This window comes from Saccharospirillaceae bacterium, assembly GCA_022448365.1.
Taxonomy (GTDB): domain Bacteria; phylum Pseudomonadota; class Gammaproteobacteria; order Pseudomonadales; family Oceanobacteraceae; genus Bacterioplanoides.
The window spans coordinates 1,210,248-1,325,590 of sequence record JAKVCS010000003.1 but is presented as its reverse complement, the minus strand read 5'-3'; the positions used below and the strand labels follow the sequence as shown (position 1 = coordinate 1,325,590).

The 115,343-nt window shown below is 48.3% G+C and carries 103 protein-coding genes and 1 tRNA gene (2 of these 104 cut by a window edge); 52 read left to right on the top strand and 52 right to left on the bottom strand.

What is annotated here, in order from left to right:
- Both MK185_09675 and MK185_09670 read right to left on the bottom strand, forming a co-directional pair.
- A protein-coding gene (locus MK185_09675) for a hypothetical protein (GenBank protein MCH2040891.1) crosses the window boundary here: on the bottom strand, positions 1–165 show its 5' portion. It extends 957 nt beyond the left edge of the window; the window shows 165 of its 1,122 coding nt (coding positions 1–165); it begins with the start codon at positions 163–165; its stop codon lies off the left edge, out of view.
- A gap of 95 nt (positions 166–260) precedes the next feature.
- A complete protein-coding gene (locus MK185_09670; GenBank protein ID MCH2040890.1) occupies positions 261–1,616 on the bottom strand; it encodes an adenylate/guanylate cyclase domain-containing protein in 1,356 nt (451 codons plus the stop codon).
- A gap of 110 nt (positions 1,617–1,726) precedes the next feature.
- Between MK185_09670 and MK185_09665 the strand changes: the two genes are divergently transcribed.
- Complete coding sequence (locus tag MK185_09665) at positions 1,727–1,897, top strand: hypothetical protein (protein MCH2040889.1); 171 nt, start codon at positions 1,727–1,729, stop codon at positions 1,895–1,897.
- 24 nt (positions 1,898–1,921) lie between these two features.
- A complete protein-coding gene (gene serB / locus MK185_09660) occupies positions 1,922–3,136 on the top strand; it encodes a phosphoserine phosphatase SerB (GenBank protein MCH2040888.1) in 1,215 nt (404 codons plus the stop codon).
- A gap of 75 nt (positions 3,137–3,211) precedes the next feature.
- Here serB and MK185_09655 read toward each other — a convergent pair whose 3' ends face one another.
- From MK185_09655 to epmB, 3 genes are all read right to left on the bottom strand, one after another.
- Positions 3,212–5,230 (bottom strand): EAL domain-containing protein, encoded by a 2,019-nt coding sequence (locus tag MK185_09655; GenBank protein MCH2040887.1) that lies wholly within the window; start codon positions 5,228–5,230, stop codon positions 3,212–3,214.
- A 188-nt stretch (positions 5,231–5,418) separates the two neighbouring features.
- Entirely contained in the window at positions 5,419–7,230 is a 1,812-nt protein-coding gene (locus MK185_09650; protein MCH2040886.1) for a GTPase, read from the bottom strand.
- Between the two features lie 191 nt (positions 7,231–7,421).
- On the bottom strand, positions 7,422–8,435 hold the full coding sequence (epmB, locus tag MK185_09645; protein MCH2040885.1) for an EF-P beta-lysylation protein EpmB: 1,014 nt from the start codon (positions 8,433–8,435) through the stop codon (positions 7,422–7,424).
- A 36-nt stretch (positions 8,436–8,471) separates the two neighbouring features.
- Here epmB and efp point away from each other — a divergent pair, with 36 nt between their 5' ends.
- Both efp and epmA read left to right on the top strand, forming a co-directional pair.
- Positions 8,472–9,038 (top strand): elongation factor P, encoded by a 567-nt coding sequence (gene efp, locus MK185_09640; protein ID MCH2040884.1) that lies wholly within the window; start codon positions 8,472–8,474, stop codon positions 9,036–9,038.
- Positions 9,039–9,131: 93 nt separating this feature from the next.
- On the top strand, positions 9,132–10,043 hold the full coding sequence (gene epmA, locus MK185_09635) for an EF-P lysine aminoacylase EpmA (protein MCH2040883.1): 912 nt from the start codon (positions 9,132–9,134) through the stop codon (positions 10,041–10,043).
- Between the two features lie 194 nt (positions 10,044–10,237).
- Here epmA and asd read toward each other — a convergent pair whose 3' ends face one another.
- From asd to MK185_09620, 3 genes are all read right to left on the bottom strand, one after another.
- Positions 10,238–11,155: an archaetidylserine decarboxylase gene (gene asd, locus MK185_09630; GenBank protein ID MCH2040882.1), complete on the bottom strand. Its 918-nt coding sequence runs from the start codon at positions 11,153–11,155 to the stop codon at positions 10,238–10,240.
- A complete protein-coding gene (locus tag MK185_09625; GenBank protein MCH2040881.1) occupies positions 11,115–11,939 on the bottom strand; it encodes a sulfurtransferase in 825 nt (274 codons plus the stop codon). Before MK185_09625 ends, asd begins: the two co-directional genes overlap by 41 nt.
- Before the next feature lie 81 nt (positions 11,940–12,020).
- Positions 12,021–13,637 carry an HDOD domain-containing protein gene (locus MK185_09620; GenBank protein MCH2040880.1) on the bottom strand — a complete coding sequence of 539 codons (1,617 nt, stop codon included), beginning with the start codon at positions 13,635–13,637 and terminating at the stop codon, positions 12,021–12,023.
- 171 nt (positions 13,638–13,808) lie between these two features.
- Here MK185_09620 and motA point away from each other — a divergent pair, with 171 nt between their 5' ends.
- Together motA and motB are read left to right on the top strand one after the other, a co-directional pair.
- Positions 13,809–14,660: a flagellar motor stator protein MotA gene (motA, locus tag MK185_09615; protein ID MCH2040879.1), complete on the top strand. Its 852-nt coding sequence runs from the start codon at positions 13,809–13,811 to the stop codon at positions 14,658–14,660.
- Entirely contained in the window at positions 14,660–15,682 is a 1,023-nt protein-coding gene (motB, locus tag MK185_09610) for a flagellar motor protein MotB (protein ID MCH2040878.1), read from the top strand. Before motA ends, motB begins: the two co-directional genes overlap by 1 nt.
- 45 nt (positions 15,683–15,727) lie before the next feature.
- Here the strand turns inward: motB and rsgA are convergent, their stop codons facing one another.
- A complete protein-coding gene (gene rsgA, locus MK185_09605; protein ID MCH2040877.1) occupies positions 15,728–16,771 on the bottom strand; it encodes a small ribosomal subunit biogenesis GTPase RsgA in 1,044 nt (347 codons plus the stop codon).
- Between the two features lie 103 nt (positions 16,772–16,874).
- Between rsgA and orn the strand changes: the two genes are divergently transcribed.
- A complete protein-coding gene (orn, locus tag MK185_09600; protein MCH2040876.1) occupies positions 16,875–17,420 on the top strand; it encodes an oligoribonuclease in 546 nt (181 codons plus the stop codon).
- A 265-nt stretch (positions 17,421–17,685) separates the two neighbouring features.
- Positions 17,686–18,261, top strand: a complete 576-nt coding sequence (locus tag MK185_09595) for a hypothetical protein (GenBank protein ID MCH2040875.1) — start codon at positions 17,686–17,688, stop codon at positions 18,259–18,261.
- Positions 18,262–18,362: 101 nt separating this feature from the next.
- On the opposite strand, the gene MK185_09590 is transcribed toward MK185_09595, so the two are convergent.
- The 7 genes from MK185_09590 to rpsU all read right to left on the bottom strand — a co-directional run bounded on the left by MK185_09590 (position 18,363) and on the right by rpsU (position 27,083).
- Positions 18,363–20,792, bottom strand: a complete 2,430-nt coding sequence (locus MK185_09590) for an EAL domain-containing protein (GenBank protein MCH2040874.1) — start codon at positions 20,790–20,792, stop codon at positions 18,363–18,365.
- 4 nt (positions 20,793–20,796) lie between these two features.
- Positions 20,797–21,792 carry an extracellular solute-binding protein gene (locus MK185_09585; GenBank protein ID MCH2040873.1) on the bottom strand — a complete coding sequence of 332 codons (996 nt, stop codon included), beginning with the start codon at positions 21,790–21,792 and terminating at the stop codon, positions 20,797–20,799.
- Positions 21,793–21,941: 149 nt separating this feature from the next.
- Positions 21,942–22,018, bottom strand: a tRNA-Ile gene (locus MK185_09580).
- 175 nt (positions 22,019–22,193) lie between these two features.
- On the bottom strand, positions 22,194–24,029 hold the full coding sequence (gene rpoD / locus MK185_09575; protein MCH2040872.1) for an RNA polymerase sigma factor RpoD: 1,836 nt from the start codon (positions 24,027–24,029) through the stop codon (positions 22,194–22,196).
- Between the two features lie 306 nt (positions 24,030–24,335).
- On the bottom strand, positions 24,336–26,162 hold the full coding sequence (gene dnaG / locus MK185_09570) for a DNA primase (protein MCH2040871.1): 1,827 nt from the start codon (positions 26,160–26,162) through the stop codon (positions 24,336–24,338).
- A gap of 232 nt (positions 26,163–26,394) precedes the next feature.
- Entirely contained in the window at positions 26,395–26,841 is a 447-nt protein-coding gene (locus tag MK185_09565; GenBank protein ID MCH2040870.1) for a GatB/YqeY domain-containing protein, read from the bottom strand.
- A gap of 26 nt (positions 26,842–26,867) precedes the next feature.
- A complete protein-coding gene (gene rpsU, locus MK185_09560; protein ID MCH2040869.1) occupies positions 26,868–27,083 on the bottom strand; it encodes a 30S ribosomal protein S21 in 216 nt (71 codons plus the stop codon).
- Between the two features lie 184 nt (positions 27,084–27,267).
- Between rpsU and tsaD the strand changes: the two genes are divergently transcribed.
- From tsaD to folK, 3 genes are read left to right on the top strand one after another with little or no spacing between them, the layout of a single operon-like run.
- Positions 27,268–28,311, top strand: coding sequence for a tRNA (adenosine(37)-N6)-threonylcarbamoyltransferase complex transferase subunit TsaD (gene tsaD / locus MK185_09555; GenBank protein ID MCH2040868.1), 1,044 nt, complete (start codon positions 27,268–27,270; stop codon positions 28,309–28,311).
- A 24-nt stretch (positions 28,312–28,335) separates the two neighbouring features.
- Positions 28,336–28,710: a dihydroneopterin aldolase gene (gene folB, locus MK185_09550; protein ID MCH2040867.1), complete on the top strand. Its 375-nt coding sequence runs from the start codon at positions 28,336–28,338 to the stop codon at positions 28,708–28,710.
- Positions 28,710–29,201, top strand: a complete 492-nt coding sequence (gene folK / locus MK185_09545; protein MCH2040866.1) for a 2-amino-4-hydroxy-6-hydroxymethyldihydropteridine diphosphokinase — start codon at positions 28,710–28,712, stop codon at positions 29,199–29,201. The genes folB and folK overlap by 1 nt, the downstream gene beginning before the upstream one ends.
- A 103-nt stretch (positions 29,202–29,304) precedes the next feature.
- Here the strand turns inward: folK and MK185_09540 are convergent, their stop codons facing one another.
- Both MK185_09540 and traF read right to left on the bottom strand, forming a co-directional pair.
- Positions 29,305–30,531 (bottom strand): multifunctional CCA addition/repair protein, encoded by a 1,227-nt coding sequence (locus MK185_09540; GenBank protein MCH2040865.1) that lies wholly within the window; start codon positions 30,529–30,531, stop codon positions 29,305–29,307.
- Between the two features lie 86 nt (positions 30,532–30,617).
- Complete coding sequence (gene traF / locus MK185_09535) at positions 30,618–32,246, bottom strand: conjugal transfer protein TraF (GenBank protein ID MCH2040864.1); 1,629 nt, start codon at positions 32,244–32,246, stop codon at positions 30,618–30,620.
- Positions 32,247–32,600: 354 nt separating this feature from the next.
- On the opposite strand from traF, the gene MK185_09530 reads away from it, so the two are divergent.
- Both MK185_09530 and MK185_09525 read left to right on the top strand, forming a co-directional pair.
- Entirely contained in the window at positions 32,601–33,203 is a 603-nt protein-coding gene (locus tag MK185_09530; protein ID MCH2040863.1) for an LPP20 family lipoprotein, read from the top strand.
- A gap of 12 nt (positions 33,204–33,215) precedes the next feature.
- Positions 33,216–34,421 (top strand): flagellar assembly protein FlgT, encoded by a 1,206-nt coding sequence (locus MK185_09525; protein ID MCH2040862.1) that lies wholly within the window; start codon positions 33,216–33,218, stop codon positions 34,419–34,421.
- A gap of 44 nt (positions 34,422–34,465) precedes the next feature.
- Here MK185_09525 and MK185_09520 read toward each other — a convergent pair whose 3' ends face one another.
- From MK185_09520 to lptD, 10 genes are all read right to left on the bottom strand, one after another.
- On the bottom strand, positions 34,466–35,983 hold the full coding sequence (locus MK185_09520; protein ID MCH2040861.1) for a SpoVR family protein: 1,518 nt from the start codon (positions 35,981–35,983) through the stop codon (positions 34,466–34,468).
- 13 nt (positions 35,984–35,996) lie between these two features.
- Entirely contained in the window at positions 35,997–37,277 is a 1,281-nt protein-coding gene (locus tag MK185_09515; protein ID MCH2040860.1) for a YeaH/YhbH family protein, read from the bottom strand.
- Positions 37,278–37,364: 87 nt separating this feature from the next.
- Positions 37,365–39,287: a PrkA family serine protein kinase gene (locus MK185_09510; protein MCH2040859.1), complete on the bottom strand. Its 1,923-nt coding sequence runs from the start codon at positions 39,285–39,287 to the stop codon at positions 37,365–37,367.
- Positions 39,288–39,603: 316 nt separating this feature from the next.
- Positions 39,604–39,924 (bottom strand): thiosulfate sulfurtransferase GlpE, encoded by a 321-nt coding sequence (glpE, locus tag MK185_09505; protein ID MCH2040858.1) that lies wholly within the window; start codon positions 39,922–39,924, stop codon positions 39,604–39,606.
- Positions 39,924–40,751, bottom strand: coding sequence for a symmetrical bis(5'-nucleosyl)-tetraphosphatase (locus tag MK185_09500; GenBank protein ID MCH2040857.1), 828 nt, complete (start codon positions 40,749–40,751; stop codon positions 39,924–39,926). Before MK185_09500 ends, glpE begins: the two co-directional genes overlap by 1 nt.
- 37 nt (positions 40,752–40,788) lie before the next feature.
- On the bottom strand, positions 40,789–41,169 hold the full coding sequence (apaG, locus tag MK185_09495; protein MCH2040856.1) for a Co2+/Mg2+ efflux protein ApaG: 381 nt from the start codon (positions 41,167–41,169) through the stop codon (positions 40,789–40,791).
- 24 nt (positions 41,170–41,193) lie between these two features.
- Entirely contained in the window at positions 41,194–42,045 is an 852-nt protein-coding gene (gene rsmA / locus MK185_09490) for a 16S rRNA (adenine(1518)-N(6)/adenine(1519)-N(6))-dimethyltransferase RsmA (protein ID MCH2040855.1), read from the bottom strand.
- A complete protein-coding gene (gene pdxA, locus MK185_09485; GenBank protein MCH2040854.1) occupies positions 42,042–43,040 on the bottom strand; it encodes a 4-hydroxythreonine-4-phosphate dehydrogenase PdxA in 999 nt (332 codons plus the stop codon). The genes rsmA and pdxA overlap by 4 nt, the downstream gene beginning before the upstream one ends.
- The gene (locus MK185_09480) at positions 43,037–44,323 is read right to left on the bottom strand and encodes a peptidylprolyl isomerase (protein MCH2040853.1); all 1,287 of its coding nucleotides are present in this window, start codon (positions 44,321–44,323) and stop codon (positions 43,037–43,039) included. Before MK185_09480 ends, pdxA begins: the two co-directional genes overlap by 4 nt.
- The gene (gene lptD / locus MK185_09475; protein MCH2040852.1) at positions 44,313–46,814 is read right to left on the bottom strand and encodes an LPS assembly protein LptD; all 2,502 of its coding nucleotides are present in this window, start codon (positions 46,812–46,814) and stop codon (positions 44,313–44,315) included. The genes MK185_09480 and lptD overlap by 11 nt, the downstream gene beginning before the upstream one ends.
- Positions 46,815–46,957: 143 nt before the next feature.
- On the opposite strand from lptD, the gene MK185_09470 reads away from it, so the two are divergent.
- Genes MK185_09470 through djlA form a run of 3 tightly spaced genes read left to right on the top strand, consistent with a single transcriptional unit; the run spans position 46,958 to position 49,496 of the window.
- On the top strand, positions 46,958–48,001 hold the full coding sequence (locus tag MK185_09470) for a phosphotransferase (GenBank protein MCH2040851.1): 1,044 nt from the start codon (positions 46,958–46,960) through the stop codon (positions 47,999–48,001).
- On the top strand, positions 47,998–48,699 hold the full coding sequence (locus MK185_09465) for a nucleotidyltransferase family protein (protein MCH2040850.1): 702 nt from the start codon (positions 47,998–48,000) through the stop codon (positions 48,697–48,699). Before MK185_09470 ends, MK185_09465 begins: the two co-directional genes overlap by 4 nt.
- Positions 48,696–49,496, top strand: a complete 801-nt coding sequence (djlA, locus tag MK185_09460) for a co-chaperone DjlA (GenBank protein ID MCH2040849.1) — start codon at positions 48,696–48,698, stop codon at positions 49,494–49,496. Before MK185_09465 ends, djlA begins: the two co-directional genes overlap by 4 nt.
- A gap of 21 nt (positions 49,497–49,517) precedes the next feature.
- Here djlA and arfB read toward each other — a convergent pair whose 3' ends face one another.
- Both arfB and MK185_09450 read right to left on the bottom strand, forming a co-directional pair.
- Positions 49,518–49,958: an aminoacyl-tRNA hydrolase gene (gene arfB / locus MK185_09455; protein MCH2040848.1), complete on the bottom strand. Its 441-nt coding sequence runs from the start codon at positions 49,956–49,958 to the stop codon at positions 49,518–49,520.
- Between the two features lie 24 nt (positions 49,959–49,982).
- Positions 49,983–50,684, bottom strand: coding sequence for a hemolysin III family protein (locus MK185_09450; protein MCH2040847.1), 702 nt, complete (start codon positions 50,682–50,684; stop codon positions 49,983–49,985).
- 74 nt (positions 50,685–50,758) lie between these two features.
- Between MK185_09450 and MK185_09445 the strand changes: the two genes are divergently transcribed.
- Positions 50,759–51,034 carry a GIY-YIG nuclease family protein gene (locus MK185_09445; GenBank protein MCH2040846.1) on the top strand — a complete coding sequence of 92 codons (276 nt, stop codon included), beginning with the start codon at positions 50,759–50,761 and terminating at the stop codon, positions 51,032–51,034.
- Between the two features lie 14 nt (positions 51,035–51,048).
- Here the strand turns inward: MK185_09445 and MK185_09440 are convergent, their stop codons facing one another.
- Both MK185_09440 and MK185_09435 read right to left on the bottom strand, forming a co-directional pair.
- Positions 51,049–51,780, bottom strand: coding sequence for a transporter substrate-binding domain-containing protein (locus MK185_09440; GenBank protein ID MCH2040845.1), 732 nt, complete (start codon positions 51,778–51,780; stop codon positions 51,049–51,051).
- A 23-nt stretch (positions 51,781–51,803) separates the two neighbouring features.
- The gene (locus MK185_09435) at positions 51,804–53,336 is read right to left on the bottom strand and encodes a methyl-accepting chemotaxis protein (protein MCH2040844.1); all 1,533 of its coding nucleotides are present in this window, start codon (positions 53,334–53,336) and stop codon (positions 51,804–51,806) included.
- 340 nt (positions 53,337–53,676) lie between these two features.
- Here MK185_09435 and gspN point away from each other — a divergent pair, with 340 nt between their 5' ends.
- The 3 genes from gspN to gspD are packed head-to-tail and all read left to right on the top strand — an operon-like array spanning position 53,677 to position 57,258.
- The gene (gene gspN / locus MK185_09430) at positions 53,677–54,438 is read left to right on the top strand and encodes a type II secretion system protein N (GenBank protein ID MCH2040843.1); all 762 of its coding nucleotides are present in this window, start codon (positions 53,677–53,679) and stop codon (positions 54,436–54,438) included.
- A gap of 34 nt (positions 54,439–54,472) precedes the next feature.
- Positions 54,473–55,354: a hypothetical protein gene (locus tag MK185_09425; protein ID MCH2040842.1), complete on the top strand. Its 882-nt coding sequence runs from the start codon at positions 54,473–54,475 to the stop codon at positions 55,352–55,354.
- Between the two features lie 11 nt (positions 55,355–55,365).
- Positions 55,366–57,258 carry a type II secretion system secretin GspD gene (gene gspD, locus MK185_09420; GenBank protein MCH2040841.1) on the top strand — a complete coding sequence of 631 codons (1,893 nt, stop codon included), beginning with the start codon at positions 55,366–55,368 and terminating at the stop codon, positions 57,256–57,258.
- A gap of 66 nt (positions 57,259–57,324) precedes the next feature.
- On the opposite strand, the gene MK185_09415 is transcribed toward gspD, so the two are convergent.
- Together MK185_09415 and sodB are read right to left on the bottom strand one after the other, a co-directional pair.
- A complete protein-coding gene (locus tag MK185_09415) occupies positions 57,325–57,921 on the bottom strand; it encodes a Maf-like protein (protein ID MCH2040840.1) in 597 nt (198 codons plus the stop codon).
- Positions 57,922–57,992: 71 nt separating this feature from the next.
- Entirely contained in the window at positions 57,993–58,574 is a 582-nt protein-coding gene (gene sodB / locus MK185_09410) for a superoxide dismutase [Fe] (protein MCH2040839.1), read from the bottom strand.
- 305 nt (positions 58,575–58,879) lie between these two features.
- On the opposite strand from sodB, the gene MK185_09405 reads away from it, so the two are divergent.
- Together MK185_09405 and MK185_09400 are read left to right on the top strand one after the other, a co-directional pair.
- The gene (locus MK185_09405) at positions 58,880–59,671 is read left to right on the top strand and encodes a hypothetical protein (protein MCH2040838.1); all 792 of its coding nucleotides are present in this window, start codon (positions 58,880–58,882) and stop codon (positions 59,669–59,671) included.
- A complete protein-coding gene (locus MK185_09400; GenBank protein ID MCH2040837.1) occupies positions 59,671–60,543 on the top strand; it encodes a hypothetical protein in 873 nt (290 codons plus the stop codon). Before MK185_09405 ends, MK185_09400 begins: the two co-directional genes overlap by 1 nt.
- Here the strand turns inward: MK185_09400 and MK185_09395 are convergent.
- Complete coding sequence (locus MK185_09395) at positions 60,540–61,037, bottom strand: hypothetical protein (protein ID MCH2040836.1); 498 nt, start codon at positions 61,035–61,037, stop codon at positions 60,540–60,542. The two genes, MK185_09400 and MK185_09395, sit on opposite strands and share 4 nt — an antisense overlap.
- A 34-nt stretch (positions 61,038–61,071) precedes the next feature.
- On the bottom strand, positions 61,072–61,590 hold the full coding sequence (locus MK185_09390; GenBank protein MCH2040835.1) for a hypothetical protein: 519 nt from the start codon (positions 61,588–61,590) through the stop codon (positions 61,072–61,074).
- Positions 61,591–61,780: 190 nt separating this feature from the next.
- Between MK185_09390 and MK185_09385 the strand changes: the two genes are divergently transcribed.
- Positions 61,781–62,506, top strand: coding sequence for a DUF2846 domain-containing protein (locus tag MK185_09385; protein MCH2040834.1), 726 nt, complete (start codon positions 61,781–61,783; stop codon positions 62,504–62,506).
- A gap of 125 nt (positions 62,507–62,631) precedes the next feature.
- On the top strand, positions 62,632–64,143 hold the full coding sequence (locus tag MK185_09380; GenBank protein MCH2040833.1) for a fumarate hydratase: 1,512 nt from the start codon (positions 62,632–62,634) through the stop codon (positions 64,141–64,143).
- A gap of 72 nt (positions 64,144–64,215) precedes the next feature.
- On the opposite strand, the gene MK185_09375 is transcribed toward MK185_09380, so the two are convergent.
- The gene (locus MK185_09375) at positions 64,216–64,542 is read right to left on the bottom strand and encodes a hypothetical protein (protein MCH2040832.1); all 327 of its coding nucleotides are present in this window, start codon (positions 64,540–64,542) and stop codon (positions 64,216–64,218) included.
- 113 nt (positions 64,543–64,655) lie between these two features.
- Here MK185_09375 and MK185_09370 point away from each other — a divergent pair, with 113 nt between their 5' ends.
- From MK185_09370 to MK185_09335, 8 genes are all read left to right on the top strand, one after another.
- Positions 64,656–65,708 (top strand): hypothetical protein, encoded by a 1,053-nt coding sequence (locus MK185_09370; protein ID MCH2040831.1) that lies wholly within the window; start codon positions 64,656–64,658, stop codon positions 65,706–65,708.
- 9 nt (positions 65,709–65,717) lie between these two features.
- Positions 65,718–66,398, top strand: coding sequence for a tetratricopeptide repeat protein (locus tag MK185_09365; GenBank protein MCH2040830.1), 681 nt, complete (start codon positions 65,718–65,720; stop codon positions 66,396–66,398).
- A gap of 12 nt (positions 66,399–66,410) precedes the next feature.
- On the top strand, positions 66,411–68,390 hold the full coding sequence (locus MK185_09360) for a hypothetical protein (protein MCH2040829.1): 1,980 nt from the start codon (positions 66,411–66,413) through the stop codon (positions 68,388–68,390).
- Positions 68,391–68,408: 18 nt separating this feature from the next.
- Positions 68,409–69,206 (top strand): MotA/TolQ/ExbB proton channel family protein, encoded by a 798-nt coding sequence (locus tag MK185_09355; protein MCH2040828.1) that lies wholly within the window; start codon positions 68,409–68,411, stop codon positions 69,204–69,206.
- On the top strand, positions 69,206–69,880 hold the full coding sequence (locus MK185_09350; protein ID MCH2040827.1) for an OmpA family protein: 675 nt from the start codon (positions 69,206–69,208) through the stop codon (positions 69,878–69,880). The genes MK185_09355 and MK185_09350 overlap by 1 nt, the downstream gene beginning before the upstream one ends.
- 126 nt (positions 69,881–70,006) lie before the next feature.
- Complete coding sequence (locus MK185_09345) at positions 70,007–71,872, top strand: DUF839 domain-containing protein (protein ID MCH2040826.1); 1,866 nt, start codon at positions 70,007–70,009, stop codon at positions 71,870–71,872.
- A gap of 125 nt (positions 71,873–71,997) precedes the next feature.
- The gene (locus MK185_09340; protein MCH2040825.1) at positions 71,998–73,656 is read left to right on the top strand and encodes a hypothetical protein; all 1,659 of its coding nucleotides are present in this window, start codon (positions 71,998–72,000) and stop codon (positions 73,654–73,656) included.
- Positions 73,653–74,345 (top strand): manganese efflux pump, encoded by a 693-nt coding sequence (locus MK185_09335; protein ID MCH2040824.1) that lies wholly within the window; start codon positions 73,653–73,655, stop codon positions 74,343–74,345. The genes MK185_09340 and MK185_09335 overlap by 4 nt, the downstream gene beginning before the upstream one ends.
- Here the strand turns inward: MK185_09335 and MK185_09330 are convergent.
- Genes MK185_09330 through MK185_09315 form a run of 4 tightly spaced genes read right to left on the bottom strand, consistent with a single transcriptional unit; the run spans position 74,333 to position 79,434 of the window.
- The gene (locus MK185_09330; protein MCH2040823.1) at positions 74,333–75,622 is read right to left on the bottom strand and encodes an N-succinylarginine dihydrolase; all 1,290 of its coding nucleotides are present in this window, start codon (positions 75,620–75,622) and stop codon (positions 74,333–74,335) included. The genes MK185_09335 and MK185_09330 overlap by 13 nt on opposite strands.
- Complete coding sequence (locus MK185_09325) at positions 75,619–77,100, bottom strand: succinylglutamate-semialdehyde dehydrogenase (GenBank protein MCH2040822.1); 1,482 nt, start codon at positions 77,098–77,100, stop codon at positions 75,619–75,621. The genes MK185_09330 and MK185_09325 overlap by 4 nt, the downstream gene beginning before the upstream one ends.
- A complete protein-coding gene (locus MK185_09320) occupies positions 77,087–78,124 on the bottom strand; it encodes an arginine N-succinyltransferase (protein MCH2040821.1) in 1,038 nt (345 codons plus the stop codon). The genes MK185_09325 and MK185_09320 overlap by 14 nt, the downstream gene beginning before the upstream one ends.
- A complete protein-coding gene (locus tag MK185_09315) occupies positions 78,118–79,434 on the bottom strand; it encodes a hydrolase (protein ID MCH2040820.1) in 1,317 nt (438 codons plus the stop codon). Before MK185_09315 ends, MK185_09320 begins: the two co-directional genes overlap by 7 nt.
- Before the next feature lie 176 nt (positions 79,435–79,610).
- Between MK185_09315 and MK185_09310 the strand changes: the two genes are divergently transcribed.
- Positions 79,611–80,981 (top strand): aminotransferase, encoded by a 1,371-nt coding sequence (locus MK185_09310; GenBank protein ID MCH2040819.1) that lies wholly within the window; start codon positions 79,611–79,613, stop codon positions 80,979–80,981.
- Positions 80,982–81,030: 49 nt separating this feature from the next.
- Positions 81,031–81,501: an Lrp/AsnC family transcriptional regulator gene (locus tag MK185_09305; GenBank protein MCH2040818.1), complete on the top strand. Its 471-nt coding sequence runs from the start codon at positions 81,031–81,033 to the stop codon at positions 81,499–81,501.
- 24 nt (positions 81,502–81,525) lie between these two features.
- Here MK185_09305 and ppnN read toward each other — a convergent pair whose 3' ends face one another.
- On the bottom strand, positions 81,526–82,887 hold the full coding sequence (ppnN, locus tag MK185_09300) for a nucleotide 5'-monophosphate nucleosidase PpnN (GenBank protein ID MCH2040817.1): 1,362 nt from the start codon (positions 82,885–82,887) through the stop codon (positions 81,526–81,528).
- A gap of 59 nt (positions 82,888–82,946) precedes the next feature.
- Positions 82,947–83,525, bottom strand: coding sequence for a CBS domain-containing protein (locus MK185_09295; protein ID MCH2040816.1), 579 nt, complete (start codon positions 83,523–83,525; stop codon positions 82,947–82,949).
- 235 nt (positions 83,526–83,760) lie between these two features.
- Here MK185_09295 and MK185_09290 point away from each other — a divergent pair, with 235 nt between their 5' ends.
- Positions 83,761–85,068 carry an ammonium transporter gene (locus MK185_09290; protein ID MCH2040815.1) on the top strand — a complete coding sequence of 436 codons (1,308 nt, stop codon included), beginning with the start codon at positions 83,761–83,763 and terminating at the stop codon, positions 85,066–85,068.
- A gap of 12 nt (positions 85,069–85,080) precedes the next feature.
- Positions 85,081–85,740: a hypothetical protein gene (locus MK185_09285; protein ID MCH2040814.1), complete on the top strand. Its 660-nt coding sequence runs from the start codon at positions 85,081–85,083 to the stop codon at positions 85,738–85,740.
- A gap of 4 nt (positions 85,741–85,744) precedes the next feature.
- Here the strand turns inward: MK185_09285 and MK185_09280 are convergent, their stop codons facing one another.
- Positions 85,745–86,509 carry a hypothetical protein gene (locus tag MK185_09280; GenBank protein MCH2040813.1) on the bottom strand — a complete coding sequence of 255 codons (765 nt, stop codon included), beginning with the start codon at positions 86,507–86,509 and terminating at the stop codon, positions 85,745–85,747.
- A 124-nt stretch (positions 86,510–86,633) separates the two neighbouring features.
- Here MK185_09280 and purU point away from each other — a divergent pair, with 124 nt between their 5' ends.
- Complete coding sequence (gene purU / locus MK185_09275) at positions 86,634–87,485, top strand: formyltetrahydrofolate deformylase (GenBank protein ID MCH2040812.1); 852 nt, start codon at positions 86,634–86,636, stop codon at positions 87,483–87,485.
- A gap of 97 nt (positions 87,486–87,582) precedes the next feature.
- On the opposite strand, the gene MK185_09270 is transcribed toward purU, so the two are convergent.
- Positions 87,583–88,770 (bottom strand): thiolase family protein, encoded by a 1,188-nt coding sequence (locus MK185_09270; protein ID MCH2040811.1) that lies wholly within the window; start codon positions 88,768–88,770, stop codon positions 87,583–87,585.
- Between the two features lie 403 nt (positions 88,771–89,173).
- On the opposite strand from MK185_09270, the gene MK185_09265 reads away from it, so the two are divergent.
- From MK185_09265 to MK185_09255, 3 genes are all read left to right on the top strand, one after another.
- The gene (locus MK185_09265) at positions 89,174–92,179 is read left to right on the top strand and encodes an Ig-like domain-containing protein (protein MCH2040810.1); all 3,006 of its coding nucleotides are present in this window, start codon (positions 89,174–89,176) and stop codon (positions 92,177–92,179) included.
- 69 nt (positions 92,180–92,248) lie between these two features.
- Positions 92,249–94,198: a DUF1302 domain-containing protein gene (locus MK185_09260; GenBank protein MCH2040809.1), complete on the top strand. Its 1,950-nt coding sequence runs from the start codon at positions 92,249–92,251 to the stop codon at positions 94,196–94,198.
- A 36-nt stretch (positions 94,199–94,234) separates the two neighbouring features.
- Positions 94,235–95,599 (top strand): DUF1329 domain-containing protein, encoded by a 1,365-nt coding sequence (locus MK185_09255; GenBank protein MCH2040808.1) that lies wholly within the window; start codon positions 94,235–94,237, stop codon positions 95,597–95,599.
- Between the two features lie 152 nt (positions 95,600–95,751).
- Here MK185_09255 and MK185_09250 read toward each other — a convergent pair whose 3' ends face one another.
- Genes MK185_09250 through MK185_09240 form a run of 3 tightly spaced genes read right to left on the bottom strand, consistent with a single transcriptional unit; the run spans position 95,752 to position 97,702 of the window.
- Complete coding sequence (locus MK185_09250) at positions 95,752–96,243, bottom strand: outer membrane beta-barrel protein (GenBank protein MCH2040807.1); 492 nt, start codon at positions 96,241–96,243, stop codon at positions 95,752–95,754.
- A gap of 9 nt (positions 96,244–96,252) precedes the next feature.
- Entirely contained in the window at positions 96,253–97,239 is a 987-nt protein-coding gene (locus MK185_09245; GenBank protein ID MCH2040806.1) for a serine/threonine protein kinase, read from the bottom strand.
- A 58-nt stretch (positions 97,240–97,297) separates the two neighbouring features.
- A complete protein-coding gene (locus tag MK185_09240; GenBank protein MCH2040805.1) occupies positions 97,298–97,702 on the bottom strand; it encodes a ComF family protein in 405 nt (134 codons plus the stop codon).
- A 417-nt stretch (positions 97,703–98,119) separates the two neighbouring features.
- Here MK185_09240 and bioB point away from each other — a divergent pair, with 417 nt between their 5' ends.
- The 6 genes from bioB to MK185_09210 all read left to right on the top strand — a co-directional run bounded on the left by bioB (position 98,120) and on the right by MK185_09210 (position 105,364).
- Positions 98,120–99,181 (top strand): biotin synthase BioB, encoded by a 1,062-nt coding sequence (bioB, locus tag MK185_09235; protein MCH2040804.1) that lies wholly within the window; start codon positions 98,120–98,122, stop codon positions 99,179–99,181.
- A 139-nt stretch (positions 99,182–99,320) separates the two neighbouring features.
- Positions 99,321–99,572 carry a hypothetical protein gene (locus MK185_09230; GenBank protein MCH2040803.1) on the top strand — a complete coding sequence of 84 codons (252 nt, stop codon included), beginning with the start codon at positions 99,321–99,323 and terminating at the stop codon, positions 99,570–99,572.
- Between the two features lie 49 nt (positions 99,573–99,621).
- A complete protein-coding gene (locus MK185_09225) occupies positions 99,622–100,539 on the top strand; it encodes a hypothetical protein (GenBank protein ID MCH2040802.1) in 918 nt (305 codons plus the stop codon).
- 297 nt (positions 100,540–100,836) lie between these two features.
- A complete protein-coding gene (locus MK185_09220) occupies positions 100,837–102,642 on the top strand; it encodes an acyl-CoA dehydrogenase (GenBank protein ID MCH2040801.1) in 1,806 nt (601 codons plus the stop codon).
- Positions 102,643–102,802: 160 nt separating this feature from the next.
- Positions 102,803–104,593 (top strand): acyl-CoA dehydrogenase, encoded by a 1,791-nt coding sequence (locus MK185_09215; GenBank protein MCH2040800.1) that lies wholly within the window; start codon positions 102,803–102,805, stop codon positions 104,591–104,593.
- A gap of 183 nt (positions 104,594–104,776) precedes the next feature.
- Entirely contained in the window at positions 104,777–105,364 is a 588-nt protein-coding gene (locus MK185_09210) for a TetR/AcrR family transcriptional regulator (GenBank protein MCH2040799.1), read from the top strand.
- 66 nt (positions 105,365–105,430) lie between these two features.
- On the opposite strand, the gene MK185_09205 is transcribed toward MK185_09210, so the two are convergent.
- A complete protein-coding gene (locus tag MK185_09205; protein ID MCH2040798.1) occupies positions 105,431–105,778 on the bottom strand; it encodes an HPF/RaiA family ribosome-associated protein in 348 nt (115 codons plus the stop codon).
- 174 nt (positions 105,779–105,952) lie between these two features.
- Here MK185_09205 and MK185_09200 point away from each other — a divergent pair, with 174 nt between their 5' ends.
- The 6 genes from MK185_09200 to trpC all read left to right on the top strand — a co-directional run bounded on the left by MK185_09200 (position 105,953) and on the right by trpC (position 111,577).
- Positions 105,953–106,477, top strand: coding sequence for an opioid growth factor receptor-related protein (locus MK185_09200; GenBank protein MCH2040797.1), 525 nt, complete (start codon positions 105,953–105,955; stop codon positions 106,475–106,477).
- Between the two features lie 34 nt (positions 106,478–106,511).
- Positions 106,512–107,180: an HAD-IB family hydrolase gene (locus MK185_09195; GenBank protein MCH2040796.1), complete on the top strand. Its 669-nt coding sequence runs from the start codon at positions 106,512–106,514 to the stop codon at positions 107,178–107,180.
- A 237-nt stretch (positions 107,181–107,417) separates the two neighbouring features.
- On the top strand, positions 107,418–108,905 hold the full coding sequence (trpE, locus tag MK185_09190; protein ID MCH2040795.1) for an anthranilate synthase component I: 1,488 nt from the start codon (positions 107,418–107,420) through the stop codon (positions 108,903–108,905).
- A gap of 18 nt (positions 108,906–108,923) precedes the next feature.
- On the top strand, positions 108,924–109,508 hold the full coding sequence (locus MK185_09185; protein ID MCH2040794.1) for an aminodeoxychorismate/anthranilate synthase component II: 585 nt from the start codon (positions 108,924–108,926) through the stop codon (positions 109,506–109,508).
- 15 nt (positions 109,509–109,523) lie between these two features.
- A complete protein-coding gene (trpD, locus tag MK185_09180; protein ID MCH2040793.1) occupies positions 109,524–110,570 on the top strand; it encodes an anthranilate phosphoribosyltransferase in 1,047 nt (348 codons plus the stop codon).
- Between the two features lie 206 nt (positions 110,571–110,776).
- Complete coding sequence (gene trpC / locus MK185_09175; GenBank protein MCH2040792.1) at positions 110,777–111,577, top strand: indole-3-glycerol phosphate synthase TrpC; 801 nt, start codon at positions 110,777–110,779, stop codon at positions 111,575–111,577.
- Between the two features lie 85 nt (positions 111,578–111,662).
- On the opposite strand, the gene argF is transcribed toward trpC, so the two are convergent.
- The 3 genes from argF to MK185_09160 all read right to left on the bottom strand — a co-directional run.
- Positions 111,663–112,577 (bottom strand): ornithine carbamoyltransferase, encoded by a 915-nt coding sequence (argF, locus tag MK185_09170; protein ID MCH2040791.1) that lies wholly within the window; start codon positions 112,575–112,577, stop codon positions 111,663–111,665.
- Positions 112,578–112,583: 6 nt separating this feature from the next.
- Complete coding sequence (locus MK185_09165; GenBank protein MCH2040790.1) at positions 112,584–113,753, bottom strand: aspartate aminotransferase family protein; 1,170 nt, start codon at positions 113,751–113,753, stop codon at positions 112,584–112,586.
- Positions 113,754–114,234: 481 nt separating this feature from the next.
- Positions 114,235–115,343, bottom strand: partial view of an OmpP1/FadL family transporter gene (locus MK185_09160; GenBank protein ID MCH2040789.1) — the 3' portion only. The gene runs 424 nt beyond the window's last position; 1,109 of the gene's 1,533 nt are visible here — the last part of the coding sequence; its start codon lies beyond the right edge, outside the window — the gene reads right to left on this strand; the stop codon is at positions 114,235–114,237.

Below are 115,343 nucleotides of genomic sequence, written 5' to 3'. Positions count from 1 at the left end.
ATTAAAAGAGAGGTCATCATCATAACCGGCTGAGGTAACATCTTTGTTGGTGAGCACACCTGCTCCGACACTCATAAATCCGTTTATGTTCAGATCATTTGCAAAAGCTGTCTGGCTACTGGCCAGCATAACCGCTGCGAATAGCGGTCCTTTGCGATTTATCATGGAATAAACCCTCACTTGTTTGGTTTAGTAGAACTGTAGTAAAGGTCGAAAATAGTGCAAATAATTACGGTATTATTTATCAGTTATACAGCGGGTTAGGCTTGTTCTTTCATCGCCGTGATGTGTTTTATCTGTCGCTGAATCAGCGACTGATTTTTTTCCGGCAATTGATTCAACCAGTAACTTGGCACTTCTTTGCCGTGTAAATCAGAGATGTCTGGGCCACTACACCAATCTATGTCGTTGTGTTGGGCGATTTCATCCAGTATCGACTGGCTGGCAAGTAAACGTCTTTCTTCGCCATGTTGAGCCAAATGCGACGCCCAGTGGATGGTATCGCCAACGAGACTTCCCTGCAGTTGTTGTTCCTCACCAATGGGTGTTAGGAGAACGGAACCAAAGTGCGCCGCGATGCGGAACTCCAGCGGTAGTAAATGATGGTCATGGTCATGGTCGCGCAAATGGCTGACCAACCCAAGGAACAGCTCTGCTGCGTATAGGCAATGCAATGCATCCTGCGGTGTCGGTTCCGGCAGTCCGAACAGCATAACTATGCCGTCTCCCTGAAACCTATCCAGCTTACCGTTGTACAGTTTAGCCGCCTGACTCAGAAGTCTGTGATACTGGTTCAACAGTGATGATAGCTCCGTTGCGCTCAGTCGGTTTTGCAATATTTCCAGCTCTTGTATCTCGATATACAGCATCGCACAGGACTGATAACGAAAGTGGTGTCCCTGATTATTCGGTTCGGTGTTAATAAATTGCTCCAGAGCTTTTTCAATCGCCCGACGCTGTTGTTCTGTCTCAGCAATATCCTTTAAGGCATTGTGTAATGGTTGCAGATCCTGAATGTGTGGCGCTTCCAGTGTAAAGCTATCTCCACGCTGCCAGTCTTTGAGCTTTGCTGGTAACTGGCGCAGATATAACAGGTTTCTCTCGCTGAGTTGATAGGCCAACAGGGCACCAATACAGGCCAACAAGGCACTGGCCAATAAATTCATAGCGAAGTCACGGCGCAAAGATTGGCTTGCGGCGGCATTGTCCACCGCCGCCTGGATGCTGCCAATTGCCAGCTTGTCCTGAGTGATGCTTTGACTCGTAATCATGGCAGTACTGGCAAAGCGCCCGGTTTCGGCAATGACCTGCTGGTCGGTGTTAAGAATCCGGATGGCCTGAATAAACTCGCCACGCTGCCATTCATTCAGCGTCAGGTTCATGCTGACACGATCTTCATTCAGCAAGCTGGGCGCTAGCGCTACTGCCAGTCGTTTGAGTTGCAGTTGCGATTGCAGCTGCAGCGCCTTTTCACTGTTGTTCCACTGAGTGTGGAATGTCAAAGCACTTATGGCCACTGCGGTAAACAGAATCATCAGCGCGGTGAACAGGCCAAAGGCTTGACTCAGATTCAATTTTAGCCAGATCGATGTGGGGTTAGCCATTGTGATACTCAAACAATTTTTCTTTATGATGGTATTATATGCGCCGCCTGACGTAACGCCAGCGGAAGCAACGTTCTGCGGTGTGTATTATTTGACCAAATAGTTGATGATGGGGAACCTCCATGAGTGATGTGAAACAGTCTCTGAAAGATAAGCTGCAAGAGTTAGAAAAAGGTCTGTACCTGATGAGTGTGGACCGGGTACGTGCATTATCAGCACATGAAACTGTCGATCTGATTGAAGAGCTGCGTGGCGTTGTTGCTGCTGCGAAAGCGGATATAAATAAGCTTTAACTGAATTTAAACCAGGGGTTATCCGTGACAGAATTGGTTCTAATCCGCGTGACTGGGGCCGATAAGCCCGGGTTAACTGCCAACATCAGCGCTATTCTGGCGCAATACGATGTAACGATTTTAGACATCGGTCAGGCTGAGATTCACGACACTTTGACGTTGGGTATTTTAGCCGCCATTCCTTCCCGGGCAGAGTCTGCTCCGGTTCTTAAAGACGTATTGTTTAAAGCGCATGAACTGGGCTTATCGGTACGCTTCACGCCAGTCACCCCTGAAAGCTATCACAGCTGGGTGACACAACAGGGCAAGCCACGTCATATTATTACGCTGCTGGCGCGCGCTATTGAAGCGAAAGCGATCGCTGCGATTACCGCCATTGTGGCTGAGCATAATCTCAACATTGATCAGATTAACCGGCTCTCAGGACGTGTCGATCTGGATCAGGCGCCAGAGCAGGAAAATACGCGTGCCTGTGTTGAGTTTTCTGTACGTGGCGAGGCTGATCAGAGCCAGATGCGCGCTCAGTTTTTGCAGGTTGCCAACGATCTTGGAGTCGATATTGCTTTTCAGAAAGATGATAAGTATCGCCGTAGCCGTCGTTTGGTTGCGTTTGATATGGATTCAACGCTGATTGAAGCGGAAGTAATTGATGAGCTTGCAGCAGCTGCCGGTGTGGGCGAGCAGGTGGCAGAAATCACTGAGCGAGCGATGTCAGGAGAGCTTGATTTTAATCAGAGTTTTGAACAACGTGTGGCCTTGCTGAAAGGTTTGAATGGGGATGTCTTGCAGGGAATTGCTGAGCAGTTGCCGGTAACGGAAGGCGCTGAGCGATTGATTCGTAACCTGCGTTCTCTGGGCTACAAAACGGCAATACTGTCGGGCGGCTTTAACTATTTTGGTCGTTATTTGCAGGAAAAATTAGGCATCGATTACGTCTTTGCTAACGAGCTCGAAATGGAAGATGGCATTGTTACCGGGCGAGTGACTGGTAAGGTCGTGAACGGCGAGCGCAAGGCTGAATTACTGCGTGAACTGGCAGCAAAAGAAGATATCACACTGGAGCAAACCATTGCTGTGGGTGACGGTGCAAACGATCTGCCGATGTTGAGTATTGCTGGTTTAGGGATTGCGTTCCGGGCCAAGCCCCTGGTGCGTGAGAATGCCAAAAACGCGATCTCAACCCTGGGTCTGGATGGCATTCTCTATTTGCTGGGCTATCGTGATCGCGATATTGGTTAATCAATGTCCACCTTTGGGTCTGAAACAAAAAGCCGCAATGATTGCGGCTTTTTGTTGGTTATCGGATTTCAATGATTATTCGTCGTTAAAGTCGTAAGCCATACCAGACTGTGGCGCCTGAACATAATGACCCTGGATAAAATGCGCACCAAGCTGCCATAGGTTGGCAACCGATGAGGCGTTTTCTACCAGCGGTACAATGGTTTGTTTCTCTTCCTCATGCAGCTGGCCTAACAGCTCTTTCAGGTGCTTCTGAGCATCTGGATTGCCCCCTAACTCGCGGGTAAATGAGCCATCGATTTTCACATATGTCACTTCCAGATGCTTGAGAATCTGAAACGGTTTCAGTGCACAACCAAAGCGGCTCAGTGCTGTTGGAATTCCACGCTCCAACAGTGAATGACTGAACTCCTGGCATTGCTTGAGCATTTTACCGGCGTCTTCCTCATTAAATTGGAAGATGGCGGCCCCTTTGGGCAGCTTGGCCGCATTTAATGCAACGCTGATCCAACTGGCCAGGCTCTCATCCGATAAAGAAGCGGACGATAAATTAATGAACATACGGGTGTTGTGACCATTTGCCCGGTGCTCGCTGAGTAATTTGGTGGTGTGTAAGACGACCCAGCGGTCAATCTTGCGCTTCAAACCATCATCAATGTCAGGGTTATTCAGGAATTCACCGGCAGAGATAATGTGCCCATCGGCCTGTGGCAAGCGCAACAGGGTTTCGTAATGCTCGGTTTCTTCGCCGCGCAAATTGATGAGTGGCTGGAACAGCAATTGGAAGCTGTTATTCTTCAGCGCTCCTGCAAGCTGAGCTTCAACATTCACTTCACCGGCTTCAGGTTCATCCGGTTTTTTGGGCATATACAGATGAATGCCGTTTCCGCGCTTGTGTTCTTCCTGTTTACGCACATCATCTGAAGCATGGTGTGCTTGCTGCAGGGTGTCCTCGGGTTTTGAGCTGTTTTCAGTAATCAGCGCTATCCCGATACTGGCGGTGACGGTAATCGTACGTTTGTCGATTTCAATAAGCAGATGCTCAATGATATCGCGCAGTTTTTCAGCTAGCTCCAATGCCTGCTCGGCGTCAATCCCCATACCAATAAAAGAGAAAATATCCTCACCAATACGAGCAAGATGATTGTTATCCGGCAGACTTTTACGCAGTTTCTCTGCGACCTCTGTGATCACTGTATCGGAGTGGTTAATGCCGATGTCACTTTTTACTTTATTGAATTGATCAATATTGATGTAAAAAACCGCACCTCTGGCTCCCTTAAGCACGGCACTGTCGACGGCATTTTCCAGCTGTTCGTTAAAAAAGGTTTTGTTGTATAAATTGGTGAGTAAGTCACGGCTACGGATGGCTTCCAGCTGTGCTTCCAATTCCTGGCTATCAGCCTGACCGCGAATCGTGACCTGAGTGCATTCCTCCTCAGCGTAGGTTGCTGAGGAAAAGCGCATACTCATGGCAAACACATCACCGTTGCCATTAATACCTGAGGTTTTCAGTTCGCCGGCCTGCTGCCCCTGATCGTAGCTTTTGAGGAATTGTTTAAATTGCTTTTGACCTGAAGCATCCACCATATCCATGATTGGCATACCCTCCAGATCATCGGCGCAGTCGTAACCAAACAATTCTAGATACGCGAGGTTGGCATAAACGTGCATACCGTCGTGAATGTAAGCAACAGCATCTTTTGAACTTTCCAACAGCGCCTGTGCGCGCTTTTCTGAATCGCGCAGTTTTACTTCCAGCATGCGCTTTTCACGACGCGTTTGCAGATGTTCCAGTTCGCGCTGAATGACCATCAGCATGATATTGGACTCTTCCAAAGGAATAATGGTGGCTGCGCCTTTTTTAAAGCAGGTCTCGAAGGCAATCGCATCGATTTCTTCATTAGTGAGCAAAATCAATGGCAGGTCTTTATTCAGACGTTGAATCTGGCTTTGCAGTTCTTCCCACTGAATGTTTTGCGCGTGTGGCTGTGCCAGCACCAAATCCCAGCTTTTATCCTGCAGTTGATCGACAAAATCCGCTACAGAACTGACCTGATGTGCTCTGGTCGCGCTGCCAGAGTTACGAAGCATGCTGACGATATTTTCAGCATGATTTTGAGATTCGGTCAGAAGTAGTAGATGGATTGTATCTCGATTCACGAATGTACCAGCTTAAAGATAGGGGGCTGTCGATTATAAGTGTTAGGAAGTAAAAAAAAACGTCCAGTTGTGACAGTAATTGTCATAATCCGAAGCATCTGGTCAGCTTTTACCCGGTTTTACAACTTATTCCAGATCGAGTCGAAGTCATCATCAGTAACACCGGGAGCAGGTTGCATGGTGCTCTGCTTTTGACTGGTATTAAAGCCCACCATCCGAAATTGGAATTGCCCGAAGCTACTGGTCGAGGTCAATCGCTTAGTCAGCTGATAGCGGCCTTGTTCGCTTTCAAACATCAGTTCAACCTTATTGCCGGTTCTGAACGGCATTCTGGGTAACAATAATGTTGCTGGCTGAGCGATTGCTTTAATCGCGGGTAGTAATAATGCACGCATCAGGGGACCGTTGTTACCGGTTTTCTGGAGAATTCTGGCGGCGCCAATTTGTGCTCGTGGTGCCAGTAACTCGATACCCAGTTGCGTACCCTGATCGCGCAGATGGCGAATCCAGCGGATAACACCGATTGACCAGTGTTTCACTCCTTTCTCCTGAATACCAATCAATTCTCCGGCCTGAATGCTGGGCGGTACATTGCCTTTCCAGTGAAGACAATAACCACCGGGGCTGGTATTGATTAGCTCGACGGAGTGCGATGGGTATTTGGCCTTTGTCTCAGCCTGATCATCGTCGTCTTTATATTTGTTGATAAACTCGATAGCATCCAGATTGAGGCTTGGGTTGTCGGCGATTTTTGCTCCACCGGCATCGAATGCATCTGCCCAGACATCATCCGAACTGGCTTTGCCGGTGTCGGCAGCCTGCTGCACTTCATCATGCATCGTCTTGGGTTTGAAGCGCGTCAGCATCAGGTCAAAATCGAGCAAGCCACCGCTGTAATAATGCGTTGCAGACAAACCAATGCAGAGTCTCAGCGAGCCCTCAGTTGGTGCACGACGGAATGAGCGTTGCCAGTGAATGCCCCAGGATTGAATCGCATGGGACAGCAGGTTGTCGGACAGTTTCCCCGGAACCGTGATGGTGTTATTACCATTCGGGTTGGCTGCCCAGAGTTTAAGCGCTTTCACCAGCTCTGCGGTGTTCAGGCTACGAAACAACGGCTTCTGTGCGTCGCGTAAGTGCTGGCGATATTGGCCGGGTCGGTCGCGGTGCAGGTTGATGATGAACAAAGCGGATTCATCTTCAGCATGCGTCAAGCCGACAAATTCAGCCCAGAGTTCGCTGGCATCATAGAGCTGTATCAGATCTTGTTGACGTAAATTATTTGGTTTAGCGGTACCGAGCAGATGGGCACGTATATAAACATCTTTAATGGTAGAGCTGGACAGAAACCGAGTCTGTCGATCACTGACTTTGTATTGAGTCAGGCCATGCATTTCGGCCAATAAGAGCAACTGATTAATTTCCAGCCAGGCATGTTCGGGTGGCTGACAGTAGAGTTGGAATGCTCGCAATATGGTTTGATTGGTATCCGATATCGCACGATGAACGGCCAGTGTCACGATTTTTGCTGGTTTATCAGTGGGTCTCAGGTTAGCAATACTGTGTGCCACAACCAATTTGTAGCCTGTAGCCAGATGTACCTGAAGTGCCTGACTGAGGTTAGCAATTTTCAGCTGCTTCTCGTTCAGTGATATTGATGACTGTAAAAAGTGTTTATTCAGCAGTGTGCAGATGGAGTAAATGTAGGGGCGGACAACTTCTAATACCTTGAACCGTAACAGGGGATCTGTGTCCCACTGGTTCAGTTCGCGAATGGCATGATACAGGCGGCGCGCAGATTCCCCGGTATTAGCCATTGGGAGTTCTTTGGCCCACTGGGTAATGCCTTCAACGTTACCGGCACAGATACTGGGCTGAGCCAGTGTTGTGGCCGGGATGTGTAATTTGATTGGCGCTTTTGAGCTGTCCATGCGTTCCTACTGTCGATTAAAAAACAAACGATCAACCAATTTTCAATGAGTGTAGCTGTTCTACAGTATAGACAATTTGCTGTAAGTGCATGCTTACACTCAGGAAATTTGCTGGCGACAAAGGTAAAACCGTGTAAAACATGCGTCTGAGTCCGTTACGACGCTGATTTTCACTGCCATGAGAGTCATTTTTATATTATCGCCGTCTTATGGGCCTTTCCGCCTTCTTCCCTGACCAGCTTGGGAACCAGATAGCCGGGTAATTCGCACATCAGTTGTTGGTGCAAAGCTACGGCTTCTTGCTCAGGAATATCAAAATGGCTGGCGCCTTTAACCGGGTCGAGCAGGTGAAGGTAATAAGGCAATATGCCAAATTCAAACAGTTGTTTGCTTAATTCAGACAAAACACTGAGCCGATCATTGACGTGTCTCAGTAATACTGCCTGATTCAGCAGAGTTACATTGGCGTCTCTCAGTGCTTGGTAGGCGCGTCGGTGCAGCGCCGATAATTCGTTTGGATGGTTAATATGCAGCACACAACTCGTGAATAAACGGCTGCGTTTTAGGCGATGACACAGTTCCGGAGTGATTCTCTGTGGGATGACTACCGGCAGTCGTGTGTGAATCCGTAACCGTTGTACATGAGGAATAGCCTCTATCTGATTGATCAACTCAGATAAATGATGATCTTGTAGCATCAGTGGATCACCGCCACTGAGGATCACTTCCTCAATCGTGCTATCAGCGGCGACATATTCCAGCGTCTGCTGCCATTGCTGGCGACTGACGCGATTCTCCTGATAGGGAAAATGACGGCGGAAACAATAGCGACAATTTACGGCGCAGCCGGATGCTGCCAGGAGCAGAACCCGTCCGTGGTACTTATGAATAATCCCTTGTTGAATATTGGCATGTTTCTCAGCCAGCGGATCGGTAACGTACCCAGGCGGGTTATGTAACTCGGCAGGTTGAGGTAGTACCTGGAGTAGCAGTGGATCATTCGGGTTGCCTTGCTCAATTAAGTCAGCATAAGGGCTGGGCACCAATAAAGAAAAATCCTTGCTGGCATGCTCAGCATTGTGGCGCTGGTCCAGGTCGATTTGCAGGAACTCAAGCAGCTTATCAAGGTCTCGATAGGACTCAGCCAGGATCTGGCGCCAATCTTGTGGCTCTACAGCGTCGCTGGTTCGGGTTATGATATGCACTTTGATACGACTTCCTAAAAGTAATCAGGTTTTAAAATGGCGAATTATTCTACCAACGAATTCAAATCAGGTCTTAAAGTGATGCTCGATGGAGATCCTTGCTCCATTGTAGAAAACGAATACGTAAAGCCGGGCAAAGGTCAGGCATTCAACCGTGTGAAGCTGCGTAACCTGAAAAATGGTCGTGTATGGGAGCGCACCTTTAAGTCTGGTGAATCTCTGGAAGGTGCCGATGTGATGGAATATGACATGGAATACCTGTACACCGACGGTGAATTCTGGCATTTCATGGCAAAAGATGGCTCGTTCGAGCAACACGGTGCTTCGGCGGAGGCTTTGGGTGATACCGTTAAATGGCTGAAAGAGCAGGAAACTTATGTTGTTACTCTGTTCAATGGCGGTGTATTGACCGTTGCTCCACCTAATTTTGTTGAGTTGGAGGTGACTGAAACGGATCCGGGACTGAAAGGTGATACGGCTCAGGGTGGCTCTAAACCGGCGACTCTGACCACCGGCGCTGTTGTTAAGGTACCTTTGTTTATCAATATCGGCGAAGTGTTGCGTATTGATACCCGTACTGGCGAATACGTTAGCCGTGCTTAAGCCTCAGGCGTATTATTTGGAAGGGAGCCGCTTGGCTCCCTTTTCTTTTTCAGACAGCCAGCGAGCTGTTTTCTACATCGCGGGAATTGTTACATGCAGGATTGGCGTCCAGGGGCCAGCAACAGGTTGCTACAGCTACGGGCTGAATTAAACCGTGCTATCCGTGAGTTCTTTTATCAACGCCAGGTGCTTGAGGTGGAAACGCCAGTGTTGTGTCAGGCACCCGTTATAGATCCGAATATTGAACCGATCCAGGCGCAGGGGCGTTATTTACATACGTCACCGGAGTATGCGATGAAACGCCTGTTGTGTGCGGATAGCGGCGATATTTTTCAGATTGCGAAAGTCTTTCGCTGTGGTGAAGCGGGTCAGCGTCATAACCCGGAATTCTCAATGCTGGAATGGTATCGCGTTGACTGGGATCATTGGCAGTTGATGGACGAAGTGGCGGAATTATTGCGGTTGATATTTAAGCAATCTTTTCCTCGTCTTGATCTCAGTTATACGGATGCTCTTAGGCAGTTTGCCCAGATAAAATGGACTGATTGTGACGATGGTGCAGTTCGCGCCAGAGGTATTGAACTTGCCGGCGCTGATCTGGAACTGGATCGCGATGGCTGGCTGGATATTATTATGAGCCATCAGGTGGAACCTAATTTACCTCGGGATACGCTGGTTTTTATCTATGATTATCCGCCATCTCAGGCAGCATTATCCAAAGTCCGTGTGGACGAATCGAGTGCCCATGCTGAGCGATTTGAAGTGTTTTTAAATGGTGTTGAACTCGCCAATGGATACCACGAGCTGACTGATCACCAGGAGCAGAAAAAACGCTTTTTCGACGAATCAAAAGGGCGTGATATCGATCAGCGTTTATTGCAGGCGATGGCTTCCGGTATGCCAGAATGTGCCGGGGTAGCAATGGGCCTTGATCGAATATTGATGCTTTTGACTGGTTTGGAATTCATCGACGAAGTGGTGAGCTTTTCCTGGGATAGAGCATAATTCCGAAGAACAGAAGACATCGCTGTCAGTGCGTTTATTACCAGGAACGAACTCTCGCCTGGCATCGCCACGGGAATAGAGCAGTGTTCTCTGTACCGGGAAAATACTTCGCCTGCAAAACCGGGCTAAAAACACAAAAGCCGAACAACTTTGGGTCAAAGTGTCCGGCTTTTTATAGCTGTTATTGAGCCAGTTTATTCCAGTGTCATGCCGACGCTTTCGCCCATGCGCAGCGGTGATCCGGCCTCCAGTGTTTCCTGCCAGTGCATTTTGTCTTTTTCAAAACACAATACGACGGTTGAACCCAACAGGAAGCGACCCATTTCTTCGCCTTTTTCAATGGTGATTGGTTCTGGACTTGGGTACGAGGTGACGCGTAATTCGCGCTTCGGTGGTGTAACCAAACCATGCCAGATGGTTTCTACCGCGGCGACAATCATAGCGCCAACCAACACCATAGCCATTTGACCCAGCTCGGTATCAAAGATAGCTACAACGCGTTCATTACGTGAAAACAGGCGAGGTACATTTTCTGCCGTTGTCTGGTTGACCGAGAACAGATCACCCGGAACATATATCATTTCCCGTAAAGTGCCGGTAACCGGCATGTGAACGCGGTGATAATCTTTAGGTGACAAATAAATTGTCGAAAACTGCCCACCCATAAATGGCGCTGCGCGGTCGCTATCACCGCCTAATAATTCAATCAGAGAATAGTCTTGGCCCTTAGCCTGAAAAATACGACCGTTTTCAATAGGACCAAGCTGCGATACAGCGCCGTCAGCCGGAGACAGAATCATATTATCTCCGCTTGCTAACGGGCGCGCGCCTTGTTGTAACTCGCGGGTGAAAAAATCGTTAAAACAACGAAAATCCTCGGCATTTTGACGCTGAGCTTCGCTCATATTCACATCGAACTGTTTGATAAAAGCACGAATTAACGGATTTTTAATCCAGTCAATTTCTGTTGCTGCCAGTGCACCGATACCGCGCGATAATAAGTGTTGTGGGACCAGATATTGACTGGCGATAAATAATTTATCTTTTAATGATGTACTCAATGTATTTTCCTCAGGGCTGTTCGCCGGTGTTAATTGGGGTCTTTTCGTCATTGCCCCATTCCGACCAGGAGCCAGCGTACGCTTTGATGTTGAAACCTAAAATCTTTCCTACCAGATAGGTATAACCGGATCTGTGGTGAGTTTGGCAGTGGGTGACGATCTCTTTGCTTTCGTCAATGTTCATCGCTCTTAATAACTCACGGAACTCATCCAGATTCTTAATACGCAGACCATTGTTGGCATCCATACCGAGGGTCCACTCGTAATTTATTGCGCCGGGGATATGACCACCACGCGCCGAGAAAACTTTCTCACCTCTGTATTCCATAGCGGAACGAGCATCCCAGATTGCAAAGTCCGGATTACCGATTCGTTCGATGATCTGGTCCTTGGTTAAGGAAAATTCGTGCCGCAGAGATTGGATCTGGAATTGACTGGCAAGTACCTGGTTATTGCCCGCCTCAGTGGTCAAGCCATCTTTCAGCCAAGCGTGAATGCCGCCATTCACATAGGAATATTGTGAATGGCCTATTACATCCAGTGCCCAGATCAGGCGGCCTGCCCAGCCACCACCTTCATCATCATAAGCGATGACATGTGTATCCGATGTCAGACCGAGCTCACTGAACAATGCGCTCAGATCGTCGACAGAAGGCAATGCCCCCGGTGTTGGTTTTTGGCCAAGCTGCAGGCGTTTAAAGTCCAGATGAACGGCGCCTGGAATGTGGTGTTGCAGATAACTATCCAACTTACTCTGATCAATGATCAGAGTATTGGCCAGCGGCAGCTGAGCGGCCAGCTCTTTTGGCTCAACTAATAACGGCAGGATGGGCATAGAACTTTCCGGTTAGTGTGATCACAAAAAGAAAAGCCGTAGTGTATCTGAGCCGCTGACACTTGTCAGGGATGGGGAATGCTAATGGCCGCCCGCGCTGCCTGATCTGCGTTGTCTTTCGGTATTGCAACGCAACTCGGCTAAGCTACTGCTGGCTGTCTGGCACAGATTCTTAAATGCCATATATTCTGCCGGTATCAGCCCTTCTTTGCCGCCATCGTTGTAAGCAATAACAATCCCGATGGGTTTGTTACCGGCATTAATCGACATGGTCACCAGTTGTTCTGGCAATCGCTGCTGCGTTTGTTCCGGCAAGCCGCGCATGAATCGCGCCCGGTTCTCTGTGGTAATCAATAAGCTGGCAGGTTTTTCCAGCAGCTTGGCGAATATATTGGTTTTTCGCAGATCAATCGTCAAACGCCGAATCAGATCCTGTTCCGCAACACCTTCGGCATAGAATACCTTGAGCATTGTCTTGTCCTTGTTCAGTAGTGCAATGCAAGCACTGGATAAACCAACGCCATGACAAATTCCTTTCAGTACGCCGCGCATCAGATAATGCCAGTCGCCAAAGCTATCCGGACTGTGCTGCAGTTGCTGCATCAGTTTCTTCAGATAACTGTGGTCTGGTTGACGTTCTGGTCGTTCTGGCAAAGGGGTTACAACGGCTTTGGCCACCGCGTTTTCGCTGCTGCGATCAGGTTTAGGATCTGGTTTCTGTGGCACAATTTTCGGGTAATCAAAGGCAGTCGGCTCTGGGCTGAGCAGCAAAGCCAAGCCACTGGACAGCGCATCTTGTTGTCGCCGGCTGATTATCAGCTGAATTTTTCGCAGTTCGGCCATTTGCAGTGCCACCGGTTTTCCCAACCAATGACAGACGAGTGCCAGCCAGCGCTGCGAGCGCTTGCCCAGTGGACTGATATGCCAATGCCACACAAGACTGTTCGCCATGATCGACATCATATGCGGCGCTTGCATTTGATGACGTAATTTACGCTGATCATCGAGGTCGCGGGGATCGTGTTTGCGCAGCAATTGCCACTCGGGTTGTTTCAGCCAGTTTTGCGGGTAGTAACAGTCGATTGCCAGCTGCGGTAAACAAAGCGCTTCCGCGAGTTGCTGCCAGTCTTTGAGATGCTGAGAGCCAAAGCAATGGTTTGCCGCAGCAATCAGATCTTGTCCCTGGCTAAGGCTATGCAACCAGTTTTGAGACAATTCATCATTTAACAGCCATAACCACATCGGTGCAGCCGTCAACATGGCGCTCCAACGAGCGTAACTCACTGATTGATTACCTTTGATCGCTGCCCACTGGACAGCCAGTTCGCCAGCCATGCCTGAGCAGTGCACTGCACGGCGATAAAGTTGGTGTTGACGGGATTCGCTATCGGCACTAACTACGGGCAGCTTCTTAATCAGCTTGACTAATTCTTCCATGCCAAGCAGTGACAAACAGCTTGCGGCACCGGATATCTGTTCGCGGCAGTCCGGGTTTTGGCTCACAGCCGACGTTAGTAAATGCAGGCATAAAGCCGGGTCCTGTTCCACAATTTTGCTCAGGTCATCGAAATTAACCCGATTACTGCGCATTTGCTGACGCACCCGCTCGCGGCTCTCGGCCAGAATCGGGAAGTCGCGGAATTCTTTAATGGCCTTCCAGGAGATTGCCGAAGGCGGCACCAGTGATAATTGTGTCATGTCTCAGTTTGTGTAACAGCGAATTGTGACCTTTAATTACTATAGTCATTTTCCCTGTCGTCGCCGGATAAATTATACAAATGTCTTGTTCGATAATAACGATTCACCGAAGATCACGATCTTGTGGTTGCGGCCGATAAGGGGTTATCAGGAAGCTTAAGGACTGAATGAATGCTGTTTCTAATTGGGCTGTTTATCGTATTCGGAAGTGTTTTGTACGGCTATGTGATGTCACATGGGCAACTGCTTGCGCTGTGGCAGCCGTTCGAAATTCTGATTATTGTGGGTGCCGCGTTTGGTGCCTTTCTGCTGTCTAACCCATGGCATGTGATCCTTCGGTGTTTCAAACTGACGCCTCAGGTTATTCTTGGTGGCAAGGTGAACAAGGCCATGTATATGGATGTCCTGGGCGTTATTTATGACATTCTTAATAAAGCCCGGCGCGAAGGGATTATGGCGATCGAAGGAGACGTTGAAAGCCCGCAATCCAGTGCAATTTTTTCCCGATATCCGGCGATTCAGGCGAATCAAGAGCTGGCTAATTTCATTGCCGATTATTTCCGTATTATCGCTGCTGGCAACCTGACTTCGTTCGAACTTGAATCCCTGATGGATCAGGAAATTGATGCACGACTGCATGAGCTGGAGCAACCTGGCACAGCGGTAGGTAAGGTGGCAGATGCATTGCCTGGCTTCGGCATTGTGGCGGCAGTATTGGGGATTGTTATCACCATGGGGGCGATCGGTGGCGATGTTGCCGAGATCGGTAAACACGTTGCTGCTGCACTGGTTGGTACCTTTTCCGGGGTATTCCTGGCGTATGGTTTGGTGGGACCAGTAAGTTCAACGCTGCGACACTTGGCGGAGGAGGAAATCAAGCTGTATGAGGCCAGTAGAGCTTGTATCGTTGCATCGTTAAATGGTGTACCGCCGCAACTTGCAGTTGAATTTGGCCGAAAAGCGCTGTTTACCCACGGGCGTCCAAGCTTTAATGAAGTTGAAAGCAAAATACGTGGTCGCTGATGGAAAATCTAGGTCAGAATCAGAACATTGTTGTTCGCCGTATTAAAAAAGGAAAACACGAAGATCATGGTGGCGCCTGGAAAGTGGCCATGGCCGATTTTGCCCTGGCGATGATGGCACTGTTTTTGGTGCTCTGGGTAATTAACTCCTCAAATGAGCAGGAGAAAGAGGCAATCTCTGGTTATTTTCAGGATCCGTTAGCCTATGAAGAAGGCACAAAGGTGCCATCAAAATATGTGATTGATTTGGGTGGTTCACCGTCAGAAGCCGACAATGTGGCAGAATCTGAAGTCATTGATCCTGAGAAAATTCTTCAGGCCCGGGAAATCGAGAATCTGGCAGATGCGATTGAGCAGCGCCGCTTACAGGATATGCAGGCTAAGATCGAAGCGCGAATTGACGCCAGTCCAACCCTCAGTCCGTTTAAAAATCAGCTACTGCTGGATATCACCACCGAAGGTTTGAGACTCCAAATTGTTGATCAGACCAAGCGACCAATGTTTGACCCTGGCAGTGCACAATTAAAATATTATTCAGAAGACATCCTTTGGGAACTGGCGCCGATGCTGTCGACGCTGGACTATCGTTTATCCATCAGTGGCCATACCGACTCGTCAAGAGCGGCCGGTTTGCGTGAGGAAGATGATGTGAACTGGAGTCTGTCGTCTATGCGGGCCGATTCAGCCCGACGTGCGTTAATGGAGGCGGGGGTAGCGAAAATGCAGATTGCTCAGGTGATCGGTATGGGCGATACCGCTCCATTAAAAGCGGATGATCCGGGCAACTCAGTCAATCGCCGAATCTCAATCACGATGTTAAACAAACAATCGGAAGCCAACGTACGTGGGCGCGCCGGAGGCGCTGACATTGAATTTGTCAATGATGGTGAAGCGCCAGCCGAAGATGAACGCCAACCAACCATTAATAAGGCCGGTTCACTGCTTGACCAGTTGCGTAAGCAGCGTGAAAGCCAAGACAACAGCTATGATAATCCCCCTAACAAAGACGAGATATTCTGGTAGCACTGACGCAGGTTTATGGTTCGGCCTGCCGTGTTTTACATCAACTTACAGCTCAGTCAGTGTGTCCAGAATACGTTTATAGCTGTGGAAGCGTAGCTTGCTGATTTCGCCCTTGTCGACGGCTTCCAGAATTGCGCAGCCCGGTTCTTGTTCATGATGACAGTCGCGGAACCGGCAGTAGCCGCTAAGATGGCGGATCTCTTTAAAACCATGCAACACCTGATCCTCATTCATATGCCACAAACCGAATTCGCGGATTCCTGGCGAGTCAATCAGATCACCACCGGCGGGAAAGTGATAGAGGCGAGCGGTTGTGGTGGTATGGCGGCCTTTTTTACTGGCTTGGGATAAGGCGCCCACTTTGAGTTCTTCTTCCGGTAACAATGTATCAATGAGGGATGATTTCCCCACCCCCGATTGACCAACAAATACGCTGACGCGGTTATTCAGAAACTCTTTAAATTCACCCAGGCTGCTCTCTTCTTTGCTGCATACTCTGAGTGTCCGATAACCAAGTCCTTCATAGGTGGAGAGCAAATCATCAAAGCGCTGACGGCTGTTATCATCTAACAGATCAGTCTTATTCAACAAAATAATGGGTTCGATATAGCAGTTTTCAGCGGCCACCAGGTAGCGATCGATCAGGTTGGCATGCGCTTCCGGTTCCGGGGCAATCACCAGCACAATAAAGTCGATGTTAGCTGCAACGGGTTTAATCTCGTTGTAAGGATTTGGCCGCGATAGCTCCGAGCTGCGCTCCAATACGGTCTCTACCACGCCAGTACAAACAGTTTCGCCGGTGGCAACGAACAGAGTTTCCGGGCCTGGACGGAATACCACTTTATCACCGGTCACCAGCGAACCAAGGTTGGCTCGTAAGTAGCAGCGGTATTTGTCGCGGCTCTGGTCTTCCACTTCTACCTGGGTGCCAAAATGAGCAATTACCTGACCGTGGATTTCTTCGCCCAGCTCCCCGGCATTCAGTTGCTCCGATATATCACGTTCCTTGCGCTTTGCTCGCTGGGCTTTTTCCTGCTGGATTTTCTCAATGCGCCAGGCCTGACGTTTGTTCAGTTTGCGTTTGGCCATATAACTTCGGATACCGGGGTAAAGATTCAGGGCGATATTGTCCAAGCTGGCTGGGTGTGATGCAAGTTGTTAGACTTAGCGCAACTGAATACAGGCGAAAACTATGAGTCAGAAAGACAATCTTGTGTGGATGGATCTCGAAATGACCGGTCTGGAACCGGAGCAGGATGTGATTATTGAGATCGCGACGCTGGTTACCGATAAAGATCTGAATATCATTGCAGAAGGCCCGGTACTTGCGATTAAGCAACCGGATGTGTTGCTTGATGCCATGGATGATTGGAATACCAAAACGCATGGAAACTCTGGTTTGACTCAGCGTGTGCGGGACAGTGAGGTCACAGCGCGGGATGCTGAATTGCAGACGCTGGAATTTTTGCGCAAGCATGTAAAGCAGGGCGCTTCTCCGTTGTGTGGTAATAGCATTCATCAGGATCGTCGTTTTCTGGTGAAATACATGCCGCAACTGGAAGCTTACATGCATTACCGCAATATCGATGTCAGCACACTGAAGGAGCTTGCCAAGCGCTGGAAGCCTGAGGTGGTGTCTGCGTTCAACAAGAAAGGTGCGCACCTAGCATTGGACGATATCAAAGAGTCCATTGATGAAATGGCACACTACCGCAGTCACTTTTTATCGCTCGATTAAGCCGGGGAACTTACCTGATTCCTGGTGCAGATCAGGTCTTTGCATCAATCAGCGCAGACCTGATCTTTGTTTATTTTGGCACTCTCCTCTTTTGCAAACACTCCCCCACAGCTATCAAAGATTGATGGCTTTTCTTTCTTTTTTGGTTAAAAACCTTACAAAAAATTGTCATAAATGAGTTGAAAGAAACATTTGGTAATAAGCAAAGTATCTTTTATTATCTTTGTGTTGTCGTAATTTTCCAGTCAAGAAAGGGGAGAGCGTTGTGTCTCGACCAAGTCTAAAAACTCAGCGATACCAACAAATCATGGATGCTTATGAATACTGTGTTGGTCGCTATGGTGTTGAAGGAGCAACACTCGAACGTATCGCCACACAGGCGGGTTTGGCGCGACCTTTAATTCGCCATAACGTGGGTAACCGCGACGCATTGATGAAGGGTTTATTGCTTCGCTTTGATGAGAAGTGCGAGGCGTTTATTTGTCTTTTGCAACAACAATTACCAGAATCCGGGCGTCTGCCGTCATTGCTGGATCAGTTGTTTAGCGGCAGCAATGCTCATGCCGCGATACTGGCAAACGCGTTGGTGGTGGCCGCTGAAGATAATGACGAAGTAGCCGCAAAGCTTAAAAACTGGATCGAACGCTTCTCTGTTTTTATTCTGAACGAACTTCAGCAGGAAAGACCAGAAGTTGGACGCGATGAGCTTTATGCGGTTGCCTGTGGTATAGCCTCAATTTACGCCAATGTAGCGGCTTACTCACCGGTTTCTGATTTAAAAGACATTCGTCAGGCTTGTCGCACGTCTGCTGGTTTATTACTAGAGACGCTGGTAGCGTAACTATTCATCGGTGATCGCCAGCGTTGGGCCATCAGGCTGTCCTTATTTGCAATGAAAGACTGGGAAATGCAGACATTCTCTGTGAGTTTTGCGTCGTTGAATCAGTTGTATTTTCGGGTACTTTCTAACGCCGGATACGATGAAGACACATCAAATAATGAATAATCCAGTTTCTCAGCAGGTTGTGGTTTGGAATAAAAGAAGCCCTGCAGTACGTCACAGCCACATTCTTCAAGATAGCGCTGCTGCTCGATGGTTTCAACGCCCTCTGCAACAACGCGTAAGCCCAGCTCATTCGACATGGCAATGATGGCATTACAAATTGCTCTGTTATCGTTATCGTTGACAATATCTTCGACAAAATTCCGATCAATTTTAACTTCATCGATTGGAAATAACTTCAGATAACTCAGTGATGAGTACCCGGTACCAAAATCATCAATGGAAAGTTCCACCCCCAGGTCCTTCAGTTGATTGAGTTGTCGAATATTTCTCTCTGACCCCTCCATAACAATATTTTCCGTTAGCTCAAAAATAAACAGCTCAGGCCGTATTTGATATTTGTGAAACAGAGCGGTGATTTTTTTGATAAAACCTGGATTGTTAAATTGTGAGCTGCTGATGTTGATGGCTACTTTGATATTCAGAGAATTGCATTGCCATTTATCTATCTGCTGACAGGCCTGTTCCAGCACCCAATTCCCCAGCTCAACGATGAGGTTGCAGTTCTCCGCAACCGGAATAAATTCGCTTGGAGAAATCCATCCTTCTTCCCCGTCATTCCAGCGCATCAGGGCTTCCACAGACTTGATGCTGTTGCTTCGAACATCCAGCTGCGGTTGGAAGTACAGCTCAAAATCGTCATTTTCAATTGCTTTGCGTAGTTTATTTTCCAGTTGCAATTGGCGCACAGCCAGCTGGTTCATTGATTCTGAGTAAAAATGGTAAGTGTTCTTGCCAGCATCTTTCGCATAATACATAGCGATATCCGCGTGTTTCACCAATGTATCAGCGTCGCTTGCATCCTGCGGGAACGCACTGATGCCGATACTTGCTGAAACCTGAATATTGTAGCCATTTAGCACGGTTGGTTGTGAGAGTACCGAAAGCATACGCTTGGCAATTAACGCAGCGTCTCTGGCTTCGTGCAGATCTCGCAGTAAAACAACGAACTCATCACCACCAAGCCTGTATAAGTCTGCGTGGTGTCCGGCAGCATGATAAGGACTTAGCATATCGCTGCCGCGCAAATTTTCGGATAGCTTACGGGCTACGTCCGTTAATAGGGCATCACCCATGGCGTGACCCAGACTATCATTAATTCGTTTGAAGTTGTCGAGATCGACAAACATTACCACAACCATGTCCTGGTTTCGCGAGGCATTTTTGATTGCTTGCCTGATGCTTGTCTGGAACTTTCTTCTATTTGGCAGATCCGTCAGGCTATCGATATTCGCCTGATCAAAAAGAGCCTGCTCTTTTACTTTTAACTTCTCTGACATAATGTCGAAGCTGTTTGCCAGAAAAGCCAGCTCATCCTTGCCTTTCATATTTAACCGGTATGTGAAATCACCATCGGTAATATTGCGAATCCCAAGAACCAGTGACTTCAGTCTTCCGGCTAATATCCGGCCAATAATAATCGATATAAGTGCCCCGGCTAAAACAGATAGAAACCCCATCAGTAATAAGAACTGACTTTGATCTTGATTGGTAGCAATCATATTTTCTTGCGCACTGTTAATGCTTATACGCAATTTATTATTAAACTGTGAAACTGAATCGCGCATCCCGGACCAGGAATCCAATACATTGATTTCAGCTTCTGTTAACGACATCAATTGATTACTTGAGTAGCGGGTGACTTCGCCGTACTCAAGCAATGCAGTATAGGTATAGTCAAGTTCTGCTAACAGATAATCTATTGCGATAGCAGAATTCGTATCGATCTTTTGCAGCTGTTGCAGTCTGGACTTAATCGTATCAAGAGTCGAAAAAACAGTATTGAGATTTGACTCTTCTTTCTCGAGCAGGCGAACAAAGGCAATTTCAATCAGTATAACCTGATTTTCAGCTGCGCTTTTCGTTTTCTCATCCAGTGTTTTATCGCTTCTGATGTTGAGATTTATTTTAAGTAAGCTATCAATGAAATCATGTTCCAAGCTCACTAAGGTAGATTGTCCCGATGAGGTAGTTGAAAGTAAGGTTAATTTATCTTTTAAGCTATCAATCGCTGATTCATAAATAGTATCCGTGCTGTAAGCAAGTAAGTTTTCTAGTTGCTTAATTGCTAACAATGCATCTTCACGGAAGACTTTCTGACGGCGAATGTAGTTATAGAATTGTTGAGTGGCGGAATCCAGGTCGCTGTTTGTTCTGTAAACAATATCTTGTAATGGAGCTTTTTCTTCCAGTAGTGTATTCAGTTTTAACATCGTACTGCGACTGAAGTAAAACCCCATCGTTACGGCAAAAACAAGCAGTAGGGTTAACAGTGTAAACCCCAGATTTTTAATCGTATTAAATGACATAAAATCAGTTGTAACCTGCACGTTCCATCAACCGGGTTGCATACTTCTGTAGCCTCCCGGCATTCATGAGGTTTTGATTGTCAGCATCGAAACTACCCCAGGCCTTTACTATGTCTGATGCGGCAACTTTGGGATTAGCGGGGTATTCCATGTTCAAACGTGCAAACAAGTACTGTGCTTGTGTTTCAGTTAACCACTCAAGAAATCGAGTGGCCGCTGCTTTATTGGGTGAATGGCGAGTGATACCTGCACCTGAAATATTAATGTGCACACCATTCTTCTCTTTTGTTGGCCAGAACAGTTTTAATTGGGTATCCGGTTTGTTGAGTTGGTGACGACCAAGATAATAGGAGTTGATAATTCCGATATCGCACGCACCAGATTCTATCGCTTTGATCACCGCGCTGTCTTTTGGCAAAGGGGGTTGTGCCAGATTATTCACCCACCCTTTGACAAAAGACTCTGTGGTTTTAACGCCATACTGATTAATCAGCATGGCCACAAGTGACTGGTTATACACCTTTTGGGATGTGCGCAGGCAAAGACGTTTATGCCATTGCGGCGCTGCCAGCTGGGGATAAGAGACGAGCTCATCAGCTGAAACTCGGGTTGTGTTGTACACCAGTGTTCGTGCTCTTACTGATAGTCCGAACCAATGATAATCAGGATCACGAAGGTGTTCAGGAATGTTCTGTGTCAGGATGGCCGATTGGGTTTTTGCCAATAACCCCTGACGTGATGCAAACCATAAATCACCGGCATCTACTGTTATTAGAATATCCGCCTGTGAATGTTTACCTTCCGCTTTAAGCCGCTGAAGCAGGTCATCGGCCTTGGCTGTGACTGCTCTGATTTCCTGCCCTGTTTGCTGTTGGTACAGTTTCAGTATCGGCGTGATAAGGCTTTCCTCTCTGGCACTGTACAGTGTCAGGTGAGGTAGATTCGATGCGAGCAGCGTTGACGAGACGGACCACAGTAACAGTGCTTTCAGATATGTCATGGATAGACCGCGCAAGCTAAAAGTCTGATTATATGTTAATGAGAACCGTTATCAAATGAGTGGGGTGTGATGGTTAACAATAAATAACAGTCATTCAGATAACGGTTATTTTTGTAACGCAGATGTTAATGGTAAAGAAACTTATGAAATGGTGGGCCCGGACAGACTTGAACTGTCGACCTGCCGATTATGAGTCGGATGCTCTAACCAACTGAGCTACGGGCCCTGAGCTGGACGAATGATTCGCCCAAAAGAGGTTGGAGAGTATAACCACCCTTAGTAATAAGCGCCAGTCCTTTGATTTAACTAATAAAAAGCAACTACCCGAAAAACGAATGAGCATAAAAAAACCGCCAGATTGTTACAGCTGGCGGTTTTGGAAGGTCAGAAATCGCTATCGATTATTCGTCAATAAAGCTACGCAGGTGATCTGAGCGGCTAGGATGACGCAGCTTACGCAGTGCTTTTGCTTCGATCTGACGAATACGCTCACGGGTAACGTCAAACTGCTTACCGACTTCCTCAAGGGTGTGATCCGTGTTCATATCGATACCAAAGCGCATACGCAGAACTTTCGCTTCACGTGCTGTCAGACCAGACAAAACGGAGCGGGTTGCTTCAGTCAGTCCGTCATTGGTTGCAGTATCCATCGGAGATTCAGACTGGGTATCTTCGATGAAATCACCCAGGTGCGAATCTTCATCATCACCGATTGGTGTTTCCATGGAGATAGGTTCTTTGGCGATCTTCAGCACTTTGCGGATTTTATCTTCCGGCATATCCATGCGCTCGGCCAGTTCTTCCGGCGTTGCCTCACGACCCATTTCCTGCAACATCTGACGCGAAATACGGTTCAGCTTGTTGATGGTTTCAATCATATGAACTGGGATACGAATGGTCCGTGCCTGGTCTGCAATAGAACGGGTAATTGCCTGACGAATCCACCAGGTCGCATAAGTCGAGAACTTATAACCACGACGATATTCGAACTTATCCACCGCCTTCATCAAGCCGATGTTACCTTCCTGAATCAGATCGAGGAATTGCAGGCCACGGTTGGTGTATTTCTTAGCGATCGAGATAACCAGACGCAGGTTGGCTTCAACCATTTCTTTCTTAGCACGACGAGCGCGGGCTTCACCGATGGAAACCTTGCGGTTTACCTCTTTGATTTCCGGAATGCTCAGCAGCACACGTTCAGCAACGGTTTTGATCTTCTTCTGCGAGCGGAAGATATCCAACTTGTAGGTTTCCAGCTTTTTCGAATATGGGCGACCCGCCTCAATCAGCGTTTCAATCCATTCGTTGTTAACCTCATTGCCCTGGAAGCCTTTGATGAAGTCTTTACGATCCATGCCACATTTACGCGTCATCAGAACCATAATCTGACGTTCCTGGGTGCGGATACCATTAAGAGAGCTTCGGGCTTCTTCGACTAATGCATCGAAATATTTAGGTGTCAGCTTTATTGGAGCAAATACTTCAGCCAGCTTAGCCAGTGCAGCCTCAGACTCTTTGCTGGCACGACCATGATTTTCCAGAGCCGCTTCTACGGCATCGTTAGCGTCGGAGATTTCTGTGAAGCGACGAACGACCTCGGCCATATCAATACCGGATTGTTCTTCTTCGTCCTCGTCGTCAGAGTCTGAGTCGTCTGAATCATCGTCTGATTGTTCTGATTTTGCGGCTTCAGCAGCAGCTCCGGCCTGCGGGCCTGGCTCCGGATCTTCATCAGAAGGGTCAATAAAGCCGCTAAAGATGTCACCCACTTTGTTTGGGTCTTCTTCAGCATCTTTGAAGGCATTCATGATCACACTGACCGCGCCTGGGTAATAGGCCAGTGCAGACATGACTTCGCGGATACCTTCTTCGATCCGTTTGGCGATGACGATTTCGCCCTCGCGAGTAAGCAGCTCCACGGTACCCATTTCACGCATGTACATACGCACTGGGTCTGTGGTGCGACCAACATCGGATTCAACCAATGCGAGCGCAGCTGCGGCTTCCTCAGCAGCGGCATCATCGGCTGCGTCGTTAAACAGGGATTCGCCATCCGGGGCGTTTTCGGATACCGGGATACCGATATCATTAATCATTCGAATGATGTCTTCGACCTGATCCGGGTTAGCAATATCGTCCGGCAGGTGGTCATTAACCTGAGCGTAAGTCAGGTAACCCTGTTCTTTACCCTTGGCGATCAGTTCTTTTAATCGGGATTGTTGCGTACTAGCTGACATAGAAGCCTGTGTTCCGTGTTTTTAAGGCGGAAGAAAAACGCCAAAGTATAACTTTTAACCTGTCTTTAGGCCAGTAATCACGGTATTTGTTCCCGTTTTTTTTGGCTTTGGGTCGGCCAGTTACTTTGGTTGCTCACTTCGACATCTCAGCCAGGTTACGTGTGTCGTCATCGGTGGCCTGTTGCCTTATCTGTCCGATATGCCCGCGGGCGTTCACGTTGTGCGCTGTGCTGCTACAGTCGGCCTCCTTTATGATCGGAGGTTTGGTTAATATAGGGGTGAGTTGCGTGAATTCAATGGTCTGGTTTATAAACGATAAGCTTTTTTTCGCAGTTGTAGCTCTTTTAGTCTGGCTTTTTGCTCGTCAGTCATCATCGTTCGCGTGTCTTTACTCAAGTTCATCTGGTGTAGTTTGGCCAGTTCCGGTAACCAGGTACGTGCTTCCATCCTTTGGAAAATCCGTTTTATGTCATTTACAGATGTCATTGAATCTCTAGACGTTGTGTCGTTAGCTATCTGATCCAACATTGCCTTGTATGGCTTACCAATTGCCAGCATCAGTAAACCAAGGCTACTTTTTTGTGGTGACTCAGCCAAAAGTCGAGTGACTTGAAGTAGTAGCGTTTCGTAGTCGTTGACCGGATCTGCGCTGGGGATATCTAGGGATTCTGCATATGACGGGTTCTGAACTAAAGAGCGCAATGCTATATATGCGTGCTCCATATCTTGATCGGTGGGCTCAGATAAAGAGAATAAGTTGTGTTCGATGTATGGAGGCTCATCTTCTTTGATCGAAGGTTCTTGGCTTGGAGGTGGTGCCTCCGCTTCCAGCTTAGTCAGAGCGTGACTTTCGACACCGGTTTCTTCTTTCAGCTTCTGGCGCATCAGTTGGCGCAACATACCATCCGGCAATCGGTTTATCAGCGGTGCAGCCAGTTGATCAAGGCGTGCTTTGCCATCCAATGTGTCGAAATCGACCTGTTCTTTCAGATGAGCGAATAAAAATTCTGGCAAATGATCCGATTGATTGAGGCGTTTTTCAAAGGCGTCTTTGCCCTCAATTCGAACCAATGTGTCTGGATCTTCGCCATCAGGCAGAAATAAGAAGCGCGCTTGCAATCCATCTTGCAACAGCGGCAACACGGTTTCCATCGCACGTGCCGCTGCTGTGCGACCAGCCTGGTCGCCATCAAAGCAGAAAATCACTTCTGGTACGATTTTGAATAAGCGCCGCAGATGATGCTCGCTGGTTGCTGTGCCTAACGTTGCGACGGCGTAATGAATGCCGAATTCAGCCAGTGCCACCACATCCATATAGCCTTCTACGATCACAAACCGGGTCAATTTCTGGCGGATTTTACGTGCTTCATATAAGCCATACAGCTCCCGTCCTTTTTGAAAAATAGGGGTTTCCGGTGAATTCAGATATTTCGGTTTTTCGTCACCGAGAACACGCCCACCAAAGGCTATTACACGTCCACGGGCATCACGAATCGGAAACATAATACGATCACGGAAGCGATCATAGGTACGGTACTCTTTGCCCGGTTCGTCCTTTTCAATCGACATGCCGCAGCTAATGAGCTGTTTAATGATCTCTTTGTTGTTGTCTGGCGCAAGATGCTTTTGCAGATTATCCCAGCCGGGTGGGGCATAACCTATCTGAAAGAATTTCGCGGCTTTTCCCGACAGGCCACGATTCTGCAGGTAACTGATCGCTTTGCCCTTGTCCGCATGATTACGCAGCATTTGCTCGAAGAACCCGGCTGCCTTGTTCATCTGGCCAAACAGTGGTTGATGTTGTTGCTCCTGGCGGGCCTCGAACGACACTTGTTCGCGGGGTACTTCCATGTTTGCGTCGGCAGCAAGCTTCTCCACCGCATCCGGAAAGCTCAGGCCGTCGAATTCCATGACAAACTTCAGCGCACTGCCGGTAGCGCCGCAGCCGAAGCAGTAGTAGAACTGTTTGTCAGGGCTGACGGTAAACGAGGGTGTGTTCTCATTGTGAAACGGGCAGCAGGCGGAGTAGTTTTTTCCGGTCTTCTTCAATTTGACACGACTATCCACCACGTCGATCACATCGACACGGGATAACAGGTCATCAATGAAACTTTGGGGGATGCGTCCGGCCATGGATAAATACTATCTACGTTGTTTCTACTGCGATTTAAAACCGTCTGTGAATACCTAGTTATAACGTATAAGCGCTGCTTTTTCGCCTGCTTTCTATCGGGGTGGGCCGCAGCGCTAAGCTGTCCTGAAACCGTTTGTGGCAATACAGAGGGAGTAGATAAACAAAAACGCCATCAATTCTCATTGATGGCGTTGGCACAAAATGAAGTAGCAAAAATGCCTGTCGCTGGAATCAGCCCAGTTGAGACTTCACCAGTTGACTGATCTGGCCCATATCGGCACGACCCTGCACTTGTGGTTTGAGGATGCCCATAACTTTGCCCATGTCCTGCATTCCTGCAGCACCGGACTGTGCAACGGCATCAGCCACCAGTTTGGCCAACTCTTCTTCGCTCAAGGCTTCCGGCAAAAACTCGCTGATTACGTCAATCTCGTATTGCTCGCCTTCTGCCAGCTCGTCGCGACCTGCATCTTTATATTGAGCAATGGAATCACGACGTTGCTTCGTCATTTTGTCGAGGATTGTCAGAGCGCGAGCATCATCGACTTCGATGCGCTCATCCACTTCAACCTTTTTAAATTCTGCAGTGATCAGTCGCAGCGCACCCAGACGAGGTTTGTCTTTGGCGCGCATGGCGTCTTTCACAGATTCTTTAACGGTTGTGACCAGTGTGCTCATATTATCCCCTGAGACTGATTCGCTGATTAGTACAGGCGAGTCATCTTGCGTTGTTCGCGCTGTACCTTTTTCAGGTGGCGCTTAACAGCAGCAGCAGCTTTACGCTTACGAACCCATGTTGGCTTCTCGTAGTGCTCGCGACGACGTACTTCAGACAGTACACCTGCCTTTTCACAAGAACGCTTGAAACGACGCAGAGCAACGTCGAACGGCTCGTTTTCTTTAACTTTTACAGCTGGCATCCAATCACCTACGTGTATGTAATAAATTCTTTGTTTAGTGGGGGAAAACCACGGACCCCCAGTCAGAGGGCGGGCATTCTAATGCCTTTGATCGAGGAATGCAAAACCTCTGCATAGATTTTAGTACTTTGCGGCAGTATTATTGCGCTCCTTCTGATTTTTAGTGTGTCTCCGGAGTCAATTTATGCGGGTGTTGGGACTCGAATCTTCCTGTGATGAGACAGGTATTGCCTTGTACGACAGTGAGCGCGGTTTGCTGGCACATCGGGTGTACTCGCAGATCGCCGTTCATGCCGAGTACGGTGGCGTAGTGCCCGAACTGGCTTCCCGTGATCATATCCGTAAGTCACTGCCGCTGATCCGGGAAGTTATGGCGGCGGCTGGTTCCGAGTTGAGCGATCTGGATGGCATTGCATACACCCGTGGCCCAGGCCTGGTGGGTGCTCTGTTAGTCGGTGCTTGTCTTGGACGTTCTCTGGCCTGGGCGTTGGATGTTCCTGCGGTGGGAGTTCATCATATGGAAGGACATCTGTTGGCTCCGATGCTGGAAGATAACCCTCCGGAATTTCCGTTTATTGCTCTCTTGGTGTCGGGTGGCCACACTCAGCTGGTGCAGGTGGATGGTATCGGTGAATACACCCTCTTGGGGGAATCATTGGATGATGCCGCAGGAGAAGCCTTCGATAAGGCTGCAAAGATGATGAATCTGCCATACCCGGGAGGTCCTGAATTGAGTCGGCTTGCCGATTCCGGGGACGCAACACGATTTAAATTTCCGCGACCGATGACCGATCGCCCGGGTCTCGATTTCAGTTTCAGTGGCTTAAAGACCTTTACCCGAACCACTATTTTAAACAGTGCGGAAGAGGGCGTTTTAGCTGATCAGGACAAAGCTGATATTGCGGCCGGTTTTCAGGCTGCGGTTGTCGATACACTTTCCATCAAATGTAAGCGAGCGATGGAGAAAACCGGTATTAAGCGGTTAATTATCGCGGGTGGTGTCGGAGCTAATCGTCAACTGCGTATCAAGTTACAGCAAACCGCAGAAAAGCTGGGTGGCGCTGTATATTACCCACGTCCGGAACTATGTACCGATAATGGCGCCATGATTGCTTATGCGGGTACTCAGCGTTTACTGGCTGGTGAGCAGGCCGATCTTGTTGTATCGGCTGTGCCACGCTGGCCAATGACGGAATTGAATCCGGTAAAATACACCGCTCGTGGATAATCTCAGGTAAATAAAGGCAAAAGAATGGACAAGGTATTTATTCACGGTTTGAAAGTTGATGCAGTGATTGGCGTTTATGACTGGGAAAAACAAGTCCGCCAGCCACTGGTGTTCGATTTGGAAATGGTCTGGGACATTCGTGTTGCGGCTGCGACAGATGATCTGGTTCATGCATTGAACTATCAGGCTGTGACTGAATTTGTTGAAGCCTTTGTGCGAGAGCAGCATTTTCAGTTATTGGAATCGTTAATTGAGCGTCTGGCGGAAGCCTTACGAAAAGAATTTGGTATGCCGTGGATTAGTATTAAAGTCGAAAAACCTGCGGTTGTTCCACAAAGCCGAGTGGTCGGTTTGTACATAGAGCGTGGGGAACTCGCGCTGAATCAAGGCGGGCGTTAATGGCACGCGTTTTCTTAGGTTTAGGCTCCAATCTGAATGCTGAAGCGAATCTGCTGTCGGGTATCGAGCGTTTGGCACTGGATTATCAGATGGTTCAGCAATCCCCTTGGTATCGCTCGCCTGCGTTGGGTTTTGATGGACCGGATTTCGTCAATCTGGTGGTGGAAATTCAATTGAATGATGAATTTTCTCCGGAGTTACTATCGCAGCAATTAAAACGAATCGAAGCGGATTTTGGTCGTGCCGCTGATGCAGTCAAATATTCATCTCGTCATTTGGATATTGATATTCTTTTATTTGATCGCCTGGTCGATGATTTCTCAACAGACAACGGTTCGTTCAGCTTACCGCGTGAAGATATCTGGAAGTATGCCTTTGTTCTAACGCCTTTACTGGATATAGCACCGGATCTGATTTGCCCAAAACACCAGAAACCGTTACTCGAATTTAAGAAAAATGTTGAACAGCAACCGCTAGCGGCAATTGAATAGTTATTAGCACCTGGTTGGCCATTACTGGCGTAAAGATTCTCCCTGCAATGTCTTTTGTTGGTGAGTATAAAGCGCGGCGGTAATACCGGGGCTGATTTATGCTCTAAATGATGGACTGCTTCCACGCCGTTAATTTTTCTCTCCGAGCTTTCTGTAATCCTTCCCGAATTGCTGCACCAGTGATGCCCTGAGCTATCATGTCTTTTGCCGTGACTGAAAGCGCTACCTGTAAAGCCTCGCGCATATAATCGGCCTGAGGATAATCACAATGTTCGAAGCCGGTGCGGCCACGCGAATCCGCCACACTTACCAACAGTAATTGTTCGAAACGCTCTGGCTTGCGCCAGGCATCAACACGATCAAATACTTTTAGAATTGTCTCAGGTTTTAATTCCATTGCCCGGTGAATATGAGTGTGAAACTCACTGGAAATCAGAGCAAGCTCCTGAACTTCCTTTGGTGATTTGAGTTTTTTACACAAAGATTTAATCGGCTTTAAACCTCTCGTTTCATGGCCGAAATGACGAGGGAGATTTTCTTTGTCCGAGAGTGCTTTACCAAGATCATGGGTTAATGCCGCCCAGCGCGTGGCGGTACTTGTCGAAAGCGGTACAGACGCCTGTAATGACAGGAGCGCATGGACGCCGCAATCTATCTCTGGGTGGTGTTGCTCCGGTTGCGGAATACCAAATAAATCATCAATTTCCTGAAACCAGACCTTTAAGGCGTTGCACTCGCGCAGTACTTGAAAATACACATGCGGGTCGTCTTCTCCCAAGGCACGCTGAGTTTCCTGCCATACGCGTTCGGCAACCAGATGATTCAGTTCGCCATCGTTCACCATTTGCTGCATCAGTAATCGTGTTTCATTTGCGATAGTAAAGCCTTGTTTCGCGAATCTCGCAGCAAAGCGAGCAATCCGCAATACCCGCAATGGGTCTTCACTAAATGCAGGAGAAACATGACGCAGAATCTTATCGGCTAAGTCCTGTTGACCATTGTATGGATCAATAATATTACCCGCTGCGTCGCTGGCCATGGCATTAATGGTCAGATCGCGGCGCAATAAATCTTCCTCAAGGGTAACATCCGGACTAAATCGGCAGTCGAATCCCTGATAGCCATTACCTGATTTTCGTTCAGTACGCGCCAGGGCATATTCCTCATGCGTATCCGGATGAAGAAAAACCGGGAAGTCTGCCCCTACTTGCTGATAACCCTGTTCAAGTAACTGTCCCGGAGTCGCACCAACAACAACCCAGTCCCGATCTTTTACCGGGATATCCAACAGGGCGTCGCGCACCGCGCCGCCAACCAGAAATGTATTCATAAACAACTAATGCCAGCAATAAAAAAGCCCTGGGTTAAAGACACCCAGGGCTTTAGTGTAACGCCGATTTTGAACCAGATGAATGGTCAGAAATAGAAGCCTGTTTCCAGAGCGACGGCTGCTTCTTTTTCAGGGTCGTTCGGATTAACCATAACGGCTAAGTCCAGATGAACACCAAATGGTGAAAGGCCAGCACCCAGCGATACCATCTCATCATTACTGCCTTTGAGATTGGTGCGATAACCTGCGCGGAACTGAACAGTATCGAAAGCATCAAGCTCCGCGCCAATCGCAGCGTATTGTGTTGCCTTTTCGAATGCTATCGGATCGTTATCCACTAAATCCAAATCGGCAGCCACTGTTACCCAATCGCCACCATAGGCCAGACCGGCGCGGTATTGTGGGTTTAAGGCAATCGTGCCGCCACTGAGCGTTACGTTATTCTTACTGCCTTTGACGTCGGCTTCAGCCACATCAAACTCTTCACCAATCAGGTTTTTACCCACCAGACCTAATATCCATTTGTCTTCACCGCCAAAGCGATAGGACAGACCGATATCAATATTTGCTTTGTTATAGCTCACGCGGGACTCTTCTACTGCGTCAGCGTCAATGTCCTCATCATTATCGATTTCAGTAACGAAGTGGAAGGTTTCAATTTGCTGTAACTTAGGCGTTAAGCCAATGGCGACTTTCTCGCCAAAAAATTCGAACTCTCGTGAGATTGACAGCGCTACTTCGGCCACAGCAATTGCTTTGATCTGTACCTGAGAATTTAAATCAGGATTTTCAGCTTCATCAGATAGCTGTCCGTTTTTGAACAGTAAGATGTTGCCAGCCGCCGTTTCAACGGGATCATCACTGGTGTAGTTGGCAACATTATTTACCTGATTCAGAATCGGGACAACTTTGCTGTACAGCGAGGGGTCTAGTGGATTATCTGTGATATCGATAAGAACCTGATCCAGTTGCTGAGACGCATCGGAGGCCTCGCCAACCAGTTTCCCTGCTTCTGTACCGTAGGCCGTGATTAAATTCTGATCTTGATCGGAGAACAGAGCACGTCCAGAAAAATTAACATCAGCATTGGCACTCAACGCTGCGGCGAATTTTTTACCCGGAAATGCCAGTGCAGCACCAACACCAAGACGTCCTCGGAGTGGACTACCAGAGATGGCGTCCAGAGACTTGTTCAGCTCCTCCGTTACTGTGTTTACGTCATTAATTTGATTGTTAACGCTTCCAAGAGATTGTTTGAGCTTTGTATTCGAGAGCGCCGCTTGTGTTGCGCTATTCCTGATTTGCAGCACATTGTTGTCGGCGATGGCTTTCTGAAGGTCAGTAATCGCGTCACTCAGATCGCTTGCACTGGTGGATAATGTGTTGATGTCGTTGTTGAAGGCGCTGCCATTTTCAAACAACCGCTCAAAGTCCGGGACAATCTCGTCAATGATGTCATTTGCATCATCCACCAGGCCCTCCTCATCAGCAAGATTTACCCCGATTTGAGGGATCAATAACGCAAAATCGTCATTTTCATGTGCCTGGGAAAGTAACGATGGGTTGTATGCTGGAGCGTGAGCGCGTTGAGCGCTGGCAACGCCGGTATTACCCATGGCAAGGCCACGCGCATCCATCGGCATAAATGGTGCTGCGACGACCGCCTGCGAACCAATGCCGGCAATGGTTGCGGCAAGAAGAGAGCGTTTAATCATGATCACATTTCCTGAATATGTGGGCGAAGTCCTTCTGGCTCCGATAAACCTTCTACCGACTGGGAGCGGAGCGATTGTCATCGCCAGGCGTCCGGCTCCCCACCTCGAAACTACAGGGCCAGTCCTTTTATTTGTGTGATGCTAATCATAGCCATAAAAACGGGGCCTTGCATGGCGATTTTCTCGTAGTCAGGGGTGAAACACTCAGTTAATTCTGAAACTGTGAGCTGGGTCTAATGCGCCATATTGTCGTCCAGTGAAAATTTCCTGTTGTTGTTGCTAAATTTACTGAGACTGGCGCCGATACAGAAGCTAAGTCACCTCTTAACCGAATATTAGTTTGGGAGATACCGTATGAAACCTTTTGCCAGGATCGGCTTGGCCGCTGCTGTTATGTTGGGGCTGCAAGCTTGCTCCAGCGCATTGATTGAAGAAGATAATATTGTTGAAGAGCCTGAGGCTTTTTTCCAACCCGTTGAGCAGGAGATTGACCCGATTGCTCCAATGGTTTTGCGGGTTGTCGGTTATGGTGCGATGGACAGCGACAGCAAAAAGAGCAGTGTGCAAAAACGTCTGATGGCGATTCGTGCATCAAAAATGGATGCTTATCGTTCTATGGCAGAACGGGTTTATGGCGCCTCGGTGCAGGGCAGTACCACTGTGCGTGATATGGTGGTTCAGAATGATCGATTCCGTACCTATGTTGAAACCTATATGCACGGTGCTCGTGTTGTGTCGACGGATGTTCTGCCGGATGGAAGTGTCGAAACCATTCTTGAAATGATCATTGATCAGGGCTTCCGTAACTGCCTGCAGACCACCGATAGTCAGCGCTTTAATGTCGACTGCCGTGTGCCTCTGGGCGGCAATAATTCAAATCACTTTGCTGCAAGCCAGCGTCAGCGCGTTCAGGGTGAAGCGTCGATGCCGGAGTCAGGCTTCTATTTTATTGAGTAACCGGAGTTCACTATGACTCGTGCTGCGACCTTACTGTGCATTTTGTCGACACTGATATTGGTGCCCACTGTATCTGCGTTGTCAGTTGAAGTTGTTGGACAGGCGCCAATCGACGGCGCTTTGTCGCGGGTGCGGGAACGGGCGATGGACGACGCCATGCGACAGGCAAGTTTACGGGCTGGTGCTCAAATCAGCAGCACGCAGCTTATGGAGCATGGTGTTGTTGAAGAAGATAAAGTAAAACTGACGTCTAACTCCCAGCTTAAAAATGTCGAAGTCTTGTGGGAGGACCAGCTTGATGGCTTATATCAGGTAGCGATACGTGCGGATGTCAGCGCTACAACGATGTGCCCCAACAGCAGCCAGCGCTACCGTAAAGCCATCGCAGTAACGGGTTTTGGTTTGGCCAATCCGATGCAGGCAAGTATTGGCCAGCTTCAGAACATCGAGCAGGACTTGCCCCGCGTATTAATCAATACGCTGAACAATCGCGGTGCTACGCATGCACTCGATGCCACACGCAGCAGCTTATTTCGTGACCCGCGACGCGCTCCATCCGCTGAAACTCCGCAGCAGCGGTTAACCACGTCTATCTCTCTGGCGACCCAGCTGGGAGCACAGTATGTCGTTTCAGGTGTTGTGCGCGATCTGGCCATGCAAGGAGATGCGCGAGAGAGTGAACCAGGTGTCACCGATCAGTGGCTTTCTTTATTAGGCGTGGCGCAGCAAGAAGATGCACGACAGTTCGTGCTGGACGTGTTCGTACATGATGGTTTGAGTGGCGCCATGCTGTTTCAGCGCAGCTACTCTACCTCAGGTAGCTGGGATTTGCCTCGTCAGAAAAGAGTAGGCTTTGCCTCTCCTCAATTCTGGCGCACCGGCTACGGTAATCAGGTTCGCTCAGTATTGACCACTGTGGTCGACGATCTGGATGAAGTACTGCGCTGTCAGCCATTTATGGCACGTGTGGTAAAAGCACGTGGTAATAGATTACATATCGAAGCCAACGCCGGCGCCGGTATTCGCCCAGGCGATAAATTTCAGGTGTACCGAACCGGCACCTTTTATAACCTCGATCTGGAACCGCGAACCGAATTAAGTGATATGGCAACGGAGGTTGTGGTTAAGCAGGTACAGCCACAATTTGTCATTGCCGAAATGCAATACACGGCAGAGTATTTAGCCATTCAACGAGATGATATGGTGATTGCCTGGTAACGTGTTTTCCGTTACCAGTGCAACTTGTATCAGCTATCAGCGGTTTATAAATCGTCAAGCGACGTTGCCGGGCAGCTGATGCGTTTCACCATACGTTTTTCGTGGTACGTTTCCAGGTGAATATCAAATCCCCACAGCAAGTGCAGATGCTTTAATACCTCATGAGTGTCTGCCGACAATGGCGTTTCATTGTGCATCGTGTGACGAAGAGTCAGAGAGCGATCTCCCTCCAGATCAACAGACCAGACCTGAATATTCGGCTCTCGCATCGATAGATCGTATTGGCGCGCCAGCATTTCTCTCAGGTTACGATAACCTTTTTCATCATGAATCGCTTCGACCCGATAGTTCGATTTGTCAGCGTCGTCATAGATACCGAATAAATGAAAGTCTCGCATCAGTTTGGGTGACAGGAACTGTTGAATAAAACTCTCATCTTTGAAGTTGCTCATTGCAAAATGCAACGTCTCCAGCCAATCGCTGCCGGCCATATCCGGAAACCACTCTTTATCTTCATCCGTTGGATTCTGGCATATCCGTTTAATATCCTGAAACATATTGAAGCCCAATGCATATGGATTGATACCGTTGTAATAAGGAGCATCAAAGGGGGGTTGAAATACCACATTGGTGTGGGATGTCAGAAACTCCATAATAAAGCCATCGTTAACTTTCCCTTCGTCATACAGATGGTTTAACAGGGTGTAATGCCAGAATGTCGCCCAGCCTTCGTTCATAACCTGAGTTTGACGTTGCGGATAAAAGTACTGTGAAATTTTACGTACAATACGAATGATTTCACGCTGCCATGGGGCAAGTAACGGAGCATTTTTCTCAAGAAAGTACAGCAGGTTCTCTTGTGGTTCTTCCGGAAATTGACCTTTACGGTTTTTCTCAGAGGATTTTTGTTGATTGGGAATCGTACGCCATAAGTCATTTAATTGTTGTTGCAGAATATCTTCCCGCTCCTGCTGACGCATTTTCTCCTCGGCTGCCGATATTGGCTTAGGACGGCGATAGCGATCAACCCCGTAGTTTTGCAAAGCATGGCAAGCATCAAGAATTTGTTCTACTTCTTCCTGGCCATAGCGCTCTTCACATTTTCGAACGTAGTTTTTGGCGAACAGTAAATAGTCGATGATTGAACTGGCATCAGTCCAGGTGCGGAACAGGTAATTGCCTTTAAAGAACGAATTATGGCCGTAGCAAGCATGTGCAATAACCAACGCTTGCATCGGAAGGGTATTTTCTTCCATGAGGTAAGCAATACAAGGATCGGAATTGATAACAATTTCATAGGCCAGACCCATCTGACCACGCTGGTAGTTTTTCTGGGTTGAGAGAAACTGTTTACCGTATGACCAGTGATTGTAGCCGATTGGCATACCAACGGATGAATAAGCATCCATCATTTGTTCGGCGCTGATAACTTCTATTTGATTTGGATACGTATCGAGCTTGTAGATCGCAGCAACCCTGGCAATTTCTTCGTCGTACTGCTGCAACAGTTCGAACGTCCAGTCTGAATCGGTTGATATATAGTTCTCTTTTCGAGCAGTCATAACACCTCCACACTCAGCTCGCCTGTTGGTATTTTTCTTTGGCAAACAGTTCACGAAAAACCGGATAAATATCACCGGCGTCGCGAATCTGAGCCATAGCAAATTCCTGACTGTGAGTTTTGGATAAATCGTCGTAAGCTTGCCACAAAGCCTGATGCTGATTGGGTGTGATTTCGATGTAAGAAAAATACTGCACCGCAGGTAGCAACTGTTCCCTGAGAATCTGAGCGCACAGTGGTGAGTCATCATCCCAATTGTCGCCATCGGAGGCCTGTGCCGCATAAATATTCCATTCAGAACCGCTGTAACGCTCTTCAACAACCTGATTCATCAGCTTGAGAGCACTGGATACGATGGTTCCGCCAGTTTCGCGAGAATAAAAGAAGTCCTCTTCTGACACCTCTTTTGCACTGGTGTGATGGCGAATAAATACGATGTCAATTTTGTCGTAGTTTTTCTGCAGGAATAAATACAGCAAAATATAAAACCGCTTGGCGATGTCTTTAACATCTTGCGTCATCGAACCAGAAACATCCATCAGGCAAAACATCACAGCTTTACTGCTTGGCACGGGTACTTTTACCTGACTTCGATAGCGCAGATCGAGGTCATCTATAAAAGGAACCAGTTTAATTCGTCGTTCGAGATCGTCAATCTGAGTTTCAACTTCGCTGATTCTGTCTCGTTTCGGGGGAGATTGTTGTTGTAGCTCCAGCAGTTCCGCTCTCAGGGTTTTCAGTTTTTTGCGTTTTCCGGATGTCATGCCAATTCGGCGGGCATGAGCATTGCGTAAAGACCGGACCACAGACAGGTTGTTAGGGGTGCCTTCCGATACGAACCCTGCCCGGAGTGTTTTATATTCACTTGATTGGCTCAAAGTCTTCTTTACCATGTTTGGCAAGGCAAGGTCATCAAACAGATAATTGAGAAATTCTTCTTTCGTTAAATAGAAAGAAAAGTCGTCTTCTCCTTCCCCCTGATTACTGGCTTGACCACTGCCTGAGCCGGCGCCTCCACCTTGCGGCTTATCGATATGATCACCGGTATGGAATTCTTTATTGCCTGGAAAAACTCTGTGTTGTTTCCCACCCTGACCATGCGAAATCATCGGCTCATGCGTACTGCGTGTTGGAATACTAACTTGCTCACCACGCTCCATATCGGTAATCGAGCGCTTATTTACGGCATCAGAAACAGCATCTTTGATATGACTTTTATACCGCCGCAAAAAACGCTGGCGATTCACCATACTCTTGTTTTTTCCGTTTAAACGTCGATCAATTATGTATGACATAGACCACCTCGGTTAGTCAGAGAGCTGAACACAGCACTCTGACAATGCTTCGGATGTTGTTATCTGCTTTAACGGCAGACTGAGTAGTTACTGAGACTTCCTTACTCGCAGATACCACTCTGACAACAACCGGACTTGCTTCTCGGTGTAACCTCTTTCTTTCATACGCTCGACAAAGTCGTCATGTTTCTTCTGGTCATCAGATGAAGATTTGGCAGAGAAAGAAATAACTGGCAGAAGATCTTCCGTATTCGAGAACATTTTTTTCTCAATAACAGCCCGCATCTTCTCGTAAGATTGCCATGAAGGATTGTTGCCGTTGTTATTTGCCCGAGCACGCAAAACAAAGTTCACAATCTCATTGCGGAAATCTTTCGGATTACTGATGCCTGCCGATTTTTCGATTTTCTCCAGCTCTTCATTGATCGCAACCCGGTCGAGCATTTCTCCGGTTTCCGGATCACGATATTCCTGATCCTGAATCCAGAAATCAGCATAAGTAACGTAGCGATCGAAAATGTTCTGACCGTACTCGGAGTATGACTCGAGGTAAGCCGTCTGGATTTCCTTGCCAATAAAGTCGACGTATTCTGTCGCCAGATATTCTTTAATATAATTCAGATAACGGTCGTGGGTTTCTTCCGGATATTGTTCCTGTTCAATGGCTTGCTCCAGCACATACAGCAAATGAACCGGGTTCGCTGCCACCTCGGCAGAATCGAAGTTGAATACTTTGGATAAGATCTTGAAGGCAAAACGGGTCGAAATACCACTCATGCCTTCATTGACGCCAGCACCGTCACGATATTCCTGAATCGATTTGGCTTTTGGGTCGGTGTCTTTCAGATTTTCACCGTTGTATATCCGCATTTTGGAGTAAATGCTGGAGTTTTCCGGCACCAGTAGGCGCGACAGGACAGTAAATTGCGCGAGCATACTGAGCGTGTCCGGAGCACATTGCGCATCGGACAGCGAACTGCTTTTCAATAGTTTTTCATAAATATTGACTTCCTCATCCACTCTCAGGCAATACGGCACTTTGACGATATACACACGATCTAGGAAGGCTTCGTTATTCTTGTTGTTGCGGAAGGTTTGCCATTCTGATTCATTCGAGTGAGCCAGAATAATACCTTCAAAAGGCATAGCGCCCATGCCTTCTGTGCCGTTGTAGTTACCCTCTTGTGTGGCTGTCAGTAGCGGATGCAAAACTTTGATGGGGGCTTTGAACATTTCAACAAATTCCATCAGACCCTGATTGGCACGACAAAGGGCACCAGAGTGCGCATATGCATCCGGGTCATCCTGGGCAAAATCTTCCAGCTTACGAATATCGACCTTACCGACCAGCGAGGATATGTCCTGATTGTTCTCATCGCCGGGTTCAGTTTTAGCAACGCCTATCTGGTCAAGAATGGAAGGATAGAGTTTTACGACCTCGAACTTACTGATATCACCGCCAAATTCATGCAGGCGTTTCACCGCCCAGGGTGACATGACTTTGCCGAGGTATCGCTTGGGAATACCATAGTCTTCTTCGAGAATATGAGCGTCTTCATCCGGTTCGAATAAGCCTAACGGCGATTCAAATACGGGTGAGCCTTTAATTGCATAAAAAGGTATATGCTGAATCAGTTGCTTCAGGCGCTCTGCCAGAGAGGACTTGCCGCCACCGACCGGGCCGAGCAGGTAGAGAATCTGTTTACGTTCTTCCAGCCCCTGTGCGGCATGGCGGAAATAAGAGACGATGTTTTCTACCGCTTCTTCCATGCCATAAAATTCGGAAAAAGCCGGATAGCGTCTTATGACTTTGTTGGAGAAAATACGACTGAGGCGAATGTCTCTGGAGGTATCAACCACTTCAGGTTCGCCTATCGCCATGAGTATGCGTTCGGCTGCGGTTGCATATACGCTGGGATCCTGTTTGCAGAGTTCCAGGTATTGTTGCAAGCTCATCACTTCTTCCTGAGTTGCTTGATACCGTTCCTGATAGCGGCTGAATACAGTCATAGGGCACCCCTTGTCTCGCTGAATTTTGGCTACTTCTGCTACATCTTTTTTACTTCAGAAATTGTCAGTTAATACGTTTTATTAGATCAGTATGGTTCAGGTTAGTTGCGTTTCGCCAGTAAATAATTGTGAGAACATTAATTTCCAGCGCACAAATGTTAGCAAGCAGTCTTCATGCCGTTGTTGGCCAATGACGATTGAAACTGAGAGGTAGGGGAGGAAAGTCAACCGCTTGTATGAGGAAACAAGCGGCTCATTGATGGTAAGCTGAGGTCGGCTGATAATGTCAGAAATGCTCAGGATTAAGTTCCAAAGACTACTTCTCACATAGCTCGGGGAAGGTCGTCTTCCACACCTCAAATCCGCCATCCAAACTGTACACGTCAACAAACCCCTGTTCAGCAAAGTACTGAGCTGCCCCTTGGCTGGAATTGCCGTGATAGCAGCAAACCAATAGTGCTGTTGTTTTGTCGGCGCTGTTCATAAAATCGTTCAGGTTTTGGTTATCAACACGAATCGCGCCTGTAATCCGGCCAGCGTCAAAACTCATGGCATCACGAATATCGATGATTTGCGTTGTCGATTGCTCCATCATCGTTTTGGCATCGTCGCTATGGATACGTTGAAAGGCTTGCATTATTTACTCTTCTTTTTCGGTTTTGCACCGACCCGGAAGAACGTTTCATCGTCCAGGCGCAGTGCGGTTAATTTGCCACCCCAGACACAGCCGGTATCCAGAGCATAAACGTTTTCAGTATCGACTTTACCTTCCAGCGCAGCCCAATGACCAAACAGCAGTCTGGTATTTGCGGCTTTACGGTTAGGGTGTTTGAACCAGGGAATGAAGCCATTTGGCGCAGTATCAAGACCTTCTTTACTGAGCAAATCCAGCGTCCCCCTGTTATCAATAAAACGCATGCGAGTCAGGTAGTTGACGATTGTTCGCAGGCGATCTGTGCCTGTCAGATTTTTATTCCAGCAAGCCGGTTTATTACCGTACATTTGTTCAAAGAACTGGCGCGGGTGATTGCCTTGTAAAACCGCTTCGACCTCCTGAGATAACTTGTGAGCTTTGCGGCCGCTCCATTTCGGTGGGATGCCAGCATGGCTCATACACCAGTTGCGCGCCTCATCGAAATGCACTAGTGGCTGGTGCCTTAACCAATCCATGAGTTTATCCGCATCGGTAGCTTTTATGATCTGATCGAGGGTATCACTGCGTTTTTGCTTGTGATCGGCGTAATAGATGGCTAGGAGGTGAAGATCATGGTTACCGAGAACACAGGTGGCTCTGTGACCCAGATTCTCAAGGAAACGCAGTACCTCTAATGATTGCGGACCACGGTTGACCAGATCCCCTGCAATCCATAAGTGGTCTTTTGCGCGGTCAAATCCGACTTTATCCAGCAGTCGTTGCAAAGGTTCATAGCAGCCTTGAATGTCACCGATCGCGTATATGGCCATTTACAGTGTTCTTATTCCGGTAATCTTCAGTCGTTTGTCAGTTTAGCGCATGCGGAATTGCCAGGGTAAATACCGGAATGGTGGCATGAAACAGCGTACCGTCGGCCGCTTCCATGACGTAATACCCACGCATACTGCCTACCTGTGTTGCCAATACGGCACCAGAGGAGTAGTCAAAGTTACCACCGGGTTCAATGGTTGGCTGTTCGCCGACCACCCCTTCACCATTCACTTCCTGCACATCGGCATTACCGTTAGCGATGAACCAATGGCGGCTGCGCAGAGTTGCTGCCTGATCTCCGTGATTCAGAATACGGATGTGATAAGCAAACACGTAACGTTGCTCGTCGGGCACCGATTGATCCGCCAGGTATTCGCTGATCACATCAACCTCGATGCTGTCGTCCAGATGGTTCATGGATATTCTCTCAACCGCTCTGTCTTAGTTATCGGGAGTTTCCCGCTGTTGTTTATCGTACACCGCGTCCGCCACTTTGACGTAATCCTGCAATGTCAGGCGTTCGGGACGCAAGCTGGTGTCGAGACCCAATGCTTCAATTTCTTCGGCATTCAGCAACTTTTTCAGGGTGTTGCGAATGGTTTTACGACGCATGCTGAAGGCTTCACGGACAACCCGTTGTAAAACTTTGGCGTCTTTCGCCGGATAGGGCAGTTCGTCGTACGGTACCAGCCGAACGATGGCTGAATCCACTTTCGGCGGCGGGTTGAATGAACCTGGTCCGACAATAAACAGTGGTTCAACCCGGCAATAGTACTGCGCCATAATGCCCAGACGGCCATAATCCGAGCAGCCTGGCCCGGCAGCCAGACGATCAACCACTTCTTTTTGCAGCATAAAGTGCATGTCTTTCACCATCATATGGTGGCTGAGGAAGTGGAAAATCAGGGGCGTGGAGATGTTGTAAGGCAGATTACCAACAATGCGCAGCTGCTGATCGTCGTGGTCAAGCAGTTGGCGAAAATCAAATTTCAGTGCGTCGCCTTCGAAAATTCTGAAGTCGGGATAATTGAAGAACTTTGTGCGCAGGATTGGCACCAGATCGCGATCCAGTTCAACCACATTTAAACGCCCGCTAGCCTCCAGTAAAGGCTCGGTGATCGCCCCCATACCAGGACCAATTTCAACCAAACAGTCTTCTGCCTTCGGGTTGATGGAACGCACAATTTTGTCGATCACATAGTGGTCATGCAGAAAGTTCTGACCGAAGCGTTTGCGCGCTTTGTGACCATGATCGTTAGGATTTAACGAGTGCTTGTTTGATGCTTTGTTCATAGATTGCTTGCCATTTGGCTGGCGACTTCGATGGCTGTGGCCAGACTTCCGCAATCTGCCTGACCTGTGCCTGCCAGATCAAGTGCGGTGCCATGATCAACCGAAGTGCGGATAATCGGGAGTCCAAGAGTAATATTAGCGGCACGACCGAATCCGTGGAATTTTAGTACCGGTAGGCCCTGATCGTGATACATCGCCAGGGTTGCATCGGCGTTATCTAATAGCTTGGGAGTGTAGAGTGTGTCTGCGGGTAACGGACCAATCAGATTCAGGCCCTCTGAACGCAGCTCATTCAGAGTGGGGGTAATGGTGTCTATTTCTTCACGGCCTAAATGGCCATCTTCTCCGGCGTGAGGATTCAGTCCGGCAACCAGAATCCTGGGATCGGTAAGGCCGAAGAACGTCTTCAGGTCCTGATGCAGAATACGACTGACTCGCTGAATACGTTCAGCGGTGATGGCATCGGCGACTTCGCGCAGCGGCAGATGGGTGGTCACTAACGCAACCCGCAAGTCACTGGTTGCCAGCATCATAACGACTTCTTTGACACCACAGTAGTCGCGAAAATATTCGGTATGGCCACTGAAACCTGTGTCGCCCTGTAACTCGGTCGCCCCTTCGTTGATTACCCCTTTATGCACCGGCGCGGTGACAATACCTTGCCACCAACCATCGAGACACCCTTGCGCGGCGATCCGCAGAGTTTCCAATACATAATCGGCATTATCTCTGTTGAGCTGTCCTGCCAGGGCAGGGTGTTTCAGCCTAACCGGGTACACCCAGAGTTCGCCGCTGGCGGCAATTTTCGGATTTGTTGCCGGATCTAACAACTTGACCGTCAGCGGCAGCCCCAGTTGCTCGGCCCGCTCCGTCAGCAGTTGGGGGTCTGCAATCACAACCAGCTGCTGGGCGTGTTTTTGTTGCGCCAACTGGACACACAAATCAGGTCCAATGCCTGCTGGCTCTCCGGCGGTAATTGCCAGGCGAATAATCATTGAGGCGCCTTAATATCAACGTACGCTTCGGAACGAATTTTACGTAACCAGATGGGCAATTCTTCCTCGAAGCGACGGCCATACAGCATCTGGCGTACCTGGTCGCGCTGTTTCTCAATGCCGATATCAGTTTGCTTGCGGTCTTCAACCAACAAAATATGCCAGCCGAAGCGACTCTCAAATGGAGTGCTCATTTGACCTGGCTCGGTTACCGCCATGGTTTTATCGAAGGCCGGCACCATGTCGCCCGGATTTACCCAGCCAAGATCACCGCCGCTGGCGCCACTACCAGGGTCATCGCTGAATTCGCGCGCCAGTTCAGAAAAATCCTCACCCGCTTGCAAGCGTTGGTAGAGTTGTTGAATCAATGCTGCGGTTTTTTCTTTGTTCCGCAGCTCATTCGGTTGCACCAGAATATGGCGAACCTTCGACTGTGTAACCATTTGGGTATTACCGCCGCGCTTATTGAGTAATTTGACGATGTGATAGCCGCTGGCACTTTTGATCGGGTTGCTGATATCGCCGGTTGTCATCGCCGGTATTACGTTAGCAAAAATCCCAGGCAGCTGAGCTTCTTTACGCCAACCCAGGTTACCGCCTTTGAGCGCGTTACGGCCGTTGGATTTAGCGATGGCAGTCTGACGGAAATCGGCCCCTTCACGCAGTGCCTGAACCACGCTTTGTGCTTTCTTTTCTGCTTTCTGAATGTTTGCCGGGCTGGCCTGAGCCGGCACGGCGATCAGAATATGACCAATCTCGTATTCGGCAGCAGACGCCATCTTACCCAGATCAGACGCCAGGAAGTAAGCCACATCCTGATCCGTAATCTGGATACGTTCACCAACCTGGAAACGCTGCACACGACTGACTCGCATTTCGTTACGAATTTGTTCGCGTGCCTGAGAAAAAGAAACGCCTTCGGCTTCCATGGCTTGACGGAATTGTGTCAGTGACATCTGATTCTGTGCTGCAATTCGGCGAATCGCATCGTTGAGTTCGGTGTCGCTGATACGAATGGCGCCTCGGTCGGCCATTTGCAGCTGGATGCTCTCCAATACCATGCGCTCCAGTACCTGGCTGCGCAGCACGTCACTCGGTGGTAACGAAGCTCCGGCATTTTGCTGACGCACTGTTTCCATGCGTTGCAGCAACTCGCTGTTCATGATGATGTCATCATCGACCACAGCGGCCACCTGGTCGATGGAGACAGGTGCCGCCTGCGTGGCGGATGTGAATAAAGCCGCACTGATGAGGCTGGCAGAGATAAGGTGTTTAAAAGTCATGATATTTTCGTCTTGAGTAACCGGTTACTGCATCTTCAATAAGGGCATCGGTGCCACCACCCAGGGTGGTCAGGCCTTTAAGCTGGATGCTGAGCATAAAGCCGTATTTTTTGTCTGTGGTGAAGTCGCTCTCGGTATCAGATTCTTTGGGAGAGCTTTCGCGATAGAGCAGCTGGACCCGCCAACAACAATTCTGATATTCCAGTCCGGCGATGGATTCCAGCACATCACTGACCGGGCGTTTCGCTTCGTCTTTGTAGGAACGCAGGTCACGCAACTGCCGGCCGACCAATGCCCAGCGATCATTCAGTGACCAGAAGAACCCCCAGTCCAGTTGCTTGGTTTTGGTTTCGAAACGGTCATTTTCGGCGTCATAAGTTTGCACGGCATTCGTGGAGGCGCTGAGGAAGCGGTTGTCGACGCCTTCGAAACGCACGCCATAGCGCCGCTGCTTGGCGTAATCTTCAAATGGATCCCATTCCAGGGTGTGATACAGCGACCACTTTTCATCCGGATTCCACTCAACTTCGGCCAGTGTACTGGAGGTTGATTGGGTGTCTGCCACATCAAGGGTGGCGGTTTCGGTTAACTGAACGCGACGGTCTTCGTTGTATTGGATCTGACCAAGACTCAGGCGGAACTGTTCCAGGCCATCATCGCGGATAATACGGGTGGTTAAACCAATGCTGGTTTGATCAAGGTCGGCCAGACGGTCACCACCACTGAAACGTTCACCTGTGAATAAACTGGAAAACGATACCGTGCTGACGGTGGTATCAAAGTTAGGAATATTCTCCTGGCCGGCCAGATAAGGGCTTTTTACCCAGAATACCCTTGGCTCCAGTGTCTGTTGGTAATCGCTGCCAAACCAGTTAAATTCGCGGTCAAAGTAAACGCCGGCATCGAGGCTGTAGCGACCCACACCATGGCGGATATTCAGCTCGGTCGCCTCATCCTGGCTGATCGTTTCATCAGCATCGGTTAGTTGATATTGGCGATGGCGGTATTCGGCCTTGGGAGTCAGGAAACCAAATGGCCATTCAAACGGATAGGAAACAGCGGAGTCTGATAACCAGCGGCGTCCATTCAGGGCATCAAATCCGACCAACTCAACATCGGCGTTATTGATCTTAGCGCTGTCATCACGAGTAAAGCGGGTGTATTGCAGCTCTTGCTCCAACTGCCAATCGTTGATGACGCTGGGTGTGTAATTCAGGTTCAGCTGTGGCAAACGTCGGTAAGGACGATTTTTTAATGCAATGGTCTCGTCGACGGTCTGGAAGCTTTCTGCGGTGATATCAAAGTGCCAATCAGTCTGATTGAACAGAATTTCACCACGACGCGGTAAATGGGTGGTTCGGTCAACCGCAGCGGTCGGCTTCATATTGGATAAATAATCTTTATCGCTGACCTTGTTGTAGACCCAGCGATGTGACCAGTTTTGATTAATTTGGCCTTGTTGCTGGTAGTTGATCAGATACCGTTCATCCGACTCCTTTTGATTGGTCGCACCCTCCGGCAGGGCAGCATTGAAGTCGGCGAATTCTTGTCGTTGCTGGCGGTCGCTATCGAGATAACCCAGATTCAGTTCGCCATCGCCAAACCAGCGGGTTTTATGGCGTAACTGAGACTCCCACAGCAACCCACGATTAAGAATGTGATGCGGGGTGATGGTCGCATCCAGATTGGGCGCAAGATTCAGGTAAAAAGGTAGCTGAATATCTTCGGCCTGAAATTGGCCATTGATCGAAAACTGCGGATTTAGGAAACCAGTGGTGCGCTGATCGCCAATTGGAAACCGGTAGTAGGGCAAATACATTACCGGCACATCGGCGATACGCAGTCTGGCATGCCAGGCACTGCCAATACCTCGCTTCTGATCAAGGTTCAGCTCTGAAGCGGCGATATCCCAGTCGTTGCTCTGTGGTTCGCAAAAGGTGAGCGTCGCGTGTTGAAGTTTCAGCTTACCATCACCCTCACTGGCAATGGTGTCAGCGCTGCCACGCAGGTGTCGCGCTGGAATAGAATACTCGGCAGCGGTGAATTGCATCTGCTCGCGTTCATCGACTTCGGCTCTGTCGCCGTAAAGCGTGATGTCAGAGGTCTGCAGGCGGACATTACCCGAGAAGAAACCTGATTGGCTGGCAGGAAACCAGCTGGCCTGGTCACCGGTCAGAATCCGGTCGTGCTGGCGAAATTCGACATTGCCGGAGAAATGCGTATCACCGTTTTGATCACGTTCAGATTCATTGGCCTCAACCTCAATATAATCACCTGCGATTGGTGTGATCTGAGACTGACGGTATGCACCAGAACAAAAAGACATCATGCCTTGTTGTTCCTCTTCGCTCAGATATACGCTTGGATACCAGTTCAGATAGCCCGGTTGCTGATGAGTCGCACGCTGTGCCTGAACCTGGCTGGCAACCGGAGTGATGATCAGGCTGAGCAGCAGTGCGTTAAAACAAATTTTTCCGGCTTGAGTAGTCATAGTGGCTGCAACGCGCCTGTCCATATTATTAACTGTGTTACATTACGGGCTGAGTAACGACACATAATACCTGAAATTGGTGTTATTGATGGTGCCAGCGCGCAGGCGCCCAATTCTAGAACGACTAACTCTGAGAGGCCAGCATGGATCAGCGTCGCGACCAACTCGCGCACTGGGCAGCGGATATTATTCGCCAGCAGTATCAACACAGCGTCACACCAGAGCTGGACACGGTATCGGGTGATGCCAGTTTTCGCCGCTATTTTCGCTTAAATTTTTGTCAAGACCAGCAATATAGCAGTTGGATTGCCGTGGATGCACCGGCCGATAAAGAGGATAATCCGCGGTTTGTGCGCATTGCTCGGCATTGGCATCAGCATGATATTGCTGTTCCAGAGGTCATCGCTCATAACTTTGATCAGGGGTTTATGCTGCTGCAAGACTTTGGCGATGACATGTTATGGCCGGCTCTGCACCAGCAGGGGAGCAGTACAGAACATATTCAGCAATTGTATCGTCAGGCGATCGACCAGCTGATTACCATTCAGCAACTACCAACAACGGATTTACCGTCTTATGATGGTGCGTTACTGGATCAGGAAATGGCGCTGTTCAGTGATTGGCTGTGCGTCAAAGAACTGAAGCTGGAACTCAGTAACGCAGAACAGGCTATGTTGCAGCAGGTGTTCGCGCAGCTGCGCGAGCAAGCTCTGCAGCAGCCAGCCGTTGTGGTTCACCGCGACTTTCACTCTCGCAACCTGATGTTACAACATGATGGCTCTTTGGGCGTTATCGATTTTCAGGACGCCGTGGTCGGCGCAGCAAGTTATGATCTGGTTTCGCTTTTACGCGATTGTTATGTGCGTTGGGATGAGTCGCTTATTACACCGTTGCTGGAATATTACTGGCAACAAGCCAGTATCGAAGGTATCTGTCAGCAATCGCTGGATGCGTTTATTCGCGACTTCGATTGGATGGGGATGCAGCGACATTTAAAAGCAGCGGGCATTTTTGCTCGTTTACACCTGCGTGATGGCAAAGACGGTTACCTGGCGGATATCCCAAACACTTGCCGCTACCTGTTGGATATCAGTGCACGTTATCCACAGTTTTCTGATTTTCACCATTGGCTTCGGCAACGTTTTCTGCCAGCTTTACAGCAATTTATCGATGGGCGTGCTGTATGAAAGCGATGATCCTTGCAGCAGGTCGTGGCACCCGAATGGCACCGCTGACTGATAATTGCCCGAAGCCCCTCATCCCGCTGCTGGGTAAGCCGCTGATCGAACACCATATCGAGAAGCTGGTCGCGGCAGGGGTTCGTGACATAGTGATAAACCACGCTTACCTTGGCTATATGGTTGAAGAGGCTCTGGGAGATGGTTCCCGCTGGGGTTGCAGTATTCGTTATTCCGCGGAAGACCAGGCACTGGAAACCGCTGGCGGCGTTATAAAAGCCTTGCCGTTGTTGGCAACTGATACCTGTGAGCCTTTTCTGCTGATTAACGGGGATGTCTGGCTGGATTGGGATTACGGTAATGCATGGGTTGTCGCAGAACAATTTGATCAAAAACAGGATGGTTTTCTCTGGCTGGTGGAAAATCCGGATCATAATCCAGGCGGTGATTTTTCTTTAACCGACCAGGGAAGAGTACTGTCGAAAATAAGCGGACAGGGCTGGACTTTTTCTGGTGTTAGTTTGTTATCACCAACGTTATTTATGGGGTTACCCACAGGCGTGAGGCCGCTGGCACCGCTGTTACGTCAGGCGATGGATCGGGGCACGATACAAGGGCAGGTTCTGCCGTGTGGTTGGGTTGATGTGGGCACACCACAGCGACTAGCTAACCTTGAGCAGACGTTGTTGCGGAATATATCGGGATGAATTTTTTTATTGGTAAATTAGTCGGCGGTGCGTTTGGACTGTTAACCGGAGGGCCGTTTGGGTTATTAATTGGTGCCTTTACCGGACACTTATTTGACCAGAGTATTAGCCGTTTTCTGGTCGGTAGCGATGACTCTCCGTTGGCAGCCAATCAAGCATCTGTGCAGCAGGTCTTCTTCCGCAGTACTTTCCGTGTGATGGGGAAGTTGGCCAAAGCTGATGGTCGGGTGACGGAGTCCGAGATTGCGGCAGCAACTCAAATCATGGATCAGATGGGGCTGAGTGGAAGTCAACGTCAGGCGGCGATTGATTGCTTTACTGAGGGCAAGCGAGCCGGCTTCGATTTATCCCCCGATCTGGTTTCGCTGAAACGGGTCATCAGTCAGCGCGCCAGTCTGGCACAGATGTTTCTTGAAATTCAGCTCAGTGTTGCTTATGCCGATGGCGAACTGGCGTTGGAGGAGCGACATCTATTTAATCAACTGTGCAAGCAACTTGGTATCAGCGCCTTTCAGTTTGAATGGATTCATGGTCGGGTAAAAGCGGCTATCGCCGGACAGTCTGTGCATCAGGGTGATAATCTGCGTCAGCAGCTGGCTAATGCGTATGCGGTATTGGGTGTAAAAGCGGATACACCGGATGATGAGCTTAAGAAAACCTACCGTAAACTGATGAGTCAGCATCATCCTGACAAGCTACTTGCCAAGGGTTTACCGGAGGAAATGATGAAGCTAGCCAAGGAAAAAACGCAGGAAATTCAAACGGCCTACGATCTGATTAAAAAAAGCCGTAGTTGACAATCTCTCTGCATCAAGCGACTAGTAATCCACTTTACGTCGCAGATTTTTGGTTTGTCCCCGCTTTACTTTACTTTCCACTCTGCGTTTTTGAGAACCCCGGGTCGGCTTGGTTGCAATTCGCCTTTTCTCAACCCGGTTAACATGGCGAACCAACTGCTGTAATCGAAATAAAGCGTCATCGCGGTTCAGGTCCTGGGTACGAAACTGCTGAGCCTTAATAATCAGCACGCCATCTTTTGTCAGGCGTTGATCTTTTAACGCCAACAGTTTTTCTTTGTAGAAGTCGGGCAGGCTGGAGCGATTGATATCGAAACGCAGATGAATCGCGGAGGAGACTTTATTGACGTTTTGACCGCCCGCGCCCTGCGCACGAATCGCATTTAATTCTATTTGGTAAAGCGGAATGACGACGTTGCGACTGATGACCAGAGCACCATTTTCAAGTTGTGGCTGACTCACAAATAATCCAGATTAACCAATGGTTCAGGGTAAAACCGGAATGGTAGCCAAATGGAATGCAATTGCCCAGAAGTGGCAAAATACGCCTGCCATCACAAACAGATGCCAAATTTCGTGAAAACCGAACCAGCGTGGCCATGGGTTAGGCCACTTTAACGCGTAAACGATTGCGCCCAATGTATAGCTGACGCCGCCATAGAGAATCCACCACTGAGCATCGACGGGAATGGTCTCCATCGCCGGCCCTGCTGCGAATAGCACCAACCAGCCCATTGCCAGGTAAATCAGTGTGGATAACCAGCGTGGCGCACTGATCCACACCAGCTTTAGGACAATGCCGGCAACGGCCAATGCCCAAACGACTGAAAAAAGAATCCAGCCGATATTACCGTTCAGTGGTACCAGACAGATGGGGGTGTAACTGCCGGCAATCATCAGAAAAATCGCCATGTGATCGATGCGTTTTAACCAGCGAATCGCCTCTTCACTGGTATGCATCAGATGGTACAGTGCACTGCTGGCGAACATCAGGAACATGGTCGCACCAAAAATCACAAACGACACCATATGCCAGACGTTGCCATGCAGTGCAGCCTGAACCGACAAAATACATAACGCCACAATCGCGAAAATTGCGCCTGCTAAATGAGTAAGCCCACTGATTGGATCACGAAACACGGTGTGCATAGGGGTGCGATTATCTGGATAGCGGAAAAACGTTACCATACGGATATTTTTTTGAATTAAGTAGGGGGTAAATCATGCCAGACGACGAACCTTCGCCCGTACTGGAAACGGCAATGTGGTCGGTTTACTTGGTCCGTACTGCCGGAGGCTGCTTGTACTGCGGGATTTCCACGGATGTTTCACGGCGTTTTAAAGAGCATCTTACTGGCAACAAGGGGGCTCGTGCTCTGCGCGGTAAAGGCCCGTTATCACTGGTGTTTCAGCAGGTTGTGGGTGACCGCAGTTCGGCTTCAAAAATAGAATACCGGGTAAAACAATTACCGAAGAAAGAAAAAGAAAAGTTGGTCCGCGGTGAGCGTGGGCTGCCCATTGAGCAGGCAGCCGGATGAGCAGGAATCAGAAGTTATATGTGTTTTGCCATTATGGCATTAACATCAATTTTCTTCAGACCCTCATTGAATATCTTGGCCATTTCAGCACCGCCAGGGGTTTTCTTAAAGCATATATACAGCTTTTTATCTTCCAGCAGTTTTCCGTTAAAAGATGCTTTCCCTTCTTTACCGCTCAGTGCTTTGTCTGTTTTGAACAGGTAGTCCATTACATTGCGATCGATGACCGCAAGATCCAGACGTCCGTTGACGACTTTCAGGATGTTGTTTTTGTCACTGATTACAGCTTCTGTTTTCAGTTGACCAGAATTCATCATGGCATCGAAATCCGTCGTATTAACGTAATCCTGTACAACGCCAATGCGGTAGCTTTTCAGATCGTCAAGAGAGGACCAGGTGACGGGTTTAGCGCTCTGTTCTACGAACCCCAGAGGGCCAGAGCCCATTGGTTGTGAATAAGTGAATTCTTCGGCAACAGCATCAGAGTGATATTCGGGGAAGTACCCGGCATAAGCGCTGCCTTTACTTTTTGCCAGCGAAACTGCGCGGCTCCATGGAAAGAAATCCACTTCCAGGGTGTAGCCCATGGCAGCGAATGCTGCTTTGGCAACGGCGACGGATGCGCCTTGTTCATTAAGCGCTTTACCAGAGTAGGGAGGCCAGTCCAGTGACGTCAGTTTTACGACTTTGTCAGCCAGTACGAGCTGAGACAAAGTAAAACCAATGATCAGCAGAAGTATTCGCATAGTTGTTTCCTCTTGGGCTTATTTCAGACTGAAGTCTTGAACGACTGCATTTTGTCTTGTAATTCCAACGACATTTCCATTGCTGAGGAGCTTGCCGCCATGGTTTGGTCCGCCAGTTGTTCGGTACTGTCGGCATTGTGTGAAATGTTGACTATGTTCTGATTAAGTTCGCTGATGACGGCGCTTTGTTCAGATGCTGCCTGAGATATCTGCGAGTTCATGGTGTTGATCTGGTCCACATTGTTCGCCACTGTCCGAATGGCCTCTCCGGCTTTTTCGATTTTACTGACACTGCTGGTCGCGTTCTCAGTCCCCTTACGGATAGCGGTACCCGCCTCCTCAGTAGACTTCTGTAATCGCTCAATCATGTGATTAATTTCTTCTGTGGATTGTTGCGTGCGCTGAGCCAGCGTTCTCACTTCGTCAGCTACCACCGCAAAACCACGTCCTTGTTCCCCGGCGCGCGCCGCTTCGATGGCCGCGTTGAGGGCTAATAAATTGGTTTGTTCTGCGATGCCCTGAATAACATCACTGACAGCGCCAATGTTCTCACCTTCTTTAACCAGAACTTGGATGACGTCTGAAATCTGGCCAATTTCATTTGATAGTGCATTAATACTGGCGACGGCATCTGAAACGATATTATGGCTGCTGCGTGCCGATTCGTTCGCGCTCTGAGCCGCCTCCGCAGCCTGGCGGGCATTGCCGGCAACCATATCGGTGCTACTGGATAACTCCGTGCTGGCGGAAACAATCAGATCAATTTCAGAACGTTGGCTGCGAAGCTCACCCCGCATGTTTTCCACATGGCCCTGACTTTCCTGGGATTTATTGGCGAGAGATAAACCAGTGTGACCGATGTCAGTGATCAGGGCGTCGAGTTTCTGTACAAAAATGTTGAATTCCCTGGCCAACTCCGAAAGCTCAACCGACCCACTCTCACTGAGGCGCTTGGTCAGATCACCATTCCCCTGTGCAATGTCATGAACCGCTTCTTTTACTTTTTCTAAAGGTCGGATCATGGCTGTTTTAACAATCAGGACAATGGCTATTGCTGCAATCAGATCCAGTAGCAGAATACGGAATACTTCGAGGTTGAAGGCGTCCGTTAGAATTTTCTCCTCCCGGTGGTTATTAACCCCGATTACGATGCGCCCAACTTCATTAGACTCTCCGTCCGCTTCATAAATGAGGACTTCGTTCATCTCAATGGCATCACTGTATTCGCTGACCCGGCGCTCCCGGATGACGCCATTGTCGTCCTTTGCCAGTGTTGCAAATACATCGTCATTGACGATTACCGTGATTCGATTAAGAAATTCAGAGGCCAGTTCCGCCTCAATGGCTTTGATGACCGTGCTCTGGTCGAAGTTCCAGATGGGCAATGGGAGGCTGCCTTGTAGTCGAAGGACAGTTTTTTCGGCACTGGATCTCAGATCTTCAGTGAGCTGACTCTCAGTTTTCTTGTAATTGAACACGCCGAGCACGACAAGCAACGCCGTCAGAACAACAAGAATCTGGAGGATGGTCTTAAACAGTAAGCTGTTACTACTCATAATAAATTCGGGGTCGGGGACTGGATAAGTATTAGCTTAGTCCATAAATCTTAGGCTTCTAACCGAGTATTAAGCTGTTTTACTTATTAAACGATTATCTGTTTGGCTTATTAGTTATAAGTGATCCTTGACGTGACGCCAGTTTGAAGATCAGTTGGTGGTGATAAATGCTTGTTTTTGATTAAAATATGTCCAAATTTGGCGTGGCTTGTGGTCTTGTTGAGCCCATTTGCCGGGCCAACCACGCTTTTTTACCGTACTGTCACAATGGCCCATTACACTTTGCCTCGCTGTTCAGTAAGATGTCCGGCCTCGACACAGATTGGATTACGACTTCACCATGTTTACAGCCATTTGGACAGCCCGTTGGTATCTATTACTGGGTCTGTTCGTTTTCATGATTTCGCTCGCTGTGACCACCCCTTTGCATTTCATCTGGCGGTTTGCGGAGCCTCATGCCGCTAATCTCCCGGTCAAAATCACGGAGACTTCAGGAACGGTCTTCGACGGTTTGATACGGATTCAAAATCCTCAGCTGGGTTCGTTGGATGTGAATTGGATACTCAGCTTACGAAAGCTATTACTAGCCAATGCCGATCTGGATTTGGATGTCAGCGCTGTTGGCCTGCAACTGAACAGTCATCTGAACGTTGGTTTAGATCGAATGCTGCAGGTGACAAATACCACCGGGCTTTTGTCGGCTGATCATCTGCAGCCACTATTGCGTCAGGGTCGTGCATCGTTGGAGGGAGATTTTGAGATCACTGGATTAACCGCTCAACTCGATGTTGAAGCACGTCAGATTCATCAGCTGGATGGTCAGCTGACATTTTCGGGTGGCGATGTTGGCTTTCCGGTAGATGGAAAACCGGTTCAGGCAACGTTGCCGCTTTTGGTTGGCCTGTTAAAACGGGAGTCTGACAAATCGGTTTTAAATATTGAAACTCAGGACGGGTTGCCTGTTGGTCAGGCGTTTGTTCAGGACGACGGTTGGGGAGGGGTCGCGATCCGTCGTCGTTTCCTGGACATCCTTGGACAAAAATGGCCGGCAGAGGCCACTGAAGAAACAGTAATTTTTGAAGTGTCCCGTAAGATTCTATAACCTTGGGCAATTTTTGAAGGAGTGAAGTTTGGTAGTGAGCGCGGACGTAAATGCGCCAGCCAGCGTGTCATTAGTGTTGTGGCAAAAGCTGGTCTTAGTGCTTGGAAAATTAGTGTTTACGGTATTGCTTGCCATTCAGGCCGCTGCATTGGTGTGGATGATTGTCGCACCGGAACCGCTATCTCTTATGGCACCGACGCAGGTTACCGGAAGCTCTCAGGTTTCCGGCATCCGTGGTACGGCCGATTATCATTTGTTCGGTATTGCTAACGAGGAGCCAGTTAAGGCTCAGACTCAGGTGGTCGATGCCCCGGTCACGCGTTTGCGCCTGCGGTTGTTGGGTATTAATAAAGCGTCGGATGCGGATCAATCCAGCGCCATTATTGCGCCACAGAGCGGTCGTGGAGATTTTTATCGCATTGGTGACACAATTCAGGGGCGTACCAAGTTAGCCGGTGTGCAGCATGACAAAGTGGTATTGGATACCAACGGTAAATTAGAAACTCTGAAGTTTGAAGAAACCAAAAAGTCGGGCATCAATGCACGCTCGGTTGCTGCGCCCAAACGAGCGGGTCGCGGCTCAGGTTCATTGAGAGAGCGTTTTGGCAAGGTGCGTTCGGCTTCCGATTTTATGGAGCTGGCATCGGCGGAGATGGCCAGCGACCCTGAAGGCGCTATTCGAGAGCTGGGGCTGCGGTCGGCAGGCTCTGGTCAGGGTTATAAAGTTCAGCCTGGCTCTATGCTGACAGCGTTACAGCTGGTGCCGGGTGATATCGTATTGTCGGTCAATGGCCAGCGACTGGGTGATCTGGACGCAGACAGGTCTGTGCTGGAGCAACTCTCCAGTTCGGGTAATGCACGAATTGAAGTGCAGCGTGGAAATAATCGTTTCGTGGTTAATCACAAACTTAATTAAAGGAAATGGGTGTGTTTAAGCGTTTTTTAGTCGCTTCATTGTTGTTGTTGAGCTTTCTCAATCCGGTACAGGCTCAGGAAAACTGGCAGATTAACCTGAAGGATGCTGATATCGGAGCCTTCATCAGTCAGGTCGCCGATATTACCGGCAAGAGTTTCGTCATCGACCCACGTGTTAAGGGTAAGGTAAACGTACTGAGCAGTGAACCGGTTGACCAGGCCGGTGTATACGAGCTGTTTTTATCGGTATTGCAGGTCCATGGCTATGCTGCAGTGCCTGCCGGTGAAGTGGTTCTGGTTGTTCAACAGAATGAAATTAAACAGCAAGGCCGCGACATTGAGGCGCGAATTGCTAATGACAGCCAGGAAATGCTCACCAAGGTCATCGGTATTAAAAATACTCCGGCATTGGATCTGGTGCCCATCCTGCGTCCATTGGTTGCCAAATACGGCCATCTTGCCGGTGTTAAATCGGCTAATGCATTAATCATTTCCGATCATGCTTCTAATATCCGTCGTATCGAACAGATTATTGAGCGTCTGGACAAACAAGGCGTCGAAGAGCTGGAGGTCATTCAGCTGAAAGAAGCCTGGGTTGGTAATGTAGTTACCATGTTGCAGAACCTCGACCCGTCAAAAGTTGCGAAGGGCAATAGCAATGCGGGCCGTACTTCCGGCAGTATCCGTGTGGTTGCTGACGAGCGCAGTAATCGTCTGATTATTAAAGGTGAAAAAAGCGCCCGAGCACGTGTTCGGAAGTTGATCGAAGAACTGGATCAGCCGTCTTACTTCAGCGGCAGTGCACAGGTTATGCGCCTTCAATACGCAGATGCCAAGAAACTCGCTGAATTGTTAAAAGGGTTGCTGTCCGAAGCACCTGCGGGTGGTAAAGATGCAAACCAGGCAAAAGGTAAGGCGGGCATTCATGCTGATGAAGAGTTAAATGCCCTGGTTGTGCGTGCTGAGCCATCGTTAATGAAAGAAATTAAAGAGCTGGTGTCATCATTGGATGTACGTCGTGCTCAAGTGTTAATTGAGTCCGCGATTGTTGAAGTAACCGGTAATGTTAATGACGCTTTGGGTGTTCAGTGGGCCGTTGGTGATCTGGACAACCCGGTTGGTGGTACCAATTTCAGTAATGCGGGTCCGTCGTTATCGACCATCGCCGGCTCGGTTGCCAGCGGTAATCCGGCAGCTGCATTAGGTGCGGGTCTGACATTGGGTGCTTATCAGGAAAAAGACGGTGAAGCTTCTTTTGGTGCCGTTATTCAGGCGCTGCAAAGTGACACCAACACCAATTTGTTATCAACGCCGAGCATTATGACACTCGATAACCAGGAAGCTGAGATTATTGTTGGTCAGAATGTGCCTTTTCGTACCGGATCAACTGCGTCGAATAATAATTCGAATCCTTTTACCACGATCACTCGTGAAGACATTGGTATAACGTTAAAAGTTAAACCACATATACATGACGGTGAGGCGATTCGTCTGGAGGTTGAAGCGACGGCTGAGTCGGTATCTCAGACCAGTGTGAATGGCAGTGCTGATCTGATCACCAATAAGCGTTCGATCAAAACCATGATTCTGTCGGAAAATGAAGAAACGATCGTATTGGGTGGTTTAATCCGGGACGACGTTCGTGAAGTTGAAAGCAAAGTTCCACTGCTGGGTGATATCCCATTGCTCGGATGGTTATTCCGCTCCACATCAACCGAGCAGGTCAAAAGTAACCTGATGGTTTTTCTGCGTCCAACGATTGTGGTTGAAGCGAACAAAGCGAAGCAGTTAACAACAGACAAACTTAACGGGATCTGGGAGTTTACTATCTCTGACGACGTTGGTGTTGATGACGTTAACTCGCGGATGGAGAAACTGTTTAAAGGATTGCCCGCTGCGCGGTAATTGAGTGTAAGGTGGTATTGATCAGAAAGCCGGTTAATCCGGCTTTTTTTGTGCTCGTTGGTTATCTTACTGAGCCAGCTCTAATGGATTTAATTTGGCATTCCTCATGAGCTGAAGCAGCGCAATGAGGGGTAAACCAATCAGGCTGTTTTCGTCACGACCCTCCAGCTTCTCAAACAGATTGATACCCAGTCCTTCTACCATAAAGCTACCGGCGCATTTTAGCGGCATTTCCAGTTCAATATAGCGTCTTATTTCGTCGTCATTTAACTCACGGAAATGTACTGAAAATGGCTCTATAACACTCTGATATTCTCCGGTTTGAGCATTGAGTAAGCAGAGGCCTGTATAAAAATGAACCACTTTACCGCTACTCAGTCGTAATTGTTGTTGTGCTTTTTCAACGGTATGTGGCTTGCCACAGATATTGCCGTCCACGACACTGCATTGGTCGCTACCGATAATCCAGTGATCACTATATTTCCCCGCCAGGGCCTGCGCTTTTTCAACTGCGAGGCGTTCGACGTATTGCTGCGGTTGCTCATCAGCAAGTGGTGTTTCATCAATATCAGGGGCTTCGCAGTCAAATGGTATACGAAGTTTATTCAGAATCTGACGACGGAAAGGAGAGCTTGATGCCAAAAGTAGTTTAAGATCAGCCATGAGTTACTCAGCAGCGAAATATGAAAGGCATTAAAAAAGGAGCCGCAGCTCCTTTTTATTCTTGATCAGGATTAAGCAAAGTTAGCGTTTGCAAATTCCCAATTAACCAGTGCCCAGAAACCGCTCAGGTAGTCTGGACGAACATTGCGATAGTCAATGTAGTAGGCGTGTTCCCACAGGTCAACCGTGAGCAGCGGGGTAACACCGTCTTCAGTAATCGGTGTTGCTGCGTTAGAAGTGTTAACGATATCGAGAGAGCCATCGGCTTTTTTGACTAACCAGGTCCAGCTGGCTCCGAAGTTGTTAACTGCCATGTCATTGAACTTGGCTTTGAACTCTTCAAAAGAACCAAACGCAGCATTAATGGCGTCAGCAATGGCACCTGTTGGCTCACCGCCAGCATTAGGGCTCAGGCTGTTCCAGTAAAAGGTATGGTTCCAGATTTGCGCAGCGTTGTTGAAGATGCCACCAGAAGAGGTTTTTACGATTTCTTCCAATGTCTTACCTTCAAACTCAGTACCACCGATCAGACCATTCAGCTTTACCACATAGGTGTTGTGGTGTTTGCCGTGGTGGAAATCCAGAGTTTCTGAAGAAATGTGTGGTTCCAGAGCATTTTTTTCGTAAGGCAGGGCGGGTAATTCGAATGCCATTGTGAGTCTCCATTATCTTAGCTAGGTCGGTTGCAAACCCAATTGCGGGAATACGGGTCAACAATATGGGGAGAGTATGAAACGAATTCAACTCTCTCTCTTTAGTAGTCGCGCAATCATAGCATCGGACTATTGGGCATGCTACGCATGAAAATTGTATGGTTTTAGTCTGCTGCATTGATTGGTTGCATATTTTGACCATTCTGCGACTTGTGCATGTTTAACCGGTTGTCGCTCTAGGTTACTATTTGTAGCAAAATTACACAGACCAGCGGCAAGCTGGCAGCTACCACGAGTTGTGAATCATGGAAAAGCAAAAAGAACCTATCCTTCCGGATATGAAACCATCCGCAGAAGATATTGAGCTGCGAAAGCGTCAGATGGCGGCTCGCCGTCAGGCCGCGCAGCGCGCAGCAGTTACTAAAACTGCGGTTGCACCAGCGCAGCCAGCAAAACAAACCATTGCAATCATTGCTTTGGTATTAGCAATAGTCATGGGAGCTGGTGCGGCCTTTTTGTTTATGCAGCTACAGATTGTGCAAAAACAGTTAAACCAGGCACAAGGGGTCATTACCGATCAGGGAAGAAACTTACAGAAGCTGAATGATCAGTTGTCTGCGACCGGAGAAAACGCCAATCTGTCGGTTGATGCATTAAAAGTTCTGGTCAAAGAAAACAATAAAGAGATCCGTAAGCTTTGGGATGTTGCTAATAAGCGTAATAAGGCCAATATTGCCAGCAACGACAAAGCGATTAAGTCGTTGGAATCTTCGTTGGCTGCTGTTTCGAGAAAACAAGTCGCGGCGGATAAAGGCACGAAGGCGGAGATTGCTTCAGCGAAAAAAGACTTAACCCAGGCGTTAAACTCGAAAACATCGGCTTTATCATCGCGAGTGAAAAAAGTCGAAGCGTCGGCCGAGGATCTGGCAACCGCGCAGCTGAGTATCAGCCAAAATAGTGAGACCATTCAGGCGCTTGATGCCAAAGTCGCGAAGTTAAAACTGGGCGGTGATCTGGGAGATATGAGAATGGAGATTGAAGATATTCAGATCCGTCTTGATCGTATTCAGAACGCGCTGGGCGGTAGCGCACAGTAATGGCAATGGGAGAACCCTTATTACATTCGCTGGCTGAGCTGCCCGCTTGTAATATCTCTGTTGCAACTCGTCAGCAATTAACGGAACTTTTCTCCCAACAGCTGCAGTCCTTGCCATTGGCAGAGGCTGCACTGGCATGTGGCTACTTGAGCGACACGGTGGCTACCGCTTTTTTCTTTGGTTATCAGTGTGCTGTTCGTCATTTAGATCCGGCTCTTAGACATGACGAGTTCGCTGCTCTTGCTGCATCTGAGAGGGGCATCCGTTCGTCCAGAGAGTTTGAAACCCGTGTAACTCAAAGACAAGGTGCACATTTCGTTAGTGGTACCAAGTCACATGTTATGCTGCTCGAACGAGGATTGCTGGATGCTGTTTATGTGCTTGCGAATAACCACAAGTCTGAGCTTCAGTGTGTGAAAGTGCTGACTTCCTCTGCTGGTTTTAGCGCGCTTGATTCTGTCAAAGAGCAATCATTTCTTAAGGATGTTCCGCATACACCGGCAATATTCGACAACTGTCTTTGTGAACCGAATTATTGTGTGTCTCATGCACATAAAAACGTTTTTAAGCCCTTCAGGTATTGGGAAGATGTGATGGTGAGTTTGAGCTACGCGGGCTGGCTCATCAGGAAACTCTCAGACTCTCATTCAACCGCGTTTTTGCTGAATTCAACGGTCGATTTAGCAGCAGCATATGATGATTCCCCCGACTATTTCAGTCAGGATTCGCTGTCATTAATTGATAAGCTGTTGGCTGAAATGCTGAGAGCGGCAGCAGGGCTGAAATCCCCCTTTTCTCAGGAATGGCAGCAGGACAGCGCCTTGCTTAGGTTAGGTGCAGTTGCCAGGGAAAAAGTGAAGGTGAGGCTCTAGGGACGAGCCGTTGCACTCACTGATACACCACTACGGATATTACTAATTGAGCCAGAAAATTCCTGACCTGAGTAATTGATGCTTTCAATGTAGGTCGTGGTTTTGTTCTGCAGAATCTTTTGAGCGTCGCCAGTCTCGCTCGGCTGCTGCTCAATACTCAGCTGATCAGAGCCTGTTGGCTGGTCGAGATTAGCCTGACGAACCGGTTCATCAACAACCTTATTAAGATTACTACCGCTTGCTGTTGCACCGACGGCCCCCTCGATCACTTGCTCGTCCATTTCCGCATTCAACAGGCGTGGAATATTAATACTTTGCGAAGTCGTACGATTATATCGTTTATGACGGCTGTAGTTGTAGTGATGTGTTCGGTGCTTGGCTTCTTCAATCGCAGTAAAAATATCGTCAGAGTAGTATTCATCGTGCTGTGGAGAAACAGCCATCGCCGGAAAACTCATCGCAGCCATTGTGATACAGAGTGTGAGTTTGTTCATACTTGCACCTCGTTATTATTCTTAATACGCGATATCAGGGGCGCGCCTCTGCGCTGATTCTGACGTTGGATCGTATATCCGTTGCCGTTCCGGAAAAGCCTTGTCCTGAATAGGTGGTGATAGGAATGTACACTTCCGCCTCGGATAAATCTACCTTCTGAGCCGGTGTTTCGGCTGTCTGAACTGGCCTGGTCTCCTTCAGGCTGTCGTTATCAATGGTGCGACCGAGGTTTATCTGGGTAACGGATTCATCAACCACCGGAACCGCTTCATCCCCGGCTGCGGTTGCACCAACGGCACCTTCAATCACCTGGTCATTCATCTCTGTATTGAGCATTTTCGGGAGGCGGAAGCTTTTGGAGGTCGAGCGGTTATACCAGGTTGAACCAACATAACGCTTATCGACTGGGTTGCGCTTGGCATGAGCAACGGCATCATCAATTTCGGTCGAATAGTACGCCTCGTTACCGGGTTGCGAATACAATAACGGACTTAGCACAGCGGTTGCGCCAACCGCCGCCAGAAGTAGCAGCTTTTTCCCTTTGCCATTCATAAATGACCCTATCGCTTTTTGTTATTTTTTGTAATTATGTCATCATAGCAACGCGTACTTTTTATGTACAATGCATCTGCCTGTTTTATCCTATTTGGTACGTCTTAACCAGACTATCATCGGTCTAACTGTGCCAGATTGCTGTATTGTTGAACGTTTTCGGGATTTTGCCTTAGGCAGGACCATAATAATGATAAAAAAATTGTCAGTTAGTGGGTGCATACTTGCGCTCTTAGCCCTGAGTGGCTGCACCATACATCAATCCATCGGGGACAACTTCGGCTCTTACGTTGCGGCTCCGGATGGTCAGAATTTTAAGCCCGTCAGTTATCGGTGGGACTATGAGAATACGGCTTTACTTTATGTTTACCGACCCGCTACTGAATGGTCGATGGATGAGCTTGAAACGCCGAGTTTCAATGTAAACGGTGAGCGCCTGTTTAATATCAAGGGTGGCGGTTACACCTGGTATGAGATGGAGCCAGGTTCCTACGATATTGTGGTTCGTCGCGGTATTTTTGGCCTGGAAGGCATTGAATGGTTTGAGATAAAGCGGATAGCCGAGATTGCTTTTGAAGCCAAAGCGGGCAAAGTATATTACCTGCGTTATTCGGAAATAGATCCTCCGGTTATTGATCCGGATTTGGACGAAATCCCTCTCGGTGATGGTCCATTGCAGTTAGTTGCGCCAAGCCGGGCTTTGGCGGAATTAGGTGATGTACAGATGATTCACCGGGGTCGCGGATTGCTCGCAGCTCTGGAAGTAGAGACAAGCGAAGATTTGCAAAATGTATTTGATGCGTCGCTCGATGATGAGGAGCAGGGGCCGGCAACCAACGAAGCATCTCCAGCCTCTGGAGCGAGCAACATTAAGGCCCGCCCTCGTACAAAAGAAGAAGAGTGGTGGCCGTTTTAGGTCAGACTCCGATAGGTTACAATACGGTCAGCATTCAAACGCCCACTTTTGTGGGCGTTTTTACAACCGTAAGAGCCTGAGATTGCGGTTCGCTTCATCAGGCCAAAACAAGAGAGAGCCCTTCCATGACGACTGTGATCAAGCAGGAAGATCTGATCCAAAGCGTGGCTGACGCGCTGCAGTACATTTCTTATTACCATCCCAAAGATTTTATCGACGCTGTTCATGAGGCGTATCAGAAAGAAGAATCCAAAGCTGCCAAAGACGCGATGGCTCAGATTCTGATCAACTCTCGTATGTGTGCCATGGGTAAACGTCCGATTTGTCAGGATACCGGTATTGTAACCGTCTTTCTGACCATCGGTATGGACGTGAAGTTTGAGGGGGATATGAGTGTTGAAGATATGGCGAACGAAGGTGTTCGTCGTGCATACACCCACCCTGACAACGTTCTGCGCGCGTCTGTGTTGGCTGATCCCGACGGTAAGCGTGCCAATACCAAAGATAATACTCCGGCTGTAATTCACATGAAGCTGGTTCCGGGCAACACCGTTGACGTTCATGTGGCAGCCAAAGGGGGCGGCTCAGAGGCGAAAACCAAGTTCGCTATGCTGAATCCTTCGGACTCGATCGTCGATTGGGTTCTGGAGCAGGTGCCTAAGATGGGTGCCGGCTGGTGCCCTCCGGGTATGCTGGGTATTGGCATTGGTGGTACTGCTGAGAAAGCGATGATGGTGGCTAAAGAGTCTCTGCTGGACCCGATTGATATTCATGAGCTGCAGGAACGTGGGGCTTCTAACCGTGCCGAGGAACTGCGTCTGGAGTTGTTCGAAAAAGTAAACAAGCTGGGTATCGGTGCTCAGGGTTTAGGTGGTTTGACAACCGTTCTGGATGTGAAAGTCGCGGACTATCCAACTCATGCTGCAAACAAGCCAGTAGCCATTATTCCGAACTGCGCTGCGACTCGTCATACGCACTTCACCTTAAATGGCAACGGACCGGCTAAGCTGGAAGCGCCAAGCCTGGAAGACTGGCCGGAGATCAGCTGGGAAGTGGGTGAAAACGTACGTCGCGTAAACCTGAATGAAGTGACTCCGCAAGACGTTAAAGAATGGCAACCAGGCGAAACCATTTTGCTTTCCGGCAAGATGCTGACGGGCCGTGATGCGGCGCACAAGCGTATGGTTGATATGATCGCCAAAGGTGAAGAGCTTCCGGTTGATCTGAAAGGTCGCTTTATCTATTACGTGGGCCCGGTTGATCCGGTTCGTGAAGAAGTGGTTGGTCCTGCTGGTCCAACCACTGCGACCCGTATGGATAAGTTCACTCGTACCGTGCTGGAAGAGACCGGTTTGCTGGGGATGATTGGTAAAGCTGAACGTGGCCCGATGGCGATTGAGGCGATTAAGGATAACGAAGCCGTCTACCTGATGGCTGTGGGTGGTGCCGCTTATCTCGTATCTCAGGCAATTAAAGATGCCAAAGTTGTTGGTTTCGAAGATCTGGGTATGGAAGCTATCTACGAATTCGATCTGGTTGATATGCCAGTAACAGTTGCAGTAGACAGTAAAGGTGAGTCGGTTCACCAAACAGGTCCACAGGAGTGGTTCCAGCGCATCAATGCGACACAGGTGTAAGCGATACTGAGGTTTCGTCCGTCGTATTGTGAACACTGAGGCTCCTTCGGGAGCCTTTTTTATTTCTGGGTATTATTTCTGAATACCCATCTGATCAACCAGCATGGCCTTGCCCTCGCAAGCAAGCGGTCGGAAGCTCAGCCTTCCCTCTTGTTCGAAAGCCATCCGCGCCAGTTCAAAATTTCTAACGGCGACATCTGCATCGCTACTGTATGAGCGATACCGACCTGACGGCTCTTTGTCGCACTTGTGAAGTTTTTCTGACGAAAAAAAGTCGAAGGCTGCACCTTCCTCATCATCGAGTTGATAAATTGCGATGATTCTCTGATTGTTTATGCGCTCTGCCGTCATAGCTGTGCAAGCATTCAGTAAAAAAAACAGGTAAATCAGGTTTTTCACACCGTAATTCCAAGGTATTTCCGATTGTTCTTATTATCGGCCAGACCTTTCATTTCTGAAATATGAACTATGCTTTGTTCATCTCTCAGGAATTTTCGGACCAAGGAATCTGAATGACTTCCCTAAAATTCATTGCCGTGGTGTTCGTCGGCATATGGAGCGCGGTTGCGCACGCACAAGACCAAATACCGACATTAAATGAGCAACCGTCGTCTCTCTACACCGGTTTCAGTCAGCTATTGGATGACGATAAAACATTGGTGCTGGAGGAACTGATTGATCTGGATGCCAATATCAAACGGGTTGCCATGTATCACAACGGCGACCGTTTGCATCGAAAGATACCAAAGCAAGTTCACCTGATGATTGAAAATAAACTGATGCACCGGGTGCTCGATAGTGACCGTTTCGAGCTGATTCAGTGCATTGAATGTCGTATGACGCAGGTACAGCTGCGAGGAGAACAGTTAGAAATTGCCCATGCGGCAGAATCAAATCAGCAACTTCGTCGTTTGGGTAAGAAAGTGCGTGCCGATGCTTTTCTATTTTGGAATGCCTCAGTACATGATGAAAAGTTCACCATTAATCTGCGCATGGTTGATGCTCGTGACAACGGTTTATTGTGGTTAAAAGAATATTCGAAAAGGACAACACGCGAACAGGAAGAAGAAGGCTTTGACCTGGTGACTTACGAGCTGACTGTTGGTAGCTGGGGAGTCACTGGTGAGCGTGATGTTGTTGCCGGTGGCAGTGAAAAAGTTGATGGGGTCACCGTATTCGGTTTGCGTCGTCGTGAGGCAACCAGTATCGATGAGAAGCTGGAGTACACGCTTGCGATTGAGCATTTTCGTAATTTTTCTGAAAGCGACAATTTCGATGTATCCGGAATCAATCTTGAGGGTCGGATAATCGCAGATTTGCCCAGCCTCGATAATATCATTGATACCCGTGTTTACCTCGGACTCGGGCAGTCATTCTTTAATGATGCTAACAGTCTCGTCTTTCGCTTAGGCTTTGAATTTCCATTTTTCAGTGACGGCTTCATTGACTTCGGCATGGTTTCAATGCCAACACGCGATGTGAAATGGAAGGACGAATCGACACTGGAAGAGGGCGGAAAATTTGGTGGAACCGGTTACGACCTGACATTAGGGCTGAGATTTTAAGGCGTTATTATGAAATTAATCACAGTGATATTAATCGGTCTGATGACTTTAGTATCCGGTTGCAGCTACGAAAGAAGCAATCGTATTGTAAAAGGTTTTGGTGATTCTGGTTGGGTTTCAGAAACAGAAGATGCACCATCAGAATCAGAAAGAAAAGAAGAGGTAGCGCAGGAAGCGAAGAAGCAACACGGCTTAATGCACATTCATCGCTATGGGCCGGGTTATGATATTTTACTGACACTCGACGCCGGTGATAGTGATATTAAGTTTGTTATGGCGTTACCGGACGGTCAAAACGTGCTGGAATCACCGCAGAGCGAATCGGATGCATTTGAGGCCGAAGATGAATCTCAAGTAGCTGACGATCTGCCTGACCCTACAGAAAATCATCAGAAAATGGCAGAGCGAATAAAAGAGTTAGAGCAGGAAAAAGCTCAGATTGTTGAACAAACTACTCGACACATTCTGAGTGCTCAGTCGCTTTTCTACAAGAAGGAATACTGGAAAGCACTGGATGAAACCAATGCAGCCCTGAAGCGCCTGCCAACTTCTGCTCAGGCCCATGCTTTGAAAGGCAGTATTTATTACAAAATGGGTTTAATTCCTGAAGCGAAAGCCAGTTGGGAAGAAGCTCTGTCGCTTGATCCGGAAATGGATCAGGTAAAAACCAGTCTTGCACGTATTCAGTAACGGAGACTCACTATGAAAATACTGATTTCGTTACTGTTAAATCTGGTTATATTCTCCCAGATTACTTTTTCCGCAGAGTCTGAAAACCAGCAATATGAAGTGCCTGTCAAAAAAGACGAACTGGAGGAAGCTCGCTTTAAAAATGAAATGGAAGCCCGGCTTGCCCGCGACATCGGATCATACCTGGGTAATAACCAGTTTATTATTCAGGTTGAAGCGGTACTGCAAAAAACCCGTACGGTTGTAAAAGAAGGTGGTGAATCAAGTTCTCCAGTAACTGTATTGCCACAAGCCCCCGTGCCTTCAATAACCACTACTCAGGTTCGTCCTCCTGAAGTACAAACCATCGATGCGTCTGATCTGGAGGAGCTGCCTGGTTTACCGGTCAACGAATTACCGTTATTACGTGAAAACCAGCAAGAGATTGCAGCACTGCAAGAAATCGTTGAGAAGCTTGAGTTCGACCGTCAACAAGCATTGCAGTACGCCGATCAGCTAAAACAAGAAGCCCAGAAGAAGATTAAGACTATCAAAGAAAAAACACTGGGATATCGCAATAGCATCAAGAAGATGACGATCACTCTAGTTGTTGATCGCGAATTAAAGGATGAACAGGTTGAGTTTCTTAAGAACCTCATTACTCGTAAGTCTCAATTAAACGAGTTACGTGGTGATACACTTAATATTGTAAGAACTGATTTTAATCGTCTCGATAACGCTCAGTCAGAAGAAACGCCGACAGCCGAAACCTCTGAGGGTTTTGTGACGAAATACGCGGATTGGCTCTGGACTCTTATCGTTCTGTTCTTTTTGCTGCTATCAATACTGCTGATTATCTGGTTTTATCGCCGTACCGGAAGTTCAAAAGTCTCGGAAACATCAGAGGGGCAATCCCCCGATGCGCCTGATCCAACCATGCCTGCGGTTATGCCATTATCGGGTAATAGCGATGATATGCAGCAATTACGGCAAAAACTCAATGAAACTCGTCAGGAACTGGTATCTGTTGGGTTATCAAAACCTCAGCTTTTTCAACGTCTCGTGACTGAAGCTATTCAGGGGCAGCGAGATACAGAAGTTGCCGCAATGCTCGAGGTCATGGGGGGCAACCTGTTAAAGAGCTTATTACCAGCCATTGATACCGAAAAGTGGCAGCACATCAATGAACTGCATACGCAAATGGAATGGTCGCCAGAATTGGTATTAACCTCACTGGTCGATTTTCATCAACGCATGGTATTGGCGATTGACAGTGATACACCAGAGAGCAGCAAGCCTTTCTCGTTCCTGGAGAAGCTGAATGACTCTCAGGTAATTTATCTGATTAAAGATGAAGATGTTCGTATTAAAGCGTTGGTGTTGTCACAGTTAGAAGCTCAGCGTGCAGCGGATATTATTCAGCGTCTTAAGGCAAAAGATCAGGCTGCCGTTGCTTATGAGTTGGGTCAGTTTGAAACTTTACCTCTGGCAGCATTCAAAGATGTTGCCGACCGATTGGCGAAGCAGTCTCTGACGGCACCAACATTTGAAAATGTAACGGCAGATGGCTTATCTGTTCTGATCCGAATGTTAGACAATATGAACACAGCTGATGAAACGCGTTTACTTAAAACGTTGAAATCAGAGAAGCCGGAGACCTTTTATCGTTTGCGTCAGGTCTATTTTACCTTTGCAGATTTGGTCCGCACACCGCAACGTGTAATTACCAACGAGCTCAGGGAGATAAACCGTGATGTCATGGCGATGGCACTGTGTCACTGTTCCACTGAGTTTAAACGTCATGTTTTATCGGCTTTACCCGGAAAATTAAGAACAGCAGTCATTGCTGAGCTTAAAATTCAGGAAAGTGAAGCAACGCTAGATCATGTTGAGGTCGCTCGACAACAGGTTGTATCAATCATGCGCGGTTTGCTTCGGGAAGGGAGATTTTCTATGGAAGAATTGACTCCTATCTCAACGCCGACAGGCGAAGATGTTGTTGAATCCGAATAACGATAACAAGAGCCATTTATGTTTTCCTTCAGTACACTAATTGGTTTTATTGCTGGCATCAGTTTATTTGTATTTGCTGTCGCCAGCAGTACAGAGAATTACCAGATTTTCATTAGTTTATCGAGCTTTGCACTGGTATTAGGCAGTACGGTTGCCGCCTCATTAATCAGTTACTCCACCAAAGATGTTTTGATTGCAGTACGTTGCCTGGTGGCCACATTCTTCCACGCCCCAACTTCTCAACCACATCTGACTAAACTGGCTGCCCGGTTTGTTGAGTGGAGTACGGTTTATCGATCAGGCGGTATCACTGCTTTGGAAAGTAGCCTTACAGAGAAAGAGCTAAAAGATGATTTTATTCGCAACGGTATCGAATTGATGGGAAGTGGCTACAAAAACAATGATATTCGCATGATGCTCACCGATGAATCAGATGCTGCCTGGCAGCGTCATACGCTTGAGGCAAAGGTGCTTAATACTATGGCTGTTTATGCCCCAGGTTTCGGAATGGTGGGTACCATTATTGGCCTGATTATTATGCTTGATAATATGAACGGTGATATGGCCGCTTTGGGGAAAGGTTTGGCGTTGGCGTTAATCACAACACTCTACGGTGTGGTGTTATCGAATCTATTTTTTAAACCCGCAGCCAATCAGGTTACTGAAAAGCAGGAAACCTGGTATTTCCGCAACCAACTAGTGACGGAAGGTTTTGTGTTGCTGGCTGAAAAACGAGATCCCATGTTTATTCAGGACCGTTTGAACGCTTATTTACATCCAACGTCCAGACTACGACCCGTTGTTGAGGACTTCTGATGCAGGAGTCTGTGAAATCAAGAGGGTTGCGTCGACGGCGCCCTAACTTTGATGACTCTGCCAGCTCCTGGTTGGTCACCTATTCGGATGCCATTACTTTATTATTGGCTTTTTTTGTCATGATTCTGGCCGTCAGTGATCTTAACGAGGGTAAGGTCGAGGCTTTAAAAGAAGGTCTGTCGGAAGTGATCACAAATGAAGACAAGCCGACTCCTTTCACCGATATTAAAAAGGGACTTGATGAATACATTGAACAACAAGGACTCCAGGATCAGTTGTCGGTTGTACTCGATAACAAGGGAGTAAAAGTTGAGTTTGCCAATGTTGCTTTGTACGATTCTGGCTCGGCGGATATCAAAACAGATGCGTTGCCATTGCTTGAAGAAGTGAGTCGGGTTATCCGTAGTACAAGCCACTCCAGTCATATGATTGAGGTCGAAGGGCACACCGACGACCTGCCGATTGCAACGCAAAAATTTCCATCTAATTGGGAGTTGTCGTCTGCTCGTGCGACCAATGTCGTCAAATATCTGTTATCACAAGGATTGGAGAAAGAGCGTTTAAAGGCGTCAGGTTTTGCTGATAGCCGCCCCAAAGAAAACACAGACAATCTCTCCCTGGAACAGTTAAGGCCGGCGAATCGCCGGGTTGTGGTATATGTCCGCCGGTACTAATTGGCATCACAATATTTTCAGAGAAATACAATTGCTATATTTCTGAAATATTCGTGTCTCGTTATTGTAATTTTTCTCTCTTAGCCTGCTCGCTCCGAATTAAAGCTTAGCTCTTGAGAGAGAACGATGATGGAATTTAACAAAAGCGGTTTATACAAAGCCCTGATGATTGCGATGGCTGCCAGTGCTTTGGCAGCTTGTGGTTCAGGCGATGATGGTACGGACGGAGCAGCTGGCCAGGTAGGTGCTCCGGGTACTGATGGTGGTAACGGCGCCGATGGTGAAAAAGGTGCTGATGGTACAGTTACTGGTCGTTTGACCCGTATTGCAACTGTTCCAACGGGTGCAGAAGTAACCGGCATGTTTATGACGGAAAATGGCGATCTGTTCTTCAATGCGCAACATCCTTCCAGTGCAAACGTCGAAACTGATGGAAACGCAACGCCATACAATAAAGGAACGGTAGGTGTCATTGAAGGGTTTAGCTTCAATGAGATTCCAACCGACAAAATTAACCTGCCAGTGCCTATCGGGGCAGAAATGCAGCTGGTGCAGACAGCTTACGGCCAATATAAAATTCTGGGTCAGAACGGTGACGCTGCTAATAATGGTGGTACCCAACCAGAAGGTAAGTTAGGTAGTATCCGAAAGCTGGATAATAGCGCTGAAGTCACAGAAACCGATATGCCGGACTTCAATGCATACTTGCCTATTCCGAACAAAACGAATGAAGGTTACTTATATACCAACTGGGAAGATCGCCCTGGAGGTATGAGCCGGATGCATCTGAAGAAAGAAGATGGTAAATGGACTGTTCTGGATGCAATGATGGTCGACTTTGCCGCTGTACAAGGTACAGGTGCTAACTGTTTTGGTTCTGTTTCTCCATGGGGAACACCATTAACTTCTGAAGAATGGGTTATCAGCACAAAAGTTGATACAACAACTCACCCTGATTGGAACAAGCCAGGCAGCACGACCCCAGTCTGGGACTTAGCTGATACACCTGCTAACCCCTACGATTTCGGCTACATCGTTGAAATCAGTAAGCCTCTCGACGCTGCTCCTGTGCCGGTTAAACACTACACGATTGGTCGCTACGAGCATGAAAATTCAACAGTAATGCCTGATGCAAAAACGGTCTATTCATCTCAGGATGATGATGGCGGTGTTTTATTCAAGTTTGTTGCCGATACCGCAGAAGATTTAAGTTCGGGTACATTATACGGTGCTAAGTTGACTCAGGATGCCGGTAAAAATGATCCGGCAGTAACGGGTTTCGACGTTGAGTGGGTTGCCTTGGCATCGTCCGACAACGCAACAATTGAAGCCTGGATCAACGAATTCGACGGCATTGGTACCGATCAATGGGAAGATGGCAAGACCAGCTATATGACGGTTAAAGACGTTGAAGCGTGGGCCGCGTGGGTGAAAGCAGGTCGTCCAGCTACCGGGTATACTTATCCGACGATAGAAAATGGTGGTGGTAAGGTAACTGCTGGTGAGCCGATGGATGATCGCTCAGCTTTCCTTGAGTCTCGTCAGGCAGCGCGTCAACTTGGTGCTACCGCAGAGTGGCGTAAACTTGAAGGTATTGCTATCAACCATAATCGTGTGAAGGAGGCCGTTACAGGAGAAGATTTGATTGCAGATGAGAAGGTAACAGCAGCTTATCTGTACATGGGAAATGCCGATACCGATAAAACTATGATTGATGAGACGGGAGATATTAAACTCTCCAGCCGTGTTAAGGATTGTGGCACTATTTATCGTGCGAAAATCCTTAATGATTACAACATCGATCGTATTGATCCTGTACTGACAGGCTCTACTTACCGTACCAAGTTATCCGGTGCGGATAAATGTGATGTGAACGGTATTACCAACCCTGATAATGTTATCGTATTGAATAACGGTAATATTCTGATTGGTGAAGATGCAAGTAGCAATCGTGACAACGATACGCTCTGGATGTATGAGCCAAATAAATAGGCAATAGCTGATTAAGAAAGGCCTTTCAGTAATCTGAAAGGTCTTTTTTTTGGATGTTAACAATATTGAAATGTTGGGCGGTGATAATTTATACAAATTAATTAAAAATATATTAGCTTGATGTTATGAGTAAAAAATCAATTTTTAAGTTTTTTTTCGCTATGAACCTGGTTGCATTGCTTGCTTCTTGCAGCGATGGACGGATGTTAGAAAAAAATGAAAATCCTGATGAATCGCGCAATATCTCTGCATCTGAGTACACCGATATCGGTGAAGTCTATAATCCGGAAGCCGTGATTCCCCCACAGTGTTACACAAAAACAGACGGAAATAGAAATCCCTGTTATGCGTGTCATCAGACCTACTCTAAATCTGAAGGTCGACCCAATATAATGTCGGATGGTGGGCTTCAAGGAAACTATGAGTTTTCGGATGAAGGAATAAAGAACAGTTGGAAAAATCTGTTTGCTGATCGAAGAGAATATATCAAGAATGTCTCTGATTCTGATATTAAAAATTGGGTTCTGACAGATAATTATTCAGAGTTCATTACCCGTTTGGAGAATAATCAAGACTGGGAAGGTGAAATAGCCAAGATCAAAAATTTGGCTTACCCCGATGAGGCCTTTTATGAAAATGGTCTTGCTAAGGATGGTAGTCACTGGGTAGCGTTTAATTATAAGCCATTTCCGAGTACTTTCTGGCCAACAAACGGATCCACCGGGGATGTTATGGTTCGTTTACCTGCAGCTTTTCGGGAAGTCAACGGTGTATACAATTCAAGTGTCTATTTTGCCAATCTTGCACTGCTGGAAATGGCTATAAAGGACGTAAATAAAGTATCGACCTCTGCGATATCGGAGGTTGCTCTTTCTGAAGACATTGATGGTGATGGCACCCTTAAGAACAACGTAAATACGATAGCAATACGCGACACATATCTTGGTGATGCTTCAAATATTCAACTTGCAAAGATGTTATATCCTGAGGGAACCGAGTTCCTTCATACCGTTCGTTATATCGGTGTTGATGAAAAAGGACAGACTTTCAATGCGCCAAGAATGAAAGAAGTAAGGTACATGCGTAAAGCTCAATTTAAGCACAAGAACTTATTGTCAACATCTTACTACCGTGAGGCCAAAGAAAAGGATTTTGGGAAGCTGCCGGTAACTGTATATACCGGAGATAAAGGTATCAGTAATGGCTTTGGTTGGGTTATTAATGGCTATATTGAAGATAAAGATGGCAGCTTGAGACAACAGCATCGAGAAGAGTTGGCTTTCTGTAATGGCTGTCACAAAACAGTTGGTACGACATTTGATCAGACTTTTTCATTTGCACGAAAAGTTGAAGGCGAAAAAGGTTGGGGTTATATCGATCTTAAGACACAGAAAGATGTACCTAATTATGGTGAACGCAAAGGTGAGTTTTTAACCTACATGCAGCGTGTGGGTGGTGGTGACGAGTTTCGTCAAAACAAAGAGATGCTGCAGCTCTGGTTCAATAGCGACGGCACGGTTAATCGTGAAAAGGTTGAAGCAACAAAATCCCTGTATGAGCTGATCATGCCGTCTGCAGAGCGCGCTCTTGCATTAAATAAGGCTTATAAAGCCATTGTAGATGAGCAAAGTTATATCTTTGGTCGTGATGCTGTTCTGGCGCCGGCGCGTAATGTTCTCCAGCATGTGGATGATAGTGTTGCTCCACTACAGGAATCACATCGCCATCATTGGGATATGCGCCTTGATTGGAGCGGGCAACGGGATTTGGCTGAGAGTTTATGAGCATGTCACTGGATAGCTTCTTTCAGGCTTGCTTACTAATGGGTCTGGGAATCGGAATCGATGTGGCAATTGCTACCGCATTGCGCACAGAGGTTCTTAAACAGCAAAGAATAGTCTGGTTATGGGTGGCCGGCGTGACTCTGACTCACACCCTGTTTCCGATGGCAGGGTATTTACTGACTTACTTTAGTATTCAAACGTTACCAACTCTGACGCCACTGATTGGAATTCTGGCTTTTGCTTTGATTGTCTGGTTCTTATGGGAAGAGCTGTTTGCCAATGAAGAAGAGTCTGAACACCAGAATCTGATAGTAACCGTGGGTATTATTCTGGCAGTAAGCTGGGATGCGCTATGGTCCGGACCTGCTAAGTCAGCGCAAATTGTCGGTTGGAGTGATTGGCAGATCTGGAGTTCTTTTATATTGGTTGGCCTGGTTGTCATGGCTTTTGCTATTTTGGCATTCCGTCTTGCCAGCGCTTTTTGCCACTATGCTCGCTTGCGTGGCAACCCATTACTATTTCTTCAATGGGTACAATACAGTGTGATTGGCTACTTTGGGTTATTAGCTTTATTCCGCTATACGTTGGCCTCTGAGATCAGTGATGTCTCTGTTTTTATGGTATCTATGGCAATAACATCGGCTTTGATGGCCACCTCGTCTGTGTTACAGCAACCTCAGAACGCCTGAATAAGCTGATGAACTTTCTGGTTAGCGAGCAGACACTGCTCGGCTAAATCAGCTTGCTGCAATTGTTCAGGCACTATCGAATCTGGGTAAAAGGTATTCACACATTGTTGCAGCTGCTCAATTTTTTTTATATCAAGAAGATATCGCTGATCAACCAGCGACAGTTCTTTTACTGTAAGCGCTACGCGCAGACGCAAGCAGGCGGGTCCACCACCATTATCCATGCTCTGACGAACATCAATAAAATCGAATTTTCTGATCGGTTGTGAGTAGTCCTGAATTAGCGTATCCAGATAGCGTCTTACACTTTTATTATGCTGACATTCAGCTGGTAATAGTAGCCGCATTGAATTCTTATTTGTTGGGTCATTTAACAACTGACTGTTAAACAGATACGTTTTAACGGCTTCGTTCAAAGATACTTGTTGCTCGGTAACCTCTATTGGTTTGAAATCAATCAGCGAACCGATCTTTCTGAAGGCGTCTTTTCGTGAACTTTTATCATAGGCTTTTTCATGAAAAAAAAGCACATTAGCATTCGCTACGGCTACAACGTCATTATGAAAAGCACCTGCATTAATGGCGTCGCTACTTTGTTGAATAAATACCTGATGAGTAATGGGTATCTTATGAAAACGAGCAATTGACTGGCTTGCTGCAAGGCTTTGTCGAGAAGGGTAGATCTGCTCTGCTTCATTTTTCGCGTAACAAAATAAATGCACATAGTTATCGTCATCATACAACCTGCTATGGTTTGCTGCGCCTTCGTCAGAAAAAATTTTCAGATCAGGCAGTGGTTGATGAACCGTGAAGTAATTACTGCTTGAAAATACTGTTGAGAGGGCTTTTAGTGTTTGTTTGGCTTCCAGCTTGCGGTGATCATTGGAGTACAGGTTCGCTGCGGTAATATGCAGTTTACCGTCCAGAGTGTCAGTGGACGGTGTAACGGTGGCGGCATTCGCAGCCCACATGGCTGATGCTGAATATATGCGCGCTAATAATCCCGGGATTTCATTTGCCCGTTTCAACTGTTCAGACAGATTTCCGCAATAGCCCAGCTGATGAAGCAGCTCAATGCGAGGGCAGAAGTGTGGAGGAAAGAACCCCTGAACAAACCCGGCATCGATCATCCACTGCATTTTTGTTAGCCCTTCAAGGGCTGCTTTTTTTGGATAAGAGATCTGCTGAGCATGTTGCTGACTTGCAACATTACCAATGGCTAGCCCTGCATAATTATGACTTGGGCCAATTAATCCATCAAAGTTCACTTCAATCATAAATCCACCTGGCTGATCATAACGGAATCTTCAATGTTCTCTGCAAAGGCAGAGGCTTGTGGCCAAGCACAGTAGTCAGCTGCGTATAATGCACTTGGACGATGATTGCCGCTGCTTCCGGTGCCTCCAAATGGCAAGGTACTGGGAGCACCTGTTGTGGGTTTGTTAATTGTGAAGAAGCCAGCATTAATTTTTTGCCGGAAGAGTTGTTGATGAGCAATCGTCTGCGAGACCATTCCTGCAGCGAGACCATATTGTGTTGCGTTAGCTAGATGGATCGCCAGGTGAATGTCATCCACCCAAAATACCTGTAACACAGGTCCGAATATTTCCTCATCCGGCAGTGCCGATTGTGTAACTGAAGACATGTCAATGATGGTCGGAGATATCAGCGTGTCAGGCTTCAGTTTTTTTGGCTCCAGCAGCTTCACACCACCCAGCGCCTCAAGATGTTGATATTGCTGCCGGACTTTTTCTGCCGCCTGCTGAGAAATCAGCGGACCAAGAAAACTCTGGCATTCATCACCATTGGTTGTGGCTATGCGAAGCTTTTGGCAACGTAAGAGGAGCTTGTTGAGTAGTTCTCTGTTTTCCGGCTTATCGACGAGGATCAGCCGGCGGCTACAGGTACAACGCTGGCCGCTGCTGATAAACGCGCTGCGTATGATCAAATCACTGATCTGATTCATTTCGTTATCTGAGTAGGGCCTATCACAAGCGTCGATAATCAAAGGATTATTGCCACCCATCTCTAACGCTAATAAGACTTCCGGTCTTCCGGCGAAGGTTTTATGTATTAACCGACCTGTCTGTGAAGATCCGGTGAACAACGCGGCATTGATCGGTTGGTGCAGTAAGGCTGCGGATACTCCGGAGCCACCGGGTAATAAATTGATGACTCCAGCGGGGAGTCCGGCTTGTTGCCAGAGCTGAACCATCAACTCAGCGCAGGCTGGTACATACTCACTGGGTTTTAACAGGATACAGTTGCCTGCTAGCAAGGCGGGAATGATATGGCCATTTGCCAGGTGAAACGGGAAGTTATAGGGAGAAATCACCACGACGACGCCGAGTGGCCGATGCACCAGTCGATAAGGGTTTTGGTCGGTATCCGCACAGCGATGTTGTTGGGCTGAGATACTGATGTCTGTTTTTTTAATGGTGGCTGTAATTTCTGTCCGTGCTTCCCATAGTGGTTTGCCATTCTCTTTAGAGAGCAGTTTCGCTAACGTCTCCTGATGATCCCGCAGCTTTTGCGTGAAAGTTTGAAGGATTGATATTCGTTTTGTAAGGCCGATATCCCTCCAGTGATCGACAGCGCCATGAGCGGCCAGAAATGCTTTCTCGACCTGGGTATTCCCGGCTTGTTTCTTCTGCCACACGACATCACCATTGGATGGATTTAAGGAGGTCAGAACAGGACCTTCACCTGTGAGCCACTCGCCGTCAATAAATACACCTTTGTCAGATGTTTTCATCTGTTCCTCCGGTTTTCCGACAAGTCTCAGGAATCACCACAACCGTATCCTCAGGCAATAAATTCAGGCTGGCACATTGTTGAGATTGCTGTTCTGCGGCGTCGTTACTCTGCTGTCCTGCTTGGCGATTGAGTGTCGCGCGAAAGTCGCAGAAGCCACCGTTGCTGATAATTGACTGAGTATTATTATCAATCTGCGATAACGTTGTGTCGTGCATATTCTTCACGCTGTTCAGCTCTGACACTTTGCAACGCAACAGGGGGCCACCATCAAAAATGTCGATTACCTGTTCAAAGTGGAATCCTTCCTGATGCAGCAGTTCTTTAGCGCGAATACCTGCATCATTCGGTTTACCAATCGCGTCGCGGGTCTCCTGCGGTAGTAAGCACGTGTATATCGGCTGACGCGGCATTAATTCGGTAATAAACTGGTTGGACCCGGCAGCGCATAAACGATCTGCTTCGGTAAAATCCATTTGAAAAAAGTGACGGCCTAAACCCTGCCAAAATGGGCAATAGCCAGTCTTGTCGACCCTGCCCCTGAGTTCGGCAATAACGTGAGTATTGAAGCGTTCAGGATATTTACCCATTAGCAGATAGCGGCAACGGGCGAGCCAATGACCATTTCCGCGGTACTCAGGATCAACAAACAGAGTACCGACCTCTGAGCAATCGGTGTAGTCGTTTGTCAGTTGCAGCATATCGACCCGCACCTGCTTCTCCAGTGCATGGGAATGATGGCTTAGCGAAATTAATCGGTATGAGTAAAAAGCCTGGCGGTTTCCGGTTGTGGCAAATATGGCAGCACAGCCAACCACTTTATTTCTTTTGGTGTCGTTCAATGCGAGCCAGAAGAAGTCCTGAGGGTCATAACCATCATGGCTAAAGCTGTTTATTGACGTCTCTATATTACGTTGCAGTAACTTCCGGTCTGCCGGAAACGACGTCATACCGGGTCCGGCTTTAATTGCCAGTGACAATAAATCATCGATATCTGAGCCTTTAACAGGACGTACAATCAACATAGCAGCCGCTCCATTTCTGGATTCGATGACCCCAGTTTTTGTTGCAGTAAATGCAACATAAAACTGGTGACAAGTGTGCTGCGCTCAGCAAAACTATTGATGCAGGCGAATTCCTGATCACTATGAATTCCCGACCCTCTGACTCCCAGCGTATCGATATTTAAAAGTCCGGCAGCTGCCAGATTATTTCCTTCGCAGCATCCGCCGGTTGCCTGCCATTGAATAGGAATACTCAGCTTTTCACCGCAATGTCGCAGTAACTGGTACATTTTATTCTGTTGCTGGCTCATCACTTTTACCGGACGACTGAATTGCCCTGACAGCTTGAGCTTACAGAAACTCTGTTGCTCGATCTGATAAATGATCTCTCTGAAGTTTTGTTCCAGTGTGGCTTGCTGATGCTGATGTTTAAAGCGGGCATTAAATCGGCACTGTGCAAAATCCGGAACAACATTTACCGCGCCCCCACCACTGATTTTTCCAATGTTTACGGTGATACCACTTTCTTCATCACTCAATGCAGCCAGTCGCTGGCAAACGCTGGCAATCGCCAGGCAAGCATTATGACCAGCGAAGAACTCTCTGCCGGCATGAACACTTTTTCCATAGGCGCAGAGGGTAAAATTTCCGCTGCCTTTTCGTGCTCCGGCTAGCATGCCGTTGCTTAGGGCAGGTTCAAATGTGAGACCGAAATCTGCCTGACGTGCCAGGTTAGTTAATGTATCAGCCGACCCCAGAGAGCCTGTTTCCTCGTCGGGTGAAATTGCTATCGTAAAACCCAGTGGGCATTCGCCAGTGAAGGTGTCGTCAAGAATCTCCCGCAATAATGAAAGTGACTGCAACATTACCATCAGTCCTCCTTTCATATCGGCCGTTCCCGGACCGTGAAGATGGTTGCCTTCGATTCTGCAGTGCTGAAAAGAACACTCGACCGGAAAAACGGTATCGCTGTGGCCGGTAAGCAGCAGCTGACACTCGGCTTCGGGATTGAAACGAAATACCTGCATAGGGCGTAGCGTCTGCGTCTGAATTACCCCCTCTGCATCGGTTAATTCTGTATCTGGTAAATCAATTGTCTGATAACTGTTCGTTATGGGCTGAAACAGCTTGGCCAGTTTATCCTGAACCTGTGATATCCCCTGATTATTAAAACTCCCTGAATTTATTTCACATAATTCTATCGTTCGTTCCAGCATGGTGGTCTGGGCGGTTTGGCAGCGGCTCCAGAGGTATTTACCCAACGGAAAGTCATCCACGGGTGTTTTAATCGGGATGTGCAGAGTCGAAGTGTTTGCGGGTGTTTTCATCATACCTCCCACCGTACTGACCGGTAGCCGTTGCAGCCATATCATGTCTGTGCAAATTCAGTATTGCTCAAGTAGTACCGGATTTTCTGCGTAACTCGTGGCCATAATCCGAATAAAATCAGGCGGACTCTGAGTTAGGGTTAAGGAGCTCATATTGATTCTGCGTCAGGAGAGTATCTATGTCGGCAAACTATTGGTCTGAATGTGCTCAGCAAGAAGCGGAGTATTTGCTGCACCCTGCATCGTCAATCAACCAGCTGATTACCGATGGCCCTGGGCTGATTACTGCCGCACAAGGTTGTGAGGTAACGGACGAACAAGGTAATTCGCTGTTAGACGGGGTCGCCGGATTATGGTGCGTCAATGTCGGTTATGGGCGGTATGAATTGGCTCAGGTCATGAAAGAGGCCTCGTTGCAGTTGGCGTATTATCATAGCTTCAGTAACGCAACAAACCCCTGGCAGGGTGCATTAGCGAAAAAGCTGGTCGCTCTCACGCCGGAACCCCTGTCAAAAGTGTTTTTTGGCAGTGGTGGGAGTGATGCTAACGATTCTTTGATCAAAATTGCCTGGCATTACTTTGCGTTAAAGCAGCAGCACTCCAAGAAAAAGATAATTGCTCGTCAGCAGGCTTATCACGGTACGTCAGTGAGTACATCCAGCCTGACCGGACTCCCCAGTTTCCATAATCATTATCCGTTACCACTGGACTTTGTCGTGCGTGTGGAGTGTCCGCATTTTTACACGCGGGGACTTGAAGGTGAGACGGAGGCCGAATTCTGTCAGCGTTTAATGGATGAAATTGAGCTGACCATCGAACGCGAGGGAGCTGAGAATATCGCAGCATTTATTGCTGAGCCGATTATGGGAGCGGGTGGAGTCATTCCTCCGCCTAAAGACTACTTTAAAAAACTGCAACCAATCCTAAAACAACATGACATCTTGTTGATGGTTGATGAAGTTGTGTGTGGTTTCGGTCGTACAGGGTATTGGTTTGCCAGTGAATATTTTGGTATTGAGGCCGATATGCTCAGCTGTGCCAAGGGCTTGAGTAGCGGCTATTTTCCAATGTCGGCGGCGATGATTACCGATGAGATCTGGCAAACGCTGGTTCAGGGTTCCACTCAGTTGGGCGCTTTTTCACACGGGTATACTTACTCAGGTCATCCGGTAGGCGCTGCTGTGGCGTTGGCGAATATTCAGATTATTGAAAATGAACAGCTTGTTAAAAAAGCAGATGAAAATGGCCGTTGGTTTCAACAGATGATCAGTGAGCAATTGATGTCATTGGACCATGTCGGTGAAGTGCGGGGGTTGGGGTTGCTTGCCGGTGTTCAGTTGGTGGTCGATAAAGAGCGCGCTGAACTTCCGGACCCGGCGATAAAATGGCCCGCTAAAGTGGTCGCCGAAATGCGAAAATCCGGTGTTATTGCTCGACCGTTGCCGGGTGTTGGCAGTCTGGCGTTGTCCCCTCCGTTGATTATCAGCCGTGAACAGTTGCAGCGTATTGTTGACGTAATGGCTCATGCCATCGAGGTGGTCACAAGGTAGTCGCTCATGCCTGCTATAGTTACAAAGACAACGGTGGCTGGCGATGTTTATGAAATCACTCGATCGTATCGACATCAGGATATTGTCGACACTGCAGGGCAATGGCCGAATCAGTAACAAAGATCTGGCGGAGCAGGTTAATCTGTCGACCAGCGCCTGTCATCAACGTTTACAGAGATTACTGGACGAAGATTGGCTGCTGGGTATTCAGGGTGTTGTTAATATCGATAAACTGGCTGCTCCGGTTCAATGTCTGGCAACGATATCAATGAGCTGCCATGCACCGGAATCGTTTGCATTGGTTGAAAAACAGTTGGAGCGGATGCCAGAGGTATTGGAGGCATATACGGTGAGTGGTGGTTGCGATTTCATTGTACGCTTTGCATGCGCACAGATGAGTCGTTATATGGATCTGACCAATGAACTGATTCACTACTGCCCGGACATTGGTCACATTAATACTCATGTGGTATTAAAGCAAAGCAAGCGATTTCAGGGTTTCACTCTTCCATCACCGTGAATCCCTGAACCATTCGCGTCATCATCATTGATTAACGATACGGTAACAGGGTGTGTATTCTCCCTGAATTTTCATTCTTCCATGAGCGACCATTGCAGACAACAATTTATCCATACCTGTCAGGATACTTTCTTCGCCATGAATCTGGTAAGGACCGTGTTGTTGTACACGTTTAATGCCTTTTTCTTTGACATTGCCAGCAACTATCCCGGAAAAAGCCCGGCGTAAATTGGCGGCCAGTTTATGTTGCGGCAGTGATTGACTCAGCTCAAGTTCGGCCATGTTTTCATGTGTCGGGTCAAACGGTTGTTGAAAGTCATCGGCAATGGTCAACGACCAATTGAAGAAAAACGCATCTTCTATCTTGCTGCGGTAATCCCGGACTTTTTCGGTGCCTTGCGACATATACCGGGCTACTGCGTCTGCATCATCAATTATAATCTCATAACGCTGTTGCGCTTCTTTTCCTAGGGTATCACCTATAAATCGGTCGATATCTCTCAGGTAGGATTCTGCTTCCGCAGGGCCGGTAATAACCAGTGGAAAGGGGATGTCCTGATTGTCTGGATGAGACAATACACCCAATAGGTATAACAGCTCTTCAGCGGTTCCTGGTCCGCCAGGAAAGATAACAATGCCATGAGCAAGACGAACAAAAGCCTCAAGACGTTTCTCAATATCGGGCAAAATAACCAGCTCATTGACGATCGGATTTGGCGCTTCAGTAGCAATGATTCCCGGTTCTGTAATACCAATATACCGGCCATCGCAAATATGCTGTTTCGCATGGCCAATCGCTGCGCCTTTCATTGGCCCTTTCATGGCACCAGGACCACAACCGGTACCAATATCCAGACTGCGCAAGCCAAGTTGATACCCGACATCTTTGGTGTACTGATACTCGTGGCGCGGGATGGAGTGACCGCCCCAGCAAATAACCAGGTTTGCTTCACGATCTGGTTTTAATACTTCCGCATTGCGCAGCAAATGAAAGATAGCATTACTGATGTCTTCGCCGCGGGTTAAATCGTATCGATGAGCTTTGATGATGGAGTCCTGGGCGTACAACACATCACGCAGTACAGAAAACAATTGCTCGCGTACGCCGCGGATAATGTCATCATCAACGAACGCACTGTCAGGTGGTGATGTCAGCTTAAGCACAATGCCGCGTTCTTCCTGAGCTACCTCGATATTGAAGTCTTTGAACTCAGTCTTCAAATCGAGGTAATCATCATTCTGGCTACCAGCGCTGAGAACAGCGTAGCAACAGCGGCGCAGCAATTCGTGGGTGGGTGCGCTGAAGTCTTTTAGCTGGCGTATTTCGTAACGTGACAATACTCTGAGGTGTGTTTTCGGGTGAATGACTTCGATGTTTCGTACCATAAGCAATTCCTTCTTCGAGTCTATAAAGCGTAGACGATCCATAGTGAGAGGGCGGTTTATCAGGCCCAGAGCTCCATCGGCCCGTAGTGGCTGATCACTCGGAGTATATCGCTGCGAGTAATGATGCCGTTGAGGATATGATCTTGATTAACCACCGGCATCGCGCCGATGTTGTAATCGAGCATACTTCGGGCACATTGCCGGATGTCGGCATCTACAGCAATGCATAATACCGGTCGGCTGGCGAAGTTCAGGATATTTTGTTGCCAGTCAATTGGGCCGTTTGTGCAATGTTTGACGATATCCATTTGAGAAAATATGGCATTGATCTTCAAATCCGAGTCGACAACCGGGATGTGGTGGAAGTTATTTTGCTGAATCAGCTGCCACCCTTCGCCCACACTGGCGTCTGAACGTATCCAGCGTACTGGCGTTTGCATAATGTCGCGGACATAGGCAACGGGTTGTGGTTGGTGTTCTGACTGCTGTTGATAAGCGGCAGTTTGTTCACCGTATTCACTGTGTTGGTCTGTGATCGGAGAGGTTGCTTTACTGGCAACGGTCGGAGTGATGCGGTTGTTACCCGGTCGCATCGGTGTTTCGATCCGCTTGCCCATGTCATATACCACTAAAGCCATCCTGATCTCCTGTGTTGTGACTAAATCATACCGGGAGAGTGCATCCCGCACAAAAATGATGCAAATCAGTTTGGTGAAATGATCTTTTTTGGTGCCAGAGGCGTCATTACATGCTCAAAAATGTTTAAGAGGCTGGATAACACTGTAAATCCCTCGGTTTTTTAGAACATATCCTTTCTGGCATATCTGTTGCTAAAACCAAGCAATTATTTCTAGGAGCATGGGGATGTCACCGATGAACAAAAAAATCTCAGGGGCATTTTTTACATCGTTATTCAGTGTATCGGCCAATGCCACCGAAAGTTCAGTATTGCAGGTACTGGAGCTGAATTTAAATACGATGTGGGTGGTGATAGCCGCGGCACTTGTCTTCTTTATGCAGGCTGGTTTTGCACTGCTGGAGAGCGGGATGTCCCGTTCTAAAAACGCCGTTAATGTCATGATGAAAAATTACATGGATGTTTGTCTTGGCAGCTTATTATTTTGGCTGGTTGGTTATGGCTTGATGTTTGGTGAGAATAATTCGGGTTTTATAGGTGCCAGCCATTTCGCTATGAGTAATGCGGAAGATTGGGATTACACCATCTTATTGTTTCAGACAATGTTCGCTGCCACCGCGGTGACAATCTGTAGTGGAGCAATGGCTGAGCGAACAAAATACGATGCTTATTTAATTGCCGCAGGCGGTATTATCGCAGTTATTTACCCGGTGTTTGGTAGTTGGGTCTGGGGTGGTCTTTATGGCGGCTCGGGCTGGTTAGCTGAACTGGGTTTTATTGATTTTGCGGGTTCTACGGTTGTTCATTCGATTGGTGCATGGTGTGCGCTTGCAGGCATTATCGTATTGGGACCGCGCACCGGTCGGTTCTCACCGGATGATGGCAGCGTTCGGGAAATCCCTGGACATAACCTATCACTGGTAGCCCTTGGCGGTTTTATTTTATGGCTCGGTTGGTTTGGTTTTAACGGTGGTAGTACATTAGCAGCGACTACCAATGTGGGTAAAATTGTTCTGAATACTCAACTGGCAGCGGCGGCTGGTGCGGTAGGCGCCTTGTTGTACTCCCGAATAAGCCGCAGACCTGTTTTATTGACCGCCACCATCAATGGCAGTTTGGCAGGGTTGGTCGGGATTACCGCTGGTTGTGCCACTATGTCGATTGAATTTGCTGCACTTACCGGACTGATCGCTGGCGCTGTATCGGTTTACGGAACCGCCTGGATGGAACGACGAAAACTGGATGATGTGGTTGGTGCAATTCCTGTGCATGGTTTTGCCGGAGCCTGGGGAACGCTTGCTGCAGGTTTGTTTGTAGAAGGCGATATGTTTAATACATCTCAGATTGTTGTACAGGCTGTTGGTATATTATCCGCATTTCTTTGGGCTTTCCCTGCCGCACTGTTGCTGTTTTTCATTATCGACAGACTCGTTGGGTTACGTGCTTCCACACAGCATGAACAACAAGGCCTGGATTATACCGAACACGATGAAATTGGTTATCCGGAATTTCATCAGCATGTGACCTATCAGAAGAAAAGTTAAGCGGGTATCAGAATGAATATTGAACATAAACGTCGTGCAGTATTTACCGTTTTATCTGAGGTCGTGGAAGGGACTGAACTGTGGCGTGCAATGTGGTGCTGGCAGCAGCAGTTTTCTCATAAATCACAATTCGAATTAAATGGCTTTTTGTCTGCTTGTAGCGATATTCAGGCGATTGCAGGAAACCGTGCAAATCTATATCGGCGTTTAATCAGTTGCATGATGCTGGAAGAAAAGGAACTGAAAGCCGACCCCATCGCCGAAATGCAAAATTACGCCGACGAGCTAACTGAGCTGGAATCAATAAATCCCTTTTCTGAATCAGCTGACGTCGATGACTGGTCAGAGGTATTTTCATCAGTGACCAGGGAGATATTCAGTTCGTTACGCAGCGATAGCGGGCGCAGCATCGGGACTTATGCTCAGGAGCAGGCTGAGCGTCATGCTCTGGATTCACGCCTGGCCTATGCATTTACGCTCTGGAGAGATAATCCCGGCAGTAACATGGATATCGTTGATGTCGAGTTAGCGGCGTTACGAAAGCTGTTGAATTACATTTACATCGGTTTATGCGAGCGCCTCGGCCCTGTTGATGCTGACCGGATTCTTTCGCGGGCGATAAAGCACACGCAGGATCGATTCAGTGAGCCTGACGTATCACTGTTGCTGTGATACGTCAGCTCGCCAGTTGTTGCAAACGCTTGAGAATACTGTCGGTGTAGCGCATTACCAGATAGGGAACCAGCCGGGCATTTTGGTCGCGGGCTGATTTTTCAATAAATAGCCATTGGCCCTTGATGCGGCTCAGTGACCGATTGGCTGCTGACTCGGTTTTCGTTTGGGGAAACATATCCAGGCCTTGCTTAAAACTCGCCATTAGCTCGGGCAACTGCGGTCCTTCAACGGACAGCGGCGCTCCCATCGATGATGCTGCTCGCTCGATGTAACGTTCAACCACTTGCTGCAATAATCGGGTTTGTTGTCTGGCCCAGTTTTGAGAGGCACTGAGCAGCAGCTCGTTATCTTCTGCCAGCAGCAGGGCGAGGTTATCCAACTCACGAGTCATGGCATTGGCCGCCTCTCGCATCAGTGTGACAACCTGAAGTTCTGGAAAAGCGCTCTCCTGAATCTCGGCCAGGTTGGCGTCAAGGTGTTGATTAAATGCGGACCAGTATGTTTTCACATTCTGGCTTTGTTTGAGGTAGCGGCCGTTCAGGCTGTTTTGAACTTCAGAATGGTTTTGCTGAGCTTGTTGCAGATGTTGATTAAGCCTTACGATTAACTCACCGTTACCTTCGTCTGCCTGAACATGATAATACTTCAATACCAGTGTTTTGACGGAAGTACCCAGATCAAAAACCCGTTGTTCAAGTTTTGCCGGGTCTGCGTGGCTGGGCAGGCAGATAAAGAACATGATAAAAGCTGACCGAAGGGTTAACATAGGCTACCTCTTTGGATTTAGAATTTATTATTCTTACTGCTAATATCAGCTAATCACTAAAACAGCTATCCTGCAACCTGATTAGTACAAACAGATAATAGTAAGTCGGAAAGTTTGGAATTATATGGAACGAGTTTACCGTTTAACCATTTCATGTCCTGATCGAGTGGGCATTGTTGCAAAAGTTGGTCAGTTTTTTTCCGGGCACGGTGGCTGGATTGTTGAGGCAAACCATTACTCAGATCCGGTAACCGGACGCTTTTTTATGCGTCATTGTATCCGTGCAGAATCCCTGCCTTTTGATCTTGATGGTCTGAAGCAGGCGTTCGAACCCATTGCTGATGAATTCGAGATGGACTGGCACCTGAATGATTCCGGTCAGTCGAAAAAAGTGATCTTGATGGCCAGCAAAGAAAGCCACTGTTTGGTTGACTTGTTGCATCGCTGGCACAGTAAAGAGCTTGTTTTTGATATTCCCTGCGTTATCTCTAATCACGATACCCTGCGGTCTCTGGTCGAGTGGCATGGAATACCGTTTTTCCATGTACCGGTTGATAAAGACAACAAGTCAGAGCATTTCCGACGCGTCAATGCCATCGTTGAGGAACATCAGGCGGATACAATTGTACTCGCGCGGTACATGCAGATTATTCCGCCAGAATTGTGTGAACGGTACGCCGGGCAGGTAATCAACATTCACCACAGCTTCCTGCCGTCATTTGTTGGAGCCAAACCCTACCACCAGGCAGCTGAACGTGGAGTGAAGCTTATTGGTGCAACCTGTCATTACGTGACGCAAGAGCTTGATGCGGGTCCGATTATTGATCAGGACGTGATTCGAATCAGTCACACCAATACGGTCGAAGACATGGTGCGCTTGGGTAAAGATGTGGAGAAAATGGTTCTGGCCCGCGGTGTGCGTAGCCACATTGAGGATCGGGTGTTACTGCACGGCAACAAAACGATCGTGTTTTGATGACGTACTGTTCTCGAGGGATTCCGGTCTCTCAAGCATAAAAAACGGGCAGTGTTTTCACATTGCCCGTTTTTTATTTACTTCGACTGAGTACTACTTACAGCATTTCAATTGCAACCGCAGTTGCCTCTCCGCCACCGATACACAGAGCCGCGACGCCTTTTGAGCCGCCGGTATTTTTCAAGGCATTCATCAGAGTTACGATCAGACGGGAACCGGTTGAACCAACCGGGTGGCCCTGGGCACAAGCGCCGCCATAAATGTTCACTTTCTCAGCATCCAGGCCCAGATCGATGATTGGCATCATCGCAACCATGGCGAATGCTTCGTTGATTTCAAAAACATCAACATCGTCTTTAGACCAACCCGCTTTGTTCAGAACCTTTTCAATGGCGCCAACAGGAGCAATGGTGAACTCGGACGGATGTTGAGAATTAGTACTGTGCGCAACAATACGAGCGATTGGCTTAGCGCCTTTTTCCTCGGCTGTGCTTTCGCGCATCAAAACCAGCGCCGAGGCGCCATCTGAAATGGAAGAAGCATTGGCCGCAGTTACTGTACCGTCTTTGGCAAAAGCCGGACGCAGTGTCGGGATCTTATCAATGTTGGCATTGAACGGTTGCTCATCGTTATCGACGACTGTTTCACCTTTGCGGGTTTTAACGGTTACCGGGACGATTTCTGCGTTGTTCAGACCTTCTTCGATTGCCTTCTTAGCGCGGGTCAGAGAGCGGATCGCGTATTCGTCCATTTGCTCGCGAGTGTAACCTTTTTTATCGGCAACTTCCTGGGCGAAAGCACCCATCAGCTTGCCGGTCTCTGCGTCTTGCAGACCGTCCAGGAACATATGATCCTGCGGAGCCGAACCTGCGCCCATACGGTAGCCTGCTCGTGCACCTTCGAGGACATAGGGAGCATTTGACATAGATTCCATTCCACCGGCAACGGCGATGTCAACACTGCCTGCTTTAATGGCATCGTGAGCAAACATAGTAGCCTTCATACCAGAGCCACAGAGTTTGTTAATGGTCGTCGCACCGGTTGCATCCGGCAGACCTGCTTTTCGCATCGCCTGACGAGCCGGACCTTGTTTCATACCGGCTGGCAATACACAGCCCATGGTCACATCTTCAACGTCAGCTTTGTCGATACCTGCGCGATTAATCGCTTCTTCAATGGCAACTGCGCCCAAATCAACCGCTGGAACAGAGCTCAGGCTGCCCATAAAGCCGCCCATTGGTGTACGTGCGCCGCCAACGATAACGACAGAATCTTGTTTAGACATGGATTTCCCCAGAGATATGACCTTTGAAAGTGGCGACATATTAGATCAAGGTCTGCTGAATTCACAGTCATAACAAAAATAAAACGCTCGTTTGAAGGTTGTGCTGGTGGCGTAATATGTCCTGTTTTTCTTTTGTTGTAATGATCTGTATATAAAGTGAACAATTATTGGCGGATGGTCGCTTGTGTCTGGGAAAAAGGTACCAGCAAGGCTGGCGGCGCTGGCATCTTTGGCTAAAGTGGTGTTACGTACAGATACAAAATGACCTGACCTCTACTACTGAATCATACTTTCGAGTGATGAGGGTGTCAGAGGGCAACATTATAGTCAGTGCATATCTTTGGGGCAGGTCGGCTCCGATAGGTGCACCAATAACCATAAAAAACACAGAACAGGTAGCAATATGGTGAAGAAAACGCTTCTCAGCCTTGCAATTGCAGCATCCGCCGCGGGCATGGCAGGCTGTCAAATCAGTAGTGTCGAAGATAATAAAGTCGACTCAAACCCAGTCGTGGCAGGTAAAGCGGGGACATCTCCGTCGGTTGTGACACCGATTTTTTCTGCCGGCAACAGCGATCTGCCGGTTAATATCGATCTGTTATTTGCCAGCGCGTCAGCAACTGATGGCACTGCAGAGGTATCCGATACCTCGCCGCCAGTGACAACAATGATCAGTGATCTGGCAGGATTCTCTTCCACCGCTACTATTGACATCGCCTTCAACTCTGCTCTTGATAAAGACAGCATCGGAAGCGGGTCAGTGTTTTTGATACGGTTGTTGAATAACGCCAATGATTCAACAGTCGACCCTCTTGACGTTCAAAGCAGCGTCAATGCGGCCGGTAATAATGGCGGTAGTCCTTTTGCTGCTACTCAGCCTGCTCCTGGTGTTGATTACGCAGTTGACTATGTAGAGTTGAATAATGGAGCAACTCCTACAATTCGTATTTCGCCGCTAAAACCTCTGGCATCCAAAACCAAGTACTTGGTTGTACTGACTGACAGCATCAAAGATGCAGCTGGGAATCCTGTTCAAGCATCTGCTGAATACGAGCTGCTGCGTGGCTCTGAAACTCTCCCTTCAGCTTCTCTGGCGCCAGTACGAGGTGCTATTCAGGGTTGGGAGCAACTGGCATCAGGTTACGTATCAACAGCAACGGGCGGCGCAGTTACACAAAGCGACTTTGTCCTATCTTACGCCTTCACCACTGAAGCGAAGGAAGATATTCTGCTGTCCATGGCGGCCCCTGAGAATTATATTTTTGGACTGTTGGCTAATACGGCCGGGATGGAGTCGCTACTGAGCGATGAAGCCGTAGACGGTCTGGTTGCAGGCGCTGCGGTAGCGATCAATGCAGCCAACGCTTCAACGGAAGGATGGACCAACCTGGACCCTTCCAAAGATGCGGATCGTGTGACCATCCGACTGAATACGGTTTATAAAACCCTTATCTCAAATACCCTTGCTAAATCGATCATTGCTGGGGGTGCAGCTAAGGCTGCTGCCGAAAACATTGCTGCTGGTGGCGCTCCTGGTGCTGGTACACAGGCAGCTATTGATAATTGGAATACTGCTAACTCAGATAATACCATTCCGGCAGACCCTGCGACCTGGACCAGCCAGAATAAAGACGCCGTTGCACAGGCCCTTGGTCAATATAATGATTCAACAGATAACGCAACGCTCGTTGCTACTGCAGCAAACGGTGCTGGAGATTTGTTGAAGGATGCAGCCAAACGTCCGGCAGCTCGCAATTTCATGCCGATAGGTGTGGATGCGAATGCTGACGGTGACTTTGCTGATGAAAATGAGCTTGTTGTTGCAATTCCTAACACATCTTTAAAACTGCCAGTCAGCACAATGTCCATGCAGGGAATGTTGTCTGTACCTCAGTTCATGGCCAAGAAATCGAGCAATGCGAGTTCATTCTGGACGGGTTCCACTTCTGTCGGTGGCGTGATTGATACCGCGCTGGGTAACGAATTGGGCACGACGCCTCCGAAAGATGCTGATCAGTCACTGAACGTGACCTATCGCTTCCCATTTGCACAGTACGTCGAAGACGCACAAATTCCTGTGCTGGTGACCTACCCGACGGATGCCGCTTGCGTCAAACCCGCTGATGGATGGAAAACCATCATTTTCCATCACGGGATTACGACTGACCGAACCAGTTCGATTGGCTTTGCGAATCAGATGGCAGCGCCAACCGCGGGCTGTTACGCAACGGTAGCGATTGATCATCCAACGCATGGAGCGGATGCTTCTTCAAGCGATCGAAATGGTGCAGCTGCTCGCTATTCTCTGTTCAATCCTTTCAATGTGGCCGGTTATGCTGTTGATGCAAGCACCACGCCGTTTGCTACAACGTTAGCTTCGGTTGCGCAGAGTGCTGGGGATGATAATCCATATGCTGGTCTAACCGAACGTCACGAGAACCTGGCGCTTGATGCAACTCAGCAAGTCATTTCGATGAATTTCACTCCAGGCAGCGAAGCGGGGAATTCCGGCGCTTTCTTCATTAATCTGTTAAATATGCAGCAAACCAGGGACCACTTGCGTCAGTCTGTGATGGATCTCCTGAACCTTAACGCGAGCATTGAAAATATCGATGTTGATGGCGATGGCAACGGTGACCTGGACGACAGTAACATCTATTTTGTTGGACACTCGCTTGGCGCAATTGTCGGAATGACCTACGTTGCAGTTAATAATGCTGTAGCCGGTAACACTCAGATTTTAGCTAAGGAACTTAATCCAATTAAGGCGGCTATTTTCGCTAATCCTGGTGGTCAGCTGCCGAAACTTCTTGAAAACTCTCCAAACTTTTCGGCGCAGATTCTGCCAGGCTTGGCTGCTTCTGGTCTGACGCAAGGCAACCCTGCTCTTGAGTCGTTTTTCAGCGTATTTCAGGCTCCACTGGATTCGGTAGACCCTGTTAATTTTACGGCCTTACTTAAGTCCACTTCCACTCCAACTCTGATACTTGAGATGGTTGGCGGAGGCTCAGTTGCTGCGGGTGACCAAAATACCAACTCGGAAGATGCTATCCCTGATACTGGTTTATCTGACATGTTGATCGCCGCAGGTGTTTACCCAGCAGACACTGTTGTACCAAACAATGCTAATCCTCCATTGAATGGTGTTGAGACAGGCAAGTCCTATCTTGCAGGTACTGACCCGCTTATCAGTCTGATGGGTTTGACTACAGTAACGGGAAGTGTCGCGGATGGGGATACCAAGCAATTCCTGGTTAGTAAGTTCAACCAGGGTACACACGGTACCGTTTCCTCAGCGGATGCACCAACCGTGTTCGCAGAGATCATTACTCAGGCAGCGACTTTCTTTGCATCAGATGGCGAAGGTTTGACCGTTGGAGACACTTCCAAGCTGAAAACCGAAGATTAATGATGTGGGCCCGCATTGGATTGCGGGCAAAAAAATTCTGAGAAGATAAGAATATTTTGGAGTCAGATTATGAATATAAAAACAGAGAGCCGTCTGATGAAGCGTAAACTTGCGTTAGCATTAGCAATTTCAGCCGCCTCTGCAGGGGTTGTAGCGGCAGAATTTAACTTCGGTGGCGCTTCTGCTCAATGGGATAACACCATCAGTTACGGCGTGGGTTGGCGTATGGAGGATCGTGACAAAGGTCAGATCATGACGTCAAACAGCCCATACATCGGGGGAGCGTCATCTGGTTCGTCGTATAACTATGACGATGGCACGCTCAATTATGATAAAGGTGACATTTACACGAATGTCGTCAAGTGGAACTCAGACCTCGAAATTACCTACGGTGATTTTGGCGGATTCTTCCGGGCTCGTGCCTATTACGATGCTGCGATCATGGATGATGACCCAGAGGTTGCACCATTTAATGACGCAACAAAAGACGCTGCGGGTAAAGGCGCAGAGTTGTTAGATGCATTTGTATGGATGGATCACTACTTCGGCGATGTTCCAGTGAGTTTACGTCTGGGTCGCCAGGTTGTGAGTTGGGGTGAATCTACCTTCATTCAGGGTGGTATTAACAGCATCAACCCGGTTGATGCATCCGCATTCCGTAAGCCTGGTGCAGAAATCAAAGAGGGTCTGTTACCCGTTAACATGGTGTATACCTCGATTGGTTTGACCGCTGACGTTACCGTTGAGGCTTTCTACCAACTGGAGTGGGAGAAAACCCGAACTGATCCATGTGGTACCTTCTTTTCAACCGTCGATTTTGTTGCCGATGGCTGTGGCCCGGTCATCCTCGGCGGCGATTCAACCCAGGATGAAATCATCGCGTTTCGTGATGCTGAGATTGCACAAGGCATCGCTTTACCCGATCGTGTAGCTCCGGTCACGGAGAGGCTTGACGATGATGAAGCCAAAGATTCCGGGCAGTACGGTATGGCACTGCGCTGGTATTCAGAAGCGCTTGGCGATACTGAGTTTGGTTTCTATTACATGAATATCCACAGCCGTGTTCCTTACATTAACGGTGTGGTGACAAACCAAGATCGTCTGGGTGTAATTGACGGCGTGTTAGGTGGAGGAAGCAGTAGTCCCGTTAACGCAGACGCTACTTACAATACCTACAGACCTCTGTATCAGATCGCATACCCTGAAGATATTCAGATCGCCGGTGTCTCTTTTGCGACGAGTACAGAAGGTGGAGCGTCAATCTCTGGTGAAATCAGTTATAAGCCAGACGCACCAGTGCAGTGGAACGCGTTTGAGCTGATCCTGGCCGGTAACGGTGCACCTTGGAGCAGGCTCTATCAGCAGCGCTCTGAGGAAGTAGGTGGCGATGCAGACGCCCGTCGTTCTTTGTATGGCGAGTTGGCTGAAGGTTACGATGAGTTCGATATCTGGCAGGCTCAGATGACGTTCATCAAGTTCTTCGATCGCATCCTGGGAGCCGACCGTATGGCGCTTGTGGGTGAAGTGGGCGTTACTTATGTTGCTGATCTGCCAAGCACTGATGATGCACGTTATGGTCGTTCTGGTGCTTATGGTATCGGTGATAATGCTGGTGTCTTCAGCGGCGTTCCAGCGAGTTACGACTCGTGTAAAGAAACCTTTTTACCGGACGGTACAACAGGTAACAGCTCTAAGAACGCGAATACTGACTATTGTACTGACGACGGTTACACGACCGAGCTTTCAGGCGGTATTCGTCTGCGTGCTGCTTTGGACTTCAATAATGCGTTTGCTGGTGTGAACGTTACGCCTACTTTCTCGTTGGCATACGACCAAGGTAACGGCCCTGAGCCAGGTACACAATTTGTTGATGATCGTCTGACCGCCGGTTTAGGCCTTGGATTCGTTTATCGCAACAGAACATCTGTTGATATTAATTACACCAACTTCAGTGGTGGTGATTACAACCAGATTAAAGATCGAGACAACATTAGCCTGTCGGCTAAGTACTCATTCTAATAAGAGAAGATCAGGAATATTTGAGGTTTAACAACCATGTTGAAAAAACAATATAAAACCTGGGGCAGTGCGTTAGCGTTGTCTCTTATGGTATCTGCAGTGAATGCTGCTGTTGCCCCGTCCGAGGCGGCAAAGATTGGCTCTTCTCTGACCCCTAACGGTGCTGAGATGGGTGGTAACGGTGGCGATATTCCTGCCTGGAGCGGCGGTATCACTAAGCCGCCAGCTGGGTACACAGTTGGCCAGAAGCACGTTAATCCATTTGCTGGTGATAAGCCTGAGTTTGTCATTACTGCGGCTAACTACAAACAATACGCTGATAAGTTATCTGACGGCCAAAAGGCGTTGTTTGAGAAATACCCGGAAACGTATCGTATGCCGGTATTTAAAACGCATCGTTCTGCGGCTTATCCTCAGTTCATCTACGATGCAACCAAGAAAAACGCGACCGATACTAAATTGGTTCAGGGTGGTAATGGCCTGGAAAATTATGTCGAGGGTACTCCGTTCCCAATCCCGGCTAACGGTCTGGAAGCTATCTGGAACCACATCGTTCGTTATCGCGGCGGTTCGGTTTCCCGTGTTGTCGGCCAGGCGACTCCTCAGGCAAACGGTGATTACACACTGGTGCGCTTTAAGGACGAATTTACTTTCAGAAATAAGTTGAAAGATTTCGATCCGAGCACGGATAACAACGTATTGTTCTACTTTAAACAGAACGTTGTATCGCCTGCGCGTCTTGCGGGTAATGTTCTGCTGGTTCACGAAACACTGGACCAGGTGAAAGAGCCTCGTAAAGCTTGGGTATATAATGCCGGTCAGCGTCGTGTACGTCGTGCACCGCAGGTTGCATATGACGGCCCGGGTACCGCCTCTGATGGTCTGCGTACTTCAGATAACTTTGATATGTTCAATGGCGCACCAGATCGCTACGACTGGAAGCTCGTCGGCAAGCAAGAGATGTACATTCCATACAACTCTTACGAGTTGAACAGTGGTGATGTTAAATACGATGACATCGTTAAAGCCGGCCATATCAATCAGGATCTGACTCGTTACGAGTTGCACCGTGTTTGGAAAGTTGAAGCGACCCTGAAGGAAGGCAAGCGTCACATCTACGGTAAGCGTGTGTTCTACATTGATGAAGACACTTGGCAGGCAACTGAAATTGATCACTACGATGGTCGTGGTCAGCTTTGGCGTGTCGCAGAAGCTCATAACATGATGTTCTACGATACACTCGTACCTTGGTACGCGGTCGAAACGCTGTACGATCTGAACTCTGGACGCTATTTGGTTCTGGGTCTGGATAATGAAGAAAGCGGTTCTTATGAATTCGGCTTCGAGCGTACTCAGAAAGACTACACGCCAGCAGCATTGCGTCGTTCAGGTCGTCGTTAAACGACTCCGGGAAAACGCAAACAAAAAAAACGGATGCTTGTGCATCCGTTTTTTTTGCCTTCAGAAAAGCGTTTGGTCGTGTTCAGATTGGGCAAATACGGGTAAATGTATCCTCAGCTTGTCAGCAAGTGAGGGCATTTTTAGCTGTACTATCAGAACTTATATATTGCCGCGAGCTGGTAAACTGTTGATGCATCTTTATTGATGAACTCAGCACGAATATCAAGTTGTGGGATGAGTTGAAACGCAGCACCAAACCCCATAAACATACCATCGTCATCGCCAAAATCGACCCCGGCCCGTGCCAGTGCTGAAAGGCGATTATCAATTTCCGGTAAGTGTTTCTGAGCGACTGCACTTAACCATATTCCGCTGATGTCATTATTGCCGACAAAGTCTCCTGTCTGGCTATAACCCAGTTCAACACTGGTATCAACCTGCTCAATGTCATCGTTTAGTGTGTAACCGGCGAAGAGCGAAAAACCGCTCGCATCAAGGTTTGAGCCACCAAAAGGGGAGTCGATGACGTTTTGCGATACACCACCACCGACATATAGCTTGTCGAGTTGAATCTGTATTTTCTCGTCGTTAGCCGTTGTGTTGAAACTGGCGAGTAGTGCGCCAATAGCGAGGATCTTTTTCATGATTGTTCCTTAATTAAACCGAATAAGTTCGATCGCGGGTTCGCGTAATGCAGCAAGCTGTTCACGCAGCGATAGAATATGTTGAGACCAGAATTGATGGCCCTCTAACCAGGGGAAAGCCTGCGGGAAAGCAGGATCCTGCCAGCGCTCACACAGCCAGGCAGCATAACGGGCGATACGCAATGTTCTTAATGCTTCAATGAGTGCCAGTTCCTGGGATGGAAACCGGCGAAACATTTCGTAGCCTTCTGCAATTGGTATTAATTGCTGCTGTTGCTCATGTCGCTCGCCACTGAGCAACATCCATATATCCTGCATTGCCGGGCCTTGCAGGCAGTCGTCGAAATCGACCATGTAAAGTTCTTCATTACGCAATAACAAATTTCCCGTATGCAAATCACCGTGTAGCCTCAGTGATTCGAAGCGATTTGGCTGGTAACGCTGTTGCATTTCCTCGGTCAGGTCAGCCATCAGGGTTGTGTACGCTGCATGATAATCCGGCGGCATTAAATCTGAAGATACAACCTGCTCTGCCGCTAAGATCAGGTCATCGGCACCCAGAACAGTTGGGCGATGAACAAAATGGCGGCGTGAACCCAGATTATGCAGTTGGCCTAACCAGCGACCCAGTAATTCCAGATCATCTTCACTGCTGAGTTCGGGCGCATGTCCCCCTTGGCGTTTGAAGATCGCAAAATAAAAGCCCGAGTAGTGGAACAGTGATTTGCCGTTGACAACCATTGGTGCGATGACTGGTAATTCTTGTTGTTGTAGCTCCAGCAGAAAATTATGTTCTTCCTGGATGCATTCTTTGCTCCACCGATCTGGGCGATAGAATTTAGCAATCAGAGGTTGCCCTTCTTCAATACCAACCTGGTAAACACGATTTTCATAACTGTTCAGGGGGAAAATCCTGGCATCACAGACGTAACCCAGAGTTTCTATAGCATCCATCACTGTTTCTGGTGTCAAATCGCTATAAGGGTGGTTGGTCATACATTTTCACCAGTGTCATTAAACTGGGCGCAAGTATGCCGCAAAGACACTGATTTCCCTAACTCACTGAGCGGTACTCTGGTGGTGGCGTGCGCGCCAATGCCCAGCCCCCGACAATTGCTGCACCTTGAGATTTCAGGCAGCGGGCGGCAACGTCCATAGTCGCACCGGTCGTCATCACATCATCAATGATGATCAGGTGCTGTCCTGCTAAATCCCGATTACCAGCTCGTAAACTATGCCGGAGGTTTTTTTTTCGTTGAGAGCGATTTAATGTTCTCTGATCCTCAGCAGGCTGCTTGAATAACGCGTCGTTTATGATGGGAATATCAGTGGCGCGACTCAGATGATGGGCGAGCAATTCTGCAGCGTTGAAGCCTCGCACCATTGTTCGTCCGAAAGATGAAGGAATAAACACCAAGCCATCTGCTGCTGCGAGTGTCTTCGGTGGTTGTTTAAGCATGAGTAATGCGAATTTGTTACACCAGATAAATTGCCGCTGATCTTTGAGCTGATGTAACCAGTTTGAGATCGGCGGTTGGTATAGAAAGTGGCAATGGCTGTAATCAAATGCAGGCGGTAATTTCTGGCAACGGCCACATCGCAGCTGGCTTTGTGAGCCCAGTACGGACGCTATAGGCTCAGAACACTGGCTGCAAGCGGGCTCTGGTGTATTCAAACTGTTGTAACAACGCTTGCAGAGAAACGGCGTACAATCCACGGCGTCCAAACACAGCTCGCACTGGCTGTGATCATCTAATATCTGTCTAAAAAATGAGCGGATGTTCTCTCTTACACGATACAAAGTTGACCACTCCCTGTGAAAACTTAATATGTACAATTACGCAAATAATATAGTAGTGATGGCAGAGGATTAACTATGGGTCAGGTGGCTGAATTAAATACCGGCACACGTCATGACTGGACAGTGGCTGAGGTTGAGGCACTGATGAGTAAGCCGATGAATGATTTATTGTTCATGGCTCATAGTGTTCATCGTCAACACTTCGATCCTAATCAGGTTCAGGTTAGTACTCTGCTATCTATCAAAACCGGTGCTTGCCCTGAAGACTGCGCCTATTGCCCACAGAGCGCACGTTACGACACCAAGTTAGAAAAAGAACGCCTGATGGAAGTTGAGGCTGTTATCGAGAAAGCCAAAGCAGCGCAGGCGGCTGGATCGGATCGCTTTTGTATGGGGGCAGCCTGGCGCTCGCCGCGAGAAAAGGATATGCCTTACGTGCTCGCGATGGTGAAGGGTGTAAAAGATCTGGGAATGGAAACCTGCATGACATTAGGCATGCTGGACGAAGATAAGTCACAGCGCTTAGCTGATGCTGGTCTTGACTATTACAACCATAACCTCGACACATCCCCGGAATACTACGGCGATATCATCACGACCCGAACTTATTCCGATCGTTTAGAAACTTTGCAGAATGTTCGTGATGCCGGTATGAAAGTATGCTCGGGTGGCATTCTCGGTATGGGCGAGCAGGTGAAAGACCGAGCTGGGTTGTTGGTTCAATTGGCAAATATGCCGAAACATCCGGATTCAGTACCGATCAACCAACTGGTGAAAGTCGCTGGTACTCCTTTGGAAGCAGAGGGTGATCTGGACCCTCTGGATTTTGTGCGGACCATCGCTGCAGCCAGAATTATGATGCCAAAATCTCATGTTCGTCTCAGTGCGGGTCGTGAGGAGATGACCGAAGAAATGCAGTCAATGTGCTTTTTCGCCGGTGCGAACTCAATTTTCTATGGTGAATGCCTGCTGACGACGCCGAATCCTGCCGCTAACAAAGACCAGGATTTGTTCCGCAAGCTGGGGATTAATTCTGATCACAAAGTGACGAAGCAACCAAAAGAGCTGGAAGAACTTTTAAAAGTGGCGGCCAAAGACGATCCTAATGTACAGTTCTACGATGCAACAGCCAGCTAGGCGACCGTTTTCGAAGAACTTTAATCATATAATAATTAGATCTAACAGAAGCCAGCTATAAGCTGGCTTCTGTTGTTTTGGCTGCTTAAAATATAAACAATCGTTAAACATTGTCGTCAGTTTAAAACTGGAGGTATGTATGAATATTGGTTCTACCGCAGGATCGGCATTTACCACCGCAACTGCTGGTATCAATCAGAGCACAGATCAGGTTAAGCGGGCGGCCCAAGAGGTTGTTGATGCGACGACTACCCGCCCTGTTGAGGGAAGCGGCAAGCTTGCCGAGGCCACTACAGATTTAAAACAGGCGGAACGCTCCGTCGAAGCTAACGCCAAAGTTGTTCAGGCGGCTGATAAAACCTTAGGCTCTATTATTGATATCGAGGCCTGAGTTTGTCATGAATGACAACTGTACTGAGTAACTCCGCATGCAGATTTCAGTGAATTCGAACCAGATTACGGCGCCCGCGGCACCTGCAAATATTGCCGGGGGCGTTGGTGTGTTGGCGGTTGATGAAGCGGAGAACGCAGACTCAGTTGCGTTTGCACCGATTGATGCGGTATCCATCAGTGAAGCTGGGCGCCGTGCCAGTGAGCAGCCGATCCAATCCGTACAAGTGGTGGAGAAGAAGGCTGATGATGCTGATTCAGACCGTCGTGATGGTGAAAATGGCGGAGAGGTTCAGGCCATTGATTCCAGCGAGGAGGAGCGATCAGGGGTGCAACGGGATGTCTCTGCGGAGCGCAAAGAAGCTCAGGACAAAGCAGAGCAACGTCAGCAACAGGCTGATTTGGCGGTTATCCGTGAGTTAAAGGCGCGTGATGCAGAAGTGAAAGCGCACGAAGCTGCACATGCAGCGGTTGGTGGCGAATTAGCCGGTAGCCCATCTTATACTTACGAGAAAGGTCCTGACGGTGTTCGATATGCCGTCGGTGGTGAGGTTTCCATCGATGCGAGTAAAGTCGCGGGCGATCCACAAGCGACTCTGGAGAAAATGCAGCGTGTACAGCGGGCAGCCCTTGCACCGGCAGAACCTTCCACGCAAGACCGACAGGTTGCTGCTTTAGCAGCTCAGCAGGCAGCGGAGGCGCGTTCGGAGATTTTAAGTGAACGTCGCAACGTCGCAGAAACAGAGAGTGATAAGGGTGCCCAGTCACTGAGCGCTGAAGAGAGAGCGGCCGAAGAGAAAGAGAAGAAAGAAAAAGCAGAGGCTGCCGAAAAGCGCAAAGACAGCCAAACTGCGGCCGATGTATTCTCCGAACAGAATCAGCGGTTACGTCGAATAAACGAATTCTTGCTGGAAATTTCTACACCACCGGCGGCCAATGCCGGTGATCTCATCGATGATGTGGTGTGATATACACCCCGGATTTTTGCACGTCACACCACGGCACAGCATTCCAATCTCAGCGCCTTGAGCGAAATATCACTGATTGACATTCCTGACCCATCAGACACTCTAATCCGCAACCGATTTCATCCGAATTCGCAGAAAAAAGCCAGTGCTTGCTATGCTGCTCAGGCTTGACAATATTGGTAGGCGAACGTATGTTTCAAACACTTGTTTGAAAAAGGTGGTTGCTACAGACCGCCGCACTAATAAACAGCAGCCGTGATGCTGCCCGAACATAATAAGGCAAAGAGGTCAGTCGCTATGCCAGAGTATAAAGCTCCCGTACGTGAAATTAAGTTCGTTATGGACGAAGTGTTGGATATGCCAGGCCATTACGCCAGCCTGCCAGCCTTTGCTGAGAACGCTACGCCGGAAATGATCGACGCCATCGTAGGCGAAGGTGCAAAATTCTGTGAAAACGTATTGGCCCCGCTGAACCGTGTTGGTGATGAGGAAGGTTGTACTCGTCATGAAGATGGTTCTGTAACCACCCCAACCGGGTTTAAAGAAGCGTATGCACAGTACGTTGAAGGTGGTTGGCCAACTCTGGCTCACGACGAAGAAGTGGGCGGCCAGGGCCTGCCAGAATCTCTGAGCACCGTTATCTCTGAGATGATTGGTACTGCTAACTGGTCTTGGGGTATGTACCCAGGTCTGTCGCACGGCGCAATGAACACAATTTCTTCCTGGGGTACTCAGGAGCAGAAAGACACTTACCTGACCAAACTGGTAAGCGGTGAGTGGACCGGTACTATGTGCCTGACCGAACCACACTGTGGTTCTGATTTGGGTATTCTGAAGACCAAAGCAGAAGCCAATGCTGATGGTTCTTACTCTATCTCTGGTACTAAAATCTTTATCTCTGCCGGTGAGCACGACATGGCAGAGAACATTGTACACATTGTTCTGGCTCGTCTGCCTGGCGCTCCAGAAGGTACCAAGGGTATTTCCCTGTTCATCGTACCTAAGTTCAACGCAAACGAAGATGGCACTGTTGGCGATCGTAACGCAGTGGTTTGTGGCTCAATCGAACACAAAATGGGTATCCATGGTAACTCAACGTGTGTGATGAACTTCGACGGCGCAAAAGGTTATCTGATTGGTCCTGAGAACAAAGGCCTGAACTGCATGTTCACCTTTATGAACACAGCACGTATCGGTACGGCGCTTCAGGGTGTTACGGCTGCAGAAGGTTCTTTCCAGGGTGCTCTGGCATACGCAAAAGACCGTCTGGCAATGCGCTCTCTGACTGGCGCGAAAGCACCAGAGAAAGCTGCTGACCCAATCATTGTTCACCCTGACGTTCGTAAGATGTTGCTGACCCAGAAAGCGTTTGCTGAAGGTGGTCGTGCGCTGGTTTATCTGGCTGCCCTGCAAAATGACATCGTTCACAAAGGCAACTCGGACGAAGAGAAGAAGGCTGCAGACGAATTGCTGGGCTTTCTGACTCCAATCGCGAAAGCGTTCCTGACCGAAGTTGGCTGCGAAGCGACTAACCTGGGCGTTCAGGTATTTGGTGGTCACGGTTTCATCGCTGAGTGGGGTATGGAACAGCTGGTGCGTGACGCTAAGATTTCTACCATTTATGAAGGCACTACCGGTATTCAGGCACTCGACCTGTTGGGTCGTAAGGTACTGATGACCCAGGGGCAGAGCCTGAAGAACTTCACCAAGATTGTTCACACTTTCTGCAAAGAAAATGCTGAGAACGAAGCGATGGCACCTTTCATTGCTCCTTTGGCAGAGCTGAACAAAGAGTGGGGCGATCTGACCATGAAAGTGGGTATGAACGCTATGAAGAACCGTGATGAAGTCGGTTCTGCATCGGTGGACTACCTGATGTACTCAGGTTACGCAACGTTGGCGTACCTGTGGGCTAAGATGGCAAAAGCTGCACAAGATGCGCTTGCCAGTGGTACTACTGAAGAAGATTTCTACAACGCCAAGTTGACCACTGCACGTTTCTATTACTCTCGCATCCTGCCACGTACTAAGTCGCATGCGGCGACGATGCTGGCTGGTGCAGACAGTCTGATGGATCTGCATGAAGAACACTTTGCGTTCTAATCTGATCTGACACAAAAAACCGCGCTTCACGACAGTGTTGACGCGGTTTTTTGCGTTCTGGTATAGGCAATTTAATTTCAGCCGTTACAATAGCGGCGTTTTGTTTGTTGGTCTGTCGCTGGAGCCAATGACAGAACAAAAAATATACACGAGGTGAATCATGGCAGAATATAAGGCACCATTGCGCGACATGCGCTTTGTCCTGAATGAAGTTTTTGAAGCAGACAAACTGTGGAGTTCGTTAGCTGGTTTGGAAGGCGTTGTTGATGTTGAGACCGCCGAGGCCATCCTGGAAGAGTGTGGCAAGATTGCCAGCCAGGTTCTGGCGCCACTGAACCGTGAGGGTGATGAGCAAGGCTCTACCTGGAAAGACGGTGAAGTGACTGCGGCTCCGGGCTTTAAAGAAGCGTATCAGACATACATTGAAGCCGGTCTTAACGGCCTGGGCGGTAATCCTGAGTTTGGTGGCATGGGCATGCCTAAAACTCTGGTGGGTCAGATGGAAGAAATGGTACAGGGCGCCAACATGTCGTTCGGCCTGGCTCCAATGCTGACCGCGGGTGCATGTTTGTCGCTGAATGCTCACGGCTCCCAGGAACTTAAAGAAAAGTATCTGCCAAATATGTATTCCGGTGTTTGGTCAGGCGCCATGGATCTGACTGAGCCACACGCAGGTACTGACCTGGGTATTATCCGTACCAAAGCGACGCCAAATGCTGATGGCTCTTACGATGTAACCGGTACCAAGATCTTCATCACCTGGGGTGAGCATGATATGGCCGAGAACATTATTCACCTGGTGTTAGCTAAGCTGCCAGATGCACCGGCAGGGCCGAAAGGTATTTCCCTGTTCCTGGTGCCTAAGATCCTGGTTAACGAAGACGGTTCTCTGGGCGAGAGCAACACCATGGGCTGTGGGTCAATCGAACACAAAATGGGCATCAAAGGCTCAGCCACTTGTGTGATGAACTTCGATGGCGCGAAGGGCTGGTTAGTTGGCGACGAAAATAAAGGCCTGGCAGCAATGTTCACTATGATGAACTACGAGCGCCTGGGTGTTGGCGTTCAGGGTATTGGTGCAGCGGAAGCGTCTTACCAGAATGCCGTTGAATACGCTCGTGATCGCATCCAGTCTCGTGCGCCAACCGGTGCTCAGGCGAAAGATAAAGCCGCTGATCCGATTATCGTACACCCTGATGTTCGTCGTATGCTGATGACTTCACGTGCCTTTACCGAAGGTGGTCGTGCATTCTCCACTTACGTCGCTAAGTGGCTGGACATCGCTAAGTTCACCGATAACGAAGACGACCGTAAGCATGCGGATGCAATGCTGGCACTGCTGACGCCGGTTGCAAAAGCCTTCCTGACTGATAACGCGCTGGAATCTGCCGTGGCCGGTCAGCAGGTGTTTGGTGGTCATGGCTTTATCCGTGAGTGGGGTCAGGAACAATACGTTCGTGATATCCGTATCACCCAGATTTATGAAGGTACCAACGGCATCCAGGCACTTGATCTGATGGGTCGTAAAGTGGTTGGTAACAATGGCGCCTTCTATAAGCTGTTCGAGCAGGACATCAATGAGTTCATTGCGACTCAAGTGGATAATGAAGCGATGGTTGAGTTCATCGAGCCATTAAAAGCGGCGCTTGAAAACCTGAATGATCTGACTCAGTGGGTGATCGACAGTGCGCAAAATAACCCGAATGAAGTTGGTGCGGCTTCGGTTGAATACCTGCAGGTATTTGGCTACACCGCGTTCGCCTTCATGTGGGCTAAGATGGCATCTGTGGCACTGAACAACGCTGACGAAGCTTTCTACAAAGCGAAACTGGGCACTGCACGCTTCTTCGTGAAGCGCTTATTGCCGCGTTACATTGGTCTCACTGCTGCCGTGAAAGGCGGCGCAGAGCCATTGTTTGAGCTTGGCGAAGAGATGTTCGAAACGGCCTGATCAGCGGTTTCTGAATGCTAAAAAAACCACCTTCGGGTGGTTTTTTTATGTCCGTCATGTTGGATTGCAGGTTTTGCACATTGGAATATGATGTCGTTGGTCAAAACGACAATTCGCTGGGGCTGACATCCGTCATATGCTTGTAATAGACTGTTGTCTAACATTTATAAGAAAATCAAAGTTATGCCTAAAGACGTTGATAAGCGGGTCGAGCGCACCCGGCGTTTATTAATGGATTCTCTGCTGGAGCTGATGGCTGAACAGCCTTATGGAAAAATCTCAGTCGCGAATGTGTGCCAGCATTCCGGAGTGGCGAGACCCACCTTTTACCTGCATTACCATTCAAAAGATGATTTGCTCCGTGGCTATATTGAACGGATGTTTCTGCAGTTTTATGCGGAAGTTGAGCCATCTCTGAGGGCGTCACCGAATGTCGATCCTCAGATTGCCGAAATCATGTTTCGGCAATGGTCGGATAACGCACGTTTTGCCAAATTATTGGTGGAAGCGGATGTTGAGGCTCTGATGCTGGCCGAATTCAAACTGTATGTTGGTCGTGTTATGGAGGGGTATATCAACGCCCACGCAGCGCTTATTAAAGATCGTAGTCAGGTGAATTATGTCGTCGACTTTTTAACCGGGGCATCTTTTATGGTGGTTGTACGCTGGATTAAAGAAGACTTTCCGATTTCACCGCAGGACATGGGGCGGTTATACGCCGATCTGGTTCGCCCTGGGCTGCTGCAGGTGATGTTAAAAGGTCGTTTTTGAGTAGCGCGATAAGCTTAACAACATCAAAAGGCTCCTGGAGGAGCCTTTTCTATTAGTGTGATGATATCAGACGATGCTAGCCCGGCGATTTTTGTCGACGCGCTTGTCGTGAATTTTACGGATTTTACGTGACGCTTTATCGAATGCATCGCGCACGGCTAAGTACATGTCTTCATGATCCGTGTTGTCGTGATTGTCATTCGTAATCGCAACGGTCTCTCCCGGTAAACCGATTTCCAGCGAGACGTGAGCCAATTTACCTTTGTTGCTGTGATTATGGGGCATAGCGACAACCGCTCTTACCCCGGTTATCCCGTCGTATGTTGAGGTCAGCTTGCCAGCCTTCTCCCGAATGGTTTGTTCAATGCTGTCAGAATGATCGATGTCGCGGAAGCTGATTTCCAAACCTTTCATAGTCGCTCCTTTTGTTAGTTGCTTACTAAGAATGGATTATTCAGATTACTCTGACCATGTCTTAGGTCAACTATTTATAACGGAAAGTAACTTCCTTTTGATTGAGACTTTGGTAACCGTCTTTGCGTCATTTTAGGGCTATACTGGTTCAGTTAACCACCAGATGAGCGCGTTATGCATTCACTCATTGCTTTCTACAAAAGTACCGGAACCGACCACCGTGGCAGGACGCTCAGTGGTATTCTGGCGTTCTCAGACAGCGAGTTGGAGAGTTGCCATGACTATATCCAGTGGTTATTTCCCTTGCGCAATCCCAGTCCTTATAACCCGGAAGCGCCGGTTGTCACGAAGGAAGTTGCAGTGGAATTCCGTCGCGATGATGAGCTTCAAATCACGGTTCACCGTGTATTGCTGCGTATGTTGCAGTTTTATGGTGTGGTTCTGCGGGAAACGCCACAGGGCTTTGAGTTGCTGGCGCCAAAGAACGTGCAGGAGTTACATTGGATGACTCCGGATAATCACAACCATAGGCGCCTTAGCCGGATGTTGGCATCGCTGAAATTATTCGGTCTGGACACCCATGTAACTGCCCTTTGGCAGGGGTTGCAGCAATTGGCGCTGGCAAATCCTGACGCCATATCGACTGCCACCATTACCCATTGGCGCCTGGCTGCGCTGGGGGTCAGTGAGCCGTTGTGATAGGCTAGCGCACTGACCAATAACGAGCATTACTATGCAGGTTTTTGATCTTCCTGTTGTGTTTTTCGATCTCGACGATTCTTTGATCAACAAGGATGCTAACAGTCTTTGGATTAAGTGGCGCTTCAAACATGAGCGCTGGGCTATGGTCGAAGCGCTTCAGGCTCTCGCTTCGTTATATCGGGCTTATAAGAAAGGCACGGTGACCCATGCACGCCTCTCTAATTACTACCGCACACGCACGCGTGGTATGACCCTGGCTGAATACCGCCAGAGGGTTGATGACTTTTTTTTCGAGCGCGGCAATCTTCATATTTATCCCCAGGCTGCATCATTACTGTTCGCGTACCAGCGACAGGGAACAGAGTTGGTCATGATTACCGGCTCTGACAATGTGGTGGCTGAGGCTTACGCAAAAGAGTTGGGTATCCCTCACGTTATCAGTAATCGCTTGGTTGAAGAAAATGGCGAGATCAGCGGCTTGCAGCAACCTATGTGTTATGGCGATGGTAAAGTGGCGCTGGCGCGGCAGTTTTTACTGGAGCGTAACCTGACCTTTGCTGATGCCGCTTTTTACACCGATAGTCATTCTGATGTGCCCTTGCTGGAAGCAGTTGCACAGCCTGTTGTGCTTAACCCGAATGAGGAATTGCGTTTGATCGCTCTTGAAAAACACTGGCCTTGCCTGGATTGGCGCGAATAAAGTGTTCCATTCCTGCTTATGCTTGTCGGCTGTGCCTTATCTGGTATAGTTCGGCTACCCAATCACATTTCCCCTGATTATCGGAGAGCGCGGTGTTTTTCCAATATAACCGCCCGTTACAGCAGGGTCAGCATCTGACCCAGCGATGGTGTTAACGCAGTAATTTTTCTGTGATGTGGATTTGTGCCTGAAAACTGGCTGCCACAGTGTTAACCAACGAGTCTCCAAAGGTTTTATATGACACCGCAACAATTCCAGACCCTGGTTGAACAGGGCTATAATCGCATACCGGTTGCACGCCAGGTACTGGCTGATCTTGATACGCCGTTAACGACCTTCTTAAAGCTGGCTGCTCAGCCTTACACCTATTTGCTTGAGTCGGTTCAGGGTGGCGAGAAATGGGGGCGTTACTCCATCATCGGTTTGCCATGCCGTGAAATTTTAAAGGTTTATGGTCAGCAGATTCAGATCGAAAAAGACGGCGACATTGTCGAACAGTTTGATGTCGAAGACCCTCTTGAATACATCAGTGAATTTCAGCAGCAGTTTCATGTGCCGACACTGGATGGCCTGCCAAAATTTGATGGTGGTTTAGTCGGTTATTTTGGTTACGACACGATTCGTTACATCGAACCCAAATTGAAAGCCACTTGCCCAAAAGACGATCTGCAGACGCCAGATATTCTATTGATGGTGTCGGAAGAAGTGGTGGTTTTCGATAACCTCAGCGGTAAGCTGCATTTAATTGTGATGGCTAACCCAGCGGTTGAAAATGCGTTAGAAGCTGCTGAGCAGCGCATCGAACAACTGCGCCAGCAAATTCGCAAACCTTATCAGGGTGACATTGGTCAGCCGCTGGCAGCGCCTAAAGCAATCGCCGAAAGTGATTTCCGCTCGATGTTTGGCGAGCAGGAATTTATGGATGCCGTGGATAACATCAAAGAATACGTGCTATCCGGCGACATTATGCAGTGTGTGATTTCCCAGCGTATGCAGGTACCGTATTCCGGTGACCCAGTGAATATTTATCGCGCGCTGCGTACCTTAAATCCATCGCCTTATATGTATTGCCTGAATTTAGGTGATTTCCACGTGGTTGGCTCCTCACCGGAAATTCTGGCGCGATTAGAAGATGGTGAAGTGACGGTCCGTCCGATTGCTGGCACCCGTTATCGTGGCCAGACCGAAGAAGAAGACCAGGCGCTGGAAGCCGAATTATTAGGTGATCCAAAAGAGATCGCTGAACATTTAATGCTGATCGATTTAGGCCGTAATGATGTTGGTCGTGTGGCACAAACCGGTGAAGTGGAGGTGACGGATCAGATGGTGGTGGAACGTTACAGCCATGTGATGCACATCGTTTCTAACGTAAAAGGTAAAGTAAAAGACGGCATTACTGCGATGGACGTGTTACGTGCGGTTCATCCGGCGGGCACATTAAGTGGCGCGCCCAAAATCCGGGCGATGGAAATCATCGACGAATTTGAATCTACCAAGCGCGGTGTTTATGGCGGCGCTGTGGGTTATTTAAGCTGGAACGGTAATATGGATACGGCAATTGCGATCCGTACTGCTGTAATCAAAGACGGCGTACTGAATATTCAGGCGGGCGCCGGTGTGGTAGCGGACTCTGTGCCGCGTCTGGAATGGAAAGAAACCATGAATAAAGGTCGTGCGATGTTCCGTGCGGTTGCCATGGCGGAAGCCGGACTGGATCAGGAATAAGGCAGAGGAGTACACACTATGTTAGTCATGATCGATAACTACGACTCTTTTACCTACAACGTGGTTCAGTATTTTGCTGAGCTGGGCGCAGATGTAAAAGTGTTCCGCAACGATGAAATTACCATCGAAGAAATTGAAGCACTCAACCCGAAACACTTAGTGATTTCGCCAGGGCCATGCACCCCGAATGAAGCGGGTATTTCCATGGCGGCAATTAAACACTTTGCCGGTAAATTACCAATTCTTGGAATTTGTTTAGGTCACCAGAGTATTGGCCAGGCGTTTGGTGGCGATATTATTCGTGCCGGCCGGGTGATGCACGGCAAAACCTCACCGATTCATCATAAGGACTCGGGTGTTTTTGCCGGATTAACGGCAGGTTATAACGCTACCCGATATCACTCTTTGGTCATCGATAAAGATACTATTCCGGATTGTCTGGAAATTACCGCCTGGACCGAAAATGAAGATGGCAGTATGGAAGAAATTATGGGAGTACGTCATAAAGAACTGGCTATTGAGGGTGTGCAGTTCCATCCAGAATCCATTCTGACAGAACATGGCCATGATTTGTTGGCGAACTTCTTAAAAACCAAAATCTGATCGCAGGGGAATAACATGGATATTAAACAAGCGTTGGCCCGTGTGGTTGAGCAGCAGGATTTAACCACTGACGAAATGACGGCCGTGATGCGCCAGATTATGACCGGTGACTGTGACGATGCTCAAATCGGTGCGTTTCTGGTTGCACTGCGTATGAAGGGCGAAACCATCGACGAAATTGTTGGTGCGGTTACGGTGATGCGTGAACTGGCCAGCGGTGTCAACATTGAAGTCGATAACGCCGTTGACATTGTAGGCACTGGCGGCGACGGCGCTAACCTGTTTAATGTTTCGACTGCGTCTTCGTTTATCGTTGCGGCGGCTGGCGGCAACGTCGCGAAGCACGGTAACCGTGGTGTTTCTTCCAGTTCCGGCAGTGCTGATTTATTGGAAGCGGCGGGTGTAAATCTGGCGTTAAATTCTGATCAGGTTGCGGAATGTATTCATCAGTTGGGTGTGGGCTTTATGTTTGCACCTCAGCACCACAGTGCGATGAAACACGCCATTGGCCCGCGTAAAGCGTTAGGCCTGCGTACCATCTTTAACGTGCTGGGTCCTATGACCAATCCGGCGGGTGTTAAAAATCAGCTGATTGGTGTTTTCAGCAAAGAGTTGGTGCGTCCGGTTGCTGAAGTATTACAGCGTTTAGGTGCGGGCCATATTATGGTGGTTCACTCCAAAGATGGTTTAGATGAAATTTCTCTGGCGACTGAAACGTACGCCTGCGAATTAAAAAATGGTGAAATTCGCGAGTTCGAAATTAAACCGGAAGATGTGGGTCTTGAGCGTCAGGACTTAACTGGATTAAGCATTGATAGCGCTGATGAAAGTTTAGCCCTGATTAAAAATGCCTTAGGTAAACGAGACTCCGATGCCGGTAAAAAAGCCGCAGATATGCTGGCAATTAATGCTGGTGCCGCAATTTATGTTGCCGGTTTGTCGGTAAGCTTTAAAGATGGCGTTGATATGGCGGAAGACGCGATTTATAGCGGTATGGCGCTGGAAAAAATTAAAGAGCTGGCAAGCTTCTCGAAATATATTGCTGAAGACGGTCAGGGCTGATTAACCTGCCAGACCGGAAATGAGCGAAGCCATCTGATTATTTTCAGTCGCAGGATCGAAAGTTCGTCCATGAACCACGATCCTACCGCCGCATCCATGCGGCTGCTGTGAAAATATTCAAATAGCTTCCCTCCACAGAAACCTGAGTCGACTCAAAAGGTTTCGGAACACTTTAAAAATTAACTGCCGCAACAGAGCAGAGCACAATGAACACACCAACCATCTTAAAAAAGATCCTGGCGACTAAAGAACAGGAAATTGCAGAGCGCAGTAAAACTGCACCGTTAGCTGAAACTAAAGCGCAGGCGATTGATCGCGATCCGTCTGAGCTACGTGGCTTCTACCGCTCTATGAAAGCGAAAGTAGATGCAGGCCTGCCAGCGGTTATTTCTGAAATTAAAAAGGCGTCACCTTCCAAAGGTGTGTTGCGTGAGAACTTTGTTCCTGAGCAAATCGCTGAATCGTACGAAAAGGGTGGCGCGGCTTGTTTATCGGTATTAACCGATCGCGATTACTTTAAAGGCCATGAAGATTATTTAATCGCTGCCCGTAGTGCATGTTCATTACCAGTGATTCGTAAAGACTTCCTGATCGACCCATACCATGTTTATGAAGCGCGTTTATTGAACGCTGATTGTATTCTGCTGATCGTTTCTGCATTAAGCGATATGCAGCTGCAGGACCTGGCTGGCTTGGCAGAAGAGCTGGGAATGGACGTGCTGGTAGAGGTACACGATGGCGAAGAGCTGCAATCGGCGCTGAAGCTGTCCACACCGCTGGTGGGTATCAATAACCGTAACTTGCACACGTTTGAGCTGACGTTGGATACCACACTGGGTTTATTGGATCAGGTTCCCTCAGACCGCCTGTTAGTGACAGAAAGCGGTATTCTGGTTCCGGACGATGTGAAGCTGATGCGTGATAATAACGTGAATGCGTTCCTAGTTGGTGAAGCCTTTATGCGGGCTGAAGAGCCGGGTGACGAACTGCAGAAGTTGTTTTTCTGATAATCTTTGGAAAATAAAAAACCGGGCTAAAGAGCCCGGTTTTTTGTGTCAGCTAGTCCAGCGAAAGAAGGCATTCTTCTTCCTGCTACTCTTCTTCCTGACAAAGCAAAAACTCCAGCAGTGCTTTTTGAGCATGTAAGCGGTTTTCCGCTTCATCCCAAACAACAGAGCGTTTGTCGTCCAGCAAATCTTCGCTGACTTCTTCACCACGGTGCGCTGGTAAACAGTGCATAAAGACAACGTCGTCGTTCGCCAGATCCAGCAGAGCAGGAGAAACCTGATAATCCTGGAACTTAGCCAGACGATCATCCTGCTCGTCTTCCTGACCCATAGAAGCCCAAACGTCGGTCACCACCAGATCGGCGTTTTTAACCGCTTCTTTTGGATCACGCAGTACGTTTACACGATCCGCGTTTTCTTTCACCAGGTGCTCGGCCGGTTCAAAGCCTTCCGGGCAAGCCACGTTTAAGGTGAAGCCAAACTGGCGTGCGGCATTGATGTAGGAATGGCACATGTTGTTGCCATCACCAATCCAGGCAACGGTTTTACCTTTGATGCTGCCACGGTGTTCAACATAGGCCTGTACATCGGCCAGCAGCTGACATGGGTGGAAGTCATCGGTTAAGGCATTAATAACCGGCACCTGAGAAAACGCGGCGAAACGTTCGACGGTTTCGTGATCGAAGGTACGGATCATGATGACATCGACCATACGGGATAACACGCGTGCGCTGTCCTCGATGGGTTCGCCGCGACCTAACTGAGTATCACGTGGCGATAAGAAAATCGCGCTGCCGCCCAGTTGTGCCATGCCAGCCTCAAAGGATACACGGGTACGGGTCGATGATTTTTCGAAAATCATACCCAGTACTTTATTTTTTAGTGGCTCATGAATCTCGCCAGAGCGATGAATTTTTTTCAGCTCAATCGCGCGATTAACTACCCAGTCTAATTCTTCCGGAGAGAGATCCAGCAGGGTTAAAAAATGTCTCACAATAATTCTCTCTTAGCCGAGTGTCGTAACTAAAGCTACGACACGTTCAACAATCTGATCGGCTTCTTCTTTATTCAGATTTAATGGCGGCAATAAACGAATCACATTGCCCGCCGTGACGTTAATTAATAACTGTTGTTCGGTAACGGCCTGAGCCATCAGCTGCGGACAATCCTGATCCATTACCAGACCAATCATCAGACCACGACCACGGATTTCCTTTAACTTACCCGTGCCTTGCAGTTTTTCCGTGAATTGAGCGCGTAAATATTCGCCCATTTCAGCGGCGTGTTCACTCAGCTTGTCTTGTTCGATGGTTTCAACCACAGCAAATGCCGCGGCACATGCCAGTGGGTTTCCACCATACGTCGAACCGTGGTTACCGGGTTGTAATACCTCCGAAGCTTTGCCATTTGCTAAACAGGCGCCGATGGGTACGCCGTTGCCCAAACCTTTGGCGGTGGTCAACACGTCCGGCATAAAGCCAAACTGTTGGTAGCAGAAGTAGCTGCCAGTTCGGCCATTACCGGTCTGGATTTCATCCAGCATGAGTAATAACTCGTGTTGATCGCACAATTCACGCGCTGCATGCAGGTAGTCTGCGGAAGCGGTCGCTAAACCTCCTTCGCCCTGAACCGGCTCCATTAATACCGCAACAATGTTTGAATCGGCCTTGATCACGGACTCCAACGCAGCGATATCGTTATAAGGCACTCGGACAAAGCCGCTGACCAGTGGACCAAACCCTTCGTGTACTTTGGCATTACCGGTGGCTGACAAAGTGGCCAGAGTACGGCCATGGAACGACTGAGTCATGACCACGATTCTGGCTTCATGAATGCCTTTATCGTGGCCGTATTTACGAGCGATTTTAATCGCCGCTTCGTTGGCCTCAGCACCCGAGTTGGAGAAAAACACATTGTCCATGCCAGACACGCGTCGCAGTGCTTCCGCCAGCGCTTGCTGACGTTCAATACCGTATAAGTTGGAGGTATGAATAAGCTTGTCTGCTTGTTCGCACAGCGCTTTGGTAACTGCAGGATGAGCATGACCCAGACCACACACAGCAATGCCGCTGAGTGCATCCAGATACTGCTTTCCATCTTCACCATTCAGCCAGCTGCCCTGGCCAGAAGTAAAAGTCACCGGTAAACGCCCGTAGGTGTTCATGATGGCATGCATAGGTTTGAATCCTTAAAAACGCAAAAAGGCAGCTGTTGCTGCCCTCGGGTGACGAATGATACGAAAGGGTGTGTGCTTTGTAAACACATCGCAAGGCGGTAAGGGCGCGACTCAGCAAGACGTATTTATAGAAATACCGGTCAAAAAATACATTTGCTGTGGCTGAACAGCAATCCGCGAAGACTCAGGAAATCTTGTGCCGTAACCGTACACCTCTCCGGTTGTTGATCAAACGGGTGGCATCAAATGAAAGTCACTGAGCGATAATAGCGAATCCGACTCTTGTTTTTAATGGTTGTTTTCATTGTCCGATTGTAAGCAACGTGTCATTTCTGCGTGAAGAACAGCCTGGGAGGGCATCAGTCGATGCCGGAGAGTCTGGTGTTTCGTGATGGTGACGAGACGTTAGTTCTGTAGCTGCTAAAGCAGACAAAAAAGCCCGGAAAAATCCGGGCTTTTTGAAGGATAGAGACAACCAGAATTACATGCGGTAGTTCATCTGGAAAGACAGTCCCAACGCGTTCACGTCGTACTCACCTTTGAGGTTGTCGCTACCTTTTTGCTGGTCGTTCAGGTCGTAGTTGTACTCATCAATCTTGGTTTTGTCGATGAACACATACGCGATACCTGCATCGAAGCTCCAGTGGTTATTCAGCGTGTAGGTTGCACCGGCTGTTAACCATTGACGATCATTGTCCGGCACGCGAGCGGTGCGGTGCTGGCTATCAACGGGAGATTCGTCAAAGGCGTATCCGGTACGCAAGGTCCAGTCCTGGTTTAACAGATATTCGGCACCAACTGAGTAGGAAACGGTGTCGCTCCATTTCTCGACAATGTGGCCTATGTAGTTTTCGCCCAGACCGGCGATATCATCAATCACACCCTCATCGGTAGCAATAACGTCGAAGTATTTGAATGAAGACCAGTCAGTCCAGGTTACGCCTGCGAGCAATTGCAGACGAGTGTTAAAGTCATGCGCAACACTGATGGTCGCCGAGCGTGGACCGGTTAATGGAACCTGAGAGTCCTGTTTTTCAATTTTGCCGGTTGCTGGCTGGCCAGCGGCATTCAGCGGTGTGGTGTCTGGAGAACCAGTATTGGCTGTTCGCAGTATATTCAGCTCGGTTTGAGCCGCGTCGGTATCAGCGGGTACAATTTTGTTGGAAGCAGCCGAGTAAGCCACTACGCCTTCAGATTTCTCGAACTTTGATTTTCCTTTCAACTCGAAATCCACTTCCGAGCGGTAAGCAAATCCCAGTGTGGTCGTTTGGTTGAGGTCCCACATCAAACCAAAGTTCCAGCCATAGCCGATGTCGTCACCGGATACTTCGAACTTATTCTCGTAGCCACGGTAGTCTTCCGGATTAATTTGCTGACCAGCGCTTGCAGCTTGATAAGCAGCGGCTAATGGAACCAGATCCAGTTCCTTGCTTAACAGGCCTTTGGCATAAACGATGTCGATACCCACACCGAACGAGAAGGTGTCGGTAACCTGATAAGAAAAGGTTGGCTGGATGTCGATAGCCGACAGTTGTGTTTCATCGGCAAAACCACCGGCCAAAGAGCCCTGGTCGTAATTGGTTGATGTGC

Excerpts from the sequence above, each read along its gene's own strand:
- MK185_09415 (MCH2040840.1), bottom strand. The coding sequence starts at position 57,921 with ATGGCTGATCTTAAACTACTTTTGGCATCAAGCTCTCCTTTCCGTCGT.
- djlA (MCH2040849.1), top strand. The coding sequence starts at position 48,696 with ATGAATTTTTTTATTGGTAAATTAGTCGGCGGTGCGTTTGGACTGTTA.
- MK185_09465 (MCH2040850.1), top strand. The coding sequence starts at position 47,998 with ATGAAAGCGATGATCCTTGCAGCAGGTCGTGGCACCCGAATGGCACCG.
- sodB (MCH2040839.1), bottom strand. The coding sequence starts at position 58,574 with ATGGCATTCGAATTACCCGCCCTGCCTTACGAAAAAAATGCTCTGGAA.
- traF (MCH2040864.1), bottom strand. The coding sequence starts at position 32,246 with ATGATTAAACGCTCTCTTCTTGCCGCAACCATTGCCGGCATTGGTTCG.
- MK185_09380 (MCH2040833.1), top strand. The coding sequence starts at position 62,632 with ATGACGACTGTGATCAAGCAGGAAGATCTGATCCAAAGCGTGGCTGAC.
- rpsU (MCH2040869.1), bottom strand. The coding sequence starts at position 27,083 with ATGCCAGCTGTAAAAGTTAAAGAAAACGAGCCGTTCGACGTTGCTCTG.
- rpoD (MCH2040872.1), bottom strand. The coding sequence starts at position 24,029 with ATGTCAGCTAGTACGCAACAATCCCGATTAAAAGAACTGATCGCCAAG.
- pdxA (MCH2040854.1), bottom strand. The coding sequence starts at position 43,040 with ATGATTATTCGCCTGGCAATTACCGCCGGAGAGCCAGCAGGCATTGGA.
- MK185_09280 (MCH2040813.1), bottom strand. The coding sequence starts at position 86,509 with ATGTTAACCCTTCGGTCAGCTTTTATCATGTTCTTTATCTGCCTGCCC.
- MK185_09255 (MCH2040808.1), top strand. The coding sequence starts at position 94,235 with ATGTTGAAAAAACAATATAAAACCTGGGGCAGTGCGTTAGCGTTGTCT.
- epmA (MCH2040883.1), top strand. The coding sequence starts at position 9,132 with ATGCAGGATTGGCGTCCAGGGGCCAGCAACAGGTTGCTACAGCTACGG.
- MK185_09665 (MCH2040889.1), top strand. The coding sequence starts at position 1,727 with ATGAGTGATGTGAAACAGTCTCTGAAAGATAAGCTGCAAGAGTTAGAA.
- MK185_09315 (MCH2040820.1), bottom strand. The coding sequence starts at position 79,434 with ATGATGAAAACACCCGCAAACACTTCGACTCTGCACATCCCGATTAAA.
- MK185_09530 (MCH2040863.1), top strand. The coding sequence starts at position 32,601 with ATGAAACCTTTTGCCAGGATCGGCTTGGCCGCTGCTGTTATGTTGGGG.
- MK185_09245 (MCH2040806.1), bottom strand. The coding sequence starts at position 97,239 with ATGACCAACCACCCTTATAGCGATTTGACACCAGAAACAGTGATGGAT.
- gspN (MCH2040843.1), top strand. The coding sequence starts at position 53,677 with ATGTTTACAGCCATTTGGACAGCCCGTTGGTATCTATTACTGGGTCTG.
- MK185_09290 (MCH2040815.1), top strand. The coding sequence starts at position 83,761 with ATGAACAAAAAAATCTCAGGGGCATTTTTTACATCGTTATTCAGTGTA.
- MK185_09295 (MCH2040816.1), bottom strand. The coding sequence starts at position 83,525 with ATGGCTTTAGTGGTATATGACATGGGCAAGCGGATCGAAACACCGATG.
- folB (MCH2040867.1), top strand. The coding sequence starts at position 28,336 with ATGGACAAGGTATTTATTCACGGTTTGAAAGTTGATGCAGTGATTGGC.
- bioB (MCH2040804.1), top strand. The coding sequence starts at position 98,120 with ATGGGTCAGGTGGCTGAATTAAATACCGGCACACGTCATGACTGGACA.
- MK185_09395 (MCH2040836.1), bottom strand. The coding sequence starts at position 61,037 with ATGAACAAACTCACACTCTGTATCACAATGGCTGCGATGAGTTTTCCG.
- MK185_09335 (MCH2040824.1), top strand. The coding sequence starts at position 73,653 with ATGAGCATGTCACTGGATAGCTTCTTTCAGGCTTGCTTACTAATGGGT.
- MK185_09470 (MCH2040851.1), top strand. The coding sequence starts at position 46,958 with ATGGATCAGCGTCGCGACCAACTCGCGCACTGGGCAGCGGATATTATT.
- MK185_09340 (MCH2040825.1), top strand. The coding sequence starts at position 71,998 with ATGAGTAAAAAATCAATTTTTAAGTTTTTTTTCGCTATGAACCTGGTT.
- MK185_09370 (MCH2040831.1), top strand. The coding sequence starts at position 64,656 with ATGACTTCCCTAAAATTCATTGCCGTGGTGTTCGTCGGCATATGGAGC.
- MK185_09360 (MCH2040829.1), top strand. The coding sequence starts at position 66,411 with ATGAAAATACTGATTTCGTTACTGTTAAATCTGGTTATATTCTCCCAG.
- apaG (MCH2040856.1), bottom strand. The coding sequence starts at position 41,169 with ATGAACCATCTGGACGACAGCATCGAGGTTGATGTGATCAGCGAATAC.
- MK185_09400 (MCH2040837.1), top strand. The coding sequence starts at position 59,671 with ATGGCAATGGGAGAACCCTTATTACATTCGCTGGCTGAGCTGCCCGCT.
- MK185_09385 (MCH2040834.1), top strand. The coding sequence starts at position 61,781 with ATGATAAAAAAATTGTCAGTTAGTGGGTGCATACTTGCGCTCTTAGCC.
- MK185_09500 (MCH2040857.1), bottom strand. The coding sequence starts at position 40,751 with ATGGCCATATACGCGATCGGTGACATTCAAGGCTGCTATGAACCTTTG.
- MK185_09350 (MCH2040827.1), top strand. The coding sequence starts at position 69,206 with ATGCAGGAGTCTGTGAAATCAAGAGGGTTGCGTCGACGGCGCCCTAAC.
- MK185_09345 (MCH2040826.1), top strand. The coding sequence starts at position 70,007 with ATGATGGAATTTAACAAAAGCGGTTTATACAAAGCCCTGATGATTGCG.
- MK185_09390 (MCH2040835.1), bottom strand. The coding sequence starts at position 61,590 with ATGAATGGCAAAGGGAAAAAGCTGCTACTTCTGGCGGCGGTTGGCGCA.
- MK185_09435 (MCH2040844.1), bottom strand. The coding sequence starts at position 53,336 with ATGAGTAGTAACAGCTTACTGTTTAAGACCATCCTCCAGATTCTTGTT.
- MK185_09270 (MCH2040811.1), bottom strand. The coding sequence starts at position 88,770 with ATGTCTAAACAAGATTCTGTCGTTATCGTTGGCGGCGCACGTACACCA.
- MK185_09195 (MCH2040796.1), top strand. The coding sequence starts at position 106,512 with ATGCAGGTTTTTGATCTTCCTGTTGTGTTTTTCGATCTCGACGATTCT.
- ppnN (MCH2040817.1), bottom strand. The coding sequence starts at position 82,887 with ATGGTACGAAACATCGAAGTCATTCACCCGAAAACACACCTCAGAGTA.
- MK185_09625 (MCH2040881.1), bottom strand. The coding sequence starts at position 11,939 with ATGCCCATCCTGCCGTTATTAGTTGAGCCAAAAGAGCTGGCCGCTCAG.
- MK185_09355 (MCH2040828.1), top strand. The coding sequence starts at position 68,409 with ATGTTTTCCTTCAGTACACTAATTGGTTTTATTGCTGGCATCAGTTTA.
- MK185_09445 (MCH2040846.1), top strand. The coding sequence starts at position 50,759 with ATGTGGTCGGTTTACTTGGTCCGTACTGCCGGAGGCTGCTTGTACTGC.
- dnaG (MCH2040871.1), bottom strand. The coding sequence starts at position 26,162 with ATGGCCGGACGCATCCCCCAAAGTTTCATTGATGACCTGTTATCCCGT.
- MK185_09515 (MCH2040860.1), bottom strand. The coding sequence starts at position 37,277 with ATGTCATACATAATTGATCGACGTTTAAACGGAAAAAACAAGAGTATG.
- rsgA (MCH2040877.1), bottom strand. The coding sequence starts at position 16,771 with ATGGCCAAACGCAAACTGAACAAACGTCAGGCCTGGCGCATTGAGAAA.
- MK185_09185 (MCH2040794.1), top strand. The coding sequence starts at position 108,924 with ATGTTAGTCATGATCGATAACTACGACTCTTTTACCTACAACGTGGTT.
- MK185_09590 (MCH2040874.1), bottom strand. The coding sequence starts at position 20,792 with ATGTCATTTAATACGATTAAAAATCTGGGGTTTACACTGTTAACCCTA.
- MK185_09525 (MCH2040862.1), top strand. The coding sequence starts at position 33,216 with ATGACTCGTGCTGCGACCTTACTGTGCATTTTGTCGACACTGATATTG.
- folK (MCH2040866.1), top strand. The coding sequence starts at position 28,710 with ATGGCACGCGTTTTCTTAGGTTTAGGCTCCAATCTGAATGCTGAAGCG.
- MK185_09240 (MCH2040805.1), bottom strand. The coding sequence starts at position 97,702 with ATGCTTAAACAACCACCGAAGACACTCGCAGCAGCAGATGGCTTGGTG.
- MK185_09655 (MCH2040887.1), bottom strand. The coding sequence starts at position 5,230 with ATGCTTCGTAACTCTGGCAGCGCGACCAGAGCACATCAGGTCAGTTCT.
- orn (MCH2040876.1), top strand. The coding sequence starts at position 16,875 with ATGAGTCAGAAAGACAATCTTGTGTGGATGGATCTCGAAATGACCGGT.
- MK185_09305 (MCH2040818.1), top strand. The coding sequence starts at position 81,031 with ATGAAATCACTCGATCGTATCGACATCAGGATATTGTCGACACTGCAG.
- MK185_09250 (MCH2040807.1), bottom strand. The coding sequence starts at position 96,243 with ATGAAAAAGATCCTCGCTATTGGCGCACTACTCGCCAGTTTCAACACA.
- MK185_09230 (MCH2040803.1), top strand. The coding sequence starts at position 99,321 with ATGAATATTGGTTCTACCGCAGGATCGGCATTTACCACCGCAACTGCT.
- MK185_09365 (MCH2040830.1), top strand. The coding sequence starts at position 65,718 with ATGAAATTAATCACAGTGATATTAATCGGTCTGATGACTTTAGTATCC.
- MK185_09330 (MCH2040823.1), bottom strand. The coding sequence starts at position 75,622 with ATGATTGAAGTGAACTTTGATGGATTAATTGGCCCAAGTCATAATTAT.
- MK185_09210 (MCH2040799.1), top strand. The coding sequence starts at position 104,777 with ATGCCTAAAGACGTTGATAAGCGGGTCGAGCGCACCCGGCGTTTATTA.
- tsaD (MCH2040868.1), top strand. The coding sequence starts at position 27,268 with ATGCGGGTGTTGGGACTCGAATCTTCCTGTGATGAGACAGGTATTGCC.
- MK185_09405 (MCH2040838.1), top strand. The coding sequence starts at position 58,880 with ATGGAAAAGCAAAAAGAACCTATCCTTCCGGATATGAAACCATCCGCA.
- MK185_09265 (MCH2040810.1), top strand. The coding sequence starts at position 89,174 with ATGGTGAAGAAAACGCTTCTCAGCCTTGCAATTGCAGCATCCGCCGCG.
- MK185_09620 (MCH2040880.1), bottom strand. The coding sequence starts at position 13,637 with ATGACACAATTATCACTGGTGCCGCCTTCGGCAATCTCCTGGAAGGCC.
- trpE (MCH2040795.1), top strand. The coding sequence starts at position 107,418 with ATGACACCGCAACAATTCCAGACCCTGGTTGAACAGGGCTATAATCGC.
- MK185_09520 (MCH2040861.1), bottom strand. The coding sequence starts at position 35,983 with ATGACTGCTCGAAAAGAGAACTATATATCAACCGATTCAGACTGGACG.
- MK185_09565 (MCH2040870.1), bottom strand. The coding sequence starts at position 26,841 with ATGAGCACACTGGTCACAACCGTTAAAGAATCTGTGAAAGACGCCATG.
- trpC (MCH2040792.1), top strand. The coding sequence starts at position 110,777 with ATGAACACACCAACCATCTTAAAAAAGATCCTGGCGACTAAAGAACAG.
- MK185_09450 (MCH2040847.1), bottom strand. The coding sequence starts at position 50,684 with ATGGTAACGTTTTTCCGCTATCCAGATAATCGCACCCCTATGCACACC.
- efp (MCH2040884.1), top strand. The coding sequence starts at position 8,472 with ATGGCGAATTATTCTACCAACGAATTCAAATCAGGTCTTAAAGTGATG.
- MK185_09220 (MCH2040801.1), top strand. The coding sequence starts at position 100,837 with ATGCCAGAGTATAAAGCTCCCGTACGTGAAATTAAGTTCGTTATGGAC.
- asd (MCH2040882.1), bottom strand. The coding sequence starts at position 11,155 with ATGACGAAAAGACCCCAATTAACACCGGCGAACAGCCCTGAGGAAAAT.
- purU (MCH2040812.1), top strand. The coding sequence starts at position 86,634 with ATGGAACGAGTTTACCGTTTAACCATTTCATGTCCTGATCGAGTGGGC.
- MK185_09200 (MCH2040797.1), top strand. The coding sequence starts at position 105,953 with ATGCATTCACTCATTGCTTTCTACAAAAGTACCGGAACCGACCACCGT.
- MK185_09510 (MCH2040859.1), bottom strand. The coding sequence starts at position 39,287 with ATGACTGTATTCAGCCGCTATCAGGAACGGTATCAAGCAACTCAGGAA.
- MK185_09165 (MCH2040790.1), bottom strand. The coding sequence starts at position 113,753 with ATGCATGCCATCATGAACACCTACGGGCGTTTACCGGTGACTTTTACT.
- MK185_09540 (MCH2040865.1), bottom strand. The coding sequence starts at position 30,531 with ATGAATACATTTCTGGTTGGCGGCGCGGTGCGCGACGCCCTGTTGGAT.
- MK185_09310 (MCH2040819.1), top strand. The coding sequence starts at position 79,611 with ATGTCGGCAAACTATTGGTCTGAATGTGCTCAGCAAGAAGCGGAGTAT.
- motA (MCH2040879.1), top strand. The coding sequence starts at position 13,809 with ATGCTGTTTCTAATTGGGCTGTTTATCGTATTCGGAAGTGTTTTGTAC.
- glpE (MCH2040858.1), bottom strand. The coding sequence starts at position 39,924 with ATGCAAGCCTTTCAACGTATCCATAGCGACGATGCCAAAACGATGATG.
- MK185_09260 (MCH2040809.1), top strand. The coding sequence starts at position 92,249 with ATGAATATAAAAACAGAGAGCCGTCTGATGAAGCGTAAACTTGCGTTA.
- MK185_09585 (MCH2040873.1), bottom strand. The coding sequence starts at position 21,792 with ATGACATATCTGAAAGCACTGTTACTGTGGTCCGTCTCGTCAACGCTG.
- MK185_09480 (MCH2040853.1), bottom strand. The coding sequence starts at position 44,323 with ATGACTTTTAAACACCTTATCTCTGCCAGCCTCATCAGTGCGGCTTTA.
- MK185_09320 (MCH2040821.1), bottom strand. The coding sequence starts at position 78,124 with ATGTTGATTGTACGTCCTGTTAAAGGCTCAGATATCGATGATTTATTG.
- rsmA (MCH2040855.1), bottom strand. The coding sequence starts at position 42,045 with ATGAACAAAGCATCAAACAAGCACTCGTTAAATCCTAACGATCATGGT.
- trpD (MCH2040793.1), top strand. The coding sequence starts at position 109,524 with ATGGATATTAAACAAGCGTTGGCCCGTGTGGTTGAGCAGCAGGATTTA.
- lptD (MCH2040852.1), bottom strand. The coding sequence starts at position 46,814 with ATGACTACTCAAGCCGGAAAAATTTGTTTTAACGCACTGCTGCTCAGC.
- MK185_09205 (MCH2040798.1), bottom strand. The coding sequence starts at position 105,778 with ATGAAAGGTTTGGAAATCAGCTTCCGCGACATCGATCATTCTGACAGC.
- MK185_09650 (MCH2040886.1), bottom strand. The coding sequence starts at position 7,230 with ATGGACAGCTCAAAAGCGCCAATCAAATTACACATCCCGGCCACAACA.
- MK185_09325 (MCH2040822.1), bottom strand. The coding sequence starts at position 77,100 with ATGAAAACATCTGACAAAGGTGTATTTATTGACGGCGAGTGGCTCACA.
- MK185_09285 (MCH2040814.1), top strand. The coding sequence starts at position 85,081 with ATGAATATTGAACATAAACGTCGTGCAGTATTTACCGTTTTATCTGAG.
- MK185_09440 (MCH2040845.1), bottom strand. The coding sequence starts at position 51,780 with ATGCGAATACTTCTGCTGATCATTGGTTTTACTTTGTCTCAGCTCGTA.
- MK185_09215 (MCH2040800.1), top strand. The coding sequence starts at position 102,803 with ATGGCAGAATATAAGGCACCATTGCGCGACATGCGCTTTGTCCTGAAT.
- motB (MCH2040878.1), top strand. The coding sequence starts at position 14,660 with ATGGAAAATCTAGGTCAGAATCAGAACATTGTTGTTCGCCGTATTAAA.